This is a genomic window from Amycolatopsis sp. NPDC004625, from assembly GCF_040609695.1.
Lineage (GTDB): Bacteria > Actinomycetota > Actinomycetes > Mycobacteriales > Pseudonocardiaceae > Amycolatopsis.
Map to the genome: position 1 here is coordinate 1 of NZ_JBEXKX010000025.1, position 113,534 is coordinate 113,534.

General features: G+C 71.8%; 106 protein-coding genes and 1 rRNA gene (1 of these 107 running past the window's edge). 50 read left to right on the forward strand and 57 right to left on the reverse strand.

Translation table 11 applies throughout. The features are described 5' to 3' along the window. The 3 genes from ABZW17_RS26540 to ABZW17_RS26550 form a co-directional block, all read right to left on the reverse strand. Positions 1 to 91, reverse strand: a 16S ribosomal RNA gene (locus tag ABZW17_RS26540); the annotation flags it as partial. A 344-nt stretch (positions 92 to 435) separates the two neighbouring features. Further along, positions 436 to 1,710, reverse strand: coding sequence for a tyrosine--tRNA ligase (gene tyrS / locus ABZW17_RS26545; protein WP_354819597.1), 1,275 nt, complete (start codon positions 1,708 to 1,710; stop codon positions 436 to 438). A 32-nt stretch (positions 1,711 to 1,742) separates the two neighbouring features. Further along, on the reverse strand, positions 1,743 to 2,381 hold the full coding sequence (locus ABZW17_RS26550) for a DNA-3-methyladenine glycosylase (protein WP_354819600.1): 639 nt from the start codon (positions 2,379 to 2,381) through the stop codon (positions 1,743 to 1,745). 575 nt (positions 2,382 to 2,956) lie between these two features. Between ABZW17_RS26550 and ABZW17_RS26555 the strand changes: the two genes are divergently transcribed. Next, a complete protein-coding gene (locus tag ABZW17_RS26555; RefSeq protein ID WP_354819603.1) occupies positions 2,957 to 3,184 on the forward strand; it encodes a hypothetical protein in 228 nt (75 codons plus the stop codon). Here ABZW17_RS26555 and argH read toward each other — a convergent pair. From argH to argC, 8 genes are read right to left on the reverse strand one after another with little or no spacing between them, the layout of a single operon-like run. Beyond that, positions 3,177 to 4,592, reverse strand: coding sequence for an argininosuccinate lyase (argH, locus tag ABZW17_RS26560; protein WP_354819605.1), 1,416 nt, complete (start codon positions 4,590 to 4,592; stop codon positions 3,177 to 3,179). The genes ABZW17_RS26555 and argH overlap by 8 nt on opposite strands. 35 nt (positions 4,593 to 4,627) lie before the next feature. Continuing rightward, positions 4,628 to 4,909, reverse strand: coding sequence for an argininosuccinate synthase (locus tag ABZW17_RS26565; protein WP_354819608.1), 282 nt, complete (start codon positions 4,907 to 4,909; stop codon positions 4,628 to 4,630). Further along, on the reverse strand, positions 4,906 to 5,406 hold the full coding sequence (locus ABZW17_RS26570; protein WP_354819611.1) for an arginine repressor: 501 nt from the start codon (positions 5,404 to 5,406) through the stop codon (positions 4,906 to 4,908). Before ABZW17_RS26570 ends, ABZW17_RS26565 begins: the two co-directional genes overlap by 4 nt. Next, positions 5,403 to 6,329 carry an ornithine carbamoyltransferase gene (gene argF, locus ABZW17_RS26575; RefSeq protein ID WP_354819613.1) on the reverse strand — a complete coding sequence of 309 codons (927 nt, stop codon included), beginning with the start codon at positions 6,327 to 6,329 and terminating at the stop codon, positions 5,403 to 5,405. Before argF ends, ABZW17_RS26570 begins: the two co-directional genes overlap by 4 nt. Continuing rightward, on the reverse strand, positions 6,329 to 7,531 hold the full coding sequence (locus ABZW17_RS26580) for an acetylornithine transaminase (protein ID WP_354819615.1): 1,203 nt from the start codon (positions 7,529 to 7,531) through the stop codon (positions 6,329 to 6,331). The genes argF and ABZW17_RS26580 overlap by 1 nt, the downstream gene beginning before the upstream one ends. After that, positions 7,528 to 8,445 carry an acetylglutamate kinase gene (argB, locus tag ABZW17_RS26585; protein ID WP_354819617.1) on the reverse strand — a complete coding sequence of 306 codons (918 nt, stop codon included), beginning with the start codon at positions 8,443 to 8,445 and terminating at the stop codon, positions 7,528 to 7,530. The genes ABZW17_RS26580 and argB overlap by 4 nt, the downstream gene beginning before the upstream one ends. Beyond that, a complete protein-coding gene (gene argJ / locus ABZW17_RS26590) occupies positions 8,442 to 9,602 on the reverse strand; it encodes a bifunctional glutamate N-acetyltransferase/amino-acid acetyltransferase ArgJ (RefSeq protein WP_354819620.1) in 1,161 nt (386 codons plus the stop codon). The genes argB and argJ overlap by 4 nt, the downstream gene beginning before the upstream one ends. Beyond that, positions 9,599 to 10,627: an N-acetyl-gamma-glutamyl-phosphate reductase gene (gene argC / locus ABZW17_RS26595; RefSeq protein WP_354819623.1), complete on the reverse strand. Its 1,029-nt coding sequence runs from the start codon at positions 10,625 to 10,627 to the stop codon at positions 9,599 to 9,601. Before argC ends, argJ begins: the two co-directional genes overlap by 4 nt. An 83-nt stretch (positions 10,628 to 10,710) precedes the next feature. Between argC and ABZW17_RS26600 the strand changes: the two genes are divergently transcribed. Next, a complete protein-coding gene (locus tag ABZW17_RS26600) occupies positions 10,711 to 11,685 on the forward strand; it encodes a YafY family protein (RefSeq protein ID WP_354819626.1) in 975 nt (324 codons plus the stop codon). 504 nt (positions 11,686 to 12,189) lie between these two features. Here the strand turns inward: ABZW17_RS26600 and ABZW17_RS26605 are convergent. Continuing rightward, complete coding sequence (locus ABZW17_RS26605; protein ID WP_354819629.1) at positions 12,190 to 12,687, reverse strand: helix-turn-helix domain containing protein; 498 nt, start codon at positions 12,685 to 12,687, stop codon at positions 12,190 to 12,192. 204 nt (positions 12,688 to 12,891) lie between these two features. Further along, the gene (locus ABZW17_RS26610) at positions 12,892 to 14,475 is read right to left on the reverse strand and encodes an alpha/beta hydrolase (protein ID WP_354819632.1); all 1,584 of its coding nucleotides are present in this window, start codon (positions 14,473 to 14,475) and stop codon (positions 12,892 to 12,894) included. Positions 14,476 to 14,612: 137 nt separating this feature from the next. Between ABZW17_RS26610 and ABZW17_RS26615 the strand changes: the two genes are divergently transcribed. Further along, positions 14,613 to 15,302, forward strand: a complete 690-nt coding sequence (locus tag ABZW17_RS26615; RefSeq protein WP_354819635.1) for a DNA alkylation repair protein — start codon at positions 14,613 to 14,615, stop codon at positions 15,300 to 15,302. Positions 15,303 to 15,491: 189 nt separating this feature from the next. Here the strand turns inward: ABZW17_RS26615 and pheT are convergent, their stop codons facing one another. The 7 genes from pheT to infC all read right to left on the reverse strand — a co-directional run bounded on the left by pheT (position 15,492) and on the right by infC (position 22,264). After that, on the reverse strand, positions 15,492 to 18,053 hold the full coding sequence (gene pheT, locus ABZW17_RS26620) for a phenylalanine--tRNA ligase subunit beta (protein ID WP_354819638.1): 2,562 nt from the start codon (positions 18,051 to 18,053) through the stop codon (positions 15,492 to 15,494). Further along, positions 18,053 to 19,114: a phenylalanine--tRNA ligase subunit alpha gene (gene pheS / locus ABZW17_RS26625; protein ID WP_354819641.1), complete on the reverse strand. Its 1,062-nt coding sequence runs from the start codon at positions 19,112 to 19,114 to the stop codon at positions 18,053 to 18,055. Before pheS ends, pheT begins: the two co-directional genes overlap by 1 nt. A gap of 133 nt (positions 19,115 to 19,247) precedes the next feature. Further along, on the reverse strand, positions 19,248 to 20,084 hold the full coding sequence (locus ABZW17_RS26630; RefSeq protein WP_354819644.1) for a DUF6159 family protein: 837 nt from the start codon (positions 20,082 to 20,084) through the stop codon (positions 19,248 to 19,250). Between the two features lie 49 nt (positions 20,085 to 20,133). Continuing rightward, positions 20,134 to 20,949, reverse strand: coding sequence for an RNA methyltransferase (locus ABZW17_RS26635; protein WP_354819979.1), 816 nt, complete (start codon positions 20,947 to 20,949; stop codon positions 20,134 to 20,136). Further along, the gene (rplT, locus tag ABZW17_RS26640) at positions 20,946 to 21,323 is read right to left on the reverse strand and encodes a 50S ribosomal protein L20 (protein WP_004559056.1); all 378 of its coding nucleotides are present in this window, start codon (positions 21,321 to 21,323) and stop codon (positions 20,946 to 20,948) included. Before rplT ends, ABZW17_RS26635 begins: the two co-directional genes overlap by 4 nt. Positions 21,324 to 21,391: 68 nt before the next feature. Beyond that, a complete protein-coding gene (gene rpmI / locus ABZW17_RS26645) occupies positions 21,392 to 21,586 on the reverse strand; it encodes a 50S ribosomal protein L35 (protein WP_004559057.1) in 195 nt (64 codons plus the stop codon). A 69-nt stretch (positions 21,587 to 21,655) separates the two neighbouring features. Then, positions 21,656 to 22,264 carry a translation initiation factor IF-3 gene (gene infC, locus ABZW17_RS26650; protein WP_354819649.1) on the reverse strand — a complete coding sequence of 203 codons (609 nt, stop codon included), beginning with the start codon at positions 22,262 to 22,264 and terminating at the stop codon, positions 21,656 to 21,658. Positions 22,265 to 22,464: 200 nt separating this feature from the next. On the opposite strand from infC, the gene ABZW17_RS26655 reads away from it, so the two are divergent. Genes ABZW17_RS26655 through ABZW17_RS26665 form a run of 3 tightly spaced genes read left to right on the forward strand, consistent with a single transcriptional unit; the run spans position 22,465 to position 24,505 of the window. Beyond that, positions 22,465 to 22,818: a DUF1844 domain-containing protein gene (locus ABZW17_RS26655; RefSeq protein WP_354819652.1), complete on the forward strand. Its 354-nt coding sequence runs from the start codon at positions 22,465 to 22,467 to the stop codon at positions 22,816 to 22,818. A gap of 47 nt (positions 22,819 to 22,865) precedes the next feature. Beyond that, entirely contained in the window at positions 22,866 to 23,510 is a 645-nt protein-coding gene (locus ABZW17_RS26660) for a GntR family transcriptional regulator (protein WP_354819655.1), read from the forward strand. Next, on the forward strand, positions 23,507 to 24,505 hold the full coding sequence (locus tag ABZW17_RS26665; RefSeq protein ID WP_354819658.1) for a 1-aminocyclopropane-1-carboxylate deaminase: 999 nt from the start codon (positions 23,507 to 23,509) through the stop codon (positions 24,503 to 24,505). The genes ABZW17_RS26660 and ABZW17_RS26665 overlap by 4 nt, the downstream gene beginning before the upstream one ends. 35 nt (positions 24,506 to 24,540) lie before the next feature. Here ABZW17_RS26665 and ABZW17_RS26670 read toward each other — a convergent pair whose 3' ends face one another. Genes ABZW17_RS26670 through ABZW17_RS26680 form a run of 3 tightly spaced genes read right to left on the reverse strand, consistent with a single transcriptional unit; the run spans position 24,541 to position 26,626 of the window. Then, a complete protein-coding gene (locus ABZW17_RS26670; protein WP_354819661.1) occupies positions 24,541 to 24,924 on the reverse strand; it encodes a RidA family protein in 384 nt (127 codons plus the stop codon). After that, on the reverse strand, positions 24,924 to 25,682 hold the full coding sequence (locus ABZW17_RS26675) for an IclR family transcriptional regulator (RefSeq protein WP_354819664.1): 759 nt from the start codon (positions 25,680 to 25,682) through the stop codon (positions 24,924 to 24,926). Before ABZW17_RS26675 ends, ABZW17_RS26670 begins: the two co-directional genes overlap by 1 nt. Further along, on the reverse strand, positions 25,679 to 26,626 hold the full coding sequence (locus ABZW17_RS26680) for a sugar kinase (protein ID WP_354819666.1): 948 nt from the start codon (positions 26,624 to 26,626) through the stop codon (positions 25,679 to 25,681). The genes ABZW17_RS26675 and ABZW17_RS26680 overlap by 4 nt, the downstream gene beginning before the upstream one ends. A 139-nt stretch (positions 26,627 to 26,765) precedes the next feature. Here ABZW17_RS26680 and ABZW17_RS26685 point away from each other — a divergent pair, with 139 nt between their 5' ends. From ABZW17_RS26685 to ABZW17_RS26725, 9 genes are all read left to right on the forward strand, one after another. Continuing rightward, the gene (locus ABZW17_RS26685) at positions 26,766 to 28,064 is read left to right on the forward strand and encodes an amino acid deaminase (RefSeq protein WP_354819669.1); all 1,299 of its coding nucleotides are present in this window, start codon (positions 26,766 to 26,768) and stop codon (positions 28,062 to 28,064) included. Beyond that, positions 28,064 to 29,659, forward strand: coding sequence for a D-aminoacylase (locus tag ABZW17_RS26690; protein WP_354819672.1), 1,596 nt, complete (start codon positions 28,064 to 28,066; stop codon positions 29,657 to 29,659). The genes ABZW17_RS26685 and ABZW17_RS26690 overlap by 1 nt, the downstream gene beginning before the upstream one ends. Further along, a complete protein-coding gene (locus ABZW17_RS26695; RefSeq protein ID WP_354819675.1) occupies positions 29,656 to 31,044 on the forward strand; it encodes a gluconate:H+ symporter in 1,389 nt (462 codons plus the stop codon). Before ABZW17_RS26690 ends, ABZW17_RS26695 begins: the two co-directional genes overlap by 4 nt. A 48-nt stretch (positions 31,045 to 31,092) precedes the next feature. After that, a complete protein-coding gene (locus tag ABZW17_RS26700) occupies positions 31,093 to 32,217 on the forward strand; it encodes a lactonase family protein (protein ID WP_354819678.1) in 1,125 nt (374 codons plus the stop codon). A 60-nt stretch (positions 32,218 to 32,277) separates the two neighbouring features. Further along, on the forward strand, positions 32,278 to 33,552 hold the full coding sequence (locus ABZW17_RS26705) for an extracellular solute-binding protein (RefSeq protein ID WP_354819681.1): 1,275 nt from the start codon (positions 32,278 to 32,280) through the stop codon (positions 33,550 to 33,552). Then, a complete protein-coding gene (locus tag ABZW17_RS26710) occupies positions 33,552 to 34,490 on the forward strand; it encodes a sugar ABC transporter permease (RefSeq protein ID WP_354819684.1) in 939 nt (312 codons plus the stop codon). Before ABZW17_RS26705 ends, ABZW17_RS26710 begins: the two co-directional genes overlap by 1 nt. Next, positions 34,481 to 35,329, forward strand: coding sequence for a carbohydrate ABC transporter permease (locus ABZW17_RS26715; protein ID WP_354819687.1), 849 nt, complete (start codon positions 34,481 to 34,483; stop codon positions 35,327 to 35,329). Before ABZW17_RS26710 ends, ABZW17_RS26715 begins: the two co-directional genes overlap by 10 nt. A 1-nt stretch (position 35,330) precedes the next feature. Further along, positions 35,331 to 36,698, forward strand: a complete 1,368-nt coding sequence (locus ABZW17_RS26720; protein WP_354819690.1) for a beta-N-acetylhexosaminidase — start codon at positions 35,331 to 35,333, stop codon at positions 36,696 to 36,698. A 159-nt stretch (positions 36,699 to 36,857) separates the two neighbouring features. Beyond that, entirely contained in the window at positions 36,858 to 37,154 is a 297-nt protein-coding gene (locus ABZW17_RS26725) for a hypothetical protein (protein WP_354819693.1), read from the forward strand. A gap of 70 nt (positions 37,155 to 37,224) precedes the next feature. Here ABZW17_RS26725 and ABZW17_RS26730 read toward each other — a convergent pair whose 3' ends face one another. The 3 genes from ABZW17_RS26730 to ABZW17_RS26740 all read right to left on the reverse strand — a co-directional run bounded on the left by ABZW17_RS26730 (position 37,225) and on the right by ABZW17_RS26740 (position 41,372). Further along, on the reverse strand, positions 37,225 to 38,973 hold the full coding sequence (locus ABZW17_RS26730) for a M64 family metallopeptidase (protein ID WP_354819696.1): 1,749 nt from the start codon (positions 38,971 to 38,973) through the stop codon (positions 37,225 to 37,227). A gap of 93 nt (positions 38,974 to 39,066) precedes the next feature. Then, positions 39,067 to 39,735 (reverse strand): response regulator, encoded by a 669-nt coding sequence (locus tag ABZW17_RS26735; protein ID WP_354819699.1) that lies wholly within the window; start codon positions 39,733 to 39,735, stop codon positions 39,067 to 39,069. Next, entirely contained in the window at positions 39,732 to 41,372 is a 1,641-nt protein-coding gene (locus ABZW17_RS26740) for a sensor histidine kinase (protein WP_354819702.1), read from the reverse strand. Before ABZW17_RS26740 ends, ABZW17_RS26735 begins: the two co-directional genes overlap by 4 nt. An 89-nt stretch (positions 41,373 to 41,461) precedes the next feature. Here ABZW17_RS26740 and ABZW17_RS26745 point away from each other — a divergent pair, with 89 nt between their 5' ends. Continuing rightward, positions 41,462 to 42,805 carry a cation:dicarboxylase symporter family transporter gene (locus ABZW17_RS26745; protein WP_354819705.1) on the forward strand — a complete coding sequence of 448 codons (1,344 nt, stop codon included), beginning with the start codon at positions 41,462 to 41,464 and terminating at the stop codon, positions 42,803 to 42,805. A gap of 115 nt (positions 42,806 to 42,920) precedes the next feature. On the opposite strand, the gene ABZW17_RS26750 is transcribed toward ABZW17_RS26745, so the two are convergent. Beyond that, complete coding sequence (locus ABZW17_RS26750) at positions 42,921 to 43,322, reverse strand: helix-turn-helix domain-containing protein (RefSeq protein WP_354819708.1); 402 nt, start codon at positions 43,320 to 43,322, stop codon at positions 42,921 to 42,923. A 103-nt stretch (positions 43,323 to 43,425) separates the two neighbouring features. On the opposite strand from ABZW17_RS26750, the gene ABZW17_RS26755 reads away from it, so the two are divergent. Next, on the forward strand, positions 43,426 to 44,841 hold the full coding sequence (locus ABZW17_RS26755; protein ID WP_354819711.1) for an MFS transporter: 1,416 nt from the start codon (positions 43,426 to 43,428) through the stop codon (positions 44,839 to 44,841). Here the strand turns inward: ABZW17_RS26755 and ABZW17_RS26760 are convergent. From ABZW17_RS26760 to ABZW17_RS26775, 4 genes are all read right to left on the reverse strand, one after another. Further along, the gene (locus ABZW17_RS26760) at positions 44,829 to 45,272 is read right to left on the reverse strand and encodes an SRPBCC family protein (protein ID WP_354819714.1); all 444 of its coding nucleotides are present in this window, start codon (positions 45,270 to 45,272) and stop codon (positions 44,829 to 44,831) included. The genes ABZW17_RS26755 and ABZW17_RS26760 overlap by 13 nt on opposite strands. A gap of 1 nt (position 45,273) precedes the next feature. Continuing rightward, a complete protein-coding gene (locus ABZW17_RS26765) occupies positions 45,274 to 45,981 on the reverse strand; it encodes a zf-HC2 domain-containing protein (protein ID WP_354819717.1) in 708 nt (235 codons plus the stop codon). Then, on the reverse strand, positions 45,978 to 46,529 hold the full coding sequence (locus tag ABZW17_RS26770; RefSeq protein WP_026469270.1) for a sigma-70 family RNA polymerase sigma factor: 552 nt from the start codon (positions 46,527 to 46,529) through the stop codon (positions 45,978 to 45,980). Before ABZW17_RS26770 ends, ABZW17_RS26765 begins: the two co-directional genes overlap by 4 nt. A 145-nt stretch (positions 46,530 to 46,674) precedes the next feature. Beyond that, a complete protein-coding gene (locus ABZW17_RS26775; RefSeq protein WP_354819720.1) occupies positions 46,675 to 47,178 on the reverse strand; it encodes a hypothetical protein in 504 nt (167 codons plus the stop codon). Between the two features lie 224 nt (positions 47,179 to 47,402). On the opposite strand from ABZW17_RS26775, the gene ABZW17_RS26780 reads away from it, so the two are divergent. Beyond that, positions 47,403 to 47,939 carry a fibronectin type III domain-containing protein gene (locus tag ABZW17_RS26780; protein WP_354819723.1) on the forward strand — a complete coding sequence of 179 codons (537 nt, stop codon included), beginning with the start codon at positions 47,403 to 47,405 and terminating at the stop codon, positions 47,937 to 47,939. Between the two features lie 3 nt (positions 47,940 to 47,942). Here the strand turns inward: ABZW17_RS26780 and uvrA are convergent, their stop codons facing one another. Together uvrA and ABZW17_RS26790 are read right to left on the reverse strand one after the other, a co-directional pair. Further along, on the reverse strand, positions 47,943 to 50,804 hold the full coding sequence (gene uvrA, locus ABZW17_RS26785) for an excinuclease ABC subunit UvrA (RefSeq protein WP_354819726.1): 2,862 nt from the start codon (positions 50,802 to 50,804) through the stop codon (positions 47,943 to 47,945). Positions 50,805 to 50,881: 77 nt separating this feature from the next. Then, positions 50,882 to 52,087: an acyltransferase gene (locus tag ABZW17_RS26790; RefSeq protein WP_354819729.1), complete on the reverse strand. Its 1,206-nt coding sequence runs from the start codon at positions 52,085 to 52,087 to the stop codon at positions 50,882 to 50,884. A gap of 111 nt (positions 52,088 to 52,198) precedes the next feature. Here ABZW17_RS26790 and ABZW17_RS26795 point away from each other — a divergent pair, with 111 nt between their 5' ends. Beyond that, positions 52,199 to 52,876: an MBL fold metallo-hydrolase gene (locus tag ABZW17_RS26795; RefSeq protein ID WP_354819732.1), complete on the forward strand. Its 678-nt coding sequence runs from the start codon at positions 52,199 to 52,201 to the stop codon at positions 52,874 to 52,876. A gap of 238 nt (positions 52,877 to 53,114) precedes the next feature. On the opposite strand, the gene ABZW17_RS26800 is transcribed toward ABZW17_RS26795, so the two are convergent. From ABZW17_RS26800 to ABZW17_RS26815, 4 genes are read right to left on the reverse strand one after another with little or no spacing between them, the layout of a single operon-like run. Beyond that, positions 53,115 to 53,453 carry a hypothetical protein gene (locus ABZW17_RS26800; protein ID WP_354819735.1) on the reverse strand — a complete coding sequence of 113 codons (339 nt, stop codon included), beginning with the start codon at positions 53,451 to 53,453 and terminating at the stop codon, positions 53,115 to 53,117. Continuing rightward, a complete protein-coding gene (locus ABZW17_RS26805) occupies positions 53,450 to 54,667 on the reverse strand; it encodes a putative T7SS-secreted protein (RefSeq protein WP_354819738.1) in 1,218 nt (405 codons plus the stop codon). Before ABZW17_RS26805 ends, ABZW17_RS26800 begins: the two co-directional genes overlap by 4 nt. Beyond that, positions 54,667 to 55,008: a hypothetical protein gene (locus ABZW17_RS26810; protein ID WP_354819741.1), complete on the reverse strand. Its 342-nt coding sequence runs from the start codon at positions 55,006 to 55,008 to the stop codon at positions 54,667 to 54,669. Before ABZW17_RS26810 ends, ABZW17_RS26805 begins: the two co-directional genes overlap by 1 nt. A gap of 34 nt (positions 55,009 to 55,042) precedes the next feature. After that, on the reverse strand, positions 55,043 to 55,456 hold the full coding sequence (locus ABZW17_RS26815; protein ID WP_354819744.1) for an SseB family protein: 414 nt from the start codon (positions 55,454 to 55,456) through the stop codon (positions 55,043 to 55,045). 420 nt (positions 55,457 to 55,876) lie between these two features. Here ABZW17_RS26815 and ABZW17_RS26820 point away from each other — a divergent pair, with 420 nt between their 5' ends. Next, positions 55,877 to 56,353, forward strand: a complete 477-nt coding sequence (locus ABZW17_RS26820) for a hypothetical protein (RefSeq protein WP_354819747.1) — start codon at positions 55,877 to 55,879, stop codon at positions 56,351 to 56,353. 15 nt (positions 56,354 to 56,368) lie between these two features. On the opposite strand, the gene ABZW17_RS26825 is transcribed toward ABZW17_RS26820, so the two are convergent. From ABZW17_RS26825 to ABZW17_RS26835, 3 genes are all read right to left on the reverse strand, one after another. Further along, the gene (locus ABZW17_RS26825) at positions 56,369 to 57,151 is read right to left on the reverse strand and encodes a DUF1684 domain-containing protein (protein WP_354819751.1); all 783 of its coding nucleotides are present in this window, start codon (positions 57,149 to 57,151) and stop codon (positions 56,369 to 56,371) included. Between the two features lie 82 nt (positions 57,152 to 57,233). Continuing rightward, positions 57,234 to 58,163 carry a hypothetical protein gene (locus tag ABZW17_RS26830; protein ID WP_354819754.1) on the reverse strand — a complete coding sequence of 310 codons (930 nt, stop codon included), beginning with the start codon at positions 58,161 to 58,163 and terminating at the stop codon, positions 57,234 to 57,236. Between the two features lie 389 nt (positions 58,164 to 58,552). Next, entirely contained in the window at positions 58,553 to 59,257 is a 705-nt protein-coding gene (locus ABZW17_RS26835; RefSeq protein WP_354819757.1) for a Crp/Fnr family transcriptional regulator, read from the reverse strand. Positions 59,258 to 59,331: 74 nt separating this feature from the next. Between ABZW17_RS26835 and rnhA the strand changes: the two genes are divergently transcribed. From rnhA to ABZW17_RS26860, 5 genes are all read left to right on the forward strand, one after another. Next, entirely contained in the window at positions 59,332 to 59,793 is a 462-nt protein-coding gene (gene rnhA / locus ABZW17_RS26840) for a ribonuclease HI (RefSeq protein WP_354819760.1), read from the forward strand. A gap of 151 nt (positions 59,794 to 59,944) precedes the next feature. Continuing rightward, the gene (locus ABZW17_RS26845) at positions 59,945 to 60,832 is read left to right on the forward strand and encodes a carbohydrate-binding protein (protein WP_354819763.1); all 888 of its coding nucleotides are present in this window, start codon (positions 59,945 to 59,947) and stop codon (positions 60,830 to 60,832) included. A 34-nt stretch (positions 60,833 to 60,866) separates the two neighbouring features. Next, a complete protein-coding gene (locus ABZW17_RS26850; protein WP_354819766.1) occupies positions 60,867 to 61,247 on the forward strand; it encodes a YchJ family metal-binding protein in 381 nt (126 codons plus the stop codon). 24 nt (positions 61,248 to 61,271) lie between these two features. Further along, positions 61,272 to 62,504, forward strand: a complete 1,233-nt coding sequence (locus tag ABZW17_RS26855; RefSeq protein WP_354819769.1) for a hypothetical protein — start codon at positions 61,272 to 61,274, stop codon at positions 62,502 to 62,504. 118 nt (positions 62,505 to 62,622) lie between these two features. Beyond that, entirely contained in the window at positions 62,623 to 65,700 is a 3,078-nt protein-coding gene (locus tag ABZW17_RS26860) for a carbohydrate-binding protein (protein WP_354819772.1), read from the forward strand. Between the two features lie 34 nt (positions 65,701 to 65,734). Here the strand turns inward: ABZW17_RS26860 and ABZW17_RS26865 are convergent, their stop codons facing one another. After that, on the reverse strand, positions 65,735 to 67,120 hold the full coding sequence (locus tag ABZW17_RS26865) for a carboxylesterase family protein (RefSeq protein WP_354819775.1): 1,386 nt from the start codon (positions 67,118 to 67,120) through the stop codon (positions 65,735 to 65,737). A gap of 56 nt (positions 67,121 to 67,176) precedes the next feature. On the opposite strand from ABZW17_RS26865, the gene ABZW17_RS26870 reads away from it, so the two are divergent. The 3 genes from ABZW17_RS26870 to ABZW17_RS26880 are packed head-to-tail and all read left to right on the forward strand — an operon-like array spanning position 67,177 to position 70,198. Beyond that, the gene (locus ABZW17_RS26870; RefSeq protein ID WP_354819778.1) at positions 67,177 to 67,584 is read left to right on the forward strand and encodes a nuclear transport factor 2 family protein; all 408 of its coding nucleotides are present in this window, start codon (positions 67,177 to 67,179) and stop codon (positions 67,582 to 67,584) included. Positions 67,585 to 67,617: 33 nt separating this feature from the next. Further along, positions 67,618 to 69,501 carry a Na+/H+ antiporter gene (locus tag ABZW17_RS26875; protein ID WP_354819781.1) on the forward strand — a complete coding sequence of 628 codons (1,884 nt, stop codon included), beginning with the start codon at positions 67,618 to 67,620 and terminating at the stop codon, positions 69,499 to 69,501. Positions 69,502 to 69,511: 10 nt separating this feature from the next. After that, positions 69,512 to 70,198, forward strand: coding sequence for a histidine phosphatase family protein (locus ABZW17_RS26880; protein ID WP_354819784.1), 687 nt, complete (start codon positions 69,512 to 69,514; stop codon positions 70,196 to 70,198). Here the strand turns inward: ABZW17_RS26880 and ABZW17_RS26885 are convergent. Together ABZW17_RS26885 and ABZW17_RS26890 are read right to left on the reverse strand one after the other, a co-directional pair. Beyond that, entirely contained in the window at positions 70,182 to 70,925 is a 744-nt protein-coding gene (locus tag ABZW17_RS26885) for an ABC transporter permease (RefSeq protein WP_354819787.1), read from the reverse strand. The genes ABZW17_RS26880 and ABZW17_RS26885 overlap by 17 nt on opposite strands. A gap of 17 nt (positions 70,926 to 70,942) precedes the next feature. After that, positions 70,943 to 71,416 (reverse strand): MmpS family transport accessory protein, encoded by a 474-nt coding sequence (locus ABZW17_RS26890; protein WP_354819790.1) that lies wholly within the window; start codon positions 71,414 to 71,416, stop codon positions 70,943 to 70,945. Positions 71,417 to 71,573: 157 nt separating this feature from the next. Here ABZW17_RS26890 and ABZW17_RS26895 point away from each other — a divergent pair, with 157 nt between their 5' ends. The 4 genes from ABZW17_RS26895 to ABZW17_RS26910 all read left to right on the forward strand — a co-directional run bounded on the left by ABZW17_RS26895 (position 71,574) and on the right by ABZW17_RS26910 (position 75,280). Beyond that, the gene (locus ABZW17_RS26895) at positions 71,574 to 72,467 is read left to right on the forward strand and encodes a helix-turn-helix domain-containing protein (RefSeq protein WP_354819793.1); all 894 of its coding nucleotides are present in this window, start codon (positions 71,574 to 71,576) and stop codon (positions 72,465 to 72,467) included. A 106-nt stretch (positions 72,468 to 72,573) separates the two neighbouring features. After that, entirely contained in the window at positions 72,574 to 73,551 is a 978-nt protein-coding gene (locus tag ABZW17_RS26900; protein ID WP_354819796.1) for a LacI family DNA-binding transcriptional regulator, read from the forward strand. Between the two features lie 440 nt (positions 73,552 to 73,991). Next, positions 73,992 to 74,573 (forward strand): DNA-binding protein, encoded by a 582-nt coding sequence (locus tag ABZW17_RS26905; protein ID WP_354819799.1) that lies wholly within the window; start codon positions 73,992 to 73,994, stop codon positions 74,571 to 74,573. 50 nt (positions 74,574 to 74,623) lie between these two features. Continuing rightward, complete coding sequence (locus ABZW17_RS26910) at positions 74,624 to 75,280, forward strand: RES family NAD+ phosphorylase (RefSeq protein WP_354819802.1); 657 nt, start codon at positions 74,624 to 74,626, stop codon at positions 75,278 to 75,280. Positions 75,281 to 75,356: 76 nt separating this feature from the next. Here ABZW17_RS26910 and ABZW17_RS26915 read toward each other — a convergent pair whose 3' ends face one another. Further along, positions 75,357 to 77,288, reverse strand: coding sequence for a S9 family peptidase (locus ABZW17_RS26915; protein WP_354819805.1), 1,932 nt, complete (start codon positions 77,286 to 77,288; stop codon positions 75,357 to 75,359). A gap of 50 nt (positions 77,289 to 77,338) precedes the next feature. Further along, complete coding sequence (locus ABZW17_RS26920; RefSeq protein ID WP_354819808.1) at positions 77,339 to 78,301, reverse strand: TerC family protein; 963 nt, start codon at positions 78,299 to 78,301, stop codon at positions 77,339 to 77,341. Positions 78,302 to 78,594: 293 nt separating this feature from the next. On the opposite strand from ABZW17_RS26920, the gene ABZW17_RS26925 reads away from it, so the two are divergent. From ABZW17_RS26925 to ABZW17_RS26940, 4 genes are read left to right on the forward strand one after another with little or no spacing between them, the layout of a single operon-like run. Next, complete coding sequence (locus ABZW17_RS26925) at positions 78,595 to 81,456, forward strand: alpha/beta fold hydrolase (RefSeq protein WP_354819811.1); 2,862 nt, start codon at positions 78,595 to 78,597, stop codon at positions 81,454 to 81,456. 31 nt (positions 81,457 to 81,487) lie between these two features. Then, entirely contained in the window at positions 81,488 to 82,414 is a 927-nt protein-coding gene (locus tag ABZW17_RS26930; RefSeq protein ID WP_354819814.1) for an ABC transporter permease subunit, read from the forward strand. 27 nt (positions 82,415 to 82,441) lie between these two features. Continuing rightward, positions 82,442 to 82,915, forward strand: a complete 474-nt coding sequence (locus ABZW17_RS26935) for a hypothetical protein (protein ID WP_354819817.1) — start codon at positions 82,442 to 82,444, stop codon at positions 82,913 to 82,915. Between the two features lie 31 nt (positions 82,916 to 82,946). Then, entirely contained in the window at positions 82,947 to 83,687 is a 741-nt protein-coding gene (locus tag ABZW17_RS26940) for an enoyl-CoA hydratase/isomerase family protein (RefSeq protein ID WP_354819820.1), read from the forward strand. On the opposite strand, the gene ABZW17_RS26945 is transcribed toward ABZW17_RS26940, so the two are convergent. After that, positions 83,684 to 84,187 carry an SRPBCC family protein gene (locus tag ABZW17_RS26945; protein ID WP_354819823.1) on the reverse strand — a complete coding sequence of 168 codons (504 nt, stop codon included), beginning with the start codon at positions 84,185 to 84,187 and terminating at the stop codon, positions 83,684 to 83,686. The two genes, ABZW17_RS26940 and ABZW17_RS26945, sit on opposite strands and share 4 nt — an antisense overlap. Before the next feature lie 235 nt (positions 84,188 to 84,422). On the opposite strand from ABZW17_RS26945, the gene ABZW17_RS26950 reads away from it, so the two are divergent. Both ABZW17_RS26950 and ABZW17_RS26955 read left to right on the forward strand, forming a co-directional pair. Then, positions 84,423 to 85,808 (forward strand): S28 family serine protease, encoded by a 1,386-nt coding sequence (locus ABZW17_RS26950; protein WP_354819826.1) that lies wholly within the window; start codon positions 84,423 to 84,425, stop codon positions 85,806 to 85,808. A gap of 59 nt (positions 85,809 to 85,867) precedes the next feature. Continuing rightward, positions 85,868 to 86,257, forward strand: coding sequence for a VOC family protein (locus ABZW17_RS26955; RefSeq protein ID WP_354819829.1), 390 nt, complete (start codon positions 85,868 to 85,870; stop codon positions 86,255 to 86,257). Positions 86,258 to 86,578: 321 nt separating this feature from the next. Here the strand turns inward: ABZW17_RS26955 and uvrB are convergent, their stop codons facing one another. The 3 genes from uvrB to ABZW17_RS26970 are packed head-to-tail and all read right to left on the reverse strand — an operon-like array spanning position 86,579 to position 90,963. After that, complete coding sequence (gene uvrB / locus ABZW17_RS26960; RefSeq protein WP_354819831.1) at positions 86,579 to 88,735, reverse strand: excinuclease ABC subunit UvrB; 2,157 nt, start codon at positions 88,733 to 88,735, stop codon at positions 86,579 to 86,581. 46 nt (positions 88,736 to 88,781) lie between these two features. Next, a complete protein-coding gene (locus ABZW17_RS26965; protein WP_354819834.1) occupies positions 88,782 to 89,393 on the reverse strand; it encodes a carboxymuconolactone decarboxylase family protein in 612 nt (203 codons plus the stop codon). A gap of 13 nt (positions 89,394 to 89,406) precedes the next feature. Further along, positions 89,407 to 90,963, reverse strand: coding sequence for a DUF5685 family protein (locus ABZW17_RS26970; RefSeq protein WP_354819837.1), 1,557 nt, complete (start codon positions 90,961 to 90,963; stop codon positions 89,407 to 89,409). A 105-nt stretch (positions 90,964 to 91,068) separates the two neighbouring features. Between ABZW17_RS26970 and ABZW17_RS26975 the strand changes: the two genes are divergently transcribed. Together ABZW17_RS26975 and ABZW17_RS26980 are read left to right on the forward strand one after the other, a co-directional pair. Then, positions 91,069 to 91,587 carry a DUF402 domain-containing protein gene (locus ABZW17_RS26975; protein WP_354819840.1) on the forward strand — a complete coding sequence of 173 codons (519 nt, stop codon included), beginning with the start codon at positions 91,069 to 91,071 and terminating at the stop codon, positions 91,585 to 91,587. 66 nt (positions 91,588 to 91,653) lie between these two features. Then, positions 91,654 to 93,162, forward strand: coding sequence for a glycosyltransferase family 39 protein (locus tag ABZW17_RS26980; protein WP_354819843.1), 1,509 nt, complete (start codon positions 91,654 to 91,656; stop codon positions 93,160 to 93,162). Here ABZW17_RS26980 and coaE read toward each other — a convergent pair. Beyond that, positions 93,159 to 94,343, reverse strand: coding sequence for a dephospho-CoA kinase (gene coaE, locus ABZW17_RS26985; RefSeq protein ID WP_354819846.1), 1,185 nt, complete (start codon positions 94,341 to 94,343; stop codon positions 93,159 to 93,161). The genes ABZW17_RS26980 and coaE overlap by 4 nt on opposite strands. Before the next feature lie 129 nt (positions 94,344 to 94,472). On the opposite strand from coaE, the gene ABZW17_RS26990 reads away from it, so the two are divergent. Continuing rightward, the gene (locus ABZW17_RS26990; RefSeq protein WP_354819849.1) at positions 94,473 to 94,712 is read left to right on the forward strand and encodes a hypothetical protein; all 240 of its coding nucleotides are present in this window, start codon (positions 94,473 to 94,475) and stop codon (positions 94,710 to 94,712) included. On the opposite strand, the gene ABZW17_RS26995 is transcribed toward ABZW17_RS26990, so the two are convergent. Next, positions 94,709 to 95,155: an OsmC family protein gene (locus tag ABZW17_RS26995; protein WP_354819852.1), complete on the reverse strand. Its 447-nt coding sequence runs from the start codon at positions 95,153 to 95,155 to the stop codon at positions 94,709 to 94,711. The genes ABZW17_RS26990 and ABZW17_RS26995 overlap by 4 nt on opposite strands. A 164-nt stretch (positions 95,156 to 95,319) precedes the next feature. On the opposite strand from ABZW17_RS26995, the gene ABZW17_RS27000 reads away from it, so the two are divergent. Then, positions 95,320 to 95,934, forward strand: coding sequence for a TetR/AcrR family transcriptional regulator (locus ABZW17_RS27000; protein WP_354819982.1), 615 nt, complete (start codon positions 95,320 to 95,322; stop codon positions 95,932 to 95,934). A 72-nt stretch (positions 95,935 to 96,006) separates the two neighbouring features. On the opposite strand, the gene rpsA is transcribed toward ABZW17_RS27000, so the two are convergent. Continuing rightward, positions 96,007 to 97,506 carry a 30S ribosomal protein S1 gene (gene rpsA / locus ABZW17_RS27005; RefSeq protein WP_354819855.1) on the reverse strand — a complete coding sequence of 500 codons (1,500 nt, stop codon included), beginning with the start codon at positions 97,504 to 97,506 and terminating at the stop codon, positions 96,007 to 96,009. A gap of 322 nt (positions 97,507 to 97,828) precedes the next feature. Here rpsA and ABZW17_RS27010 point away from each other — a divergent pair, with 322 nt between their 5' ends. From ABZW17_RS27010 to ABZW17_RS27035, 6 genes are all read left to right on the forward strand, one after another. After that, the gene (locus ABZW17_RS27010; protein ID WP_354819858.1) at positions 97,829 to 98,680 is read left to right on the forward strand and encodes a class I SAM-dependent methyltransferase; all 852 of its coding nucleotides are present in this window, start codon (positions 97,829 to 97,831) and stop codon (positions 98,678 to 98,680) included. Continuing rightward, a complete protein-coding gene (locus tag ABZW17_RS27015) occupies positions 98,677 to 99,591 on the forward strand; it encodes a GNAT family N-acetyltransferase (RefSeq protein WP_354819861.1) in 915 nt (304 codons plus the stop codon). Before ABZW17_RS27010 ends, ABZW17_RS27015 begins: the two co-directional genes overlap by 4 nt. A gap of 24 nt (positions 99,592 to 99,615) precedes the next feature. Then, positions 99,616 to 100,536 (forward strand): GNAT family N-acetyltransferase, encoded by a 921-nt coding sequence (locus tag ABZW17_RS27020; protein WP_354819864.1) that lies wholly within the window; start codon positions 99,616 to 99,618, stop codon positions 100,534 to 100,536. A gap of 107 nt (positions 100,537 to 100,643) precedes the next feature. Beyond that, complete coding sequence (locus ABZW17_RS27025) at positions 100,644 to 101,339, forward strand: ABC transporter ATP-binding protein (protein ID WP_354819867.1); 696 nt, start codon at positions 100,644 to 100,646, stop codon at positions 101,337 to 101,339. Beyond that, positions 101,336 to 103,234, forward strand: a complete 1,899-nt coding sequence (locus ABZW17_RS27030) for a YhgE/Pip domain-containing protein (RefSeq protein ID WP_354819870.1) — start codon at positions 101,336 to 101,338, stop codon at positions 103,232 to 103,234. The genes ABZW17_RS27025 and ABZW17_RS27030 overlap by 4 nt, the downstream gene beginning before the upstream one ends. Further along, complete coding sequence (locus ABZW17_RS27035) at positions 103,231 to 103,803, forward strand: TetR/AcrR family transcriptional regulator (protein ID WP_354819873.1); 573 nt, start codon at positions 103,231 to 103,233, stop codon at positions 103,801 to 103,803. Before ABZW17_RS27030 ends, ABZW17_RS27035 begins: the two co-directional genes overlap by 4 nt. Before the next feature lie 58 nt (positions 103,804 to 103,861). Here ABZW17_RS27035 and ABZW17_RS27040 read toward each other — a convergent pair whose 3' ends face one another. Further along, positions 103,862 to 104,314: a hypothetical protein gene (locus tag ABZW17_RS27040; protein ID WP_354819876.1), complete on the reverse strand. Its 453-nt coding sequence runs from the start codon at positions 104,312 to 104,314 to the stop codon at positions 103,862 to 103,864. Positions 104,315 to 104,447: 133 nt separating this feature from the next. Here ABZW17_RS27040 and ABZW17_RS27045 point away from each other — a divergent pair, with 133 nt between their 5' ends. Beyond that, positions 104,448 to 107,315 carry a BTAD domain-containing putative transcriptional regulator gene (locus tag ABZW17_RS27045; RefSeq protein ID WP_354819879.1) on the forward strand — a complete coding sequence of 956 codons (2,868 nt, stop codon included), beginning with the start codon at positions 104,448 to 104,450 and terminating at the stop codon, positions 107,313 to 107,315. Here ABZW17_RS27045 and ABZW17_RS27050 read toward each other — a convergent pair whose 3' ends face one another. Next, a complete protein-coding gene (locus tag ABZW17_RS27050) occupies positions 107,316 to 108,101 on the reverse strand; it encodes a helix-turn-helix transcriptional regulator (protein ID WP_354819882.1) in 786 nt (261 codons plus the stop codon). Positions 108,102 to 108,186: 85 nt separating this feature from the next. Here ABZW17_RS27050 and ABZW17_RS27055 point away from each other — a divergent pair, with 85 nt between their 5' ends. After that, entirely contained in the window at positions 108,187 to 109,116 is a 930-nt protein-coding gene (locus ABZW17_RS27055; protein WP_354819885.1) for an NADP-dependent oxidoreductase, read from the forward strand. A gap of 169 nt (positions 109,117 to 109,285) precedes the next feature. Here the strand turns inward: ABZW17_RS27055 and ABZW17_RS27060 are convergent, their stop codons facing one another. From ABZW17_RS27060 to polA, 3 genes are all read right to left on the reverse strand, one after another. After that, on the reverse strand, positions 109,286 to 110,887 hold the full coding sequence (locus ABZW17_RS27060; RefSeq protein WP_354819888.1) for a serine protease: 1,602 nt from the start codon (positions 110,885 to 110,887) through the stop codon (positions 109,286 to 109,288). 102 nt (positions 110,888 to 110,989) lie between these two features. Then, entirely contained in the window at positions 110,990 to 111,517 is a 528-nt protein-coding gene (locus ABZW17_RS27065) for an EF-hand domain-containing protein (protein WP_354819891.1), read from the reverse strand. Positions 111,518 to 111,619: 102 nt separating this feature from the next. Beyond that, positions 111,620 to 113,534, reverse strand: the 3' portion of a protein-coding gene (polA, locus tag ABZW17_RS27070; protein WP_354819894.1) for a DNA polymerase I. The gene runs 827 nt beyond the window's last position; the window shows 1,915 of its 2,742 coding nt (coding positions 828-2,742); the start codon falls outside the window, past its right edge; it ends in the stop codon at positions 111,620 to 111,622.

Sequence of the window (113,534 nt, forward strand, 5' to 3'; positions counted from 1 at the left end):
ATCCCCACCCGAAAGTGGTTCAGCGTTCGACTTGCATGTGTTAAGCACGCCGCCAGCGTTCGTCCTGAGCCAGGATCAAACTCTCCAACAATGAACAGTTTAATCGAGGCAATTTAATGCTCTCAAAGGAACCTCATACGAGGTTCAATACATAAGCTCTACTGGCTTAGTTCACTAGCACACTGTTGAGTTCTCAAGCAACACACCCGAGTTTGCCGCGTTCAAGCGGCTCGCTCGAAGCGAGTCATTCCTAGCAGTTTTTGGTGGGACACCCACTCAATCGCGATCCGCGAGAGCTTGGTTCGTGTCCCGGTGGCCACCCGGTTTCCCTGGCGACTTGGAGAACTTTACACCCCTTCCGAGGGCCCGAAACAGGGGGGTACCTTAACCACGTTTCCGCAGGTCAGGCCCCTGTTTCGGGCCGCCCGGGGCCGGTCAGCCGCCGAGCGCGACGCCGGCGACGTTCCGCTTGCCCCTGCGGACCACCAGCCACTTGCCGTGGAGGGCGTCCTCGCGGGCGGGCTTCCACTCCTCGTCCGCGATCTTCACGTTGTTGACGTACGCGCCGCCCTCCTTGAGCGTGCGGCGCGCGGCGCCCTTGCTGTCCACCAGGCCCGCGGCGAGCAGCAGGTCGACGATCGTTGCGTCGCCGGACGGGTCGACCTTGCCGTTCGGCACCTCGGCCATCACCGCGTCGAGGGTGCGTTCGTCCAGGTCACCGAGCTCGCCGCGGCCGAACAGCGCCTGGCTGGCGTTGATCACCTGCCGGGTCTGCTCCTCGCCGTGCACCAGCGTGGTGAACTCCTCCGCCAGCCGCTTCTGCGCGGCCCGCAGCTGGGGGCGCTGCTCGGTGTCCTCGGCCAGCGCGGCGATCTCCTCCTGGTCGAGGAACGAGAACATCCGCAGGTAGCGGACGACGTCGGCGTCACCCACGTTGACGAAGTACTGGTACCAGGCGTAGGGCGAGGTCATCTCCGGGTCGAGCCAGAGGTTGCCGCCGCCGGTGGACTTGCCGAACTTGCGCCCTTCGGCGTCGGTGACCAGCGGCGCGGTCAGCGCGTGCACGCCCGCGCCCTCGGTCCGGCGGATCAGGTCGACGCCGCCGACGAGGTTGCCCCACTGGTCGGACCCGCCGACCTGCAGCTTGCAGCCGTACTGCCGGTAGAGCTGCTGGTAGTCCTGCGACTGCAGGAGCAGGTAGCTGAACTCGGTGTACGACATGCCGTCGCCTTCGAGCCGGCGCTTCACCGTCTCCCGGTTCAGCATGACGTTGACCGAGAAGTGCTTCCCGACGTCGCGCAGGAACTCCAGCGCGCTCTGCCGGCCGGTCCAGTTGAGGTTGTTCTCGACGATCGCGCCGGTCGCCGAGTCGTCGAAGTCGACGAACCGCTCGAGCTGGCCGCGGATGCGCCCGGCCCACTCGGCGACGACGTCGAGCGTGTTCAGCGTGCGCTCACCGGTGTCGCGCGGGTCGCCGATCATCCCGGTCGCGCCGCCGGCCAGCACGATCGGCCGGTGCCCGGCGCGCTGGAAGCGCTTGAGCATGAGCAGCGGGACCAGGTTGCCGGCGTGCAGGCTGGGTGCGGTCGGGTCGAAGCCGCAATAGAGCGTCACGGGACCCTGGTCGAGCTCGCGCCGGAGGGCGTCGATGTCGGTGGACTGCGCGATCAGGCCGCGCCAGGACAGCTCGTCGAGGATGTGTTCGCTCACGCCTGTAGATCCTCCCGCACCAGGTCAACCGACTAACTGGCGGGTCGGACCCGGCGCTTCCCGCCCCGGCGGTAGGTCGACACGGCCGCGGACGCGCCGTCCCAGAACCGCCACGGCGTATCCATGGCCATCGCGACGCCGACGCGCGGCCCGGAGCGGATCCGCTCGGCCGGTACCCGCTCGCCGGCGTACAGCCGGACCGGCGACGCCGGATCGGTCAGGTCGGCGCCGTTCTCCTCGCGGTCGATGCGCAGCACCGACGTCAGGATGGCCGGGCCCTTCGCGAGTTCGCCGGTCCCCCGCGCGTTCGGCCGCCGCTTGCGGACGACGTCGAGGCCGGTGACGACCTCGCCCGCGCGCAGCAGCACGGCACCGGCCACGCCGTCGGTCGACCCGACGATGTTCGCGCAGAAGTGCATCCCGTAGACGAAGTAGACGTACAGGTGCCCGGCGGGACCCCACATGACGGCGTTGCGCGGGGTCTGCCCGCGGTAGCAGTGCGACGCCGGGTCGTCCTCGCCGCGGTAGGCCTCGACTTCGACCAGGCGGACGCCGACCGTGCCGTCGGGACCGTCGGCCTCCAGGACCGAGCCGAGCAGCAGGTGGGCCAGGTCGACCGGGTCGAGCGCGAGTTCGTCGCGGGTAAACAACCGGCCTGCGTCGCCGCTCAAACGGGGGTCCTCTCTTCGGCTGCCTGGCGCGACCACCCTATCCCTTGAGCGATCGCTCAAACTTCTCTCCGGTCGGTTTGAGCAGTCGCTCAAACTCGGAGGGGAGCCGGAGATGCGACCGGAGGCGCTCCACGTCGAGACCGTGATCCGCACGGACCTCGACACGTTGTGGCGGCACACCCAGGACCCGGACCTGCACCGGCGCTGGGACTGCGGTTCGCCGAGATCATCCCGATCGGCGGGCACCTCCACTGCACCTCGCGGTTCCTGGGGGTCACGGTCGGCGGCGTCGGGGTGAGCGCGCCGCGGGAGTGGCCGGACGGTTCCCGCACGTCGGTGCTGCGGTTCGCCTCCGCCGACCCGTTGTCGCTGATCAGCGCGGGCGCGGGGTTCTGGCGTTGCACGCCGATCCCCGGCGGCGTCCGGTTCGTCACCGGCTTCGACTACGGCACCCGATGGGGCCGCTTCGGCCGGCTGGCCGACCGGGTGTTCCAGCCGGTGTTCGGCTGGATGACGAGGCGACCCGCGAGGGCCTCGGCAAGTGGATCACCGAGGTCCGGGCGGCGCTCGAGCGCGTGCTCGAGGGGTCGCCGCCGGCCGAGCTCGCGGACCCGGACGGGCTCGCCCACGCCGTGTCCACCGGGTTCCTCGGGTTGACGCTGTTCGACACCGTCGACCCCGACGGCGCCGAGCAGGCCGTGGCCGCACTGGAGCAGCTGGCCGTGCTCGTCGACGTCCTGGACGGGCTCGGCCCGGTGGCCACGCGGGCCGTCCGGGCCAAGCTCCGCAAGAAGCTCAGTTGAGCCACTGACGCGCCGCCGTGACGCGCTCCTCGAGCCGGGCGCGCTGCTCGGCCACGCGGACGGGCGCCGTGCCGCCCCGCGCGTCACGCGACTTCACCGAGCCTTCGACGGTGAGGACCTCGCGCACCGCGGGCGTGAGCGCCGGGTTGATCTTCTCGAACTCCTCGTCGGTCAGCTCGTCCAGGCCGGCGCCGCGGGCCTCGGCAACGCGGACGCTTTCGCCCGCCGCTTCATGCGCGACGCGGAACGGGACGCCCTGGCGGACCAGCCACTCCGCGATGTCCGTGGCCAGCGTGAAGCCGGCCGGGGCCAGCTCGGCGAGCCGGTCGGTGTGGAAGGTGAGCGTTTCGAGCATGCCGGCGATCGCCGGGAACAACAGCTCCAGCTGCTCGACCGAGTCGAACACCGGCTCCTTGTCCTCCTGCAGGTCGCGGTTGTAGGCCAGCGGCTGTGCCTTGAGGGTGGCCAGCAGGCCGGTGAGGTTGCCGATCAGCCGGCCCGCCTTGCCGCGCGTCAGCTCCGCGACGTCCGGGTTCTTCTTCTGCGGCATGATCGAGCTGCCGGTGGCCCAGGCGTCGTCCAGCGTCACGTAGCCGAACTCGGCGGTGTTCCAGATGATCACCTCTTCGGCGATCCGGGACAGGTTCACCGCGAGCATCGCGACGGCGAAGGCGAACTCGGCGACGAAGTCCCGCGAAGCGGTGCCGTCGATGGAGTTCTCGACGCTGGTCGCGAAACCGAGCTCCTCGGCGACGGCCTCGGGGTCGAGCCCCAGCGACGAGCCGGCCAGCGCGCCCGAGCCGTACGGCGACTCGGCCGTGCGGGCGTCCCAGTCCTGCAGGCGCGAAACATCGCGCAGCAGCGCCTGGCCGTGGGCCATCAGGTGGTGGGCGAGCAGCACCGGCTGGGCGTGCTGCAGGTGCGTGCGGCCGGGCAGGATCGCGTCCGGGTGCCGCTTCGCCTGTGACACCAGGGCGTCGATCACCTCCAGGGTGCCCGCGACGACCCGGCGCGCGGCGTCACGCAGCCACATCCGGAACAGGGTGGCCACCTGGTCGTTGCGCGAGCGGCCGGCGCGCAGCTTGCCGCCGAGCTCGGTGCCCGCGCGCTCGAGCAGGCCGCGTTCGAGGGCCGTGTGCACGTCCTCGTCGGCGATCGTCGGGGTGAACTCCCCCGACGCCACGTCCTGGGCGAGCGTGTCCAGCGCGGCCAGCATGCCGGCGAGCTCGTCTTCGGTGAGCAGGCCCGCCTTGCGCAGCACGCGAGCGTGCGCGCGCGACCCGGCGATGTCGTAGGGCGCCAGGCGCCAGTCGAAGTGCGTCGACGCGCTCAGCGCGGCCATGGCCTCCGCCGGACCGCTGGCGAACCGGCCGCCCCACAGCTGCACCGGCTGCTCGTTCCCGCTCACTGTTCTCGCTTCTCCTCGGTGTTCGTTCGGGTGTTTCAGGCGACCGTGATCCGGCCGTCGTACAGGACCAGCCGGACTTCGCCCGACGTGGTGCCGGTCAGACTGGCGCATCCGCGGCCGGCCCGCCGTTCGAGGGCGGCGCACGCTTCGCCGCGGCCGATCCGCTGCGCCTCGCCCCGCGCGCTCAGCATCCGGCGCGCCTCGGCGACTGACACGGTCTCGCCGTCGATCGCCACCGGGATCCCGCGGTCGAAGGTGACCACGACCTCGTCCGGGGCGAGGAACTCCCCCTCGGCCGGGAAGATGTCGCCGATCACGGTGATCCTTCGTCCGCCGATCGCTGGGCGAGGGCGGCGAAGCGTTCGGCCAGGTCCTTGCCCGTCAGCGGTTCCCGGGCGATCACCGCGACGGTGTCGTCACCCGCGATCGAGCCGACGACCTCCTCCAGCGCCGCCCGGTCGATCGCGCTGGCCAGGAACTGCGCCGCACCCGGCGGCGTCCGCAGCACCATCAGGTTGCCGGAGGAGTCCGCCGAGACCATCAGCTCGGCCAGCAGCCGGGACAGCCGTGACGTGCCGCCCTGCACCCCGCGGACCGGGCTGCCGTCTTCCGGGATGACGTAGACCGGGGCGCCCGAGTCCGGCCCGCGCAGCTTGACCGCGCCCAGCTCGTCGAGGTCGCGCGACAGCGTCGCCTGGGTGACCTCGATGCCCTCGGCGGCCAGCAGTTTCGCCAGCTCGGTCTGGCTGCGGATGGTCATGGTGGCCACCAGCTCGGTGATCCGCGCCTGCCGGCCCACCCGGCTGCCGGTCATCGCCGGCTCTCCTCGAACAGCCAGACCAGCAGCGCCTTCTGGGCGTGCAGGCGGTTCTCGGCCTCGTCCCACACCGCGCTGGCCGGGCCGTCGAGCACCTCGTCGGTGATCTCCCAGCCGCGGTGGGCCGGGAGGCAGTGCAGCACCATCGCGTCGTCCGCGGCCTTCTTCAGCAGCTCGGCGTTGACCTGGAGGGCGCGGAACGGGCCCACCCGGTCGAGGCCGTCGTTCTCCTGGCCCATCGACGTCCACGTGTCGGTGACGAGCACGTCCGCGCCGTCGACCGCCGCGTACGGGTCGGTGTAGGCGGTGGCGCTGCCACCGGTCTCGGTCGCGCGCTTCTTGGCGTCCAGCATCACGCCCTGGTCCGGCTGGAAGCCGACCGGCGAGACGACCCGGACGTGCATCCCGGCGGTGACCCCGCCGAGCAGCAGCGAGTGGGCCATGTTGTTGGCGCCGTCGCCGAGGTAGACGAGGGTGAGGCCGGCGAGCTCGCCCTTGCGCTCGCGGATCGTCATCAGGTCGGTGAGCACCTGGCACGGGTGGAACTCGTCGGTGAGGGCGTTGACCACCGGGATCGACGCGGCCGAAGCCATCGCCTCGATGCGCTTCTGCGCGAAAGTGCGCCACACGATTCCGTCGACGTAGCGCGACAGGACCCGCGAAGTGTCTTCGATGGTCTCTTCGCGGCCGAGTTGCATCGAGCGGCCGTCGACGATCACCGGGTGGCCGCCGAGCTGGCTGATGCCGACCTCGAACGAGAACCGGGTCCGCGTCGAGTTCTTTTCGAAGATCGCCGTGATGGATTTGCCGGCGAGGGTCCTGGTGCCCAGCGGGTCGGCCTTGAGCCGGTCGGCGAGGTCGAGGATGGCCTTCTGCTCGGCCGGACTGACGTCGTCGTCGCGGAGGAAGTGGCGCAGCATCAGTCGGAGTCCTTCGTGGTGGGATCGAGCGCGTTCGGGAGGGCGGCGAGGAAGCCTTCGGCCTGCTCGGCGCCGAGCACGAGCGGCGGCGCCAGCCGGACGGTGTCCGGGGCGACCGGGTTGACGAGGTAGCCGGCGTCCTGGGCGGCCTGGGCGACCGCCGCCGAGACGGGCTGCTTGAGGGCGATGCCGAGCAGCAGCCCGGCGCCGCGCACCCCGGCGACGAGCGGGTGCCCCAGCGCCTCGACCCCCGCCGCGATGTCCTTGCCCAGCGTGGCGACGTGGTCGAGGAGACCGTCGGCGGCGATGGTCTTCAGCACGGCCAGGCCGGCCGCGCAGCAGACCGGGTTGCCGCCGAAGGTGGTGCCGTGCTGGCCCGGCTTGAGCAGGTCGCCCGCCGCGCCGACGCCGATCACCGCGCCCAGCGGCAGGCCGCCGCCGAGGCCCTTCGCCAGCGTGATGACGTCCGGGACGATGCCGGCCTGCTGGTAGCCGAACCAGGTGCCGAGCCGGCCGAGGCCGGTCTGCACCTCGTCGAGCACCAGCAGCGTGCCGGTGGCCTTCGTGATCTCGCGGGCGGCCTGCAGGTAGCCATCCGGCGCCGGGATGACGCCGGCCTCGCCGAGCACCGGCTCCAGGAAGACCGCCGCCGTGTCGGTGTCGACGGCGGCCTTGAGCGCCTCGACGTCCCCGAACGGCACGTGCTCCACGCCGGGCACCAGCGGCTTGAACGGGTCGCGCTTGCCGGGCTGGCCGGTGAGCGTCAGCGCGCCCATGGTCCGGCCGTGGAACGCGCCTTCGGCGGCGACCACCTTCGTGCGCCCGGTCAGCCGGCTGATCTTCAGTGCGGCTTCGTTGGCCTCGGCACCGGAGTTGACGAACAGCACCTTGCCGTGGCCGGTGAGGCCGGCGACGTCCAGCAGTGCTTCGGCGAGCTCGACGGCGACGGGGTTGACGTACAGGTTCGAGGTGTGGCCGAGCTGCTTGATCTGCGCTGTCACGGCTTCGACGACCGCCGGGTGCGCGTGGCCGAGCGCGTTGACGGCGATGCCGCCGACCAGGTCGACGTACTCCCGGCCGTCGGCGTCCCACACCTTCGCGCCCTCGCCGCGCACCAGCGTCAGCTTCGGGGTGCCGTAGTTGTCCATCAGGGCGGACTGCCAGTGCTGCTGGCCGTCCACATTGGACTGGAGGTCGGTCACGGGAGCTCCGTTTCGGGGAAGACCATGGTGCCGATGCCGCGGGAGGTGAAGACCTCCAGCAGCACCGAATGGGCGAGCCGGCCGTCGATCACGTGCGCCCGGCGCACGCCGCCGCGGATGGCGCGCACGCACGCCTCCATCTTCGGGATCATGCCGCTGGCCAGGGTGGGCAGCATCGGTTCGAGGCGGTCGACGCGGATGCGGTCGATCAGCGACGACCGGTCGGGCCAGTTCGCGTACAGGCCTTCGACGTCGGTGAGCACCACGAGCTTCTCGGCGCCCAGCGCGGCCGCGAGCGCACCCGCGGCCGTGTCGGCGTTCACGTTGTGCACGACGCCGTCGACGTCCGGGGCGACGGTGGACACCACCGGGATGCGCCCGGCGTTGACGATGTCGAGCACGGCGTCCGGGTTGACCTCGGCGACCTCGCCGACCAGCCCGATGTCGACCGCTTCACCGTCCACAGTGGCCTGTTTGCGTTCGGCGGTGAACAGCCGGGCGTCCTCGCCGGAGATGCCGACCGCGTACGGGCCGTGGGCGTTGATCAGCCCGACGAGCTCCCGGCTGACCTGGCCGACGAGCACCATCCGGACGATGTCCATCGTCTCCGGCGTGGTGACCCGCAGGCCGCCCTTGAACTCGCCCTCGACACCGAGCCGGTTGAGCATCGCGGTGATCTGCGGGCCGCCGCCGTGCACCACCACCGGGCGCAGGCCGGCCAGCCGGAGGAACACCATGTCCTCGGCGAAGGCCGCCTTCAGCTGGTCGTCGATCATGGCGTTGCCGCCGTACTTCACCACCACCGTGGCGCCGTGGAACCGCTGCAGCCAGGGCAGCGCCTCGATGAGCACTCCGGCCTTCTCGGCCGCCGTCGCGAGTCGTTCGTCCGCGGAAATCAGAGCCTCCTGGGTCATGAGGAGTACGCGCTGTTCTCTTCGACGTAACCGTGCGAAAGATCCGTGGTGTAGATGGTCGCCGTGCACTCGCCGACACCGAGGTCGACGACGATTTCGATGGCGCGGCCGGTGAGGTCGGCCGCCGACCGGTCCGCGGCGGGCACGCCCCGGGCGAACAGGGTGACGCCGTTGATCGCGATCGACACGGTCTCGGGGTCGATGCGGGCGGGGACGCGGCCCAGCGCCATGGCGATCCGCCCCCAGTTCGGGTCCGAGCCGAACAGCGCCGTCTTGACCAGGTTGTCCTCGGCGATCGTGCGGGCGACGGCGATCGCGTCGGCCTCGGTGTCCGCGCCCCGCACGGTGACGTCGACGTCCTTGGTGGCGCCCTCGGAGTCCGCGCGCAGCTGGAGCACGAGGTCGTGGCTCACCGCGGTGAGCAGCTCGGTGAGCTCGGCTTCGGCCGGCTCGACCCCGCTCGCGCCGGAGGCCAGGACCAGGACGGTGTCGTTGGTGGAGGTGCCGCCGTCGACGTCGAGCCGGTCGAAGGTCACGCGGGTCGCCGCGCGCAGGGCGCGGTCGAGGGTTTCCTTGTCCACCACGGCGTCGGTGGTCAGGACCGAGAGCATGGTGGCGAGGTTCGGCGCGAGCATGCCCGCGCCCTTGGCGAAGGCGCCGGCGCTCCAGCCGCTGTCGTGCTTCGCGAACGCCTGCTTCGGCTTGGTGTCGGTGGTCATCACGCCCGTGGCGGCGTTGAGACCCGCTTCGGGGCTCGCGTCGAGGGCCTTGAAGGCGGTGTCCACTCCGGACAGAACCGCGTCCATCGGGAGCCGCTCACCGATCAGGCCGGTGGAGCAGACGGCGACCTCGATCGCGCCGGCCTGCAGGACTTCGGCGACCTTTTCGGCCGTGGCGTGGGTGTCCTGGAAGCCGCCGGGGCCGGTGGCCGCGTTGGCGCCGCCGGAGTTGAGGACGACCGCCTTCAGCCGCTGCTGCTTGAGCACCTCCTGCGACCACAGCACCGGCGCGGCCTTGATGACGTTGCGGGTGAACACACCGGCGGCGACGTCGAGCGGGCCGTCGTTGACGACCAGGGTGAGGTCGAGCGCGCCGGAGGCCTTGATCCCGGCGGCGACGCCGGCGGCGCGGAAGCCCTGGGGGCCGGTGACGGTCACGGTGCCACTCCTACGGTGGGAAGCCCGGTGGTTTCCGGGAGGCCGAGGGCCAGGTTCATCGACTGGACGGCACCGCCGGCGGTGCCCTTCGTGAGGTTGTCGATCGCGGCGACGACGACCAGGCGCTTCGCGTCGGCGTCGACCGTGACCTGCAGCTGGGTGTTGTTCGAGCCGAGCGTCGACGCGGTCGTCGGCCAGGCGCCCGCGGGCAGCAGCTGGACGAACGGCTCGGCGTCGTAGGCCTTTTCGTAGGCGGCCCGGACCGCGGCCTCGTCGACGCCGTCCTTGAGCGGGGCGTTCGCGGTGGTCAGGATGCCGCGGGGCATCGGCGCGAGCACGGGTGTGAAGGACACGGTGACCTGCTCCCCCGCGACGGCCGAAAGGTTCTGCGCGAACTCGGGGGTGTGGCGGTGGGCGCCGCCGACGCCGTACGCGCTCGCCGAGCCCATCACCTCGGAGCCGAGCAGGTGCGGCTTGAGGCTCTTGCCGGCGCCGGAGGTCCCGGTGACCGCGACGACCGTGACGTCGGGCTCGACGAGGGCCGCGGCGAACGCGGGGGCCAGCGCCAGCGATCCGCCGGTCGGGAAGCAGCCGGGCACGGCGATGCGCTTGGTGCCGGCGAGCTTCTCGCGGGCGCCGGGCAGCTCGGGCAGGCCGTACGGCCAATGGCCGGCGTGGTCGCCGCCGTACCAGCGCTGCCAGTCGGCGGCGTCGGCCAGGCGGTGGTCGGCGCCGAGGTCGACCACCAGAACGTCCGGGCCGAGCTGCGCCGCGATCGCCGCGGAGTGCCCGTGCGGCAGCGCGAGGAAGACGACGTCGTGGCCGGCGAGGGTCTCCGGCGTCGTCTCGGCCAGCACGCGGTCGGCGAGCGGGACGAGGTGGGGCTGGTGGACGCCGAGCTTCGTGCCCGCGCTGCTGGCGGCCGTGAGCGCGCCGATCTCGACCTCGGGATGGGTCAGGAGCAGGCGCAGCAGCTCACCACCCGCGTACCCGCTGGCTCCGGCCACCGCGATGTTCACCGTCATACGCATGATTATGCACGCCCTTGCAAGTCTAAACAAACGGGTTTCGCGGGAAGTGGTGGCCGCCACCTTGGGATGCTGGGCGCATGACGGACACCCCGGCCCGGCTGCTCGGCCTGCTTTCGCTGCTCCAGACGCCCCGGGAGTGGCCGGGCAGCGAGCTGGCGTCGCGGCTCGGGGTCAGCCCGCGCACCATCCGCCGTGACATCGACCGGCTGCGCGAGCTCGGCTATCCGGTCGAAGCCAGCCGCGGCACCGCCGGCGGGTATCGGCTGGTCGCCGGCACCGCGATGCCGCCCCTGGTGCTCGACGACGAGGAAGCCGTCGCGATCGCCGTGGGGCTGCGGACCGCCGCGGGGCAGTCCGTGTCCGGGATCGAGGAGGCGTCGGTGCGGGCGCTGGCCAAGCTGGAGCAGGTCCTGCCGGCCCGGCTGCGCCGCCGGGTGGGCACGATCGGCACGGCGACGGTCGCCGTGCCGGCCACCGGGCCGGCGGTCGACCCGGCCCAGCTGACGGTGTTCGCGGGCGCGATCGCCAACCACGAGACGGTGCGGTTCCGCTACCACGCGAACGACGGCACCGAGACCCGCCGCCGCACCGAGCCGCTCCGCCTGGTGGCGGCCGGCCGCCGCTGGTACCTGGTGGCCTACGACCTCGACCGGGCGGACTGGCGCACGTTCCGCGCCGACCGCGTCGACGACGCCCAGGCCACCGGCGGCCGCGCACAGCGGCGCGAGCCGCCCGCCACAGACCTGGCGGCGTACGTCATCGACCGGTTCTACGACCTGACGCCGACGTACCGCGCGGTGGCCGTCCTGTCGGAACCGGCCGCGGAGGTGGGCCCCCGCCTCGGCGCGGCCATCGGCGACCTGACCGATCTGGGCGACGGGCGGTGCCGGTGGCACAGTCATGCGGACACGGTGGATTGGCTGGCGTTCCGGCTGCTCGGGTTGGGGTGTGCGTTCACGGTCGAAGAGCCGAGGGAACTGGTGGAGCACTTGCGGGTGCTGGCGGCTCGGGCCACTGCGGCGGCCGGGGGCTCGGCGATCAGTGCGTCCTGAGGTCGGTTGGTGGCCGGGGGTGTGGCCGGGCGGCTCCGCTGGGGGCCGGGGTGCGGCACGGTTCGGCTGAGGAGCCAAGCCTGGCCGACCGCCGGGGACCGGGCCGGGCCGCCCAGCCCAAGCCTCGTTCGCGGCACGGTTCGACCGGCGAGCCAAGCCCGGCCCGCCGCCCGGGACGCGGCCGGACCATCCGGCCCAAGCCGCCTTCGCGACCAGACCCGACCGGCGAGCCAAGGCGGGCCGACCGCCGGAGACCCGGCCGGACTGCCCAGCCCAAGCCACCTTCGCCACCCGACCCGACCGGCGAGCCAAGCCCAGCCGAGCGCAACTGCACGCTCGGGTGCGGGCGAACCGCGCGCATCCGCAGCCCACAACCCATGCTTCTCCCGCCCAATCCACGCGGCCGGGCGGCCACCGCGTACCCACGTCATTCCTCCCCTGGTCGTCCGGCGAACCCCTCCCGGCGGTGGGCCGGCCCGCGCTGGGCCGGCCCACCGCCGTCGCTCAGGTGGGTTCGCCTTCGTCCAGGTCCGTCCGCCTGCTCGGCGGGACCGGCAGGTAGCAGCCCGGGTTCTCCGGGTCGCAGCCCACCCGCGGGAGCCGGGCGCGGATGCCGCCGGGGGTGCGCTCGAAGTACGCCGCGATCTGCGCGACGCTCTCCCCCGCGATCCACCGGTGTTCCAGTTCCGCGTCCATCTCCTCGTTCCACGGGCGGCCCTGCTGGGCAGGACGGCCCGCGGATCTTCGCCGCACCGGCCGGCCCTCGCCGGTTGCGGAGAGCAACCCCTCCGCGACGAGGTCGGCGACCGTGGCCGCCACCGCGACGTCCAGGTCGAGGCTGCCCTCGGCGACCGGTTCGCCGCCGGGGCCGCCGGCTTCCAGGGTGATCATCACCCGGGGTGTGGGTTCGGCGCGGTCGACGTCCGTCCTGGTCGTGACCACGATGTTGTAGGTGTTGTCCTGGGCCCGGAGCTCGGTCCGGCGCTCTTCGCTGATCGACATGCCACGAAGGTAGCGCGCACCCCCGACAGTTTTCGGGCACGCGCTGCTCACGGCCGGTTTCGCTCCGAAATTGTCGGACCCCTCCCCTAACGTCTCCGATGACCACGAACCGTCACGAGGAGGGCGACGATGGAACACCGGCGGACAAGACGCTGCCCCGGTCCGGGCGAGCCGGGCCGGGGCAGCGGGATGGGGCTGTTCCGCTCAGAAGTGCAGCAGCTGGGCCAGCGTGCTCTGCTTCTCCTGGGCGGCCTTCGCGGAGTTGTCCGACTTCTGCGCCGCGGCGCCGTCGGGCACCGGCGGCGGCACCGGGCTGCACTGGACGTCCGAGTGGTTGCCGGGCTGGCGCTTCGGCAGTGCGCCGGTGGCCAGGTAGTCGGCGATCTTGTCGTCCACACAGGACACCCCGGACAGCGAACCGGCGTGCGTCGTCCCGCCCGGGGCGCTGATCAGGCTCGAGTTCGGGTACCGCTTCCGGACTTCGAGGCTGCCGGCGTACGGCGTGGCGGCGTCGAGTTCCTCGCTGATCAGGAGCGCTCCGGCGACCTTGCGGCCGTCGATGTCCACCGGCTTGCCCGCCTTCGCCGGCCAGTACACGCAGGGCGCGTTGAACCAGGCGTTGCCCCAGGTCTCGAACGGGGCCTTGAAGTAGGTCAGCCAGTTGTCGACCCGCCACTTGTTCCAGCTGGTCGGCCACTGCACGTCGGTGCACTGCACGCCCAGGTACACGGCGAAGCCGTTGTCGTCACCCGGCGGGTTCGAGGCGTCGTAGAGGTCCTTCAGCGTCTGCCAGTCACCCTTGTGCACGTAGCCGTCGAAGGCCTTGGCCATGTCGACCCAGCCGAAGACGTAGTAGCCGGCCTGCAGGAAGATGTCGGTCCACTCGTCGCCGCCGATGACACCGCCCGCGGGGTTCTTGGCGAGCTTGCGCTGGGTGTCGTACCAGAGCTTCTCGACGGCGTCGCCGGTCTTGCCCAGGTGGTAGACGTCGTCGTACTTGGCCAGCCAGCCGAAGTAGATCTTGATGTTCTTGTCGAAGGCGACGTCCTGGTCGAGGTTGGCCTCGTACCAGACCTTCCGCGGGTCGACGTTGCCGTCGAGCACCATCCGCCGGACGTTCTTCGGGTACAGCGTGCTGTACACCTGGCCGAGGTAGGTGCCGTAGGAGAAGCCGTAGTAGTTGATCTGCTTTTCGCCGAGGGCCTTGCGCAGGCTGTCCATGTCCTGCGCGACGTCGGTCGTCTTGATGTGGTTCAGGATCTCGCCGTTCTTGCGGCACGCGTCGGCGTACCCCTTCGAGCGGGCGAGCCAGGTCTTCTCCAGCTGCACCGTGGTCGGCACGTAGGCGGGCCGGTCGTAGCTGAAGTAGTTCCCGTCGCAGCTGATCGCGGGCTTGCTGGACCCGACGCCCCGCGGGTCGAAGCCGATCCAGTCGTAGTTGTCACCCGCATGGTTCGGCACGTACTTGCCGAGCACCGACAGGCCGAGGCCGGAGCCACCGGGACCACCCGGGTTCACCAGCATGATGCCCTGGGACTGCGCGGTCTTGTGCTTGATCCGCGACACCGCGACGGAGACCTTCGCCCCGCCCGGCTTCGCGTAGTCCATCGGCACTTCGAGGAAGCCGCACTCGGCGCCGTTGGCCTTGAGGCTCGCCGACGTGCAAGGGCCCCAGGCGATCGGCGCGGGGCTGAACTGCGCCCCGGGATCCGCCGACGCGGCGGGCGCGGCGGCCATCAGCCCGGCCGCGAGCCCCGCCGCGGCAACAGCGGCAACGATTCTTTTCACAGTCGTCCTTTTCATCCGCATTCGACAGCGTTCGCCAGATTTCGACGAAACTACCGGCAACCCTGGACAATCTCGCTGACCGACGCGGCTTCCGCCATCCGCCTTTCGTCGGTACCTGTGCGGCGACGGGAGGACGGATGAGCGCGGACCAAGGACTGGTCAAGGAAATCCGCGACGGGCTCGCCGAGCTGGCTGACCCGGCGAAAGCGCCGTCGATGCAGGCGTACATGAAGTCGGCCATGCCCTTCCGCGGCGTGCCGAAACCCCAGCGCAGCGCCCTCCTCAAGCACGTGCTGGCCGACCACGTACTGCCCGATCGGGTGACATATTCGGCGACGGTCCTGGAGCTGTGGCGGACCGCCGGATATCGCGAGGAACGCTACGCGGCGATCGATCTTTCCGGGTACCGGGCGTACCGGCGGTGGCAGGATCCGGAGCTGCTGCCGGTGTACGAGGAAATGATCGTCGGCGGGGCGTGGTGGGACTACATGGACGAGCTCGCGATCCGCCGGATCGGGCCGATCCTGCGGGCCGATCGGGCGAGGGTCACGCCGGTGATGCGCGCGTGGGCGGCGGGCGCCGACCTCTGGCGCCGCCGCACGGCAATCATCTGCCAGGTCGGGGCCAAGGTGGAGACGGACACGGACTTGCTGCGCGGTGCGATCGAGCCGGCGATCGCGGAGCCGGAGTTCTTCCTGCGGAAGGGGATCGGCTGGGCGCTGCGGGACTACGCGAAGACGGCGCCGGGCTGGGTCCGGTCGTTCGTGGACGATCACCCGGGGTTGTCCGGGTTGTCGAGACGGGAGGCGCTGAAGCACCTCGGCTGAGCCGGCCTGCGTGACTGAACGGCCGGCTCGCGTACCTGAGCGGTCGGCTCGCGTACCCAGGAGGTCGGCTCGCGTACCCAGGGGGTCGGCTCGCGTACCCAGGGGGTCGGGTCGCGTGGCTGGAGGGTCGGGCGGTGCAGGGGTGCGGTGAGGGCTGGTTTGGCCCTCACCGCACCATCTGCCGAACCGTCAGGCGCGCAGGGTTGCGCTGAAGCGCTCGCCGGCTGCGGCCACTGCCGCGTCGCGGGCCTTTGTTGCCTCGTCGACCGTCAGCGTCCGGTCCGCGGCCCGGAACCGGAGCTTGTACGCCAGGGATCGCTTGCCCTCGCCCACCTGCTCGCCCGCGTACACGTCGAACAGCGTGATCTCCTCCAGGAGCTCGCCCGCGCCCGTGCGCAGGACCTCGGCCAGGTCCGCCGAGGGCACGTCGGCCGCGGCCACCAGGGCCACGTCCAGCAGCACCGGCGGGTAACCCGACACGCTCGGGGCCGGGCGGGCGTCCGGGAGCGGGATCGCGTCCAGGTCCAGCTCCATCGCCACCGTCCGGGGCGGCAGGCCCAGGGCCTCGACCACCTTCGGGTGCAGCTCGCCCGCGTGGCCGACCGGCCAGTCGCCCACCCGCAGCTGCGCGCACCGGCCCGGGTGCCACGGCGGCAGGTCGGCCGCCTGGACCGTCAGCTCGATCCCGGCCGCCTCCGCGACCGTGCGGGCCGCCTGGACCGCGTCGGCCCAGTTCGCCCGCTCGCCTTCGCCCCACCAGCCCGCTCGGCGCCGGTTGCCCGCGAGGACCACCGCCACGTGCAGCGGCTGCTGCGGCACCGCCGCCTCCAGCACGGCCAGCTCCTCGTCGGACGGCCGCCGGTCGACGCCGAGGTCGGGAACCTTCAGCGGGTTCGGGGCCGGGAGGACCACCTGGCCGATGTGGTAGAGCGAGACGTCCTTCATCCCGCGCGACACGTTGCGCTGCAGCGTGTCCAGCAGGCCCGGCAGCAGCGTCGTCGCCAGGCGGTTGCGGTCGGCCTCCAGCGGGTTGCGGACCACCACGGTCTTGCGGCGGACGTCGTCGGCCGGCAGGCCGAACGCGTCCCAGACCGCGTCGCCGACGAACGGGAACGGCCGCACCTCGACGTAGCCCGCCTCGGCCAGCGCCCGGGCCACCCCGCGGACACGGCGCTGCGCGTCGGTCAGGCCGCGGCCGGCCGGGGCCGCCGGGAGCGTCGACGGGATGCTGTCGTAGCCCTCCAGGCGCAGCACCTCTTCGACCAGGTCCGCCGGCTGGCGGAGGTCGCCGCGCCAGGACGGCGGGATCGCCGTGACCAGGCCCGTTCCGTCGTCGCCCGTGCTGACCGCGACCTTGCAGCCGATCTGGGTCAGCCGGCGGACCGTCACGCCGCGCTGGTAGCTCACGCCCGCGACCTTGTCGGGCAGGTTGATCGGCATCACGACCGGCGGGTTCGGCTCGACCGCGCCCTCGTCGGTGCGGCCGGGCTGGATCGCCGCGTCGCCGTACTGGCGCAGCAGCCGGGCCGCCAGCTCGACGGCGGCCGCGCAGAGCTGCGGGTCGGTGAACCGCTCGAACCGCTTGGCCGCCTCGGAGAACAGCTTGTGGCGGCGGGCCGTGCGGCTGATCGCCGCCGGGTTCCAGTGCGCCGCCTCGAGCAGGACGTCGGTGCTCTCCGTCGTGATCTCGGTGCTCGCGCCGCCCATCGTGCCCGCCAGCGAGATGACGCCGCTGTCGTCGGCGATGACGATGTCGTCCGGGTCGAGCGCGCGCTCGACGTCGTCCAGCGTGGTCAGCTTCTCGCCCGGCTTCGCCCGGCGCACCACCAGGTCGCCCTGGATGGCCTTCGTGGCGAACGCGTGCAACGGGTGCCCGAGCTCGAGCATCACGTAGTTCGTGACGTCCACGGCCAGGGAGATCGACCGGATGCCGGCCAGCATCAGCCGGCGGCGCATCCACCACGGGGACGGCGCCGTCGCGTCCAGGCCGGTGACCCGGCGCAGCACGAACCGCGGGCAGCCGTCGGTGTCCTCGACGTGGACCGGCCAGGCGTCGCCCTCGGCCGCCGGGACCTCCAGCAGGGCCGGGTCGCCGAAGGGCACGTCGAGCGCGTTGGACAACTCGCGGGCCAGCCCGCGGATCGACAGCGCGTAGCCGCGGTCCGGGGTCGGGGCCAGCTCGATCACCGAGTCGTTCAGGCCGAGCAGCTCGCTCGCGTCGTCGCCCGGGCTGGCCGTGCCCGGCGGCAGGACCAGGATGCCGGTGTGGTCGTCGCCGAGGCCGAGCTCGCGGGCCGAGCAGATCATGCCGTCGCTGATCCGGCCGTAGGTCTTGCGGGCGGCGATGGTGAAGTCGCCGGGCAGAACCGCGCCGGGCAGCGCGACGACGACCAGGTCGCCCTCGGTGAAGTTGCGCGCGCCGCAGATGATGCCGCGGGTCTTGATGCCGTGCGGGCCCTCGTCGAACTCGCCGTCTTCGTCGTCGTCCTCGTCGTCGAGTTCGTCCGCGAGCTCCGCTTCGTCGGCGGGCTCGCCGACGTCGACGCGGCAGAAGCGCACCGGCTTTTTGAACTCGGTGAGCTCCTCGACCTCGGCGACCCGGCCGACGACCAGCGGGCCGGTCACCGGGCCGAGTTCGCTCAGGTCGTCGACCTCGATGCCGATCCGGACGAACGCGTCGGCCAGGTCCTGCGGCGTGACCTCGTCCGCGAGCTCGAGGTGTTCGGTCAGCCAGCTGACTGGGACTCGCACTACGCCTCCGTTCCGAAGGGAAGGGTGAAGCGGACGTCGCCCTCCACCATGTCGCGCATGTCCGGGATCCCGTTGCGGAACTGCAGGGTGCGCTCGATGCCCATGCCGAAGGCGAAGCCCGAGTACACCTCGGGGTCGACACCGCAGGCGCGCAGCACGTTCGGGTTGACCATGCCGCAGCCGCCCCACTCGACCCAGCCGGGGCCGCCCTTCTTCTCCTCGAACCAGACGTCGACCTCGGCGGACGGCTCGGTGAACGGGAAGAAGTGCGGGCGCAGGCGGGTCTTGGAGTTCTCGCCGAACATCGCGCGGGCGAAGGCGTCGAGCGTGCCCTTGAGGTGCGCCATGGTGATGCCCTTGTCCACCGCGAGGCCCTCGACCTGGGTGAACACCGGCGTGTGGGTCGAGTCGAGCTCGTCGGTGCGGTACGTGCGGCCGGGGCACACGACGTACACCGGCAGGTCGCGGTGCAGCAGCGTGCGCGCCTGGACCGGCGAGGTGTGCGTGCGCAGCACCAGGCCGGAGTCCTCCTCGCCGACGTAGAACGTGTCCTGCAGCTGGCGGGCCGGGTGGTCCTTGCCGAAGTTCAGCGCGTCGAAGTTGAACCACTCGGCTTCGAGCTCCGGGCCCTCGGCGACCTCGTACCCCATCGCGACGAACGCGTCGGCGACGCGTTCGGAGATGGTGCTGATCGGGTGCCGGGCGCCGCGCGGGACGCGGTCCCACGGCAGCGTGACATCGACGGCTTCTTCACGCAGCACGCGCTCGTCGCGCTCCACCTGCAGCTCGGCGCGACGCTCGTCGAAGGCCGCCTGGACGGCCTGTCGCGCCTCGTTGACACGCTTGCCCGCCTCGGCCTTCTCCTGCTTGGGCAGGGCGCCGATCTCCCGGCGGGCCAGCAGCAGCGGCGCGTGGTCGCCGAGGTGCGCCGGCTTGACCTCCGCCAGCGCTTCGAGCCCGGTCGCGGCGGCGAACGCCGCCTGGGCGGCCTTGACCGCCTCCTGCAGCGTCTCGGGGGCGAGCACCGCGCCCTGGGCTTCCTTCTCCGTGGCTCCGGACATAACTCCTCGGCGTCCGCTGGGACTGGTCGTTCGCGCTCCGCCGCACACGGCGCGCGAGAGGTCAAAGGCGGGAAAAGTCTAGGGGATCGGCTCCGCCCGCCCCCGGTCGCCCCGGGGGCGTGCGGACGCACGGTCAGCGGGCGCGGAACGCCTCCGCGAAGTCGACCGACGCGAAGTCGCCGGGCACCACGCCGTCGGCGGCGTAGCGGTACAGCGCCGCCTGGTAGATGCCGGACAACGTGGTGGTGAAGACGGCCACCAGCAGGGTCCAGACGATCGCCAGCCCGACCGCGGCGAACACCGTGGCCGTGCCGCCGAGCAGGAACCCGCCGCCGAGGAACACGACGTACCCGGCCAGGGTGAGCAGGAACCCGACGAGGCCGAGGCCGGCGGTGCCGGCGACGTTCTCGCCCCAGGTCCGGCGGAACAGCTCGACCGAGCGCTTGACGCCGCCGCGGACGCCGGTGCCTTCGAGCATCACCACCGGCAGCACGAGGAACGTGGTGAACCGCCACGCCATGCCGATCAGGCCGCTGATGATGCTGCCGAGGAACCCGAGCCGCTCTTCGATCGTCCGCAGCACGACGCTGACCGTCGCGGTGACGCCGGCCCAGCCGAGCAGCGCCGGCCAGCGACGGCTCGCCGCGGCCAGGCCGGCGCCGACGCCCGGCACCCCGCCGTCGCCGCGCAGCGCCACGTCGGCCTGGGAGATCAGGGCGGCGTTGAAGAAGATCGTGGCGAACGCCGAGACCAGGTAGAACGCCCCGAGCAGCACCCACGAGGTGGCGGTGATCCGGCCCTGGCCGGTGATTTCGGCGTGCGAGGCGAAGAACGCCGGCGTCAGGAACACCCCGGCGACCAGCAGCCCGGCGATCCCGGCGAGCACCGGGAACCACGCCAGGCCCTTGTGGGCGCGCAGCACCCGGAACGAGGCGACGAACAACGCGTACGAACGAGCAAGCCTGCCCATGGATCCCCCCAAGTGGCCACAATGGATACCGCGGCAGCCTACTCGCAGGTCAGCGCCGCGCCGCCAGCGCACTCGTGTACACGCAGACGGCGGCCGCGGTGGCCAGGTTCAGGCTTTCCGCCCGGCCGTACAGGGGGATGCGGACGGCGAGGTCGGCCCGGTCGAGGACGTCGGCGGGCAGGCCGTGGGCCTCGTTGCCGAACACCCACGCGGTCGGCTCGGTGAGGTCCACCCGATCGAGTTCGGCGTCGGCGTAGCCGTGGGCGGCGAACGTCTTCAGGCCCGCGCCCGAGCAGGCGGCGAGCGCGGCGTGGACGTCGCGGACGCGCGCGATCGGCAGGTGGAAGAGGCTGCCGGCGGCCGCGCGGACGCACTTGCCGTTGTGCGGGTCGACCGTGTCGCCGGCCAGGACCACCGCGTCGGCGCCCGCCGCGTCGGCGACGCGGATGACCGTGCCCGCGTTGCCGGGGTCGGCCACGTCGACCAGCACCACCACGAGCCGGGCGGCCGGGGTCACAGCCTCCTCGAGCGGCCGGTCGAGCAGCGCGCAGACGGCCACGATGCCCTGCGGCGTCACGGTTTCCGAGAGCCCGTCCGCGGCGCGGTCGGTGATCGGCGAGACGCCGACACCGGCCGCGCGGGCCGCGTCGACCAGGGCCGCGTGCTGGTCCGCCGCACGAGAGGTGACGAACAGCTCGTACACCGTGCCGTCGGCCAGCGCGGCCTCGACGGCGTTGGCGCCTTCGGCCAGGAACCGGCCGGTCCTGTCGCGTTCCGCGCGCCGCGTCAGCTTGCGCGCAGCAACGACCCGGGGGGTCCGCTCGGTGAACGGATCCGCCCCGGGTCGCGGAAAGCTGCCGGTCAGGCCGACTTCGCTTCGCCGGTGTTCACGTTGGCCTTGGCGAGCTCGGCCAGCGCGGTGAAGGCGGCGGCGTCGTTGACGGCCAGGTCCGCGAGGATCTTGCGGTCGACCTCGACACCCGCGGCCTTGATGCCCTGGATGAACCGGTTGTAGGTCACGCCGTTCGCGCGGGCCGCCGCGTTGATGCGGGTGATCCACAGCTGGCGGAAGTCACCCTTGCGGGCACGGCGGTCCCGGTAGGCGTAGTTGAGCGAGTGAAGCGTCTGCTCCTTGGCCTTGCGGTACAGCCGCGAACGCTGGCCGCGGTAGCCGCTGGCCAGTTCGAGAGTTGCGCGACGCTTCTTCTGGGCGTTGACCGCCCGCTTGACGCGTGCCACGGGTCCATCCTGTCGATTTCAGGGGGCGAGGGGGCCGCCCCGGGGTGGTTAGAGCAAGTTCTGCGGGATCAGATGCCGAGCAGGCGCTTGACGCGGCCGGCCTCGGTCTTCGACACCTCGGTGGTGCCCTCGAGACGGCGGGTCACGCGGCTGGACTTCTTCTCCATGCGGTGGCGCCGGCCGGTCATCTGGCGGCGCAGCTTGCCCGTACCCGTCTTGCGGATGCGCTTGGACGTCCCGCTGTGGGTCTTCATCTTCGGCATTTCTGTCCTCTTTCGTGCGGCGGCTCACCGGAGATTCCGGTGAGCCGCTGGACTCGTGCTGGTCGGCGCTTACGCCTCGGGGGCCGTCTCGGCCTTCGCCTTCGGCTTCACGTTCTTGTGCGGGGCCAGCACCATGATCATGTTTCGACCGTCCTGCTTGGGCGACGACTCCACGAAGCCCAGCTCGGTCACGTCGTCGGCGAGCTTCTGCAGCAGCCGGAAGCCGAGCTCCGGCCGGGACTGCTCGCGACCACGGAACATGATCGTGACCTTGACCTTGTTGCCGGCCGCCAGGAAGCGCGACACGTGACCCTTCTTGGTCTCGTAGTCGTGCTGGTCGATCTTGGGGCGCAGCTTCTGTTCCTTGATGACGGTCAGCTGCTGGTTGCGGCGGGACTCGCGGGCCTTCTGCGCGCTCTCGTACTTGAACTTGCCGAAGTCCATGAGCTTGCACACCGGCGGGCGGGCCTGCGGCGCGACCTCGACGAGGTCGAGATCGTTCTCCTGCGCCAGGCGCAGCGCATCCTCGATCCGGACGATGCCGACCTGTTCGCCGGCGGGGCCGACGAGTCGGACCTCCGGCACCCGGATTCGGTCGTTGATGCGTGTCTCGGAGCTGATGGGGCCTCCTTGGTCCGAGGAATGTTTCCTGTTCTCGTTTCGACCTGGTGCCCACATAGCGAAGGCCCCACGACACCATGCGGTGCGCGGGGCCCACTCTGTTTCCGATCGTGTCCCGGAGGACACTTCTTCACCCTGGGCTGCACGCCCGGGCGAGACCGGACCCGGACACCTGTACGGTGACGCGGGTGGGAGCGGGGCTCCACTTGCCGCCCCCGATCGCTCGGGGGCTGGTCGCTCGTGGAAGGGTACCAGACGTGTCAGATCAACCCGCCGAACAGCCCCCGTATTCCTCCCGCGACCTCGAGGAGATCCCGAGCGTGGAGGTGATCAGCCGGGCAGCGGTGATGCTGCTGTCGGCCGGCGCCGAACGCCTGGGCCTCGCCGACGCCGACCCCGAGACGTCGCCGCACCGCGACCTCGACGAGGCGCGCCGCCTGATCACCGCGCTCGCCGGGCTCGTGACGGCGTCGGCGGAGTACCTGGGCCTGCACGCCGGCCCGTTGCGCGACGGGCTGCAGTCGCTCCAGAAGGCGTTCCGCGAAGCTTCGGTCGTCCCGGATCCGCCCGGCCAGGGCCCCGGCGAGAAGTACACCGGCCCCGTCTACTGACCTTTCACTCGTCCGGTTGTTACCGGACGAGGCTTCCGACATCTAACATGTTAGATGTGAGTCTCTCAAAGGTCACTCGCCCGTTGCTCCGCGACGAGGCCTACGACCGCATCCGCCGCGCGATCGTCGACGGCACGCTGCCGCCCGGCACCCCGCTGCGCGACGCCGATCTCGCGGACCAGCTCGGCCTGTCCCGCGCCCCGGTGCGCCAGGCCCTGCTGCGTCTGACCGACGACGGCCTCGTCGACTCCAAGCCGCAGAGCTACACGCGGGTCTCCGAGGTGATGTCCCCCGACGTGCTCGACGCCCGCGAGATCGTCCGGCTGCTGCACGAGTTCGCCGTCAGGCAAGCCGTGCCGAAGATCCGCCGGGAAGACATCGCCGCGATGCGCGCGGCCAACGACCGGTTCGCCGCCGCCATCGAAGCCCGGGACATCGCGGCGGCCGTGCAGGCGGACGACGAGCTGCACGACGTCCCGGTCCGCCTGGCCGGCAACGCCGCCGTGGCCGCGACCCTCGACCGCTACACGCCGTTGCTGCGCCGCCTGGAACACGCCCGGTTCAGCTCGACGCTGGCCTGGAACTCCGTCAAGCGCCACACGAACCTCATCGACGCGCTCGAGAAGCGCGACGCCGAGACCGCCGTCTCCGTGATTTCGACCATCTGGACCGACCTGCTGGAGGAACAGTGACCCTCGCCGACTTCCCCCGCTTCCCGCTGCTGTTCGGGCCCTCGCCGGTGCACCCGCTGGACCGGCTGTCCGCCCACCTCGGCGGCGCGCGGGTCTGGGCCAAGCGCGAGGACGTGAACTCCGGCCTCGCCTTCGGCGGGAACAAGACCCGCAAGCTGGAGTACCTCGTCGCCGACGCGCTCGCCCAGGGGGCCGACACGCTCGTCTCCATCGGCGGCGTCCAGTCCAACCACACCCGCCAGGTCGCCGCGGCCGCGGCGCGCGCCGGGCTGAAGGCCGTGCTGGTGCAGGAGAGCTGGGTCGACTGGCACGACCCGCTCTACGACAAGGTCGGCAACATCCAGCTGTCGCGGATCCTCGGCGCCGACGTCCGGCTGGTCGAGGCCGGCTTCGGCATCGGGTTCAAACAGGCGTGGGAGGACGCGGTCGCCGAGATCGAAGAGCGCGGCGGGAAGCCGTACGCCATTCCCGCGGGCGCCTCCGACCACCGGCTCGGCGGCCTCGGTTTCGCGAACTGGATCGTCGAGCTGGAGGCCCAAGAGGAGGAACTCGGCGTCTTCTTCGACACCGTGATCGTCTGCTCGGTCACCGGCAGCACGCAGGGCGGGATGGTGGCCGGCGCCGCCTCGAGCGGCAAGCCGCGCCGCATCCTCGGCATCGACGCCTCGGCGAAGCCGGCCGAGACCCTCGCGCAGGTCACGCGCATCGCGCGGAACACCGCGGAGCTGATCGGCGCCGGCGAGATCGCGGACGTCGAGCTGGACGACCGCTACCACGCCGGCATCTACGGCATCCCCGACAAGTCCACTGTGGATGCGATCGGGACGTGCGCCCGACTGGAAGGGATGATCACCGACCCGGTGTACGAGGGCAAGTCGATGGCGGGCCTCATCGATCTCGTCGGCACCGGCGAAATCCCGCGCGACTCGAACGTGCTCTACGCCCACCTCGGCGGGCAGCCCGCGCTCAACGGCTACACGAGCGTCCTCGGCTGAACCGGTGGGCCGGGCAGGCCCGGCCCACCGAAGGCTCAGTCCAGCACGCAGAGCACGTCGATCTCGACGAGCAGTTCGCCCGGCAGCCCGACGTACACCGTCGTGCGCGCGGCGTGCGGCGCGTCGCCGATCAGCTCGTTGTAGACCTCGTTGAACGGCGCGAAGTGCGCGGTGTCGGTCAGGTACACCCGGACCATGATCGCGTCCGCGAGGCTCGAGCCCGCCTCCGCCAGCACGGCCTCGATGTTCTTGAACGTCTGCCGGGTCTGGCCCACGACGTCGTCGCCGACGATCTCGTTCGTGGCCGGGTCGAAGGCGACCTGGCCGGCGACCTGCAGCAGGTTCCCCTTGCGGACGGCCTGCGAGAACTTCGCCGGCGGCTTCGGCGCGTTCTCGGTGGAAACTGCCGTCTTGCTCATCAGTGCCCCTTTCCGTTCTCCGTCCATCCACTGTGGACGGAAGCTTCCTTCGTGGCGGCGCGCAGGTCCGGCACCAGCGCCAGCAGGCCGTCGTAGTCGAGCAGCACCTTCGGCACCGACATCGACGCGGCGGCGAGCACCTCGCCACCGGTCCCCCGCACCGGCGCCGCGATGCAGTGGATGAAGTCCTCGTGCTCGGCGTTGTCGACGGCGTACCCGAGCCGGTCGACCCGCTCCAGTTCGGCCAGGTAGTCCGACGGCGTGGTGATCGTGTTCGGCGTCCGCACCGGGTATTCGATCGACCGCGCGATCTCCTCGCGGCGGGCCACCGGCATGGCCGCGACCAGCACCTTCCCCACCGCGGTGCAGTGCAGCGGCGCGCGCTTGCCGATGCGCGAGTACATCCGCACCGAGTGCCGGCCTTCGAACTTGTCGATGTAGACGACTTCGCCGTCCTCGTAGCTGGCCAGGTGCACGGTGTGCCCGGTGCGCGCGTTGAGGGCGGCCAGGGCCGGGTGGGCGCTGCGCCGGACGTCGAAGGAGTCCAGGGCCTGGTTGGCGAGGTCGAACATGGCGCTGCCGAGCCGGTAGTACCGGGTGCCTTCGCGGCGGACGAAGTGGTGCTGCTCGAGGGTGCGCAGCAGGCGCAGCACGGTCGACTTGTGCACGCCGATCTCGTCGGCGAGGTCGTCGAGGGTCCGCGCGTCCTGCGCGATGGAGTTCAGCAACGTCAGCGCGCGGTCCAGACTCTGGCTCATGTGCGCACCACGCCCTCTCCGGTCAGCCGCGCCGAACGCCACTCGCCCGGGTCCGCCTGCAGCAGGGTAGCCACGACCTCGCGCGGCAGCGGCACCCCGACGTCGTCGTGCGTGAGCAGGGTGACGGCGGCCTGGAGGTGCCCCTGCCGAAGCCGCTCCAAGGGCGGGGCGCCGCGCAGGGTCGCGGCGAGGAACCCGGCGGCGAACGCGTCACCGGCGCCGACCGGCTCGACGACGTCGACCCGCAGCGCGGGCGCGAACAGCGGTTCGCCCTCGACCAGCGTCGCGCCACGTTCGCCGTGCTTGACCACGAGCGTGCGCGGCTGCGGCAGCAGGGCCCGCAGCTCGGCCGGGTCGCCGGTCCCCCACACCCGCTGGGCCTCGTCGTCGCCGGTCAGGACGATGTCGGCCTGCCCGGCCAGGTCGGCGAGCAGGCCCGGATCGCGGCCCAGCCAGAGGGCAGGCCGCAGGTTGACGTCGAACGAGATCAGCCGGTCGCCGCGGGGGGAGTCCAGGAGGGCGCGCACCAGCGCGAGGCAGCTGTCCGAAAGGGCGGGCGTGATCCCCGACAGGTGCAGCACGCGGACGCCGTCGAGGTCGAGCCGGTCGAGCAGCTCAGGGCCCATCCCGGAGGCGGCCGAGCCCGCCCGGTAGTAGCGCACGGGACTGCCGCCGGCGCCGCTTTCCTTGACGTAGAGCCCGGTCGGCCGGGCCGGGTCGACGTAGCAGGCGCTGACGTCGACGCCGTGGGACGCGACCTCGCGCAGCATCGCGCGGCCGAACGGGTCGTCGCCGACCGCGCTCACCCAGCCGCTGCGGATCCCCAGCGTGGGCAGGTTGCAGGCCACGTTCGACTCGGCGCCGCCAATGGTGCGCACCCACCGCTTCACCTCGTCCGGCGGGCCGGGTTCGGCGGGCACGAACAGGGCCATCGTCTCGCCCACGCACAACACCTCGGGCCCGCTTGTCACTTTCCGTCTCCCTGCCCTTCACCCCGTTGACCTGTGGCGACCCGGATGCTACACCTATGGCACTCAAAATGCGCAACAGTCGTTGCAACATACGCAACAGAGGTCGCCGCCGATGAACGTATGCACCATGAACACCGCCGCGCTCGATGCCCTCCGCCAGGAGCGGATCGACTGGCGCTTCCGCTCGGCCGCCCCCGCCCTCACCGGGCTCACGCTGCACGAAGCAGCGGAGCGCCGGCTCAACCTGTTCGCCGACGGGTTCTTCGCGCCCATCGTCGTGCTCGACGAGGAGGCGCTCGAACACAACCTGCGGACGATGGCCGCGTGGTGCGCCGCCCGCGGGGTCGTGCTCGCCCCGCACGGCAAGACGACCATGGCACCACAGCTGTTCGCCCGCCAGATCGAGCACGGCGCCTGGGGCGTGACCTGCGCGAACGCCGGTCACCTGCGGATCTACCGCGCCTTCGGGGTGTCCCGGATCCTGCTGGCCAACCAGTTCCTCGACCCCGCGGGGTTGCGCTGGCTGGCCGCCGAGCTGGCGGCCGACGCGGATTTCGAGTTCGTCTGCTGGGTCGACTCGGTCCGCGGCGTCGAGCTGATGACCGCGGCCCTCGAAGGCACCGAACGCCCGGTGGACGTCCTGGTCGAGCTGGGCGCCGACGGCGGCCGCACCGGCGTCCGCGACACCGCGACCGCGCTGGCGATCGCCGAGGCGGTCCAGGCGAGCCCGGTGCTGCGGCTGCGCGGCACCGGCGGCTACGAAGGCGCGCTGTCCCACGGCACCGACGAAGCCGCGCTGCACAAGATCAGCTCCTATGTGGACGCCCTGCGCGACCTCGCGATCTCGTTCGCGGACAAGGGACTCCTCGACGGGCAGATCATCGTCACCGCCGGCGGGAGCGCGTACTTCGACCAGGTCGCGAACGAGCTGACGAAGCCGTGGCCGGACGGTCTCGACGTGCTGCCGGTGCTGCGCAGCGGCGCCTACGTCACCCACGACGACGGCTTCTACCGCGAGATCTCCCCGCTGGGCGAGCACCCGCGCATCGACGGCGTCGACTCCTTCCGGCCGGCGCTGCGGGCGTGGGCGCAGGTGACGTCGAAGCCGTCGGACGAGCTCGCCCTGCTCACCATCGGCAAGCGGGACGCCTCCTTCGACGAGGGCATGCCCGAACCACAGCTGCGCCGCACACCGGGCGGGCCCGCCGAACCGCTCGACGGGCACGTCGTCACGAAGCTGAACGACCAGCACGCGTTCCTCGCGCTGCCGCCGGGGTCGCCGGTCGAGGTCGGCGACTGGGTCGGGCTCGGGATGTCCCACCCGTGCACGGTCTTCGACAAGTGGCCGCTGCTGCCGGTGACCGCGGCCGACGGCGAAACCGTCGTCGACTACGTCCGGACGTGGTTCTGATGGACGTCGTCATCCGGAACGCCCTGGTCGCCGACGGCACCGGCGCACCGCTCGCCCGGCACGACGTCGGCATCGGCGACGGCCGGATCGCGGAGGTCGCCGACGCGGGGACGCTGACCGGCGGCCGGACCATCGACGCCGGCGGCCTGGTGCTCGCGCCCGGGTTCATCGACATGCATTCGCACTCCGACCTGCAGCTGCTGGCCAACCCGGAGCACCCGGCGAAGATCACCCAGGGTGTCACGACCGAGGTGCTCGGGCAGGACGGGCTGTCGTACGCGCCCGTCGACGATGTCGTGCTGGAGGCGCTTCGGCAGCAACTGGCGGGCTGGAACGACGATCCGCCCGGGTTCGACTGGAACTGGCGCTCGGTCGGCGGGTACCTCGACCGCCTGGACCGGGGTATCGCCGTCAACGCCGCCTACCTGGTGCCGCAGGGCACGGTCCGGATGCTCGCCGTCGGCTGGGATGACCGCCCGGCCACGGACGCCGAGCTGAACCGGATGAAGGAACTCGTCGCCACCGGGCTGACCGAGGGCGCGATGGGGATGTCGTCCGGCCTCACCTACACGCCGGGGATGTACGCGGAGACGAGCGAGCTGGTCGAGCTGTGCCGGGTGGTCGGCGAGCTGGGCGGGTTCTACAGCCCGCACCACCGCAGCTACGGCAAGGGCGCGCTGGAAGCGTTTGCCGAGATGATCGACGTCTCGCGCCGGTCGGGCTGCCCGCTGCACCTGGCCCACGCGACGATGAACTTCTCGGTCAACAGGGGCAAGGCACCCGACCTGCTGAAGCTGCTGGACGACGCCCTCGACGACGGCTGCGACATCTCGCTCGACACCTACCCGTACCTGCCGGGCGCGACCTACCTGAGCGCGCTGCTGCCGAGCTGGGCCACCGAAGGCGGCCTCGACGCCACCCTCGCCCGGCTGTCCGATGTGGACGAACGCGAGCGGATCCGCGAGGCCGTCGAAGAGTCCGGTTCGGACGGTGCGCACGGCGTCCCGATCGACTGGGAGGCCATCGAAATCAACGGTGTCCGCCACGAGCACAACGCCCACCTCGTCGGGCACAGCGTCGCCGCTTCGGCCCGCACAAACGGCACCGAACCGGCGAAGCTGTACTTCGACACCCTGCTCGACGAACGGCTCGGGACGTCGTGCCTGATGCACGTCGGGCACGAGGAGAACGTCCAGGCCATCATGCGGCACGCGACGCACACCGGCGGCAGCGACGGGCTGCTCGTCGGCGCCCGGCCGCACCCGCGTGCGTGGGGCACGTTCCCCCGTTACCTGGCCCGGTACGTGCGCGAACTCGGCGTGCTGGACCTCGCCGAGTGCGTCGCCCACCTCACCGGGCGGGCCGCGCGGCGGCTGCGGCTGGCCGACCGCGGGCTGGTCCGCGCCGGGTACGCCGCCGACCTGGTGCTGTTCGACCCCGAAACGATCACCGACACCGCCACGTTCGACGATCCCCGGCAGGCCGCCGCCGGGATCACCCACGTCTTCGTCAACGGCGTCGCCGCCCTCGACGACGGATCCCCCACCGGCGCCCTCGCCGGACACTCCCTGCGCAACCCCCGGAGAGCCCGATGATCCACTGGCTGCAACACACCACGGGCGGGCTGCTCACGCTCGCCGCCGTCTCGATCGCCGTCCTGCTGGTGCTGATCATCAAGCTCAAGCTGGAGCCGTTCATCGCGCTGATCGTCGTCGGCCTGCTGACGGCGCTGGCCGCGGGGCTGCCGGTCGGCACCATCGTCGGCTCGGCGCAGAAGGCGTCGGACTCCCTGCTGGAGAAGGGCTTCGGCAGCATCCTCGGGCACATCACGGCGATCATCGGGCTGGGCACGATCCTCGGGTCGATCCTCGAACGCTCGGGGGGCGCGAAGGTGCTCACCGGCGCGCTGCTGCGGTCGTTCGGCGAGAAGCGGGCGCCGCTGGCCATGGGCGTCGCCGGGTTCGTGTTCGGCATCCCGGTGTTCTTCGACATCGGCATCTTCGTGCTGGCCCCGCTGGTCTACGTCGCCGCGCGCCAGGGCGGCCGGTCGCTGGTGCTGTACGCGATGCCGCTGCTGGCCGGCCTGTCGATCACGCACGCCTTCCTGCCGCCGCACCCCGGCCCGGTGGCCGCGGCCGGCCTGCTGCACGTCGAGCTCGGCTGGATCATCCTGATGGGCCTGGCCTGCGGTGTCCCGGCGTTCCTGATCGGTGGCGTGCTGTACTCGACGTGGATCGGCAAGCGCATCACGGTCGACGTCCCCGAGGACATGGTCATCGCCGAAGAAGAGGGCGAGCGCGAGGAGAACGCGCCGTCGCTGGGCCTGGTCGCCGCGATCATCGCGGTGCCGCTGGTGCTGATCCTGGCCGGCACGTTCGGCAGCATCTGGCTGCCGAAGGGCTCCGCGCTCGCCGGCGTCGCCGCGTTCGTCGGGACGCCCGCGGTCGCGCTGACCGTCGCCGTGCTGCTCGCGTCCTGGCTGCTGGGCCTGCGGCGCGGGTTCACGGGCAAGGACCTCAACGAGCTCGCCGCGAAGTCGCTGCGGCCGGTGGCGATGATCCTGCTGGTCGTCGGTGCGGGCGCGTTCTTCGGCGCGGTGCTTTCGGCGACCGGCATCGGCAAGGCCGTGGCCGACTCTCTGCACGACGCCGGCCTGCCGGTGCTGCTAGCGGCCTACGTCATCAGCTGCGGCATGCGGATCGCGCAGGGCTCGGCGACCGTCGCCATCGTGACCACGAGCGGGATCATCGCGCCGACCGTGGCCCAGCTCGGGTATTCGCAGATCCAGCTGGCGCTGCTGGTGATGGCGATCTCGGCCGGGTCGATCATCGCCTCGCACGTCAACGACGGCGGCTTCTGGATCGTTTCGCGGTACTTCAACCTCACCGTGCCGCAGACGCTGAAGTCCTGGACCGCGCTGGAAACCGTGCTTTCGGTGTCCGGATTCGGGGTTTCGGCATTGCTCATGGCCGTGGTCTAGACCATACTGGAGTCCGTCACCGCCGAAACCCGTTGGGAGACAAAGACGATGACCGGACTCACCCGTCGTACGTTCCTCGGCGCCACGGCCGGCGCGGGCGCCGCCACCGTTCTCGGCGGCCAGCTCGCGTCGGCCGCCACCACGCCGAAAGGCTGCTTCGCCGGAGGAACCGTGTACCTCGGCAGTTACACCAGCGGGGCGACCGGGCACGGGCTCGACGTCACGACCCGGTCCGGCGCCGCGCTGAACCCCGTCCGCACGGTGCCCGGCATCACCGACACCTCGTGGTTCGACCGCAGCGCCGACGGCAAGACGCTGTACGTGACCAACGAAGGTGACCCGAACGGGTACGTTTCGGCGCTGAACATCGCCGACCCCGCGAATCCGAAGCTGCTCAACAAGGTTTCGTCGAAGGGTGGCGCGCCGACGCACCTTTCCGTGCACTCGAGCGGGAAGTACGTGCTGGCCGCGAACTACGGCTCGGGCAGCGTCGTCGTGCTGCCGATCCTGGCCGGCGGCAAGCTCGGCGCGGCCACCGACCTGGTGACCCACCACGCCGACTCCGGGCAGGCGCACGCCCACCAGGTCGTCAACGACCCGACCGGCCGCTGGGTGCTGTCGGTCGACCTCGGTGCGGACTCGGTGTACGTCTACGGCTTCGCCGCCGGGAAGCTTTCGCTGCACCAGCAGCTGAAGCTGCCCGCCGGGGCCGGGCCGCGGCACCTCGCGTTCGACCGGACCGGGACGTTCGCCTACATCCTGCAGGAACTGCGGCCGGAGGTGACGGTCGCGAGCTGGGACGCGGCGGCCGGGAAGCTGAAAGCGCTCTCGGTCGTCCCGGCCGTGCCCGCCGGGAGCACCGGTGAGCTGTACCCGGGCGAGATCGTCCTGTCGCGGGACGGGAAGTTCGCCTACGCCTCCGTCCGCGGCCCGAACACGCTGGCCACCTTCTCCGTTTCCGGCGCCACGCTGAAGCTGGTGTCCACGGTGCCGACCGGCGGGAACTGGCCGCGGCACGTGGCTCTCGACCCGTCCGAAAGCTGGTTCTACGTCTCGAACCAGCGCTCCGGCACCGTCACCTGGCTGCCGCGCGACCCGGCCACCGGCCTGCCCGGCGCGGTCGCCGGCCAGCTCGCCGTCGGCAGCGTCAACTCCGTCTACTTCGCCTCGTGAGTGGTAAGGCGAGTTAGAACTCGCCTTACCACTCACGACGGCCCCACGGGAGGTTCACCCATGAGACTGCTGCCGTTCGTCGCTGCGCTCGCCCTGCTGGCCGGCTGCGCCCCCACCCAGTCCGCGCCCGCGGGCGGCGGCGGGGACGACAAGACCGGCACCGTCCGCGTCTGGCTGTTCGACGAAGCCAACCGCGCGCCGAAGGAGGCCGCGGTCAAGGAGGCGATCACCGAGTTCAAGGCCGCGCACCCGGGTGTCGAGGTCGACGTGCAGTGGGTGCCGGTCGAAGGCCGCGCCGACAAGTTCTCCGGCGCCTTCAACGACCCAGCCAACGCCCCCGACGTCGCCGAGTTCGGCAACACCGACGTCTCCAGCTACGCGGCGACCGGCGCGCTCGCCGACCTGACCGGTGACCTGGCGGCGTGGAGCGAGGGCAAGGACCTCATCCCGACCGTGCTGGACACCGCGAAGTCCGGCGGCAAGACCTACGGCCTGCCCTGGTACACCGGCATCCGCGCGTTGTACTACCGCACGGACGTCTTCACCGAGCTCGGCCTCAAGCCGCCGGCGACGCTGGCCGAGCTGACCGACACCGCCCGCCGGATCCGCGCCGCCAAGCCGGACCTCTACGGCGTCTCCGTCGGCGGCAAGTACACCTACGCGATGCTGCCGTTCCTCTGGGCCAACGGCGGTGAGCTGGCGAAGGACGAGGGCGGCAAGTGGACGTCGGCCGTCACCGGTGACCAGGCCAAGGCCGGCGTGACGCAGTACGCGAGCCTGCTCAAGGACGACGTCTGCCCGCCGGCCCAGTGCGCGAACCTGACCGGCACCCAGAGCGTCACGGCGTTCGCGGGCGGCAAGGCCGGGATGACGATCGGCGGCGACTTCAACCGCAAGGCCGTCGAGCAGGGCGCGGTGAAGGGCAAGTACGCCGTCGTGCCGCTGCCGGGCGCCACCGCGGGCACCATCGCGCCCGCGTTCGCCGGCGGCAACCTCCTGGGCGTGTTCCAGGCGAGCAAGCACCGCAGCCTCGCGCTGGACTTCGTCGAACTGCTCGGTGGCGCGAAGTACCAGGAGAAGATGTACACGGCGATGGGCAACCTGCCGACGCTGAGCACGGTGCAGCAGAAGCTGGCGGCGAACGACCCGTTCCTCAAGCCGTTCGTCGACACGCTGAAGTCGGGCACCAAGTTCGTCCCGGCGACCCCGGCGTGGTCGAAGATCGACAGCCAGAACGTGCTGCCGACGGCCGTGCAGCAGATCGCGACCGGCGGGAAGGACCCGGCGGCGGCACTGGCCGACGCGGCCGCGGCGATGAACAAGGCCTTCGGCTAGTGGTCACCCGGCAGATCCGGCCCGTCGCCGCGGCCCCGAAGGCGCGGCGGCGGGACGGCCGGGCCGCCGCGCTCTACCTCGCCCCGGCGGGTATCCTGCTCGCCGCGCTGCTGGCCTACCCGATCTACCAGCTGGTCCTGATCTCGTTCTACGACTACGGCCAGCCGCAGGCCGCGGGCAACGCGCCCCTGGTGTTCCTGGGGTTCGCGAACTACGCGGACCTGCTGTCGCAGGCGCAGTTCTGGACCGTGCTGGGCAAGACGGTCGGGTTCGCCGCGGCCTGCGTCGCCGGCTCACTCGTCGTCGGCACCGGCCTCGCGGTGCTGGCGAGCCGGGTGCGTTCGCTGCCCCGCTCCCTGCTGTTCCTGGCCGCGCTGGGCGCGTGGGCGACGCCGGCGATCGCGGGTTCCTACGTCTGGCTGTTCCTCTTCGACACCGACTTCGGCCTGGTCAACGAGGTGCTGACCGGGCTCGGGCTGCCGTTCGAGCACCACTCGTGGACCTTCGGCACGCTCGGCGCGTTCGGGCTGGTCGCGGCCGAGGTGATCTGGTGCTCGTTCCCGTTCGTGCTGGTCACGATGTACGCCGGGATCAAGGGCGTGCCGGACGAGGTGCTCGAAGCCGCGTCTCTCGACGGCGCGTCGGCGTGGCGCACGACGTGGACGATCGTGCTGCCGATGGTGCGGCCGCTGCTGATGATCGCGACCGTCCAGTCGATCATCTGGGACTTCAAGGTGTTCACCCAGATCTACGTGATGACCAACGGCGGCGGCGTGGCCGGGCGCAACCTGGTCCTCAACGTGTATGCGTACCAACAGGCCTTCGCCGGGCAGGAGTACGGCCTCGGCTCGGCGATCGGAGTCGTGATGACGCTGCTGCTGCTTTCGGTCACCGGGCTGTACGTCCGGTCGCAGCGCCGGAGCGCGGCATGGCTGTGAAACGCCCCGGGCGGCTGGTCGCCGAGGTCGTCACCGTGGTGATCGCCGCGATCGTCGCGTTCCCGCTGTACTGGATGCTGCTGTCGGCGGTGAAGCCGCCGGGCGAAATCCAGTCGGCTTCACCGAAGCCGTGGACGTTCAGCCCGTCGTTCGACAGCTTTTCGCGCGTGCTCACCGTGTCCGGCTTCGGGCGGTACTTCGTCAACAGCCTGCTCGTGGCCTTGGTGGTCGTGGCGCTGTCGCTGTTGTTGTCGTTCCTCTCGGCGGTGGCGTTGACGCGGTTCTCGTTCAAGGGCCGCACGGTGCTGCTGGTGATGACGCTGGTCGCGCAGATGGTGCCGGTGGAGGCGCTGACCATCCCGCTGTTCTTCCTGATGCGTCAGATCGGCGGTGTCGTGCCGGCGTTCGGCCTGAACGAGCTGGGTTCGCTGGTGCTGGTGCACCTGGCGTTCAGCCTGCCGTTCGCGATCTGGATGCTGCGCGGGTTCGTCGCCGCGGTGCCGGTGGAACTCGAAGAGGCGGCCAAGCTCGATGGCGCGTCGCGGATGCGGTTCACCTGGCAGATCCTGTTCCCGCTGGTGGCGCCCGGGCTGGTCGCGGTCAGCGTGCTGGCGTTCATCCACGCGTGGAACGACTTCCTCTTCGCCAAGACGTTCATCATCTCCAAGACCGAGAACCAGACGCTGCCGCAGGCGATCCTGGTCTTCTTCAAGCCGGAGGACACCGACTGGGGCGCGGTGATGGCGTCCTCGACGCTGATGACGATCCCGGTGCTCGTGTTCTTCGTCCTGGTCCAACGACGGCTGGTGTCCGGCATGGCCGGCGCCGTGAAGGGCTGACATGGCTTTCGACACCCTGCTCCCCCGCCCGGTTTCGGTGACGCCCGCGCCGGGTTCGTGCCCGTGGCCGTCCACTGTGGAGGTCCGGTCCGCGGCCCTGCCGCCGGAGGGGTACCGGCTCACGCTTTCCCCGTCCGGCGTGCTTCTGGAGGTGGCCGATCTCGCCGGGGAGGTCTACGGGCGCGAGACGCTGCGGCAGCTCGCCGGGCCGGCCGCGTTCCGGGTGGCCGGGTTCACGCCTCCGGCGCTGCCGTGCGGGGTCGTCGAGGACCACCCGCGGTTCGGCTGGCGCGGCTGCCTGCTCGACGTCGCCCGGCACTTCCGGACCAAGGCGGAGGTCCTCCGGTTCGTCGACCTGCTGGCCGCGCACAAGCTGAACGTGCTGAACCTGCACCTCACCGACGACCAGGGCTGGCGCTTCGAGGTCCCCGCGTACCCCCGCCTGACGTCGGTGGGCGGCTGGCGGCCGTCGTCCATGGTGGGCGCCGGAGGTGTCCAGGACGGGCGCCCGCACGGCGGGTTCTACACAGGTGACGACCTGCGGGAGATCGTCGCGTATGCCGCTTCGCGGGCCGTCACGGTGGTTCCGGAGATCGACATCCCCGGCCACGCGCGGGCCGCGCTGGCCGCCTACCCCTCGTTGGGGACAGCGTCGTCGTACGAAGTCTGGGATTCCTGGGGTATCAGCACTTCGCTGCTCTCGCCGACGCCGTCCACTTTGGACTTCTTCCGCACGGTGTTCGACCACCTGCTGGAGATCTTCCCGTCCCCGGTGATCGCCCTGGGCGGCGACGAGACACCGGGCGCAACCGACGAGCACCGCGCGTTCGTCCGGCAGCTCGCCGCGCACCTGGTGGCGCGCGGCCGGACGCCGATGGGCTGGGACGAGGTCCTCGACATCCCCGACCTGCCCCCGATGGTGATCGGCTCGTGGCGGAACGAGGAGGCCGGCCTGCGGGCGGCTGCCCTCGGCCACGACGTGGTGCTGTGCCCGGAGCAGCACGTGTACCTGGACCACCGGCAGTCTTCGCACCCGGAAGAGCCGATCCCGGTCGGCTGGGTGCACACGCTGGAGGACGTGTACGCGTATTCGCCGGCGCTGGAGGGCCCGCGGTTGCGCGGGGTGCAGGCCCAGGTGTGGAGCGAGCACCTGGACAGCGTCCGGCGGGTGGACTACCTGGCGTTCCCGCGGCTGTCGGCGTTCGCGGAGGTGGCGTGGAGTTCCGGGCCACGGGACTACGCGGAGTTCTTGCCGCGGTTGCGGGACCACCACCTGCCGCGGCTGGACGCACTGGGCGTGGAGTACCGGCCCTTGGACGGACCGCATCCGTGGCAGACGCGGCCGGGGGTGCCGGGCCGGCCGCGCTGACCATTCGGGAGACAATTTTCTGCCTGCGCACCAATTCCGGTGAAACAGCACTTAATCCGACGTCCGTAACACCACGCCAAAGCAGTGCGACTGGGGGTGGTGTGATTCGGGAGACCACCCAGGGCCACCCGGACGGATTCACGGAAAGGAAGTGCGGCCGTGCTCAAAGCGTATCCGAAATGGCTCCCGGTCGTCCTGGTCGCGTCCATCGTCGGGGTCGTCATCGGCCTCATCCTGCACGCGAAGAACTCCGCGCAGGCCACGAGCTGCTCCACCACGTTCGGGGACATCCACCAGCGACTGTCCCCAACCTTCCGGGCGACGTGCACCGCAGCGAAGTCGATGACCGGAATCAGCACCGGAATCATGGTCGCCTGCGGGGTGGTGGCCGCGATCATGATCGTCATGGCGGTCGTCTACACCATGCAGGCGAACCAGTCGAATCCGGCAACCTAGCCATTCCGGACATGCGCCGAAATGATTTCCGGCCGATTCACCGGCGCCCCGGAAACGCCGCCGCCCGCGGTCACGGCTGCAGTGTCACCGTGACCGCGCGCGTCGGACCGACGTTGCCGGCCGCGTCGATGGACCGGTACTCGATGCGGTGCGTCCCGTACCCCGGCGTCCGCTCGGCGAACGGTGACACCGTCAGCCCGCCCGACCCCAGGTTGCCGTACGCCAGACCGTCGATCTCGGTCCCGCGCGGCGTGAACACGTAAGGCGCGGCCGGGTCCGTCGGCCAGCCGTAGTACTTGTGCCAGCCGTCGCCGTCGACGCGGAACTCCGGCATTCCGTCCGGCGAGGTCAGCCGCATGGTGAACGACCCGTGGAACACCGTGCCCGGGGGCAGTTCCACCGCCGTCTGCGGGCCGGTGGCGTCCACCGTCCACGTCACCGTCGTGCCGCCGGTCGTGGCCGTGAGGGTGTGTGATCCGCAGGACGCGTTCAGGGCGTAGTCGGCGCCGGTTCCGGCGTACCGGCCGTCCAGCATCCAGGCGACTTCCGGGATCGAGCCCGTCGGTTCGCCGGTCTCGACGTACACCACGTCGTGGCCGCCGACCGGGCGTGAGGTCGGCGTCGAGGCCACCACCGCGGGCCCGCTCGCCGGCGGCGTGCGGACCGACGTGTCGACCGTCCAGGTCCGGGTCGCGGACGGGCGGACCGCCGGGTCGCGGACGAACGGCGTCGGGTCGGTCACCGTCGCCGTCAGCGTGTGGCGGCCGGGCTTCACGTGCGCCTGGCGCAGGTCGACCGCCTCGCGGCCGGGCAGCGCGCGGCCGTCGAGCGTCCACCGGACGTCCAGCCGGTGGTCGACCGGGTGCATCGGGCGCACCCACACGACCCGGTCCGCGCCGATCGTGCCGGCCGGCGTGCCGCCGGCGACGAGCGGGACCTTCGCCGAGATCCGCTGCGTCATCCGCTCGCGGCCGACCTGGTCGTACGCGTAGCCGAGGGTCTTCATCATCGAATGCGCGCTCGGGCGCCACACGCCGGTCTGGGTGTACAGCCCGCCTTCGTACCGGCCGATCGTGCCACCGGCCTCGCTCGGCTCGCCCAGCCAGCGCCACCACTTCGCGTGCTGGGCACGCATCTGCGGCTCGGTCAGCAGCGTGTGGTGGACCGAGTCCGGCTCGCCGCCTTCGTAGGCGCCACCCGGGACGTTGCGCGCGTAGTAGTCGTACTCGTCGTCGAGGCCGCCGAGCGAGTGCCCCAGCTCGTGCGGCGAGATGAGCGCGGACAGCGCGTTCCCGCCCGACGCCGTCGCGTACGAACCGCCCGCGCCGCCGTAGGTGGTGCTGTTGCCCAGGGCCAGGATCTGCCGGTTCGCCGCCGCCGTGCCGGGTACGAGATCGGCGTACCGCTGGGCGGCCGCGTCGTCGACGGTCAGCAGGCGCTGGACGCTCTGCGGGTTGCAGCCGCCCCAGAACCCCATGTTCAGCGGGGTGTTCCGGCGCGGCGCGTCGAGCGACGGGTCACAGTCCACACCGGACTCGGGCGAAGGGATCGAGACGGCGTAGACGTTGAAGTAGCTGCGGTAGGACTTGAACGGCTCGAGCGACCACAGCGTGCTCACGTGCCGCTCGACGTCGGCGAGGAACTTCGGCCGCTCGGCGGCGGTGTAGCCGTCCCCGAGGACGACGAGGTTGAACCGCTGCGCGACCGGCCCGGTCACCTGCACCTCGGTCACGGTCCCCGCCGGCTCGCCGGCGTACGCGGGAACGGCTATCCCGAGCGACAGCACGAGCGCTGCGACGAACCCGGCCCACTTCCGCATGGCGGCACTCCCCTGGTCGGTGATCTTCCCGGTCTACCGCACGGGAAGCCGCGCCGGAACCGCCAGAAGTCGCCAGCTGCGCGGTATAGGCCGTTATACGCGGGTCAGGCGGTACCAGACCTCGGGCCGGCCCACCTGCCCGTAGTGCGGCTCGCGATGCGCCATCCCGTTGTCCGCCAGGTACTCCAGATACCTTCGCGCGGTGACCCGCGAAGCGCCGATCGCGCTCGCCGCCGCGCCCGCCGAAAGGCCCTCCGCCGCACCGGAAAGAGCGTCGGTGATCGCTTCCAGGGTCTGGACGCTCATCCCCTTCGGCAACGGGGGCTGCTCGGTCGTACGCAGCGCGCCGAGGGCGCGGTCGATCTCCGCCTGGCCCGTCACCTCGCCGGACGCGTCACGGAATTCGGCGTACCGTTCCAGCTTTTCGCGCAGGGTCGCGAAAGTGAACGGCTTGAGCAGGTACTGCACCACGCCGACCGACACCGCCGCCTTGACCAGGCCGAGGTCGCGCGCCGACGTCACCGCGATGACGTCGATCGGCAGGCCCGCCGCGCGCAGGGAACGGCAGACCGCCAGGCCGTGCGTGTCCGGCAGGTAGAAGTCCAGCAGGACCAGGTCGACCGGCTCGCGTTCGCAGAAGCGCAGGGCGTCGCCGCCGGAGTGGACGACTCCCGCCACCGAAAAGCCCGGGAGCCGTTCCACGTACACGCGGTGCGCCTCCGCGGCCACCGGTTCGTCCTCCACCACCAGCACCCGGATCACCGGTCCGCCTCCTGCCGCGGCAACCGCACGGTGAACACCGCGCCCCCGTCCCGGCCGACGTCGACCGTCCCGCCGTAGCGGCGCACCGCCTGCCCGACCAGCGCCAAGCCGAGCCCGTGGCCGTCTTCGGCCTTCGTCGACCAGCCGCGGCGGAACACGTCGGCGCCCTCGGGCACGCCGGGGCCGGTGTCGGCGACGCGCAGCAGCAGCCCCTCGTCGTCGGTGCGGGCGGTGACGACGACCTTCGGGTGACCGGTGCCGCGCACGGCCGCGTCGAGGCCGTTGTCGATCAGGTTGCCGAGGATCGTCACCAGGTCCCGGGCTTCGACGCCGAGCGAGACGTCGTCGATCACGGTGTCCGGGGTGACCGTCAGCTCGACCCCGCGTTCGCTCGCCTCCGCGGCCTTCCCCAGCAGCAGCGCGGCGAGCACCGGCTCGGCGACCGCGCCGACGACCCGGTCGGTCAGCTCCTGCGCCAGCGCGAGTTCGGCGGTGGCGAACTCCACCGCCTGCTCGGGTTTGCCGATCTCCACCAGGGAAACGACGGTGTGCAGCCGGTTCGCCGCCTCGTGCGCCTGCGACCGCAGCGCCTCCGCGAGCCCGCGGGCGGTGGTCAGCTCCCCGGTGAGCGTCTGCAGTTCGGTGTGGTCGCGCAGGACGACGACCGTGCCCTGCGCGCGGCCGCCCGAGCGGACGGCGGACGTGCTCACCAGCAGCACGCGCGAATCCGTCAGGTGCAGTTCCTCGGCCCGGTTCTCCGCCGACGTGAACGCTTCGGCGAGCCCGTCCGGCAGGCCCAGCGAGGCCAGGTCGCGCCCCACCGGATCGGCGTCGAGCCCGAGGAGGGCGCGGGCGCCGTCGTTGCAGAGGCCGATCCGCCCGTCGCGGCCGACGAGCAGCACGCCTTCGCGCACCGAGTGCAGCACGGCCTCGTGGTATTCGAACAGGTTGCTCAGCTCGTCCGGCGCGACGCCCCGGGTCTGGCGCCGCAGCCGGGCGCTGATCAGCCAGCCGCCCAGCGCCCCGACCAGCAGCACCGCACCGCCCACGCCGAACAGCGGCCAGAGCCGTTCGCGCAGCTCGGCCGAGATCGCCTGGACGGTGATCCCGACCGCGACCAGCGCGACCACGCGGTGGCCGGCGTCGAACACCGGCTCGACCGTGCGTACCGACGGGCCGAGGGAGCCGGTGTAGGTCTCGGTGAACTCCTCGCCGCGCTGCGCCTGGTCGATGTTGCCGATGTAGTGCTGCCCGATCAGCGCCGGAGTCGGGTGCGTGTAGCGGATGCCGGCCGGGCTCATGATCGTGATGAAGTCGACGTGGGTGTGGTCCTTCACGCGCTGTGCGAAGGGCTGGAGCGCCACGCTCGGGTTCGGCGTGCCCACCGCCGCCACGACGTTGGGCGCGTCGGCGACCGTCAGGGCAACCGTGCGGACCTGGTCGCGCGCGTTCTGGCCCACGGCCCGCTGCGCGTCGAGGTAGGCGAAGGTGATCCCGGCGCCGGCCAGCACGCAGAGCACCGCGAGCTGCAGCACGAGCAGCTGGCGGGCCAGGCTCCAGCGGGACCGCAACGTCGGGGGCACCTCCTCATACCAGCACACGCGTGCGCCGGTGTCCGAACGGGACGGTGCGATCATCACACGAACTCAATGAACACAAGTGAGCCGGATCACCGAACTGCGCCTACAGTGTGCCGCAACCTGGACACCCCTAGCTGGAGGCAACGGTGCCGACACCGACCCCCGACGCGGCGCCGCGCCGCCGCGACACGACCCACTACCTGTACCTGGCCGTGATCGTCGCGGTCCTGCTCGGAATCCTGGTGGGCTTTCTCTTCCCCGGATTCGCCAAGGGCCTCAAGCCGCTGGGCGACGGGTTCGTCAACCTGATCAAGATGATGATCTCGCCGATCATCTTCTGCACCATCGTGATCGGTGTCGGCTCGGTCGCCAAGGCGGCGAAGGTCGGCAAGGTCGGCATCATGGCGCTGGTCTACTTCATCGTGATGTCGACGTTCGCGCTCGCCATCGGCCTGGTGGTCGGCAACCTGCTGCACCCGGGCGAGGGGCTGCACCTCAACCCCGCCGACGTGAAGAGCGTCCAGAAGTCCGCCACCGGCTCCGAAGGCCCGGTCGACTTCCTGCTCCACATCATCCCGAAGACGTTCGTCTCCGCCTTCACCGAAGGTCAGGTGCTGCAGACGCTGCTGGTCGCGCTGCTCGTCGGGTTCGCGCTGCAGAAGCTGGGCCCGAAGGGCGCCCCGATCCTGCGCGGGGTCGAGCACATCCAGCGCCTGGTCTTCCGCGTGCTGGCGATGATCATGTGGGCCGCGCCGATCGGCGCGTTCGGCGCCATCGCCGCGGTGGTCGGCGCGACCGGCTGGGCGGCGCTGAAGAGCCTCGCCGTCATCATGATCGGCTTCTACGCGACCTGCCTGGTGTTCGTGTTCGTCGTCCTCGGCCTCGTGCTGTGGCTCGGCGCGCGGGTGAACATCTGGCACCTGCTGCGCTACCTCGGCCGCGAGTTCCTGCTGATCCTCTCGACGTCGTCGTCGGAATCGGCGCTGCCGCGGCTGATCGCGAAGATGGAACACCTCGGTGTCGGCAAGTCGGTCGTCGGCATCACCGTGCCCACCGGGTACTCGTTCAACCTGGACGGCACGGCGATCTACCTGACCATGGCGACGCTGTTCATCGCCGCGGCGCAGGACGAGCCGCTGTCGATCGGCGCGCAGATCGGCCTGCTGGTGTTCATGATCATCGCGTCGAAGGGCGCCGCCGGCGTCAGTGGTTCCGGCATCGCGACCCTGGCCAGCGGCCTGCAGTCGCACCGGCCGGAACTGGTCAACGGCGTCGGGTTCATCCTCGGCATCGACCGGTTCATGTCCGAGGCCCGCGCGCTGACCAACTTCGCGGGCAACGCCGTCGCGACCGTCCTCATCGGAAACTGGACGAAGGAGTTCGACCGCGAACAGGCGGAGCGGGTCTTCGCCGGGACCGCGCCGTTCGACGAAGCCACGTTGATCGACGAGGAGCGGGAGCCCGAACCCGAAGCGGTCACCGCGAAGTGACCCCCTGAACGTTCGTGCTCACTGCCCCCGCTGAGCACGAGCCACCGCGGGCCGCGGTGCGAGTCTCCCCGACCTCGCACCGCGGCCCGTTCCACGTGGGGGCCGGAAAGCGCGGTCAGCCGGCGGCCTGGCCGTCGTAGGCGACGCGCGCGGACGCGATGTCGTCGCGGTGCCGCTCGGCCCAGCCGAGCAGCGCGTTCAGCGACTGGTACAGCTCCTTCGCCATCGCCGTGGCCTCGTACTCGACGCGCGGCGGGACCGTCGGGTAGATCGTGCGGAGCAGGAGGCCGTCCCGCTCGAGGTTGCGCAGGGTCAGCGTCAGCATCCGGCGGCTGATCCCCTCGACCGCGCGTTCCAGCTCGGTGAACCGCACCGGGCCGCGGATGGCCTCCAGCAGGATCCCGATCGCCCACTTGCCGCTGATCCGGTTGATCACCTCCAGCACCGTGCAGACGTCGAGTTTCTCCGGGTCGATCTCGGTGACCTGGACAGGTACACCGATGTTCCCCTGGGACATGGAAGTGCCTCCTTCCGGGCCGACCCATGGTCACACATGATGGGCACTGTTACAAGAAGTGCCCTGGCAACGACCAGGGGAATCTCGACTGGAGGGGCCTGACATGGCCGAGAACCACCCCACCCGCTCCCGCGGCCTCGCGCTGGCGGTGCTGTGCGCCGCGTCGCTGATGGTCGTGCTGGACAGCAGCATCGTCGCGGTGGCGCTACCCGCCGTCCAGGCCGACCTGGGCTTCACGCCCGCCGGGCTGTCCTGGGTCGTGACGGCGTACCTCGTCGCCTTCGGCGGGCTCCTGCTGATTTCCGGCCGGCTGGGCGACCTGATCGGCCGCCGCCGCGTCTTCCTCGGCGGGCTGGCCCTGTTCACGGCGGCGTCGCTGCTCGCGGGGCTCGCCTCGGACGCGGGCGTCCTGGTCGTGGCGCGGTTCGCCCAGGGGGTCGGCGGCGCCCTGGCGTCGGCCGTGGTGCTGGGGATGATCGTCACGATGTACCCCGAGCCGCGCGCCCGGGCGAAGGCGATCGGCGTCTACAGCTTCACGCAGGCGGCGGGCGCGTCGATCGGGCTCATCGCGGGCGGCGCGCTGACGCAGGCGCTGAGCTGGCACTGGACGTTCTACGTCAACCTGCCGATCGGCGTGGCCGCGCTGCTGCTGGCCGTCCGGGTCGTCTCGGCCGACCGCGGGACGGGGCTGCGGGCGGGCCTGGACGTCGTGGGGGCCGTGCTGGTCACCGCCGCCGTGATGCTGGGCGTGTACGGCATTTCGGTGGCTTCCCGGGGTGCGGTGGCCGCGGCCGTCGTGCTGCTCGTGGCGTTCGCGGTCCGGCAGGCGAAGGCGCGCACGCCGTTGCTGCCGCTGCGGCTGTTCCGGATCCGCGCGGTGGCCGGGGCGAACGTGGTGATGGTGCTGATGGTGGCCGGGATGCTGGGCTTCCAGTTCGTGACGGCGTTGTACCTGCAGCAGGTGCTGGGCCTGGACGCGCTGTGGACCGGCGTCGCGTTCCTGCCGGTGCCGCTGGTGATCGCGGTGGCGTCGCTGGGCTTCGCGGACAAGCTCGCGACGCGGTTCGGGCCGCGGACGGTGCTGCTGTCGGGTCTGGGCCTGGTGATCGCCGGCCTGCTGCTGCTCACCCGGGTGTCGGGCTCGTACTTCGCCGACGTCCTGCCGCCGCTGCTGCTGATGGGCCTGGGCGCCGGCGCGGCCATCCCGGCGTTGATGGGCCTGGCGATGGCGGACGTCCCGGCCGCCGACGCGGGCGTCGCGTCGGGGCTCGTCACCACGACCCAGCAGGTGGGGGCGGCGGTCGGCACGGCGGTCCTGGCCGCGGCCGCCGCGGCCCGGACGGAGAGCCTGGGTTCGCTGGACCACCGCGAGGCCCTGGCGGCCGGTTTCCGCCTGGCGTATGGGATCAGCGCGAGCTTCCTGATCGCGGCGGTCGCGCTCGGCGGCCTGGTCCTGGGCCGCCGGACCCGGCGAGCCACGACGGCTCCGGAGGTCTGCGCCGCCGGTCAGGCCAGGTAGGTGGAAAGCCCACGGTGGCCCCGCCGCATCATCAGCGCGTGGTTCGCGCGGAACAGCGGCCGGGCCACCGTGTCGAAGCGCCGCAGCAACTCCTTGCGGGCCTGGACGTCCTGGGTGATCTCCAGCAGTGTGCCCGCGCCCGCCGCGCGGACCGCACCGGCCAGTACCCCGTCGAGGTCGCCGCTGAGCCTGACCCGCATCAGGCCCGTGCGCTCGTCCTGGTGGTCCCGGTGCATCCGGACGATGATCCGGAACGGCAGCCGGGACCGGCAAACCAGCTCGGCGGTGTCGTCGTCCACGCGGTGCACCGCGCGGACGTCCGACCACCACCGCGGGTAGCCGGCGAGGTCGGTGACCACGTCGAACACCCGCCCGGGCGCGGTTCCCGGCAGCAGCCACGTGCTGCGGAACCGGTAGCGCGCGCCCGTCACGTCACACCTGGGCCGAGACCAGCTTCCGGCCGTCCACCGTGACGATGTCGACCGACTTCACGTCGTCGGGGGCGACCAGCGCCGACCCGTCGAGGTTGAACCCCTGGTTCTCCCACTTCTCCGAGACCTGCCAGCTGCCCGCGGTCACCGCCTGACCTTCCTTGGTGACCACCTGGAGCAGGCACTTCTCGCCGGCTTTGACGCCCTTGACGTTGACGTCCACCTTGACCCAGCCCTGGAACGGGGCCACCGCCGCGGCGAGCTGCACCCCGGTCGTCGGATCCCGCCCTTCGACGTTCTTCGTGCCGGGCACGTCCGTCTGCGGCGCCGCGATGGTGCCGTTGTCCGCGGCCGTCTGCCGCCCCACCAGCACGCCGCCGCCGAGCGCCGCGACCACCAGCACCGCCGCCGCGACCAGGGCGAGGCCCCGGCGGGACGAACGGGGCGGAGCCACCCGCCCTTCTTCGTCGCGCACCCGGCGCAGGGTCTTCTGCAGCAGCAGGTCCCCGCCCTCGGGCGGCCCGTCGAGGAACGCCTCGGGCGGTACCTCGTCGAGCGAGTCGCGCAGGGCCACGAGCTCGTTCAGGTCGAACCGGCACTGCGCGCAGGTCTGCAGGTGCCGCCGTTCGAAGTCGGCCGCTTCCGCGGGGTCGAGCGCGCCGAGGGCGTACGCGCCGAGCTGCGTGTGACTCTCGTCGACCGAGTTCATCGCGCCACCTCCGTTCCGCTCGATATCATCGCTGCTCTGAGTGCTCTGAGTGCGTAGTACGACCTTGATTTCACGGTACCGGGTGCGACGCCCAGTGTTCTCGCCGCTTCGGCCACCGTCCGTCCCCGGTAGTAGATCTCCACCAGGACCTCTCGATGCTCGTTGGACAACCCGTCCATCGCCCCGAGCACGGTCATCGAGTCGACCACGCCCTGGGCGTGGTCCCGCTCGACGGCCGGGGTCGGCACGCCTTCGGCCGGCTCGGCCACCTCCTGGGGCCGCGCCGCCCGGGCCCGGGCCCGGTCGGTGACCAGGTTGCGCGCGACGGTCAGCAACCAGCCGCGCACCGAGCCCTTCCCGTCGTTCTGCAGATCGTCCGCGTGCTTCCACGCTCGGACCAGCGTCTCCTGGACCACGTCCTCGGCCGCCGCCCGATCTCCGGTCAGCCTCGTCGCGTAGGCCAGCAGGCTTCGCCCGTGTTCGGCGTACAGCTGCCGAATCAGGTCTTCGCCTTTGGCCTTCTTAGGCCGCCTGCCTCCTATGGCCACCCTCGTCCTCCCGACGGTGTTCTGAGTCGGCGAGGACAGTACTGCAACCCTCAGCTCCACCGGCGGTGCGTGCGCCGAGCGCAGCGCGACCATGGTGTTCATCGGCTGCCCGTCCTTCCTCGTTCTGCCCGGAAACCGTCGTCTGTCAGGACCCGGCGCCGCCGGCCTTCCCGCCCGCGGTGATCTTGCTGCCGTCCGGCGCGATGGCGAACCACGTGCCGTTCGCGCCCTGGCCGTTCATGTCGCCCGCCGCCTTGTCGCCCGCGTACTCGTACAGCGGCCAGCCGTTGAGGGTGATCTGCTTGTTGCCGTCCTTGCGGGTCGCGGTGCCCACCTGGGTGTCCTGGATGCCCTTGAGCATCGGCGTGGCCACCCCGGCCAGCATCGGCAGCCAGGACTTCGTGCAGTCGCCGTCGCAGTTGGACGTCGGCGGCGAGGAGACGTCCTTGTCGAACCGGTAGAGCGTCTTGCCGTCGGCGTCGGTGACCACCGCGCCCACCCCGTTGATCGAGCCGACCTGCAGCATCTTGTGCCCCGGCTGGCCGTGTTGCGGCCCTTGGGCGCCGTCGGCCATGTCACCACAGGCGGACAACGAGGCGACGGCGACGAGCGCCAGGGCGCTGACGACCACCGGCCGGATACGGTTCATGACGTTCTCTCCTCGGTGAGGGCGGCACCGCCGTCCGGCGGACCTCGACACCTGGAGACACGGACGGTCGCGGGAAACGGTTCAGCCGGGTTTCGGGCCGTTCGGTGCCGGTTCGCGGGTGGATTGGTGCGTCCCGCTGATCGGCATGATCTTGTCGCCGTGCGGGCGCCTTCCTAAGCTGATCACGTCCGCACCGCCGCCCCCGCTCGTGCCGGGAGGCCGCCGTGCCCGTGAAACCCCTCGTCCTGGTGGCGCTGCTGGCCGCGGGCTGTTCCGCGGCCGCGCCCTCCTTCACGGCGACCCTGACCACGCCCACCGACGTCGTGCTGAGCTGGCCGGACGACGACGCCGGGCACCGCGTCGAGTACGCCAACGACCCGGCCGGCCCGTGGACGACGCTGCGGTTCCTGCCCGCCCACACGACGAGCTACCACCACCCGGACCTGATCCCGGAGACGCCGTTCTACTACCGGGAACAGCCGTTCACCGGGCCGGTCTCGACGGACCTGCACCCGGTGGTTTCGGGCGGCACGGTGACGTTCACCTGGGCCGACCGCTCGAGCGACGAAGCCGGGTTCCTGCTGGAGATCCGCCGCCCGGGCGCGCCGGACTTCGACCCGGTCGAGGTGACCGACCCGAACGTGACGACGTGCGCCCTTTCGCTGCTGCCCGGCGAGGAGAACTCGGCCTACCGGCTCCGGGCGCTGCACTACGGCCCGCTCTCCCCGGTGGTCCACCAGACCACCGGGAAGGAGCGGTAGCCGTCACTCCGCCGTGAGCACCGTCCGCAGGAACTCGCCGGTGTAGCTGGCCTCGACCCCGGCGACGTGCTCCGGCGTGCCCTCGGCGATCACCGTGCCGCCGCCCGAGCCGCCCTCGGGACCCATGTCGATGATCCAGTCGGAGGTCTTGATCACGTCGAGGTTGTGCTCGATCACGATCACCGAGTTGCCCTTGTCGACCAGGCCGTTGATGACGCCGATCAGCTTGTTGATGTCCTCGAAGTGCAGACCGGTCGTCGGCTCGTCGAGGATGTACACCGTCTTGCCGGTCGAGCGCTTCTGCAGCTCACTGGCCAGCTTGACGCGCTGGGCCTCGCCACCGGACAGCGTCGGCGCGGGCTGGCCGAGCCGGACGTAGCCGAGGCCGACGTCCACCAGCGTCTGCAGGTGGCGGTGGATGGCCTTGATCGGCTCGAAGAACTCCGCGGCCTCCTCGATGGGCATGTCGAGCACGTCCGAGACGGTCTTGCCCTTGTAGTGCACCTCGAGGGTCTCCCGGTTGTACCGGGCGCCCTTGCAGACCTCGCAGGGGACGTAGACGTCCGGGAGGAAGTTCATCTCGATCTTGATGGTGCCGTCGCCCGCGCACGCCTCGCAGCGGCCGCCCTTGACGTTGAACGAGAACCGGCCCTGCTGGTAGCCGCGGACCTTCGCCTCGGTGGTCGCGGCGAACAGCTTGCGCACGTGGTCCCAGACACCGGTGTAGGTGGCCGGGTTGGACCGCGGGGTCCGGCCGATCGGCGACTGGTCGACGCGCACCAGCTTGTCGACGTTGTTCAGGCCGTTCACGCGGGTGTGGCGGCCCGGCACCTGGCGGGCGCCGTTGAGCTTGTTCGCCAGCACCGTCGCGAGGATGTCGTTCACCAGCGTCGACTTGCCCGAGCCGGAGACGCCGGTGACCGAGACCAGGCAGCCGAGCGGGAAGGAGACGTCCAGGCCGCGCAGGTTGTGCTCGCGCGCGCCCACGACGGTCAGCTGCCGCTTCTTGTCGATCGGGCGCCGGATCGCCGGCACCTCGATCCGGCGCCGGCCGGAGAGGTACTGCCCGGTCAGGGAGTCCTTGCTCTTGAGCAGCTTCTTGTACGGTCCACTGTGGACGATGTGGCCGCCGTGCTCGCCCGCGCCCGGGCCGATGTCGACCACCCAGTCGCTGGAGCGGATGGTGTCCTCGTCGTGCTCGACGACGATCAGCGTGTTGCCGAGGTTCCGCAGCCGGGTCAGCGTCTCGATCAGGCGGTGGTTGTCGCGCTGGTGCAGGCCGATCGACGGCTCGTCCAGCACGTACAGCACGCCCACCAGACCCGAGCCGATCTGCGTCGCGAGCCGGATGCGCTGCGCTTCACCACCCGAAAGAGTGGCGGACGCGCGGTCGAGCGACAGGTACGTCAGGCCGACGTCGAGCAGGAAGCGCAGGCGGGCCTGGATTTCCTTGAGCACCGCGCCGGCGATCATCGACTCGCGCTGCCCCAGCTCCAGCTCGTCGAGGAACTGCGACGCCTCCGCGATGGACAGCGCGCAGACCTCGGCGATGGACATGTCGCCGCGGGTCTTGTGCGCCAGCGTGACGGCGAGGATCTCCGGCTTGAGGCGGGTGCCCTGGCAGGCCGGGCACGGCACCTCGCGCATGTAGCCCTCGTACCGCTCGCGCATGTACTCGGACTCGGTCTGCTCCTGGCGCCGCTCGAGGAACGGGATGACGCCCTCGAAGGCCGCGTAGTACGAGCGCTGGCGGCCGTAGCGGTTCTTGTAGCGGACGTGGACCTGCTCGTCGACGCCGTGCAGGACGGCCTTCTGGGCGCGCGCGGGCAGCCGCCGCCACGGCGTGTCCATCCGGAAGCCGATGGTCTCCGACAGCGACTCGAGCAGGCGGATGAAGTAGTCCGCGCTCTGGCCGCCCGACCACGGCGCGATCGCGCCCTCGCCCAGCGACAGCTCGTCGTCCGGGACCACCAGCTCCGGGTCGACCTCCTTGCGGATGCCGATGCCGGTGCACTCGGGGCAGGCGCCGTAGGGCGAGTTGAAGGAGAACGAGCGGGGCTCGAGGTCCTCGATGGCCAGCGGGTGGCCGTTCGGGCAGGCCAGGTTCTCGGAGAAGCCGCGGATCCGGTGCGGGTCGTTCTCCGGCAGGTCGACGAACTCGAGCTCGATCAGCCCGTCGGCCAGGCGCAGCGCCGTCTCGACCGAGTCGGTGAGCCGCTGGCGCGAGCTCGACTTGACGCTCAGGCGGTCGATGACCACGCCGATCTGGTGCTTTTCCTGCTTCTTCAGCTTCGGCGGGTCGGTGAGCGCGTGGACCGTGCCGTCGACGACCACGCGCGCGTAGCCCTGCTGCTGCAGGTTCTCGAACAGGTCGACGTACTCGCCCTTGCGGCCGCGCACCACCGGCGCGAGCACCTGGAAGCGGACGCCTTCGTCCATCTCCAGCACCTGGTCGACGATCTGCTGCGGGGTCTGCTTGCTGATCGCCTCGCCGCACTTGGGGCAGTGCGCCTTGCCGGCGCGGGCGTAGAGCAGCCGCAGGTAGTCGTAGACCTCGGTGATCGTGCCGACGGTGGAACGCGGGTTGCGCGAGGTGGACTTCTGGTCGATCGACACCGCGGGCGAGAGGCCCTCGATGAAGTCGACGTCCGGCTTGTCCATCTGCCCGAGGAACTGCCGGGCGTACGCCGAGAGCGACTCGACGTAGCGGCGCTGCCCCTCGGCGAAGATGGTGTCGAAGGCGAGGCTCGACTTCCCCGACCCGGACAGGCCGGTGAACACGATCAGGCTGTCGCGGGGCAGGTCGAGATCCACGCCGCGGAGGTTGTGCTCGCGGGCACCGCGAACAACGAGGCGATCAGCCACGCCAGGGTCCTCTCAATGTCTTCTTCAGCTGCGGTCGCCGACCCGGTTTCTTCCTGCACGGGTGGCCGCGATCCATGCTACGAGCCACCACCGACAAAAACCGGTTCCGCGTCCTTGACCTGCGGTTCTTCGGGCTTCCGGCGTCTGGTGAGCCACCGGTGGGCCGGGCGTTCGACCCCCGCGGTGACCGCCCAGCCGGCCAGCACGGCGGCGCCGACGACCGCGGGCAGCCGCAGCCAGCCGGGGAGGCCGAGGTCGAGCAGGGCACGGGCCAGGATGTAGCCCAGTTCCTGGTGCACCAGGTAAAGACCATACGAGATGCCCGCGAGCCAGGTGACGGCCGGGGCGATCCGCGCGAGACCGGGGAACCGCCAGTCCGGGCCGCGGGCGGCCACGCAGACCAGCACCAGGAGCACGGCGAACCCGATCGTGGACGGCCAGCGCTGCGCGTCCTGCGGCAGCGCGGCGTGGAACGGGAAGACCTGCAGGTCCTGCGCGGCCACGGCGGCGGTGGCGAAGAGGGCGATGTGCCACGTCTTCAGCCGGCGCTGCGCCCACAGCCAGATCGCGACGCCGATCGCGAAGACGTGCAGCCGGTGCAGGCCCAGGCCGTAGTAGAAGGTCTCGGTGACCGCGCTCGCCGTGCCCGGCGGGAAGACGAGGAACCGCAGCGCGAGCGGGACGAGGATCAAGGACCACAGCAGCGCGACGGTCAGCCGGTGGGTGCGCCACGACCGCGGCCACAGCAGGGCGGCGCCGGTGAAGGCGAGCAGCTGCACCGGCAGCGTCCAGTAGGAGCCGTCCAGGTAGTAGAACGTCTCCGAGCGGATGCCCCACTCCTGCACCATGCCGAGGTTGGCGAGCAGGTCCAGCCAGGTCGGGATGTACCACGGCGACGGGTCCGCCGGCGGCCCCTGGGGGACGCCGAAGAGGAACCCGGTGACGCCGGGCGGGTACGGCAGGCCGCTGAAGGAGATGGCCGCCCACCGCGTCACGACGTAGGTCAGCAGGACGGCGACCAGGTAGGCGGGCACGAGCCGGGCGACGCGGTTCCAGAGCCACCGGCGCGGGTGGCCCTTGCGGAGGCTGGCGCACACGAAGTAGGCGGAGATCACCAGCAGGATCGCGGCGCCGAACTGCGCTGTCACCCTGATGGGGTACCCCGTGAGTTCCGGGTGCAGCAGCGCACCCTGGTGGGTGACGTGCCCGAGCACGACGGCGAGGACGGCGACGACCCGGAGGAGGTCCCAGCTGATCCGGCGCGGCGTCGGGGAGGTGGGCACGGTCGTCCTGAGGTCGGGGCTGGCAGGGGGTCCCGATGAGCCTACGTGCCGGAGCGCGCGGGCGCTTGTGCGGGTGGAACCGGTTGGAGCGAAACGACTACCGTGTGCACGGTGAACATCGTGGAGACCTACACCGGGCACGTCGACCCGGGCGGCGACGCCGCCCGCCGCACCCTGGACGCGCTGACCATCACCAAGCTGTCCGTCGGCCCGATGGACAACAACGCGTACCTCCTGGTGTGCCGAGCGTCGAACGAAGCCATGCTGATCGACGCGGCGAACGACCCGGAGCGCATTTCCGACCTGATCGGCCACGGCCCGGACCGGCCGGCGCTTCGCACGGTCGTCACCACCCACCAGCACCAGGACCACTGGCAGGCGTTGGGCGCGGTGGCGGGAGCGAACGGCGCGAACACGGCGGCCCACCCGCTGGACGCCCCGCCCCTGCCGGTGCCACCGGACTTCCTGGTCGAGCACGGCGACACGCTGACGGTGGGACAGGTCACGTTGTCGGTGATCCACCTGCGGGGGCACACCCCGGGATCGATCGCCCTGCTGTACCGGGATCCGGCGGGGTATCCGCACCTGTTCACGGGGGATTCGCTGTTCCCTGGTGGGGTGGGGAAGACGTCGTCGCCGGCGAATTTTGCGTCGCTGTTGGACGATGTGGAGTCGCGGATCTTCGGGGAACTGCCGGACGAGACGTGGTTCTACCCGGGCCACGGAGACGATTCGACGCTGGGCGCGGAGCGTCCGAAGCTGACGGAGTGGCGCGAGCGCGGCTGGTGAACTGAAGGACCACCCGAACGGGGTCTGCCTCCTCCTGGGCGGCCCCGTTTGCCGGTGGAACGCGCACGGGGCCTTGACGGCCTCCGGAGGTCCGCGTGCGTCGTCTACGGCGCCGACTCCGCCTGCTCGACCACGTGCCAGGCGCCTGGCGGTGCGGCGTGAGCATCGAAGCGATCTCCTGGGCGCTGAACGCAGCTGGAATCCCACGCGAGCGACGGGACGCGTCGGAAACGTGGTTCTAGGTCGAAGGGTCGTGAATCCAGGCGACCTCGCCGGTCTCCGGCAGCCGCCCGAGGGCCTTGGTCTCGGCTGCGATGCGACGGAGGTGCTCCTCCTTCGTGCCAGACCAGGCCTTGAAGCCCGGGTCCCGCTCAATCAGGTCCCCGGGCACTGCTCCGCGGTCGATCAGGTCACCGATGACGGCAAGTGTCGCCGACGTCAACTCCTCGAACGTCGCCCCCTTGCCCGCGACAGCGCCGGCCACCGCGGTGACCGAGGACAGACCCACCCAATCTTCTCGCGCGTAGTCGAGCAGGTAGTCCAGATCGTCCTGGTAGGAGCTGTTCGACGTGCTCATCGGTGGCCTCCGTCATTCACGTGGAACCGCTTGACCGTGTCGAGGCCGTCTACCTTGTTGATGTCGATCGTGGGGCCTCCGGACTTGCTGAACGTTCGATAGGTCACTGTGGACGGCGGGTCTCCGCTGATCTCCCAGGTCTCGATTTTACCCTTGGGGGTATCGATGACCTTGTCCGGTTCTCCGAGCTTCGAGCGGACGTTGTCGAGCAATCCGTCGAGGTCCTGTTGAGACAGCATCCGTACGCCCTTGCTGTCCTCGACGCCGGGGATGTTCCCGTCCTTGCCGGATATGGCGTCCTGTACCGCCTTGGCACGATCGATGGGCGCCTTCGGGTGCACCGCCTCATCCGGCACATGGTCGCCTCCGACGTGCTCTCCCGTGCTGAGCAGACCCTTGGCGACTTTGCCCGCTCCGAAAAGAAGGAGGCCGCCGGTGATCTTGCCGAGCGCTCGGTCACCGTGGCCATTGGCCCAGTCGTCCCAAGCGACCATCTCCTTGAAGGTGTCCACCGGGTGGGCGATGTTGTGCGCCATCGCCGCGACTGTCTCGGCCGGGTCAGTAATGGCAGTCCAGAGGGCTTCACCAGCACCTGAAATCGTGTCCCGGATTCCGCCGAAGAAGTTGGCGTCTGCCTGCTTCCGAGAATCTTGCGGTGCAATCGTCGCTTCGACTCGCAGCGCCTCCGCACAGCGGTCACCCGCTCCCAGCAGTTGCTGCCGCGCCCTGGTCAAGGTATCTCGCGCTGCCTGCCGTTGGACCTCACCGGGATCGGAGAACGGTGGCGCCTGCACGACGGTGGGATCACCGCGCTCGGCATTCGACCGGGTTTGGGCCTGTGCATCGGACACAGCGCGATCGTGCGCCGTCTTGGCCTGCTGCGTCGTCGCGTCACCCTGCTGCCACAGGGCGATCGCCTCCGCCGCCTGGCCCTGCGCCCACGACAAGGTGTTCGCGTAGGCGGTCAACATCTGCGCTGCGTTGTCAAGCGAATCGCTTGCCTCGAGCCAGCGCGGCACCTCCGTCTGGTGATCTTCGTGGAACTTGTCCGAAGCCGGACCTTGCCAAGCACCGGTGTCGATCTTCTTCAGCGCCTCACCGACCGCTGAAGCCGCGTTCGCCCGCGCGTTCAACACCCGCGCGTTCTCGAACACCGTAGGAGGGTCGCCGGGGATCAACGCCTTCGGGTCGGTCGTCTGGCCGAGCTCTGACATCAGATGGCTCCGACAGCCGGCTCGTCCGGGGTGACTGCGTCCCAGCCGGGGTCCGACTTCAGGGTGTCAGCGTTGCTGTGCTCGACTGCGCGATAAGCCGCAGCCGCCTTGCCCAACAGGTCACCCAAATCACTGGCGCGGTCAGACAACGCATCCAGCCCGACGCTCCAACGGCCGCACAGCTCTGCAAGAGCGTCGTGAACGCCGTTGTGACCGTACAGCCCTGGTTCGCCGCACAACCCGCGCAGCTCAAAGGTGTCCTGGTCGTGCACGATGTCGCCCATGCTCTTCGACGCGCTCGCCAACACGTCGACGTCGACATGAAACCCTGGACCGTCCACCTCGTTCGCCTCCCCGTTTGCTGCGCCGCCCGCCTCAGGCTGTTGCCGATCCTTCTCGCCGTCTCCGCCCGCCGACTTGCGCCCACGCGCGTGCCACCACGTCCTGCGGCGCCACACGAGACAGAACCGGAAACCGATGCTCGTCGTCGGGATCAACCATCAGACCGATTCCAGGCGGAACCAGTTCCAGCAAATCGGCACCTGTCGTGGCGAAGTAGTCACACTCTCCTGCATGCAAGGCCAGGCGTTCCAAGGTCGAGAACACGACCAGCCACCGACCGCGCTCGCCGAGATCGGTCACAAGCAGCGTCGGCTGCTGCGGCCGCTGCGCATACACCATCGCACCGGCGAACGTGTCCATGAAGTCGCCTGGGCCTCGGCTGCCATCCCATACCTGCTGCGCAACGACCGCGAGCCCGACGTCGACCTCCCCGTTGTCACGATTCACACCCGGCACCATACTTGGCGTAATCGGGCGTCTCAAACGGCTGGACGCCGCGCAAGCCCTCAGAATTGGCCTATTCGCAGGTCAATGGGCAGATTCAGCTCGATGAGATGGGGACAGAGCCGGCCGTTCGCCATCAAGGATTTCGCAAGGCCGCAGACTAGCCGTGATTCCGACATTCTTGTCCATTACGAGGCGTCGCAGCGCTAGGCCGTACGCGCCCCTGGTTCCGCGCCTCTCGGGCTTCGGAGCGGTCGCGGCGACGCGGGCCCGGGACTTCCTCTGGCGGGGTGTCGTCGAGGACACGTTCGGAGCAGCCGGGTAACGATAGAGGACGCCCGGGCAACTTCCCGGACGAACCGGGCGTCCCCCACGAACCCAGCGCTGGGACTTCCACCGGTTCTCTCCGCCAGGAGGCCCACCATGTTCAAAACCAAGCTCGCCGCCGTCATCCTGCTTCTCGGCGCCGGCGGGATCGCCGCTACGCCCGCTCAAGCCGCCGCGCCTGTCATTCCCGCCATGACGAACATCCGGACCGGGCTCAACGCCGGGTTCGACCGGATCGTGCTCGATCTGAGCTCCGGGCCCGCGCCCGCCGTCAGCTACCAGCTCACCGACGAGCTCACCGCCGACCCCAGTGGCGAGGTCGTCTGGCTGACCGGGCAGTACTTCGTCAACGTCACCGCGACGCCCGCCGCCGCGCACGATGGCAACGGGAACCCGACCTACACCGGGCCGTCGAAGTTCCGGACGCGGAACCTCGCCAACGTCATGGCCGTTGCCGTCACCGGGGACTTCGAGGCGCACCTCTCGATCGGGCTCGGGGTGCGGTCGCGGACCGCGGTGAACGTCTTCACGCTCACCGCGCCCAACCGCGTCGTCATCGACGTCGCCCACTGAAGGCGGGCGGGGGAGTCACCCGCGCTCGTGCGGGATCTTCTCCCCCGCCTCGACCGCGAACGGCAGGTGGTTGCCCGCCGGCGGCAGCGGGCACGTCGCGAAGTCGGTGAACGCGCACGGCAGGTTGACCGCGCGGTTGAAGTCCAGCGTCACCGAGCCGTCCGCGGCCGGCGCTCCGACCGGCAGCGAGCGGTTGGCCGCGTACGTCGTCACGCCGCTCGTCCCGTCGGTGAACAGGATGCTGAAGCCGCCGTCCTTGCCGTTGAACGCCGTCAGCGTGTGCGACGCGCCGTCGCGGGAGAACCGGACCACGCCCGGGGCCGTGTAAACGTGGCTGAGCCCCTCCACCACCGCACCGACCGTCGTCGGCCGCGGCTCCTCGAACGGCTCGAACCGGCCGGACAGCACCCACGACGGCGACGGCTCGTACGCCGGGACGCCGTGGAACTCGCGCAGGACCTCGGCCTTCGGGTCGTGGACGCGGATCAGGTACCCCGAGCGCCGGGCCACCTCGATCTCGACGTCACCGGCCAGCACCCGGGTGCCCGCGCCGCTGTTGACCAGCTCGAACCGCCGGACGCCGGTGACCGGCTCGCCGTCGTGCAGCAGCGACGCGCCGGCCGGGTCCAGGTAGGCCGCGTCCGCGTCCTGCCACCAGCGGCCGGGGACGCCGGGGTACTCGCGCGCGGCGTCGGTCAGCCAGTCCAGCGACACCAGCGCCAGCCAGCCGTGCGGCTGCGCCAGGTCCGCCTCGCGCCCGGCCTTCCAGTCCTGCCACTCCTGGGTGAACGTGCTCATCGCGGCCCCTTCTCCGTCGGCTACGACGGTGCCAACCCGGCGTCCGCGCCGCTGTTCCGCGTCCCAGCATCCGGACGCCGGCTCAGTCGCCGAAGGACCACTGCAGCCCGTAGCTCAGCCCCTGGTGCAGGTCGTGGAACTCGAGGCCGACCTCGCCGACCCGGTTGACGGTCAGCGCGTCGCCCGAGTCGACGCCGTCGTCGACCACCCGGCCCGGCACGCCGTTGAGCCGCCACACCCGCGACGGCGGCGCCGCGCGGTCGAACCGGACCCGCACCGAGAACTCCTCGCAGCGGCGCAGCGGCGTCATGACGTAGTACGGCCGCAGGTCCGCCCGCTGCGGAGTGAACCGGATGCCGTACTCGTGCCGCTGGCCGAGCCGCAACGGGCTCGGCAGCCGCAGGACGAACTGGGCGTGGCTGGCCGAAACCGGGCGCGTTTCGACGACTTCGCCGCCGAACAGCGCGTCCGCGGTGATGCCCGGCGCCGGGCCGCCGCCCGGGCCGGCCGGCACGCTGAACGGCAGGACCAGCTCGTCCAGCTCGTCGGTCTCCGCGACGATCCGGCGCTCCTCCTGCAGGTCCGGCGGGGTGCGGTCGAGCCGGAGCATCGCCTTCATCGACTCGACGTACCAGCCGGCCAGCGGGTGCCGGTCACCGCGGGACGCGGGCGCGCCGAGCAGCTCGTCGAGCCGGCGGAACGCGAGGTCGATGCGGCGGCGGGCGGTGCGCGGGTCGCGGTCGAGCACGGTGGCGAGCCACGAGATCCGCCGGTCCAGGAACTCGCCGGCGGCCTCCTCGTGCAGGCCGAGCGCCGCCAGCGCGGCCAGCCGCAGGTCCGCCGGGAGCCGCCCGCACAGCTCGGTGAGCCGCAGCACCAGTTTGTGGCGCGCGGCCGCGGGCTGGTCGGCTTCGGTGATCGCGCAGGCCGCCCGCAGGCAGGGGCCGATCCGCTGGTGCAGGTCGGCTGCGTCGAGCCCGCGGCCGCGGCGCAGTTCGTTCAGCTCCCGCACGAACGGCAAGGTGTGCTCGTCCGTCGTTCCCACCCCTTTGCGTTCCCGGCGGAAGAAATGCTCACGCTACCAGGTGCCGGTTTTCGGGTAATCGTGCGCGAAATGCCCGGCCGACCGGCCCCCCACGAGCCGGCCGGCCGGGCTCCACCGCGGGTCAGCGGGTCCCGAAGATCAGGGCCCAGATCGAGTGGCTCTCCATCACACACACCTCCTCATGGCGGTACGGGCCGAGGCGGGAGCAATTCCGCAGCAACGGAATCCGGTCGTGGACGCGCACGACGGAGGCTCCCGGCCCGCTCGAAAAAGGAAAACCGGCCGGAAGGCATCCGATTCTTTTTTCCGGCCGGTTCCAGGATCGCCGGGCGGCGGGGTCCGTCAGAGGCCCGATGTCACCGGTCCTGTGTGCCGTTTGGCTCAGAACGCGCGAAGGCCCGCAGGACGCGGAGCTCGCGGATGAGGAACCGGCGCCGGCCGGTCTCGACGATCCCGCGCTCCCGCAGCACGCGCAGCGCCCGCGCGACGGTCCGCCGGGCCGCGCCGATCTGCGAGGCGACGTCCTCCTGCGACAGGGCGTCGATCACGACACCCTCCGGCACCGTGCGGCCGCGTTCCTCGGCCAGCCGGACCAGCACCACCGCGACCCGGCGGCTGACGTCGAAGGCCGCCGAGTCGACCCGGGCGGACTCGGCGTTGCGCAGCCGGGCCGCGACGGTCTTGATCGTCGCGATGGCGATCGACGGCCGCGCGTGCAGGACGTCGACGAACTCCGCCCCGGTCAGCTGGAAGACCGTGCAGGGCTCGATCGCACGCACCGACGCCGACCGCGGCCGCCCGGTGACGGCCGCGAGATCGCCCAGCACCTCGCCGGGGCCGCGCAGCCCGAAGAGCACCTCGCGGCCGTCCTCGACGATGGTGGAGACGCGCACCCAGCCGGAAACCAGCACGTGGACGTGGTCGGACGGGTCGCCCTCCATGAGCACGAAGTCGTTCTCGCGGAACCGCCGCCGGGTGCCGCGGGCGAGCAGGTAGTCGCGGTCTGCGTCGGCGAGGTAGGCCAGGAGCGGCCCCTCCGCGGTGTCGTCGTGCCCGTTCATGGCTCCCCTCCGGCATCCCACCGTAACCCGGCGTGGCGGCGTTCCGCGAGCGCGCCGACCGGTAGGGTCGCCGCGTGGACGTGGAGATCTACACCGACGGCGCGTGCAGCGGCAATCCCGGACCGGGCGGCTGGGGCGCGGTGCTGCGCTACGGCAAGCACGAGCGCGAGCTGTACGGCGGCGAAGCGACGCCGACGACGAACAACCGCATGGAGCTGACGGCGCCGATCCGCGCGCTGGAGAGCCTGACCCGGCCGTCGCAGGTGCGCGTGTACACGGACAGCACGTACGTCCGCAACGGGATCACGCAGTGGCTCCCCCGCTGGAAGAAGAACGGCTGGCGGACGGCGGCCCGCGAGCCGGTGAAGAACGCGGACCTCTGGCAGCGCCTCGACACGGCGGTCGGCGAGCACGAGGTCGAGTGGCTCTGGGTCAAGGGCCACGCGGGCCACCCGGAGAACGAGCGGGCGGACCGGCTCGCGGTGCGCGGGGCCCAGGAAGCGCGGCAGACCGGGGCCCCGGTCAACGCGGGTTAGCCGGCGCCCGGAATTCCGCTTTTCGCACCGGACCCGTTTTCCTCACCCGTCCGGCCGGTTGACCACGGGGCACCGCCGCCGATAATTTCCGGCTCGGTCCGCCGGGCGCGCTTTTCCGGTCGTTCTCCGCGGATTCGCCGGAGGAGAAATCGTGAGGAAACGCAGCTCCGCCGCGGCGGAACCGGGTGCCGACGCCGCGATGGGCACCGCCTCCGCGCTGGCGCACACCGCCCGGCAGCCGGGCTGGTCCGAATGGGAGGACCACGGCGGCACGCTGGTGTCCCCGCCGGCCGCCGCGTCGTGGGCGCCGGGGCGGCTCGACGTCTTCGTCCGCGCGTCGGACAACGCCTTGTACCACAAGGCATTCGACGGCGGCTGGGCCGATTGGGAACCCCTGGGCGGCCCGCTGGCCTCCGCCCCGGCCGCCGTCTCGTGGGGTGCCGGGCGCATCGACGTCTTCGCCGTCAACACCGACCACGTCCTGTGCCACACCGGGTTCGACGGCGGCTGGTCGGCGTGGCAGTCGCTCGGCGGCCACCTGACGTCGGCGCCGGCGGTTTCGTCGTGGGCACCGGGCCGGCTCGACGTCTTCGCGCGCGGCAACGACAACGCCGTGCACCACCGGTGGTTCGACGGCGGCTGGTCCGAATGGGAAAGCCTCGACGGTGTGGTCACTTCGTACCCGGCGGCCGTTTCCTGGGGTCCCGGCCGGATCGACCTGTTCGCCCGCGGGACCGACCACGTGTTGTACCACAAGGCTTTCACCGGATCCTGGTCGGCGTGGGAGCCCCTCTGCGGGCCGCTGACGGCGGGGGTGGGCGTCTCCTCCCGGGCCCCCGGCCGGCTCGACATGTTCGTCCGCGGCATCGACGGCACCCTGCGCCACAACCGGTTCGACGGCGACTGGTCCGGCTGGGAATCCCTGGGCGGGCTGCTGCTGCACCCGCTCGGCCCCGCCGCCGTTTCCTGGGGACCCGGGCGGATCGATGCTTTCATCACCGGCGCGGACGGCCGCCTTTACCACAAATGGCAGGGGTGATCCGGCGCTCCGCCCACCGTGGCACACTTTCCCGGTGCCTCCCGCCCCGTGCCCGTGCGGCCTCGCCGAGTCCTACGCCGCCTGCTGCGGCCGGTTCCACGACGGCGGCCTCACCGCGCCGACCGCCGAACTGCTGATGCGGTCGCGGTTCAGCGCCTTCGCCGTGGGCGACACCGCCTACCTGCTGCGCACCTGGCACCCGGACACCCGGCCGCGGCAGCTGCGGCTCGATCCCGGCCAGGAGTGGACGCGGCTGGAGGTCCTCGGCCGCTCCGGGGGCGGGCTGCTGCACAACGAAGGCACCGTCGAGTTCCGGGCGCACTACCGCCACCGGGGCCGCGAAGGCTTCCTCGAGGAGAACAGCCGCTTCCGCCGCGAGGACGGCCATTGGGTCTATCTCGACGCGCAGGCGTAGCCCTTCGTGCTAAACAGTGCGGCGATGGGAAAACTGACGCGCCGCGCCCGGGCCAAGGCGGACTACCTCGGCTTCCTCGGCGCCCGGGAGTGGCCGCTCGCCGCGTCCGGGCTGGGGGTCGCGCTCGGGGTCGTCACCATCCTGCCGAGCGCCGTCGGCGTGGTGCTGTCCGTCGTCGCGCTCGCGCTGGGCGTCGCCACCTTCACGCGGGACGTCCGGTTGCTGCGCCGCCGCTGGGCCGGGTTCGAGTTCACCACCATCGCCGCGCCCTTCCCGACCGCCGAGCTGCCGCCACCGCCCGCCTACCCGGAATCGCACTACCTCGCCGTGCCCGCCCGCGGGACGGCGCTGGTCAGCGCGGCCATCGACCGCGACCTGTGGACCGAACGGCACACGATCGACGTCGCCGAGGAGCCCTACCGGCTGCCCCCGGCGCTGAAGGCGACCGCGCCGCACGTACTGCCGCTGCGGGCGCGCGGGCGGCTGCTGTTCAACGGCCCGATCGTCGGCATGCGCGGCGACCCGCTGCCCGCCGCGGGCGCCCGCCCGGCGCCGATCCGGCTGCACCGGGCGCGGTTCTTCGACGCCGTCTGCTCGAACGAGCTCGGCGCGCTGCGCATCACGCGCGTGGACACCGGCGAAGAGTACGACCTGCGCAAGGCCGAGCTCACCGACACCGCCGGCGCGCTGCGGGAGCTGAGCAGCAGCTCGCTGGCCGACCTCGTCGGCGTCTCCACGGTCGCGTTCACCACCGACGGCAAGCTCGTCACCGTCCGGCAGTCGTCGCTCAACTCCGTCAGCGGCCTGCTGCTCGCGCCGTCGGGCAGCGGCTCGCTGGAACCCCGCGACCTGCGCACGCCCGACGGCGGCCGGCGCCGGCTGCTGCACGCCGCGGTCCGCGCCGGGATGGAACGCGAGCTGTGCGAGGAGAGCGGGCTCAAGCCCGCCGACGTCCGCGGGACGAAGGTGGCCGGGTTCGCGCGCTGGATGGAGCGCGGTGCCAAGCCGGAGTTCTTCGGCCTGACCGAGCTGGCGGTCGACAGCGCCGAGGTCACGCGCCGCCGCCCGGTCAGCGGCGAACGGCTCTACAGCGCCGGGCTGACGCTCTTCGACGTCGACCTGCCCGCGATCGGCGCCGCGCTGGCCGGCGGTGTCCCGCTCAGCGAGGCACTGCCGCCGCGGCTCTGGGAAGACGGTTCCCTGCCGCTCCTGCTGGCCCTGCGCGCCGCCGCGGCGTGGCAGGCGGCGCGGGTCTGACCGATTCGCCCCTGTTCCCCGGGTGACCGGACCGCTACCATCGTCCGCAATTGTTAGGAAAGTTCCCTAACGATGGTCCGCTGTCCCCCGCCGCCGTGGGTGCCTAGGAGGCGCGCTAGTGAGCTATCGGCAGAGAAGAACCCGGACCCTCCTCGCGGCGGCCTCGCTGGCCGTCGCGGTCAGCGGGGTCACCGTCGCGTCGGCCACCGGGCAGGAACCCGCGAGAGCGGTGGTCGCGGCCGCGGCCCCGGCCACCGCGGTCCCCGGCTTCCTGATCCAGACGTCGGCGCAGGTCAGCGACGACTCCGCGGTCTCCAAACCCGGCTACAACACGAGCGGCTGGTACCCGGTCGGGCCGCGTTCGACCGTCTACGCCGGCCTGCTGGCCAACGGCAAGTACGCCGACCCGTTCTACTCGACGAACATGAAGAACGTGCCGACCGCGGACTTCCAGGTCCCCTGGTGGTACCGCACCGACCTCACCGTCGCCGACACCACCCAGCGCACCTACCTCGACTTCAGCGGCGTGCTGTCGAAGGCCGACGTCTGGGTCAACGGGACGCGGATCGCCGACAAGACCCAGGTCACCGGCGCCTACACCCGCCACGACCTGGACATCACCGCGCAGGTCAAGGCGGGCACCAACAGCATCGCGTTCAAGGTCTACCCGAACGACCCGAACAAGGACCTGTCGATGGGCTGGATCGACTGGGCGCAGACCCCGCCGGACCAGAACATGGGCATCGTGCGGGACGTCCTCGTCCGGCGCAGCGGCCCGGTGGCGCTGCGCGGCGGCCACGTCGTCACGAAGCTGACCGGGACGTCGCACGCCGACCTCACGGTGAAGGCCGACGTCCGCAACGACTCCGCGGCGGCGGTGAGCACGACGGTGTCCGGCACGGTCGCGGGCAAGGCCATCACCCAGACGGTTTCCCTGGCGGCCAAGGAGAAGAAGACCGTCACGTTCGGCGTGGCCGGGATCGACAACCCGCAGGTCTGGTGGCCGGCCGGGATGGGCGGGCAGCCGCTCTACGACCTCGACCTGACCGCGAGCGTCGGCGGGACCGCGTCGGACACCTCGCACTCGAGCTTCGGCGTGCGCACGGTGACGGCGACCAAGAACTCCAGCGGCGGCCGGTCCTACACGATCAACGGGCGCCCGCTGCTGATCAAGGGCGGCGGCTACTCGCCGGACCTGTTCCTGCGCTGGAACGAGCAGTACGCGGCGGACAAGCTCGCCTACGTCAAGGACCTCGGCCTCAACACCGTGCGCCTGGAAGGTCACATCGAGCCGGACGAGTTCTTCGACCTCGCCGACCGGATGGGCGTGCTGACGCTGCCCGGCTGGGAGTGCTGCGACAAGTGGGAGGGCCAGGTCAACGGCAGCGAGAAGGGCGACCCCTGGACCGCCGCCGACTACCCGGTCGCGAAGGCGTCGATGACCGCGGAGGCCGAGCGGCTGCGCGACCACCCGAGCGTCATCTCCTTCCTGATCGGCAGTGACTTCGCCCCCGACGCGACGATCGAGAAGAACTACCTCGACGCGCTGTCCGCCGCGGACTGGGCGACGCCGGTGGTCCCGGCCGCGTCGGCGAAGTCGTCGCCGCAGCTGGGGTCGTCCGGGATGAAGATGAACGGGCCGTACGACTACGTCCCGCCGAACTACTGGTACGACAAGGCGCACAGCGATCTCGGCGGCGCATGGGGCTTCAACTCCGAGACCAGCGCCGGGCCGGACATCCCGACGATGGACACGCTCAAGCGGATGCTGTCGTCCGGTGAGCTGGACACGCTGTGGAAGAACCCGTCGGCCGCGCAGTACCACCGGTCGTCGTCCTCGACGTTCGCCAACCTGAAGCTCTTCGGCGACGCCCTGACCGGCCGTTACGGCAAGCCGGCGAGCCTGGACGACTTCGTCCGGAAGGCGCAGCTGGCGCAGTACGAGAACGTCCGCGCCGAGTTCGAGTCGCACTCGCGCAACTTCAGCGACAGCTCGAACCCGGCCACCGGGATCATCTACTGGATGCTCAACAGCGGCTGGACGTCGCTGCACTGGCAGCTGTTCGACGCCTACCTCGACCAGAACGGCTCGTACTTCGGGGCCAAGAAGGCGAACGAGCCGCTGCACATCCAGTACTCGTACGACACGAAGTCGGTCGTCGTCGTGAACCACAACCACGACGCGGCGTCGGGTCTGACCGCCCGCGTGCAGCTGTTCAACCTCGACGGCACGTCGAAGTTCGACCAGACGAAGGCCGTTTCGGTCGGCGGTGACGGCGCCAAGACGACGGCGCTGACCATCGGCTCGGTGAGCGGGCTGTCGACGACGTACCTGGCGAAGCTGGTGCTCACGGACTCCTCGGGCAAGGAGGTCAGCCGGAACGTGTACTGGCTGTCCACCAAGGCCGACACCCTGGACTGGGGCAACAGCGACTGGTACTACACGCCGACGACGTCGTACGCGGACCTGTCGGGGCTGACCTCGCTGGGCTCGGCCACGCTCGGGTCTTCGGCGACCTCGACGGCCAACGGCGACGGCACCACGACCACCAAGGTGACGCTGACGAACACCTCGTCCGGCAAGGTCCCGGCGTTCTTCGTCGACGCGCACGTGGTCGGAACGGCGGGCGCGCCGGTGCTGCCGGTGCGGTGGACCGACAACCAGGTCAGCCTCTGGCCCGGCGAGTCCACCACGCTGACGGCGACGTACCGGACCGCGGACCTCAAGGGCGCCAAGCCGTCCGTGCGGGTCGCGGGCTGGAACACCGGGACGAAGACCATCCCGGCGGACGGCACGGTCGACCCCGGGCCCGGTGACCCGGTGGACTACCAGGCCGAGGACGCGACGATCACCAACGGCGTCGCGGAGTCCAACCACGCCGGCTTCACCGGAACCGGGTTCGTCAACTACGACAACGCGGTCGGCAGCGCGGTGGAGTTCTCGGTGAACGCGGCCGCGGCGGGCCCCGCGAACGTCGTCCTGCGGTTCGCCAACGGCACCACGGCGAACCGGCCGATGGACATCACGGTGAACGGCCGCGATGGTGCGTCCGCCCTGGCGTTCGGCGGCACGGGCAACTGGGACACGTGGCAGACGGTCACGATCCCGGTCACCCTCACGGCGGGCACGAACAAGGTCAAGGCGACCGCGACGACCGCCAACGGCGGCCCGAACGTCGACAAGATCACCGTCTAGGGTCCGAGCCGGGGCGGTCCCGTACCGCCCCGGCTCAGTCCCAGAGCAGGCGCTGCTCGCGGTCCGGATCGGACACGGTGGCGCTGACGTCGTCGAAGAGCCGCGTCACGCGGTCCGCCGTCGTGTAGCGCGGCCAGCCCGGGTCGCCGGTGGCGACGAACCGGACCCAGGTCCCGAACATCTCCGTCGCCACCGCCTGCATCCGCTCGGCCGGGAACGTCCGCCCGGCGAAGAGGAAGCGCCAGTTCCGGTTCCGGATGTCGTCGAACACCAGCGGCAGGTCGAGGCCGTGGGCCGCGCCGAGGCCCTTGCCGCGTGGGGCGATGCGCCAGTCCAGGCGGTACATCCACGCGTCCGGCTGCTTTTCGGCGAAGCGGATCGCCGGGATCCACCAGTCCCCCGCGGTCAGCGCGCGGTTGCGGATCTGGTCCTCGGGCCAGTCGAGCAGGTCGTCATACGCCGCAACGGCTTTTTCCACGGCGGCCGCGTCCAGCATCGTCGAGCCGACGCCCAGCAGCTTCGCGCCCCCCGACTGCAGCCAGCTGAACAGGTCCTCCTCGTCGGCCGTGGTGCCGATCAGCAGCGGGACCTCGCGGACGGCGTCGAGCGGGCGGCCCGGCAGCAGCTCGTCGCCGACGACCACGCGGTAGGTCACCTTGGTCCCCGAGACGGCCGAAACCCGTTGCTGCGCTTGAAGAATCCGCGTGACCGGGAGCGTGGCGAGGTCGCCCGGGACGGCGTCGAGCTCGGCGAGGACGGCGTCGGCCACCGCCGCGCCTTCGTCCGCCGTGTGGACGACCGAGCCGACGCCGGTGCCGCTCTGCACGATCGCCCGGTGGACCAGCCCGCGCGTGGCGGGCACGGCCAGCAGCGTCCCGACGGTCCGGCCGCCGTTGGACTGCCCGGCCAGGGTGACCCGGCCCGGGTCGCCGCCGAACGCGCCGGCGTTGTCCCGCACCCATCCGAGGGCGGCGACCTGGTCGCGCAGCGAGAGGTTCGAGTCGGCGACGCCGGGCAGGTGCAGCATCCCGAGCACGCCGAGCCGGTAGCCGACAGTCACCACGACCACGCCGGCGCGGGCGTACGCGGAGGCGTCGAACTGGTGCGGCGCGCCCATCACGCCCCCGCCGCCGTGGATCCACACCAGCACCGGGTACGAGCCGGGGTCCGCCGGCGCGTAGACGTTCAGGTAGAGGCAGTCCTCGTCGCCGGTGAAACCGCGCCCGGTGAGTTCGGGCTGCGGCGCCCGCGGCGCCCACTTCGTGGCGTCGCGCACCCCGGTCCACGGCTTCGCGGGCCGGGGCGCGCGAAACCGCAGCTCCCCCACCGGCGGCTCGGCGTAGGGCACGCCGAGGAACGTCCGGACCCCGTCGTGCCGGGTCCCGCGCAGGCCGCCGGCCGCGATCTCCACCGTCGTCACGCGGCCCAGCCTAGGGACTTGCCCTGGAGCGCGCTCCAGCGTGTTGACTGGGCCCCATGACCGCAGCCGAGAACAAGCAGCTCCTCAGGACGGCGTTCGACGCCTGGGCCACCGGCGACATCCGCCCGCTGGTCGCGGCCATGGCCGACGACGTCACGTGGACGGTGAGCGGCCACAACAGCTGGTCCGGCCGCTTCACCGGCAAGGACTCGGTCCGCCGCGACCTGCTCGGCCCACTCGGCGCGCAGTTCGACGGCACCTACACGAGCACGGCGAGCCGGTTCGTCGCCGAGGACGACGTCGTGGTGGTCGAGACGCAGGGCGGCGTCGCCACGAAGGCCGGGGCGCGCTACGACAACAAGTACTGCTTCGTGTTCCGCGTCACCGGCGGCCGGATCCGCGAGATCACCGAGTACATGGACACCCAGCTGGTCGCCGAGGTACTCGGTGAGCTGGCCAGGTGACACCCGCCGCGGCGGACGGGTAATGATTAGCCCGTGCACGTAGCTGCAGAGATAGTGGCGCTGGTCGTGACGGTCCTCGTCGTCAGCGCGGTGGCGCGGCGGCTGGACTGGTCCGCACCGCTGTGCCTGATCGTCGTCGGCGTCGCCGGCTCGTACGTCCCCGGCGTGCCCGAGGTCCACCTCGATCCCGAGGTCGTGCTGCTCGGCCTGCTCCCGCCGCTGCTGTACTCGGCGGCCATCCAGACGTCGCTGGTCGACTTCCGGAAGAACCGCAGCGCGATCGGGCTGATGTCGGTCGGGCTCGTCGTGTTCACCGCGCTCGGCGTCGGCGTGGTGGCCTGGGCGGTGATCCCCGGGCTCCCGCTGGCCGGCGGCATCGCGCTCGGCGCCGTCGTCGCACCACCGGACGCGGTCGCGGCCAGCGTCGTCGCCCGGCGGGTCGGCATGCCGCGCAAGCTGATCCGGCTGCTGGAAGGCGAGAGCCTCTTCAACGACGCCGCCGCCCTGGTCGCCCTGCGCACGGCCATCGCCGCGCTGGCCGGCTCGGTCAGCCTCTGGCAGGTCGGCGCGGACTTCTTCCGCGCGGCCATCGGCGGGGCGGTGGTCGGCCTGGTCGTCGGGTTCGTGGCCGCGTTCATCCGCGCCCGGATGGACGAGCCGGTGCTCGACACGGCGCTGTCGTTCGCGGTGCCGTTCATCGCCTACATCCCGGCCGAGGCGATCCACGGCTCCGGCGTGCTCGCGGTCGTCATCGCCGGGCTCATCCTCGGTCACAAGGCGCCGCAGATCCTCTCGGGCTCGACGCGGCTGGCGTCCCGGCTGAACTGGCAGACCATCCAGTTCCTGCTGGAGAACATGGTCTTCCTGCTGATCGGCCTGCAGCTGCGGCGGATCCTCGCCGAGGTCGGCGAGAGCGGGCTGTCGCTGGTCATGCTGACCTGGATCTGCGTCGCCGTGCTCGGCGCGACCATCCTCACCCGGGTGCTGTGGATGGCCGGGATCGGCACCGTGAAGCGCGTCGAGCGGCGGCTGCTGCCGAAGAAGCCGCGGGCGAAGATCTGGCCGTGGCGCTACTCGGCCGTCATCGCGTGGGCGGGCATGCGCGGGGTGGTGACGCTGGCGGCCGCGTTCGTGCTGCCCGCCGACACCCCGCAGCGGGCCGTGCTGGTTCTCGCGGCGTTCGTCGTCGTGGCCGGCACCCTGGCCGTGCAGGGCATGACGCTGCCGCCGCTGATCCGGCGGCTGCGCCTGCCGCGGCCGGACCCGGCGGAGGACGCGCTGCAGGAGGCGGCCGTCCTGCACGACATGACCCGCGCGGCGCTGGCCAAGCTGGAGGAGATCCGGACGGACGACGACCCGCCGGAGATCATCCAGCGCCTGCGCGACCGGCTGCAGCACCGCGCCGACTCGGCGTGGGAGCAGCTCGGCCGGCAGAGCGCGCTGGCCGAGACGCCGAGCGACGCCTACCGGCGGCTGCGGCTGACGCTGCTGGAGGTGGAACGCGACCAGTTCCTCAAGGCCCGCGACAGCGGCAGCGCCGACGACGACGTCCTGCGCAAGGTCCTGGAGCGGCTCGACATCGAGGAGTCGATGCTGGACCGCGACGAGGCCGAGCCCGACGTCGAAGGCCGCGAGCTGCGCACCCCGGCCGCGACGGCGGGGTCGTGCAAGCACCTGGCCCACGAGTGGGTCGACAAGGACCCCAGCTCGGCCGACAGCTGCGCGGCCTGCCTCGCCGAGGGCACCACGTGGGTCCACCTGCGGATGTGCCTGAAGTGCGGCAACGTCGCCTGCTGCGACTCCTCGCCGCGCCGGCACGCGACCCAGCACTTCCACGAATCCCGCCACCCGGTCATGCGCAGCTTCGAGCCGGGCGAGACGTGGCGATGGTGTTTCGTGGACAAGCAACTCGGCTAGGGTCGGGGCCATGAGCACCCCGGAACAGGAGATCGAGTACCGCCAGCACCGCTTCAGCCCGCCCCCGGGCTCGACGGAGATCTTCCTGGTCCGGCACGGCGAGTCGGCCCCGGCCCGCGGCGACGACCCGTTCGAGCTCGTCGACGGCCAGGCCGACCCGGACCTCGCCCCGGAGGGCCGCGACCACGCCCGGCGCGTCGGCGAGCGGCTCGCCGGGGAGCGGATCGACGCGATCTACGTGACGACGTTGCGCCGCACGGTGCAGACGGCCGCGCCGCTGGCGGAGAAGCTCGGGCTGACCCCGGTCGTCGAGCCGGACCTGCGGGAGATCCACCTCGGCGACTGGGAGAACGGCCTGTTCCGGAAGTACACCGCCGACGGCCACCCGATCGTCGACCGGCTGTGGACCGAGCAGCGCTGGGACGTGATCCCGGGCGCGGAGTCCGACGAGCGGTTCGGCGCCCGCCTGCGCGGCGCGCTCACCCGCATCGCGGCCGCGCACCCCGATCGGCGCGTCGCGGTGTTCACCCACGGCGGCGTGATCGGCGAGGTGTTCGCGCAGGCCAGTCGCTCGGTCGAGCGGTTCGCGTTCCTCGGCGCCGACAACGGGTCGATCTCGCACCTGGTGCTGCACGGCGACACCTGGATCGTGCGGCGCTTCAACGACACCGCGCACCTGGCTACTCCGCTCGGCTGAGCTTCCCGGCCGCGACGAGCTGCACGGTCACCAGGATCGCGACGGCCTCCGCGGCGAGCAGCCCGATCAGCACGAGCACCTGCGTCAGCCCGGCCTGGACCGGCCCGGCGCCGCCGAGCAGCACGCCGACGTAGGCGCCGGGGAGCGTCACCAGGCCGACCGTGCGGGTCTGGTCGAGGGCCGGGATGAGCGCGTGCCCGGCCGACGGGCGGCAGATCTCGAGCGCGGCCGGGCGCGGCAGGAACCCCAGCGCGAGGGCGGCTTCGTACTCGCCGTGGCGGGCCTTCAGCTCGTCGAGGGCGCGGCGCGCGGCCTGCGAGGTGGCGGTCATCGCGCCGCCGATCACGATCCCGGCGATCGGCACGACGGCGATCGGCTTCGGCGGGACGACCCCGGCGCCGAGGACCAGCGCGAGCACGGGGGCGACACCGGCGGCGATGGCCAGCGCCGTCCACGGCAGGTTCCGGCGGGTGCCGACGCGCCGCGCCGACGTCACCGCGGCGATGCCGAACATCAGCAGCACGAAGAGGCCGGTGAGCGGGACCGAGCGCAGGACGGCGGTGATCACCAGGGAGACGGCGGCGAGCTGGGCCACCGCCCGCACGGCGGCGATCAGGACAGCACGCCCCGAGCCGAGCCCGCCCGCCTGGACGACGGCGGCGCCGGCGAGGGTGAGCAGGAGCAGGACGGCCACCAGGGCCGGCCCGAAGGTGATCGCGGCGTTCACGCCGCCGATCCTGCCGTCTAGACGGCGCAGCTGAAGAGGCGGTCCGGTCCCGTCTCGGTCTTTTCCGCGACGACGACGCCGTCGACGACGATCCGGCAGCGCAGTTCGCCGGGCCCGGGGTTCCGGGCGGCGATGCTGTAGAACTCGGTGCGGCCGGCGGGCCCGACCCGGGTGAACTGCGTCGACCACGGCGTCGCGACCTCGGCGTGCTGGGTCAGCGCCGAGCCCTCGGCGGCGAAGGTGACGTTGCGGGCGCCGTTCGCGCCGAGCAGCTCGTAGACGACGGTGTGGCTCACGGTGCGGACGGCGGCGGGTGCGACCGGCGCGGTGGCGGGCTCGTCCTTGACGGGTCCGCGCGCGGACCGGGGCACGACGTAGGCGGACACCGCGAAGGCCGCGGCGAGCACCCCGAGGACGACGACGAAGCTGCCGGCCGACCGAGCCCGCGCGGTGCAGTCGGCCGGGGGCCGGGTCGCGGTGGGAACACCCATGGAGAGGTCTTCTCTCGTCCCGCGCACTTCCGTCGAGTGCGTCGATGTATATCTCGCCGTGACCTGACGGGGCGTTAGCGCTCTTCGCCGGGAAATCCGATGTTCACCCGGACGGGGGGCCGCGGTTTTTGTCGGACCCCGGAGGCATGATCGGGGTGTGTACGACGAGAAGCTCCCGCCGTGGCAGCTGCGGGACGTGGCGCGCTGCGTGTGGCGATCGGCTTCGGAGGGTCCGAAGCGGATCGTCCCCGACGGCTGCGTGGACCTGGTGGCGGGCGACGGCGAGGTGTTCGTGGCGGGCCCGGACACGACGGCGTGGTCCTCCGTGACGGCGCCGGGAGCGGTGCTGAGCGGAGTGCGCTTGCGGCCCGGCCGCGCGGCGGCGGTGCTGGGCGTGGCGGCGGACGAGCTGCGGGACCGGCGGGTGCCGCTGGGCGAGGTGTGGGGGCGAGCCGGGTCGCTGGTGGCGGAGCGGGTGCTGGCCGGGCAGTGGTCGTTGGCGGAGGCGGTGGGGTCGCGGCTTTCGGGTGCGCCGCCGGAGGACGCGGCGGTGATGGCGTTGATCGGCCGGCTGGACGCGGGGGCGGCGCGGGTCGGTGAAGCGGCGGCGGGGTTGGCGCAGGGTAGCGCGAGGGCGGCCCGGGTCGGTGAAGCGGCGGCGGGGCTGGCGCAGGGAGGCGCGGATCGGGAGGGGGAAAGTTTCGCGGCCGCCGTCCTCGCCCGCCCCGGCGGCGTCTCGCCCGATCGCGCGGCGATCCGGGTCGAAGATCCTGTGCCGGGTGCGGTGGGCGAACGGCGGCTGCGGCGGCGGTTCGTCCAGGCCGTCGGCTACGGGCCGGCCACCTACCTCCGCGTCAGCCGCTTCCAGCGTGCCGTCACGCTGGCGCCGCGCACCCCCGGCCTGGCCGCGCTGGCCGCCGCCGCGGGGTACGCCGATCAAGCGCACCTGAGCCGGGACTGCCGCGCGCTCACCGGCCGCACGCCGCGGGCCTACTTCCGCCGTCCCTCCACAGTGGACGTGGCGGAGCGTGATCGACTCCGTTCGGCGTAACCCGCGCGGACAACCGGAAGTGGCTGGTCACCCGAAAAGGTAAGCGGACGGTAAACGACTACCAAGAGCGCTATCCTCCCCCTCGACGAGTGATCAGGGAGGGCCCGTGGCCACCATCAGCGACGTCGCGGCAAGAGCCGGCGTCTCCACGGCGACGGTGTCGCGCGCGCTCAACGGGAAGTCCACTGTGGACCCCACGTTGGCCGCGCGGGTCCAGGAGGCGGCCGCGGAGCTCGGCTATCACCCGAACGGGCTGGCCCGCAACCTCCGCCGTCAGGAGACGGCGGTGCTCGCGCTGATCATCTCCGACGTAGAGAACCCGTTCTTCACCGCCATCGCGCGCGGCGTGGAGGATCTCGCGCAGCGGTCCGGGTATTCGGTGGTGCTCTGCAACTCGGACGAGAACGAGGACAAGGAGCGCCGCTACATCGAGGTCGCGCTGCAGGAGCGGGTCGCCGGCGTGGTGCTTTCGCCCACGGGCCGGTCGACGAACGTCGAGGGCCTGCACCGCCAGGGCACCCCGTTGGTGGCGGTGGACCGCCCGTTGCCGGCGGCGGCGGGCGACCAGGTCCTGGTCGACACCCGCCACGCGGCGGCCGAGGCCACCCGCCACCTGCTGGCCGGCGGCTACGAACGAGTGGGTTGCCTGACGGGCCCGGCCGGCGTCCGCACGGCCGACGACCGCCTGGCGGGCTACGCGGACGTGGTCGGCGAAGCGAACATCCTGTCCCGGCGGGCGGAGTACCGCGCGGAGGGCGCCCGGCTGGCGGCGCTGGAACTGCTCGACGCGCCATCGCCGCCGGACGCCCTGCTGGTGGCGAACAGCACGATGGCGATCGGAGTCCTGGAGGCGTTGTCGGCCCGCGGCCTGCGCCCGGGCAGCGACGTGGGCATCGTTTCGTTCGACGACGCACCCTGGACAACCCTGATCGACCCCCCGCTGACGGTGGTGGCCCAGCCGGCGTACGAGGTGGGCCGCGTGGCGGCACAGCTCCTGCTGGCCCGGATCACCGACAGCAGCCGCGACGCAACGACCACGACGCTCGAGGCGCGCTTGATCGTGCGGAAGAGCTCCCGCCGCTGAGGCCGGAGGAGGAAGGGACACCTGGAGGGTCGACTCGCGTCCCCGAAGGGTCGACTCGCGTGCCTGGAGGGTCGGCTCGCGTGCCTGGAGGGTCGGTCACGTGATCCGGGAGCGACGTGCCTGGGGGGCCGGCTCGTGCCGGGCCCCCCAGGCACGCCCCACCCCCTGTGTCCCCCAATACCGGCGCCGAGGACGCCGGATCCGTGAGCACGGAGCGGAAATCGTTTACTCACCGGCAACCTAGGTCCGCGAACCAGCAGTGTCAAGCCGACCCGGGGCTGGACAACCCACCCCCGCCCGGGCACACTTACCGGAAGTTGCTCACTCAACGTGTTGGATGATGTGCCGTAAGTGTCGATCTCTGGTGAATTCACCCACAGACAGGGCAAGAAACCGCACGAACCCGCACACGCGCGCTGTTTCGGGTTAACCTGAGCCACATGTCTGTAGCGCTGGAGAACATCCTCGCCAAGGCGGGCCTCAAGGTCGACGCGAACGAGTTCCTCACACTCGTCGAGGACGCGGCGCGCAGACTCTCCCCACCGAACCCCGATCCCTCGCACTACTTCTCGGCCGACCAGCGCGCCGCGCTCGCCGACGTCGGGCTCGATCTCTCGCCCCGGCGGGAAGACGAACCCGACTTCCGGGCGCGGACCGTCGCCGCGCACGCCGTGCTCGCCGAGGGGGCGCTCAGCGTCAACGAGGCCGCCAAGGCCCTCGGGGTCGACGACAGCCGCATCCGGCACCGCCTCAAGGAAGGCCGGCTGACCGGGTGGAAGGACGGCGGCTGGCGGCTGCCCGCCTGGCAGTTCGCCGGCTCCGGCGTGCTCCCCGGCCTCGAAGTCGTCCTCAAAGCCCTGCCCGACGACCAGCCCGCGCTCGTCGTCGCCGCCTTCATGAGCACTCCGCAGCCCGACCTGGTCATCAACGACCACCCGGCGACCCCGCGCCAATGGCTGCTCTCCGGTGGTGATCCGGACCACGTAGCCCGCCTCATCGCCACGCTCGGCACGCCACTCTAGGCTGAACCCTCCGAGCAAGATCACCGACAAGGACGGACCACCCCCGACCCATGGCCCGGCTCCCGCTGCCGCCCGCCCGATCCGTCCTGGTCCGGCAGCTGAACCGCGCCGACGACGTGGTGACGGTCCAGCCCGCGACCAGGCTCGTCCGGATCTTCACCGCGCACGGCAACCACCCCCAGCAGTGGAACTCGTTCCGCTACACCGGCCCGCTCCCGCACGGCCGGTTCGACCAGCAGTCGCCCGGGCGCGGGGGCACGCCGGTCACCGACCCCGCCAACGGCGTCCTCTACTTCGGCCTCACCGTGCGCACGTCGGTCGCCGAGGTGTTCCAGACGAGCTCGACCGTCGACCGCCGCACCCGCGGCCCCCGGCTGGTCGTCGTCCGCCCGACGCGCACGCTGCGGCTGCTCGACCTGACCGGCCTCTGGCCGACGCGGGTCGGCGCGTCCCAGGAGATTTCCAGCGGCCCGAAGAAGCTCACCCAGGCGTGGGCCCGCGCGATCCGCGGCGCGTTCAGCGACCTCGACGGCCTCTGGTACCGCTCGTCGATGGACTCGGGCGACCCCGCGATCTGCCTGTGGGACCCGCCGGCGGGCGCCGCGCTGCCGATCGCGCCGGACGTGCTGCTGCCGCTGGACCACCCCGGCCTCGACGTCCCGCTCGGCCGCGTCTGCGAAGAGCTGAACTACACGCTGCTGAACTGAGCCGCCAGCACCGGGACGACCGCCCGCAGGTCGGGCCCGAGGGTGCCGTCGACGTCGAAGCGGACCAGGCCGCGCGTCACAGGTGCCGCGACCACCACTCCAGGATCGCGTCGAAGCGCTGCACCCGGTGCCGCGGGCGGCCCGAGCGGCTCAGCTCGTGCCCTTCCCCGGGGAACAGCAGCATCTCCGCCGGCGCGCCCGCGCGGCGCAGGGCCACGAACATCCGCTCCGCCTGCTCAAGCGGGCACCGCCAGTCCTGCTCCGAATGCACCACCGCGAACGGGATCCCGATCTGCGCCGCGTACGACATTGGCGACTTCTCGCGCTGCACCTCCGGCGAAGCACCGATGTACGCGTCGACGAAGAAGTAGCCGATGTCGGAGCTGCCGACCATCGAGTCCCACGCGTTGACCGCGCGCTCGCTCCACGCCGCCTTGAAGCGGTCGCCGTGGTGGGCGGCCAGCCAGCTCGTCATGAACCCGCCGTAGGAGCCACCCATGATGCCGACGCGGGAGGCGTCCAGGTCCGGGCGTTCGAGCGCCTTGTCGAGCAGGGCCAGGACGTCGTCGACGTCGACCGTGCCGAAGGCGTGGGTGATCGCGTGGCCGTGCGACTGGCCGTAGCCCGCCGACCCGCGCGGGTTGCCGACCACGACCGCGTAGCCCGCCGACGCGTACACCTGCGCCTCGTCGAACAGGGCCCACTCCTGCTGCGTGAACGGGCCGCCGTGGACCACACGCAGCACCGGGTGCGGACCCTCGCCCTCGGGCAGCACCAGCCAGCCGTGCACCGGGTAGCCGTCCGGCGCGGTCGTCTCCAGCTCGATCATCGGCCGGATGCCCTTGTCCCGCAACGGCTTCGCGTAGTCGGTGAGCACCCGCGGGCCGCCGTCGCCGAGCAGCACGACCTCGCCCGGCGTCGACGGCGTCGCGATCACCGCCACCAGCACCGGGCCGTCCAGGGTGAACGACCGCACCACGGCCTGGTCCGCGTAGACCACCGGCAGGTCGCCCAGCGGGGCCCCGGAGGCGCCGACGGGGACCGCGCGCAGTTCGACCGCGCCGCGGTTGCGGACCGCCACCAGGACGTCGTCCCCGCGCGGCGCCGGCGGACCGGCCGCGGCCTCGCAGTCCACGGTCTCGGCGTCGGTGAGCCGGCGGCCCGTCACCGGGTCGGCGCCGAACTCCGGCGCCGCCGCGTAAAGCCCGGTCGGCGCGGCTTCGTGGTGGTCCTCGAAGGACTGTCCGAAGTAGAACAACGTGCCGTCGGGGCCGAACGCCGGCCGCTCCGCGTAGCCGTCGCACCGCACGACCACCGACGGCTCGCCGCCGGATGCGGGGATCGCACAGATGTCGCGGAAGTCGCTTTCGGCCGCGCCCCACTCCGGCGGCGCGGTGAAGACCACGCGGGTGCCGTCCGGCGTCCACACCGGGTGGGCCGCGTCGAACCCGTCGCCGGTCAGCGGCTCGGGTTCCCCGGGCTCGACGGCGTCGACGACGAACAGCCGCTGCATGCGGTCGCGCAGGAACCCGACGTCGTCGATCCGGTAGTCCATGCGCGTGATCCGCCGCGGCGCCTCGGCGGCCGGCTCCGGCGTCTCGCCGTCGGCGTCGGGTGTCCCGTAGCGGCCCGCTTCGGGCACGCGCGCGGTGAACGCGATCCGCCGCGAGTCCGGCGCCCACACCGGCTCCCCGGCCCCGAGGGGCAGCGACGTCAGCCTGCGGGCCTCCCCGCCGTCCGACGGCATCACGTGCAGCTGCGGGCTGCTGTCCGAACCCTCGCCCGCGCGCAGGAACGCCACCCGGCGCCCGTCCGGCGAGATCGCCGGGGCGGAGTCGCGCCGGCCGTGGGTCCACGCGGACTCACCGCCGTCGAGCGCCACGCGCCGCAGCGCGCCGAGCGCGGCGTTCGCCTTCAGGTTCGGCTGCTTCAGCGCGGTGAGCAGCAGGTTCCCGCGCAGGGCGGGACGGCCGGGGGTGACGAGGTCTTCGATGTCGGCAGGACGCACGTCCCGACCGTACCCGATTCCTTAGCGATGCGAACGACTTTTGCCGGGAGTCACGCGACGACCTGCTTGCGCTCGTCGCGCCGGGCCTTGGCCAGGCTGGCCACCGTGGTCACGGTCAGCACGACGACGATCACGCCGAGGGAGATCCAGTTGTTGATGTCCAGCCAGTCCGGCACGACGTGGTACTCGTGCAGGGCGTGCAGGAACAGCTTGGCGCCGATGAACGCGAGGATCACCGCGAGGCCGTAGGTGAGGTAGACGAGCTTCGTCACCAGGCCGCCGAGCAGGAAGTACAGCTGCCGCAGGCCCATCAGGGCGAACGCGTTGGCGGTGAAGACGAGGAACGCCTCCTGCGTGATGCCGAAGATCGCCGGGATCGAGTCGACGGCGAAGAGCAGGTCCGCCGAGCCGATGGCCACGATCACCAGCAGCATCGGCGTGATCATCCGCTTGCCGCCGATCTTCACCGTGTAGTGGTGGCCGTGGTAGTCGTCGGTCACCGGGGCGATCTTGCGGACCTGCCGGGTGACGGCGTTCTCGTGGTACTCCTCTTCCTCGCCCTTGCCGCGCAGCATGCTGACGGCCGTCCAGACGAGCACCGCGCCGAAGAGGAAGAACACCCAGACGAACTGCTCGATGAGCGCGGCGCCGATGGCGATGAAGACGCTGCGGAAGCCCAGCGCGAGCAGGATGCCGACCAGCAGCACGCGGTGCTGGTGGATGGCGGGCACCTTGAACGACGCCATGATGATCATGAAGATGAACAGGTTGTCGACGCTCAGCGAGTACTCGGTGATGTAGCCGGTGAAGAACTCGACGCCCGGGTCGTGCCCGGCGAAGATCCACACGCCGGCGCCGAAGAGCACGGCGCACGAGATGTAGAAGATGACCCAGCGAGCGGCTTCCCCCGTGGTCACCTCGTGCGGCTTGCGATCGACGATGACCAGGTCCAGCGCGATCAACGCGAGCAGGCCACCGATCGTGGCGATCCACAGCCACAGGGGGACAGTCATGGAACTCGAACCTCCGGATAGTGCGCAGCAGCAACTAACCGGAGGTCTCTCCCGCCGGTGGAACCACCGGCCGACGGTGCCGGGGGCGCAGGGCCACCGTGCTGACGACACCGCCGCGAAGGAATACTCCCCTCACAGCGCGTCCAGTTTGCCGGTTCTTCCCACCGAAAGCCAGCCGGGATCGCGCACGTCACCGGGTTGGGCCTGTAATTCCGGTCACTTCGGTCCACCAGGTGGTCGCGCAACCGGGTCTGGTGAGGACACTCTCAGGAATCTTCACATACGGTCACGTCGTGCCCCGACTCCCGCTCCCGCGCACCCGCCGAGCCCGGCTCACGGCCCTCGGCGCCGTCGTGGTGGTGCTCGCTGCCGCGACCGTCCTCTGGGCGACGCGCGACACGGCCCCACCCGCCGTGCCCACCCAGGACGCCCTGCTCGACCTGCCCGCCGCCCCCGGCTCGGCGCAGCAGGTCAAGATCGACACGACCACCTACCTCCCGGCGAGCCTGCCCGCGCCGGCCGTCCTGCTCGCGCACGGCTTCGGCGGGGACAAGAGCAGCGTCGCCGACGACGCCCGCGAACTCGCGCGCAAGGGCTTCGTCGTGATGACGTGGTCCGCGCGCGGGTTCGGCAAGAGCACCGGCAAGATCGGGCTCAACGACCCGGACGGCGAGGTCGCCGACGCCAGCCGGCTGATCGACCGGCTCGTCGCGCAGCACCAGGTCACCCTCGACGCGAAGGGCGACCCGAAGGTCGCCGTCACCGGCGCCTCCTACGGCGGTGCGCTGTCGCTGCTGCTGGCCGGCACGGACAAGCGCGTCGACGCGATCGCGCCGGTGATCACCTACAACGACCTCGCGCAGGGCCTCGTCCCGAACGCGGCGTCCCCCGCGGCCACGGCCCCGGGCACCCCGTCCGCCGGCGCCTTCGCGGCCGACGGCGTCTTCAAGAAGAGCTGGGCCGGCATTTTCTTCTCGGCCGGTTCCGGCGCCGCCGCGAGCGGCTCGCCGTCGGCCGAAGCACCGGAAGCCGGGCAGGAGACCGACGCCGGGGCCACCGGCGCCGCCGGAGCAGCCGGGGCCGCGCTCCCCGCGGCGCCGCCGGGGGCGGGCGGGCCGCGCGGCGGCCCCGCCGACCCGTGTGGCCGGTTCACCGCCGCGGTCTGCCGCGCCTACACCGAACTCGGCACCACCGGGCAGGCGAGCCAGGCGAGCGTCGACCTGCTGCGCCGCGTCTCCCCCGCGTCCGTCACGAGCAAGATCACCGTGCCGACGCTGCTGGTACAGGGCGAAAGCGACACGCTGTTCGGCCTCGACCAGTCCGACGCGAACGCCCGGCAGATCACCGCGGCGGGCGGCAAGGTCAGGACGATCTGGTACACCGGCGGCCACGACGGCGGCAAGCCGGGCCCGCAGCTGCGGGCCAAGATCGGCGACTTCCTCAAGACGGCGCTGGACGGCGGCGACCCGGGCACCGGCTTCAGCTACGACGTCCAGGGCACGTTGCGCGCCAACGGGACGCCGTCGGTCCGCACGGTCACCGCGCCCGCCTACCCCGGGCTGACCGGGCCGGCCACCGAACGGCGGCTGCTCGCGCTGAACGGGCCCGCGCAGCCGGTGGTGCGCCCGGCCGGGGCGAACCCGGCCGCGGTCAGCGGGATCCCCGGCCTCAACGGCGTGGCGAGCAGCTCGTCGCGGCTGGGCGCGCTGTTCAGCAACGACCCGCCCGGTCAGGCCGCGCAGTTCACCACGGCCCCCTTCGACGGCCAGGTCGTCATCAGCGGCTCGTCCACCGTGCGGCTGCAGGTCGCCGCGGACCCGGCGCACCCGCAGCCGGACGCGGTGCTGTTCGCGAAGCTCTACGACGTCGGGCAGGACGGCTCGCGCGTGCTGCCGGCCAACGCCATCGCGCCGTTCCGGGTGAGCGGGCTGCCCGCCGACGGCACCCCGGTCGACGTCACCGTGACCCTGCCCGGCATCGTCCGGCCGATCGAGGGCGGGCACTCGCTGCGGCTGGTCGTCGGGACCACCGACCAGGCGTTCGCCGCCCCGGCCGCGCCCGCGGTGTTCCGCATCGCGCTGGCCGGCGGCACCGCGTTGGCCGTGCCCGTCGTCCCCGGGACGTCGGTCGGTTCGCCGGCTCCCGTCGGGCAGCTGGCCGGCATCGCCGTGACGCTGGCGATCGGCCTCGCCGCGGTGCTCTTCGCGGCGCTGCGCCGCCGCCGCGCCACCGACGTCGACCCCGAGCTCGCCACCACCCCGCTGGTCATCGAGGGGCTGCGCAAGCAGTACGCGGGCGGGTTCGTCGCGGTGAAGGACCTGTCGTTCCGCGTCGAGCCGGGCCAGGTGCTGGGCCTGCTCGGGCCGAACGGCGCGGGCAAGACGACCACCCTGCGGATGCTGATGGGGCTGATCACGCCGACCGCGGGCAGCATCCGCGTGTTCGGGCACAAGATCGCCCCGGGCGCGCCGGTGCTCTCGCGCATCGGCTCGTTCGTCGAGGGGTCCGGCTTCCTGCCGCACCTGTCCGGCCGGGCGAACCTCGAGCTGTACTGGGCGGCGACCGGGCGGCCGGCCGAAAAGGCGCACTTCGCGGAGGCGCTGGAGATCGCCGGGCTCGGCTCGGCCGTCGACCGCCGGGTGCGGACCTACAGCCAGGGCATGCGGCAGCGGCTGGCGATCGCGCAGGCGATGCTCGGCCTGCCGGAGCTGATGGTGCTCGACGAACCGACCAACGGGCTCGACCCGCCCCAGATCCACCAGATGCGCGAGGTGCTGAAGCGGTACGCCGCGACCGGCCGCACGGTGGTGGTGTCCAGCCACCTGCTGGCCGAGGTCGAGCAGACCTGCACGCACGTCGTGGTCATGCACCGCGGTTCGCTGGTCGCCTCGGGCGAGGTCGGCGAGCTGGCCGCGGCGGGCGGCGAGGCGACGTTCCGGGTCGACGACCCGGCCGCGGCCGCGGCGGCGCTCAAGGCGCTCAGCGGGGTCACCGACGTCGACGTGGACGGCGAGCTCGTCCACGCGAACCTCGGCGAGCTGCCGCGCGCCGAGGGGGTGGCCGCCCTGGTGCGCGCCGGTGTCGCGGTGGAGCAGGCCGGCCCTCGGCGCCGGCTCGAAGACGCGTTCCTGCAACTGGTCGGAGATGAGTCATGACCGCCGACGTACTCCCTCCCGCGGAGGCGAAATGAGCACCGAGGGTGTGCACACCGATCCGCACGCGCTCGACGAGCTGAGCGACCTCGCGTCGGCCGAGCACGCCGGCGTCGGGCCGGACGGCGCGGTCGAGGGTTACTCGGCGCGGCGGACGCTGCGGCTCGGCGTCGAGCTGCGGCGCCAGCTCAAGCGGCGCCGCACGCAGTTCCTGCTCGGGTTCGTCGCGCTGCTGCCGTTCATCCTGGTGATCGCGTTCGAAGCGGGGCAGTCGAACCCGAACCGGCGCAGCGGCGGGTTCGTCGACCTGGCCACGGCGTCCGCGCCGAACTTCGTCGTGCTGGCGCTGTTCGTGTCGGGGACGTTCCTGCTGCCGATGATCGTGGCGTTGTTCTTCGGCGACACGATCGCGAGCGAAGCGTCGTGGTCGAGCCTGAAGTACCTGCTCGCGGTGCCGGTGCCCCGGCAGCGGGTGCTGCGGCAGAAGGCGATCGTGTCCGGGCTGCTGTCGGCGTTCGCGCTCGTGCTGCTGCCCTTGGTGTCGCTCGGCGTCGGGGTGATCTGGTACGGCGCGGGCGACGCGATCAGCCCGACCGGCGACGCGGTGTCCTTCGGCGACAGCCTGCTGGCCATCGCCCTGTCCACTGTGTACATCATCCTGCAGCTGGCCTGGGTGGCCGGGCTGGCGCTGGCGCTGAGCGTGTCGACCGACGCCCCGCTCGGCGCGGTCGGCGGCGCGGTGCTGGTGGCGATCCTGTCGCAGATCCTCGACCAGATCACCGCGCTGGAGGGGCTCCGCAACTACCTGCCGACGCACTACGCGTTCTCCTGGATGGACCTGATCTCGACCGACGTCGACTGGACCAACCTCGCGAGCGGGATGCTGTCGGTGGCCATCTACGGGACGGTGTTCTTCCTCTTCGCCGGGCGGAGGTTCGCTCAAAAAGACATCACCAGCTGACCCGCGAACCCGGCGTACGCTCCATCGATGACGTCCGCAGTGGAGTGGCACCAGCCGCCCGCGGCGCTGGTGCGGACGATGAACGTGGTGCTGCGCCGGGTGCTGCCCAGCCCGCTCGGCCGCGGCGTCGGCGAGTTCATGCTGCTCGCCTTCACCGGCCGGCGGACCGGGCAGCGCTACCGCGTGCCGGTCACCGCCCACCGCGTCGACGGCGACCTCTGCGCGCTGACGCCGGCGGGCTGGCGGCTCAACTTCCGCGGCGGCGCCGACGTCGACGTGACGTTCGCCGGCCGGACGACGCCGATGCGCGGGGTGCTGGTCGACGGCCGCGCCGAGGTGGCCCGGATCTACTCCGGCCGCATGACCGAGCTCGGCATGCGCCGGGCGGCCCGCATGATCGGGCTGAAGTTCCCGCTCGGCCGGCTGCCGACCCCCGACGAGGTCACCGAGCTGGTGCGCCGGGAGCACTTCGGCGTCGTCCGGTTGAGCGTCCGGACCTGACCGGCGGCCGGGCCCGCGGTACGGTCGGGCCGTGCCGATCACCCTGGACAGCCACCGCGACGTCGCCGTGCTCCGGATCGACCACGGCAAGGGCAACACCCTGGACACGGATTCGTGCCGCGAGCTGATACTCCGGCTCGAGGAGGCCGAGCAGGCCAGGGCCGTGGTGCTCACCGGAACGGGCGGGATCTTCTGCGCGGGCGTCGACCTCAAGCGCATCGACGACGGCGGCGCCCCGTATGTGGCGGAGTTCCTGCCGCTGCTGTCGGACGCGTTCCTCTCGGTGTTCGGCTTCCCGCGTCCGGTGGTGGCGGCCTTGAACGGCCACGCGATCGCCGGCGGCGCGGTCCTCGCCGCGGCCTGCGACCGCCGCGTGCTCGGCGCCGGCACGATCGGCGTCACCGAGCTCCTGGTCGGGGTGCCGTTCCCGCTGGCGGCCCTGGAGATCCTCCGCTGCACGTACGGAACCACCCGGCTGCCGTCGCTCACCTACTCGGGTGAAACGTGGCGCGGCCCGGACGCGCTGGCCCGCGGGCTGGCCGACGAGCAGGCGGCACCGGAGGCGGTGCTGGACCGGGCGATCGCCGCGGCGGCCCGGCTCGGCGAGCTGCCGGCCGAGGCGTTCGCGCACACGAAGGCCCAGATCCGGCAGCCGTTCCACGAGCGGATCGCCGAATACCGCCACTCGGACGACCCGCAGGTGGAGCGGATGTGGCAGACCGCCGAGGCCCTGGCCGCGGTGAAGTCCTATGTGGACCGGGTGCTCCGCTAGGCCGCGCGCACGCCGCTCTCGGCGAGGGACTTGATGCCCTCGACCGTCTTCTGCATGTTGGCCTGCAGCTCGCCGAGGCGCATCGCGACGATTTCCTCTTCGTGCTCCGGCATCGAACTGATGATCTTGGTCAGGTTGGAGGGGCCCGGGCCGATCTGGGCCCACTGGCGCAGGACGGTGCCGTCGCCGTCCGGGATCAGCTCGAAGCGCCACGAGGCCGCCGGGTTCGTCACGTCCATCACGGCCCAGGCGAACAGGCGGCCGGGCTCGTAACCCGTCACCGTCGAGACCGTCTCCCACTCCCCGGCGACCGGGTGGGAGTTGCGGCCGCGGAACTGCGCGCCGAGGCCGGGCTCGGCGCCCTCGAGCCAGCCGCCGCCCTGGAACTCGTTCGAGAACCGGGCCGGCAGGTCGACGTCCAGCAGCCACGACCAGACCTCGGCCGGCGGCGCGGCGATGCGGATTTCGACCTGGGTCGTAGGGCAGTCGGAAACCTTCATGGCGGACCCCTCGCTCGATGCCGGTGCCTACGGGTTCGGACCGTAACGTGGCGCCGATCGCCCGGACAACTCGCACGGTGCGCGCGGCTGCGCACACCGGAGGACGCCCGCCCCGGTGCCGCGCCACCCGCCGAAAGTCGGATCCTGACCGATTCTGCGCCCGGACAGCCGATTGCCGACCCGGGCCGGTTCTGTGAGGGTCCCACGGAGAGTTCCGACCCGGGGAGGGTGCTCGATGCGCAGACTTTTCACCGCCGGTGCGGTCCTGCTCGCGCTGGCCGGCCTGGCGCCGGCGGCCGCGGCGGCGCCCGACATCAAGACGGAGCTGCAGCGGATCCCGGGGCTGACCATCGTGTCGGAGGACGCGGCGCCGGCCGGGTTCCGGTTCTTCAAGCTGACCTACACCCAGCCCGCCGACCACCGCCACCCCGAGGCCGGCACGTTCCAGCAGCGGTTCACCCTGCTGCACCGGGACTTCGCCGCCCCGACGGTCGCCTACACGAGCGGCTACAACGTCGGCAGCGCCCCCAACCGGGCCGAGCCGACGCAGATCGTCGACGGCAACCAGCTTTCGATGGAGTACCGCTACTTCACGCCTTCGCGGCCGGAGCCGGAGAACTGGGCGAAGCAGCTGACGATCTGGCAGGCCGCCGCGGACGAGCACCGCGCGGTGCAGGCGTTCAAGGCGATCTACCCGGGCAAGTGGCTGGCCACGGGCGGCAGCAAGGGCGGCATGACCGCGACGTACTTCCGGCGCTTCTACCCCGACGACGTCGACGCGACGATCCCGTACGTCGCGCCCAACGACGTCATCGACCCGATCGACGTGTACAACAAGTTCCTGTCCCGCGTGGGCGACGATCCGGCGTGCCGCGCCGCGCTGAAGGCCATCCAGCGCGACGCGCTGAAGCGGCGTGACGAGCTGGGCGCGATCGCCGCGGCGGACGCGGCGCAGCGCGGGCTGACGTTCTCGATCGTCGGATCGGCGGACAAGTCCCTCGAGATTTCGGTGATCGACTCGTACTTCGCGTTCTGGCAGTACCAGAAGCAGTCGGACTGCGCGACGGTCCCGGCCCCGGGAGCACCGGCGGCCGACGTCTACGCCTGGTACGAGAAGGTGGAGAGCCTCAACACCTACTCCGACCAGGACCTGGCGCCCTACATCCCGTACTACTACCAGGCGGCGGTCCAGCTGGGGTCCCCCGAGGCGTACGACGGCTACCTCCGCGACCTGCTGCGCTACCCGGGCGCGGACCAGCCCAGGACGTTCGTGCCTTCGTCGATCCGGATGCCGCGTTTCGACTACCTGGCGATGCCGGACATCGACTTCTGGGTGAAGTCCCGCGGCACGCGGCTGCTGTTCGTGTACGGCTCGAACGACCCGTGGGGCGCGGAGCCGTTCGAGCTCGGCTTCGGCAGCCGCGACTCGTACCGCTACTACGTCCAGGGCGGCAACCACGGATCGAAGATCGCCCAGCTGGCCCCGGCCGAGGCCACCGCGGCGACGGCAACGGTCCGGCGGTGGGCGGGCCTGCCCCCGGCCGCTCCGCTGGCTTCCCGCTCGGCCCCGGCGGGCTTCCCGGACTTCGACGCGGACCTGACGCCCCGCGCGCGACTGTAACTTTTCTCAGGCCGGGCGTACTCTCACCACACCTGACGGCCCGGCCTGAGGAGGCGCGCATGCCTCGTCCCGTCCATTTCGAGATCCACGCGGGCGACCCCGAACGTGCGGTGGCGTTCTACACGGCGGTGTTCGGGTGGAAGTTCGAACGCTGGGGTGATGTGCCGTACTGGATGATCACCACGGGCGAAGGTGCCGGGATCGACGGGGGGTTGCTCCCCCGGCAGGGACCGGCGCCGGAGGCTTCGGCGCCGGTGCACGGGTTCGTGAACACGATCGACGTGGGGGATCTGGATCGTGCGCTGGGGGAGGTGAACCGGGCCGGGGGGACGTTGGCCTTGCCGAAGAACCCGGTGCCCGGGGTGGGGTGGCTGGCTTATTGCAAGGATACGGAGGGGAACGTTTTCGGGATGCTGCAGGCGGACGAGAACGCTCCGGCTCCGGAGTAGCCCTCGGGCTCATGAATGGTTCGCCGGGCACCCGATCGGGTTGACTTGCGCTGGCGGCCGTTGGTCCCGCTGTCGGTCATCCCGCGTTGGGGAGGCCCTTCATCCCGATCGCCCATTGTGACTACGGCCGGTGGTACCGCGTCAAGGCGGGAAAGCGTGCCTTGACCCGGCACCACCGGCCGTGTGGGGGCTTCGGATCGGGATGCAGGGCGGGGTCTGGCTGCCGGTCCTCCTCTTGCCACGGCTCGCGAGCAGCCCTTGCGGCCCGTCTGGCCGACCCTGCCCCGGCCCGCGCGGCGCGGCTCGGGGCAACCCGCCGGGCTACTTGATGCCGGCCGCGTCCATGCCCCTCAGCTCCTTCTTCAGGTCCGAGATCTCGTCTCGCAGGCGCGCTGCCAGCTCGAACTGCAGGTCGCGGGCTGCCTGCATCATCTGGTCGGTCATCTGCTGGATCAGGTCGGCCAGCTGGGCGCGGGGCATCGCCGACACGTCCTTGTCCACCAGCATTCCGGAGCTGCGGACCCGGTCGCCCTGCTCGGGCTTCTTGCCGCGCGAGGAGTTGCGGCCCGAGCCGCCCACCGAGACCTGTTCCGTATCCTCCGCTTCGCTGTACACGCGGTCGAGGATGTCCGCGATCTTCTTGCGCAGCGGCTGGGGGTCGACGCCCCGCTCCTTGTTGTACGCCACCTGCTTTTCGCGGCGGCGGTCTGTCTCCTCGATCGCGTGCTGCATCGAGTCGGTGATCTTGTCCGCGTACATGTGGACCTCGCCCGAGACGTTGCGCGCCGCGCGGCCGATCGTCTGGATCAAGGACGTTCCGCTGCGGAGGAAGCCCTCCTTGTCCGCGTCGAGGATCGCCACCAGCGAGACCTCCGGGAGGTCGAGGCCCTCGCGCAGCAGGTTGATGCCGACCAGCACGTCGAAGTCGCCCGCCCGCAGCTGGCGCAGCAGCTCCACGCGGCGCAGCGTGTCGACCTCCGAGTGCAGGTAGCGCACGCGGATGCCCAGCTCCAGCAAATAATCCGTCAGGTCCTCGGCCATCTTCTTCGTCAGCGTGGTGACCAGGACGCGCTCGTCCCGGTCCGCCCGCTCGCGGATCTCGTGGACCAGGTCGTCGATCTGACCCTCGGTCGGCTTCACGACCACCTTCGGGTCGACCAGGCCCGTCGGCCGGATCACCTGCTCGACGAACTCGCCGCCCGCCTGGCCCATCTCGTACGGGCCCGGGGTCGCCGACAGGTACACCGTCTGGCCGATCCGGTCGGAGAACTCCTCCCAGGTCAGCGGCCGGTTGTCGACCGCGCTCGGCAGGCGGAAGCCGTACTCGACCAGGTTCCGCTTCCGGGACATGTCACCTTCGTACATGCCGCCGATCTGCGGGACGGTCTGGTGCGACTCGTCGATCACCAGCAGGAAGTCGTCCGGGAAGTAGTCGATCAACGTCGCCGGCGCCGTGCCGGCGCCGCGGCCGTCGATGTGGCGCGAGTAGTTCTCGATGCCGGAGCAGAAGCCGACCTGGCGCATCATCTCGATGTCGTAGGCCGTGCGCATCCGCAGCCGCTGCGCCTCCAGGAGCTTGCCCTGCCGCTCCAGCTCGGCCAGGCGCTCCTCGAGTTCCTTCTCGATGCCCTGGATCGCCTTTTCCATCCGCTCCGGGCCGGCGACGTAGTGCGTCGCCGGGAAGATCCGGACCTCGTCGACCTCCTTGACGATGTCGCCGGTCAGCGGGTGCAGGTAGTAGAGCTTCTCGACCTCGTCGCCGAAGAACTCGACGCGGATCGCGAGCTCCTCGTACGCCGGGATGATCTCGACCGTGTCGCCGCGCGCGCGGAACGTCCCGCGGGCGAAGGCGATGTCGTTGCGCGTGTACTGGACGTCGACCAGCGCGCGCAGGAAGACGTCCCGGTCCAGCTGCATGCCGACGGCGAGCTTCGACGACCGGTCGAGGTAGGACTGCGGCGTGCCCAGGCCGTAGATGCAGGACACACTGGCGACCACGATGACGTCCCGCCGCGACAGCAGGTTCATCGTTGCCGAGTGCCGCAGCCGCTCGACGTCGTCGTTGATCGACGAGTCCTTCTCGATGTAGGTGTCCGTCTGCGCGATGTACGCCTCGGGCTGGTAGTAGTCGTAGTAGCTGACGAAGTACTCGACCGCGTTGTGCGGGAAGAGCTCGCGCAGCTCGTTCGCCAGCTGGGCGGCGAGGGTCTTGTTCGGCGCCATGACCAGCGTCGGCCGCTGGACGCGCTCGATCAGCCACGCCGTCGTCGCCGACTTGCCGGTGCCGGTGGCGCCGAGCAGCACGACGTCCTTCTCGCCCGCCCTGACCCGGCGTTCGAGCTCGTCGATGGCCGCCGGCTGGTCACCGGCGGGCTGGTAGTCACTGATCACCTCGAACCGGCCGCCGGTCCGGGGGATCTCCGAGACGGGCCGGAAGTCGGACTGGGCGAGGACGGGGTGTTCGGTTGCGAAAGCCACGTCGACCAGAGTAGGCCGACCCACCGACAATTTCCGTCGGCCCTGGTCAGCGGGCCCGGAACACCGTGACCGAGGTGACATCCGGGCCGTCGACGGCGCAGTGCAGGACCGCGCCCGGGACGGCGTCGTCGCCGAAGCACGAGACCAGCACGCGGTCGGGGCCGGTCGCCTGGACCTCGGTGCGCGGGAACTCCGCCAGCACCTCGGCGACCTCGCCGTCCGGCGCCGCCAGGTGCGTGAGGACGACCTCGCGCGGCGAAGACGGCGGCGGGATCGGGAGGCCGTGGCCTTCGAAGAGGCGGTTCAGCTGGTCGGCGGCCGAAACGGCCCGCGGGAACCCGGCGAACGCGGCGGTCTGGACGACGACTTCGCACACCTCCGCGGGAGACAGCCCGGAGGCGAGCCCGGTGCGGAGGTGCACGCTGAGCGGCGGCCCGACCATCCCGGCGGCGACGATCGCGGCCAGCGTGGCGGCTTCGCGGGTGCGGGCGTCGAGCGCCGGGCGTTCGTGCAGGTGGCCGTAGACCGTGCCGACGGCCAGCTCGCCGAGCGCCGGGACGGTGGCGAAGAGCGCGTCGAGGCGCGCCTTCCCGCCTTCGACGAGCCCGGCGAAGTTCTCGCGGCCCCGGTCGTGGAGTTCGGCCATCGGTTCGGTCATCGTTCCGCTCCCCTCAGCAGCTGCAGTCGCAACAGGAGCAGCAGTCGCAACAACCGTCACAGCCACCACAGTCCCCGCAGCCGTCGCACGTGGTCACCGGTTTTCCGCTCCACGGGCCAGGATAGGGATCGCGGCAGCAGAACTGGCAGGTGCAGCACATGTAGGGGGTGAGGGCGCAGCCGAGGAAGAAGGTGCGCTTCTTCGGGGGGACGGCGAATTTGGGGTACCAGAGGCCGCCGCCCTTGCCGTCGTGCGGGCCGGGCTTGCCGGAGCCGGGGTCCTCGGGTCCGCCGGGACCACCTGGACCGCCGGGTCCGTTGGGACCGCCGGGGCCACCTGGACCGCCCGGCCCGCCGGGTCCGCCGGGGCCACCTGGGCCGCGGCCGCCGGGGCCGTTCGGACCGCCGGGTCCGGGTGCGCCCGGCGGCGGCACCGGCCCCGGCGGCGGAAATCCCTGCGGCCGCGGGGACCCGCCCCAGCCGGGCTGCGGCGCCGGCCCGGGCCCGATCCACCCCGGCGGCTGGTGCGGGTGCTGCGGCGGCGTCGGCCCCGGCCCGATCCACCCGGGCGGCGGCTGTTGCCCAGCTGCGCCGCCTTGCCGAACGTCCTGGTCCGGCAGCGAGCATTGCCCGGCGGACGACCCGTGCCCGGCCGGCAGGTCGTGGCCGACGGACGAGCCCGTTCCCGACCGCGAGCCGTGGCCGTGGCCATGGGCCGAGCCGTGGCCAAAGGAGCGCCGGACCGCCTGTCGCAGCTCGTGCACCAGCAACGCGTGCACCAGCGCCGGCTGTGCGAACTCCACCTCCCGCAACGCCAGCTCCACCCCCAGCACCGCGTCGTCGCACAACCGCCGGGCCTCCGCCACGCCCGTCCCCGTCGCCAGGAGCGGGTTCCACGCTCCCGCCGAAGCGTCCGCCGCGTGGTCCTCGACCGCGTCCAGCAAGTGCGCCACCCGGCCGAACAGGCGGCCCGCCTCCGCCAGCGGGGCCGCGTTTCCCGGGCGGCCCGCCAGTTCCGCCGTCCGGGCGAAGGCCGCCGCCGTGGCTCGCTCGGCCGGCTCTGTCGCCACCAGCGGCGAATCACCGACGCGCACCGACGACTCCAGCGCGGCCTGGCCCGAGACCGCCTCCGTCAGCACCGTCGTGTCGAACCCCACCTGCCCGCCCGTGCGGCTGCCCTGCGACGCCCAGCGGGCCGCCACCCGGCGGGCCGCCGCGGCGACCGGGCGGCGGCCGAACGCGCCGTCGCCGTCCTCGACGTGGTCGCCGATCTTCGCCGCCGCCAGTACCAGGGACACCGCCGCCGCCAGCTGGGCGCCTTCGCCGCGGGCCACCGACGCCGTCCGCATGCCGCGCAACGGGCACGGGCCCGCTTCGCGCCGGCCGTCCGCGCGGGGTGTCTGCGCCTCGACCAGCACCGAAATGATCAGGCCGTCGTAGTTGGTGACCACCCGGGCCAGCTGACCGTGTTCGTCGCGCAGCGTGAGGCAGAGCCCGCACAGGTGCGCCTGCCAGTCCGCGTGCAGGCCGGCGGCCAGCCGGTGGCGGCACGGCCGGATGATCCCGAACATCCCCAGTCCCCCTCGATTCCCCGATGGTCGGCGCACCTTAGCCCGAACGCGTGACGCCCGGGGCGGGAGTTCGCGTTTCGTGACCGGCCCGGCAGGATGACCCGCATGGCCGCACTGCACCCCCCGAAGGTCGAGGTCTTCGACCCCGCCGCCCGCGCGAACACCGACCCCAAGGGCATCGTGCGGGAGGTCGAGGAGTTCCGCGAGGAGCCGTTCGGCCTCTACCTCGCCCGCCCGACGCCGGGCCGCGCGCAGTTCCACTACCTCGAATCCTGGCTGGTGCCCGGGCTCGGCCTCCGGTTCACCGACTTCTGGTTCTCCCCCGGCCACGAACGCGACCAGGACTTCTACCTCGACGTCGTCCGCGTCCACCGGGACGGCCCGCGCTGGGTCGCCACCGACCTCTACGTCGACATCGTGCTCAAGGACAAGCTCTCCCTCCGGGTGATCGACACCGACGAGCTCCTGCAAGCCCTCGAATCGGGACTGGTCACCGCCGAAGACGCCGAGTACGCGCTCAAGACCACCTACACCGCCGTCGAAGGGCTGGCCGCGCACGGCTACGACCTCGCCGGCTGGCTGGCCACCCTTGACATCGCGCTGACCTGGCGGCGGCACCCCTGACCCCGGCGGCGCCGGACCCGCACGTAGGGTGCGGGAAGACCGGCGCCGACGAGGAACAGGAGCACGATGGACGCCGTGGCCACGGCCCCCGACCAGGCCGAAGCCCAGCTCGCCCGGTTCGCCCGGCTGCCGGTCCTGCTGCTCGCGGCGGGCACGGCCACCGCGCTGCTGCTCACCGCCGGCCGCTACGGCTACTTCGGCGACGAGCTGTACTTCCTCGCCGCCGGCAAGCACCTGGCCTGGGGGTACGCCGACCAGCCGCCCCTCGTGCCCGCGCTGGCCTGGGCCATGAACACCCTCGCCCCCGGCTCGCTCGTGGTGTTCCGGCTGCCCGCGATCGCCGCCACCGCCGCCGGCGTCGTCGTCACCGCGTTGATCGCGCGAGAACTCGGCGGGCAGCGGAAGGCGCAGGCCCGCGCCGCGGCGGCGTACGCGATCTGCGGCCAGTTCGTCGGCAGCGGCCACTACCTCGCGACGTCGACGATCGACCCGCTGCTGTGGACCCTCGTGCTGTGGCTCGTGGTCCGCTGGGTCCGCACCCGCGACGACACCCTGCTGGTCTGGCTCGGCGTCGTGACGGCGGTGGCGCTCAACGGCAAGCTGCTCATCGCCGCGTTCTGGGTGGTGGCCGGGCTCGCGGTGCTCGCCTTCGGGCCCCGCGAGCTGCTGCGCCGCCCGAAGCTCTGGCTCGGCGCGCTGATCGCCGCCGGTTCGCTGGTGCCCACGCTGCTCTGGCAGCGCGCGAACGGCTGGCCGCAGCTCGGCATGGGTGACGCCGTCGGTGCCGAGGTCGACGCCGCGGGCGGCCGCGCGGGCTTCGTGCCGAACCTGCTGGCCGGCGCGGGCTGGGTGATCGGCGCGCTCGGCGTCGTCTACGGGCTCGCCGTGCTGCTGGGGAGCAAGCAGTTGCGGCCCTATCGGTTCCTCGGCTGGACGGCCCTGGGCGTCGTCGCGGTCTTCCTGGTCGCGAGCGGGCGGTACTACTACGCGGCCGGGATGTTCGGCGTGCTGTGGGCGGCCGCCGCCGTGCACCTCGAAGCGCGGGAGCCCGCGGCCTGGTGGCGGTGGGTTCCGACCTGGCCGGTGTTCGCGTTGTCCGCTCTGTTCAGCCTGCCCTACACGCTCCCGGTCTGGCCCGTGCACTGGCTCGCCGACCACCCGGGCGCGCCGCGGCCCGCCTACGCGGCCGAAGAGGTCGGCTGGCCGGATCTGGCGGCCGGTGTCGCCACGCTGTACCGGACGGCGCCGCCGGACACGGCGATCGTCACCGGCGGGTACTGGCAGGCGGGCGCGCTCGGCCGGTACGGCCCCGAGCACGGCCTGCCCGAGGCGTCCAGCCCGAGCCGCGGCTTCTGGTACTTCGGCCGTCCGGCCGACGACACCCGCAGCGTGCTCTTCGTCGGCTACGACCCGTCGAAGATCGCGAAGCACTTCGGCGACGCGAGGATCGTCGGGGAGGTGGGCAACCGGCTCGGTCTCCGCAACGCAAGCGAGCACATGCCGGTCTGGCTGCTCACCGGCCGGACCGGCAGCTGGGCCGAAATCTGGCCGCAGCTCAGGGACATGCGCGCTTAGGGCGTCCACCCGGTGGCCGCCGCCCACTTCTCCGCGCGGGCGAACACGCCGTTGACGAACTCCTGCTTCTCGTCGGTGTACGCCTCGAACGAGGGGTCGGCGGCGTGCGCCGCGGCCAGCCGCAGCTTCACGTCGCGGTAGTCGTCGCGCTCGTCCGGGTTCGCGCGCAGGTAGTCGCGGAAGAGCAGGGCGAGCCGCCACGCGGGCGTCTCCGCCGAGCGGACGTGCAGGTTGACCGGGCGGCGCGGGTCGGCGCCGACGTGCATGCGCTTGGGCCACGTCCCCGCGCCGTCCTGGGCGTCGTCGCACCAGTCGCCCGCCAGCCGCGGGAACCCGGCGTCGGCCAGCAGTTCCGCGAGCGCGTCCGCGTCGTCCGAAGTGGACACGGTCAGCTGCAGGTCGAGGATGTCCTTGGCGGGCAGGCCGGGCACGGCCGTGGACCCGATGTGGTCGGCGCGGCGGGCGAGCTGCCCCGCCGCGGCGCGGACCCGGGCCAGCACCCGTTCGGCCTGGGCGGGCCAGGTGAGGTCGTAGGCGGCGACCTTCGGCGCCATCGGCGGCCGCGGCCGGCGCAGCCGGACGTTCGCCTCGAACGGCACCAGCCGATCCGCCCACAGCGCGTCGACCTCGGCGAGCACGGCGTCTTCGGCACCGCCGTTGTCGAGCCAGACGTCGGCGACGGCACGGCGCTGCTCGGTGCTCGCCTGCGCCCGGATCCGCGCCCGCGCGTCCGCTTCGGCCATGCCGCGCGCCGACACCAGCCGCCGCACCCGCACCTCGACCGGGGCGTCGACCACCACGACCAGGTGGTACGCCGTCGCGAGACCGTTTTCGACCAGCAAGGGAATGTCGTGGACGATGATCGCGTCCGGCTTCGCGGCCGCCATCAGCTCCCCGGTGCGGGCGCCGACCAGAGGGTGCACGATCGCGTTCAGCCGGTGTCGCGACTCGTCGTCGGCGAACGCCTTCGCGGCCAGCGCGGGCCGGTCGAGCGAGCCGTCCGCGGCCAGGATCTCCGGGCCGAACTCGGCGGTCAGCCGGGCGAGTCCCTCGGTCCCGGGCTCGACCACCTCCCGCGCGATCCGGTCGGAGTCGATCAGCACGGCCCCGTGTTCGGCGAGCCGGTTCGCCACGGTCGACTTCCCGGCGCCGATCCCACCCGTCAACCCCACGCGCAACATGCCGATCACCCTAGTCACGCCCGGAGCGCGTGACTCAACCGATATCCGGACACGCCGTGTTGCTTACCCACGCCGACCCGCGCGAATGCGTACGGTCGCCCGCGACGAAAGCGCTCACGCGGAGGAACGATGGCGGACAGCAAGCACGCCGGGAGGCACCGACTCGGCACGCCGGGGCTGGTGCACTGCCTCCGTCACCACCCGGTGGCCGACGCCTTGGCGGACTACCGCCGGACCTGGCTGAGCACCCTGCTGGTGCCGGCCAAGCACAGCTTCGCCGGCCTCCGCCGCAAGGCCCGCGCCGCGGCGCTCGAACGCATCTGGGTGCCGTCGGTCAGCCCGGCCGCGGTGGCCGTGCGCGCCGCTTAAGGGCGGGTTTCGCGCGTCTCGATCGCGATCTCCGACGACAAGGTCCGGTGCACCGGGCACTTGTCGGCGATCAGCATGAGCCGGGCGCGCTGGTCGTCGTCGAGATCCCCTTCGAGGGTGATCTCCCGGGTGATCCGGCTCAGCATGCCCCGCTCGGTTTCGCACTTGGCGCAGTCCTCGGCGTGGATGCGGTCGTGGCGCAGCCGGATCGTCGCGCGGGTCAGCGGGATGCCCTTGCGGCCGGCGTACATCCGCAGCGTGATCGCCGTGCACGAACCCAGCGACGCGAGCAGCAGCTCGTACGGGTTCGGGCCGGCGTCGGCGCCTCCGACCGCGACCGGTTCGTCGACGAGGAGCTCGTGGGTCGCCGTCGTGACCTGCTGCGTGTAGGTGCCGTCGCCACTCGCGGTGACGACGACGGTGCCGGGCTCGGGGTGGTCCATCGACGTCGGTCCTCCGGGGGTCGGGGCGGGGGCGGATCCGGACATCGGGGAACATTCCCAAGACGCCGCGGATATCGTATCTTCTGCAGCGGGTGGGTCACCCGGACGCCGCTTGCGCCGGGCTGCCGCGAAGGGGGTGCGCCGTGGCCACCAGGCACTTGCCGATGCGGCCGGCCGACCAGGGTGGCCGTGAGCGCTACCTCGACGCCGCCTTGTCGGTGCTGGTGAACCGGGGTGTCCCGGGGCTGACCGTGCGCGGGGTGGCCGAAGCGGCCGGCGCGTCGACGCTCTCGGTGTACGCCCGCTTCGGCGGCCGCGCGGGCCTGCTCGACGCCCTGTACGAGCGCACTTTCGACTCGCTGCGGGAGCTGCTGGAGGGCCTCCCGCCGTCGAGTGAGGACGGTGTCGGGGACCTGCTGCACCTCGCGCTGGAGTACCGGCACTTCGCCCGCGAGAGCCCGACCCGCTACGCGCTGATGTTCGAGCGCCCGGTGCCCGGCTTCGATCCCGATCCGGCGCTGCGGTCCGCCGTGCTGCGGACGACGTTCTCCCTCTTCATCGCCCGTGTCCTGCGGGTCTGCCCGCCGGGCGTGGACGCCCGCGCCACGGCCTACCAGCTGTGGACGACCATGCACGGCCTGGTCGGCTCGGAACTGATGCTGGCGTCGCGGCGGCCGCTGGCGGACTGGTTCATCCCGCCGACCGAAGAGGCCAACGCGGAGATGTACCGGCTGGGCGTCAGCGCGATGATGGCCGGCCTCGGCCTGCGCAACCGCTGATCCCCGGAAACGACGGAACCCCCGGTCCGCTCGGGACCGGGGGTTCTGTCGTTCAGCTCAGAGAGCTAGTGCTCACGCACCGCCGGAGAGCTTCTCGCGGAGCGCCGCGAGCTGCTCGTCGGAGGCGAGGGTGCCACCGCTGCTCTTGGAGTCGGCCGGGGCCGAGCCCGAGGTGTAGCTTTCCGCGCCACCCTCGATGCCGGTCGCCGCGTCCGCCGCCGCTTCGGCGTCGGCCTCGACGGCCTTCACGACCTGCTTCATGTGGGCCTCGTAACGAGTGTGCGCCTCGGCGTACTGGCGCTCCCACTCCTCACGCTGCTTGTCGAAGCCTTCCTGCCACTCCTGGGTGTCCGGGTCGAAGCCTTCGGGGTAGATGTAGTTGCCCTCGGCGTCGTACTCGGCGGCCATGCCGTACTGGGTCGGGTCGAACTCGGTGTCCGGCGTGACACCCTCGTTCGCCTGCTTCAGCGACAGCGAGATGCGACGGCGCTCGAGGTCGATGTCGATGACCTTGACCATGACGTCGCCGTTGACCTGGACGACCTGCTCCGGGATCTCCACGTGGCGCTCGGCCAGCTCGGAGATGTGGACCAGGCCCTCGATGCCCTCTTCGACGCGCACGAACGCACCGAACGGAACCAGCTTGGTGACCTTGCCCGGCACGATCTGGCCGATCGCGTGGGTGCGGGCGAACTGGCGCCACGGGTCTTCCTGGGTCGCCTTCAGCGACAGCGAGACGCGCTCGCGGTCCATGTCGACGTCCAGAACCTCGACCGTGACCTCCTGGCCGACCTCGACGACCTCGGACGGGTGGTCGATGTGCTTCCAGGACAGCTCGGAAACGTGCACCAGGCCGTCGACGCCACCCAGGTCCACGAAGGCACCGAAGTTGACGATGGACGACACGACGCCCTTGCGGACCTGGCCCTTGGCGAGCGCGTTGAGGAACTCGCTGCGCACCTCGGACTGGGTCTGCTCGAGGTAGGCACGGCGGGACAGGACCACGTTGTTGCGGTTCTTGTCCAGCTCGATGATCTTCGCCTCGAGCTCGCGGCCGACGTACGGCTGCAGGTCGCGGACGCGGCGCATCTCGACCAGGGACGCGGGGAGGAAGCCGCGCAGGCCGATGTCCAGGATGAGGCCGCCCTTGACGACCTCGATGACGGTGCCCTTGACGGGCTCGTCCTTCTCCTTGAGCTCCTCGATCGTGCCCCAGGCGCGCTCGTACTGCGCGCGCTTCTTGGACAGGATCAGACGGCCTTCCTTATCCTCCTTCTGGAGGACCAGGGCTTCGACCTCATCGCCGACGGTGACAACCTCAGCCGGGTCGACATCGTGCTTGATGGAGAGCTCACGCGAGGGGATGACACCCTCGGTCTTGTAGCCGATGTCGAGCAGGACCTCGTCGCGGTCGACCTTGACGATCGTGCCTTCGACGATGTCGCCATCGTTGAAGTACTTGATCGTCTTGTCGATCGCCGCGAGGAAGTCTTCCTCCGACCCGATGTCGTTGATGGCGACCTGCTGGGGCCCGGTGGGGGCGGTCGGGGCGGTGGCGGTGTCGGTGGTCATTAGGCGGGTTGCTCCGGTGGATGGGAATCGAGGGTTGGCAGTTGTCGGCGCGATGGGCGAACGCATGCGACGACCCTGCGAGCAAACGTCCACCAGTGAACGACCGCGGCATGACCCCGCATACGGTGCGCGACCCCGAGTCCCAACCAGAAGCTGAGCGGAAGGCAGCGCGAACCCACTGCGCTAACACTTATCCTACGCGGCAGCCGCTAGGCGGCACAATCAGGGTCCCCCTGGCTCGCTAAGGTCCTCGCGGAAGCAAACCGCACGCACGAGGACGCAGGTGGAGCCGCACGCGGCCACCGGGACCGGAGACACCATCATGCCACCGGAGCAGGCGCCCGCGCCGGGGCGCCACGACGCCGCGGAGCACCGGCTGGGCACGGCGGCGGTCGCCTACCGCGAGGTCGGCGGGGCCGAGGCCGCGGCCGCGAACCTCGCCTGGTGGGACGCCGACGCCGACGACTACCAGGCCGAGCACGGCGGGTTCCTCGGCGACACCGACTTCGTCTGGTGCCCGGAGGGCGTCCGCGAGGCCGACGCGCGGCTGCTCGGCGACGTCCGCGGCAAGCGCGTGCTGGAGGTCGGCTGCGGGCAGGCCGCCTGCGCGCGCTGGCTGACGGCCGCGGGCGCGCACGCCGTGGCGACCGACCTCTCCGCCGGCATGCTGCGCCACGCCCGCGACGGCAACGCGCGCACCGGCCTCGCCGTCCCGCTGGTGCAGGCCAACGCCGAGCACCTGCCGCTGGCGTCGGGCAGCTTCGACGCGGCCTGCTCGGCCTTCGGCGCGATCCCCTTCGTGGCGTCGGTGGACGCGGTGTTCGCCGAGGTGCACCGGGTGCTGCGGCCGGGCGCGCCCTGGGTGTTCTCGGTGACTCACCCGATGCGGTGGATCTTCCCCGACGACCCGGGCCCGCAGGGGCTCACCGTCACGCAGCCGTACTTCGACCGGACGCCGTACGTCGAGGTCGACGACGAGGGCACCGCGACCTACGTCGAGTACCACCACACCCTCGGCGACTACGTGCGCGCGCTGTCGGGCGCCGGGTTCACCCTCACCGACCTGGTCGAGCCCGAGTGGCCGGCGGGCCACACGCGGGTCTGGGGCCAGTGGAGCCCGTTGCGCGGCAAGCTCTTCCCGGGTACCGCGATCTTCCGTACGCACCGGTCGTGAACTCCCTCGAAGCGCAGCAGAACGCCCGGTTCGCCGCGCTCGACCCGCTGCTCCCGCCGATCGCGGCCCCGCCGTCGGCGTCGAGCGAGCCCCTGGTGGTGACGGCGGGCGGGCGCCGGGCCGGCGGCCTGCTGACGCACGCCGTGCACGCGCCGGGGTCCTGGCCGACGCTCTGGGGGCCGTCGGAGATCCGGGACCTGACCGCGGTGCCCGGCGACAGCGGCGCGGCCGGCCTCGCCGCGCTGCTGGGCGCGTGGCGGAACCGGCTGCGCGGGACACCGGCGGGCCCGGATTCGGGCTGCACGCTGACCTGGCCGAGCCGCGACGCCGAGGCGTCCGCGGTGCTGCTGGCGCACGGGTTCGCGCCGATGACGTGCCTGGCGGTCCGGCCGCCGGACCCGCCGGGCGAGCCGGGGACGGCGGCGGTGACCGTCCGCCGCGCCGGCGAGGGCGACGTCGAGGCCCTGACCGGGCTGCGGCTGGCGGAGTGGCACTACACGTCGCTGGTCGGCACCGCGGTGCCGCGCCCGGGCGCCCGGGCGCTGCTGCGCGCGGAAGTCGTCCGCTCGCTGCGGTTCGGCGGGCTGGTGTGGCTGGCGGAGGCCGACGGCGTGCCGTCCGGGATGGCCGCCTGCGCGCCCGCCTCGCCCGCGCCGGGCGACAGCCTCCACGGGCGGCTGCTGCCGGGCCACTGGGGGTACGTCGACACGCTGTCGGTCGCGCCCGCGGCCCGCGGCGGCGGCATCGGCCGGGCGCTGATGGCCGTGGCGCACCGGGAGCTGGTCCGGCCCGGGACGCGGGGGACGTTCCTCTTCTACCACCCGGCGAACCCGCTTTCGCCGGTGTTCTGGCACCGCCAGGGCTATCGTCCACTGTGGACCATGTGGATCCGGCGCCCGGCCTGGTCCTGACCGCACGCTCCCGGAGGGGGAACCATGGACATCGCCGAGCCGCTGCTCGCGGCCCACCGGGCGCGGTTCACCGCGGTCGACGCGCTGCTGCCGCCCGCCGCGCCCCCGGCCGAGGGCGAGCGGCTGGACGCGGCGACCGCCGGCGGCACGCAGGTCACCGGCGTGCTGCAGCGGCAGCGGCTGGCGCCCGGCGACGTCCCGATGCTGTGGTCGGCCGCCGACACCTGGCAGCTCTTCCCGTACTTCGGCGCGACCGGCACCGAAGGCGCGGACCTGCTGCTGCGGGCGCTCAAGGCCCGGCTCGCGGGCGAGGCGACCGGGGCCGACTCGGCGTGCGTGGTCGTCTGGCCCAGCCGGGACGCCGAGGCGATCCGGGCGTTCCTCGACCACGGGCTCGTGCCGCTGTCGGCGGTCGGCGTGCGGACCGCTCCCCCGCCCGCGGCCGGGCCGGGCGGGACGATCCGCCGGGCGGGCCCCGGCGACTTCGCCGCGGCCCTGGACCTGGCGGCGGCGACGTTCGACTACACCGGGCTCGTCGCGGCGCCCCGCCGGGACAACACGGCCGAGCTGCTGGCGCCGTCCCTGCGGGCGGCGCTGGCCGAGGACGAGCCGCCGGTCTGGCTGGCCGAAGCGGACGGGGAGCTCCGCGCGTTCGCGCACTGCGCGTGGATCGACGCGGAGCCGGGCACCGAAGCGGGCGAGCTGCTGCCGGCGGGGCGCTGGGGGTACGTGAACAACGTCGCGACGGCACCCGGCGAGCGCGGCGGCGGGTGGGGCCGGGCGCTGATGGCGCACGTGCACCGCGAGCTGCACCGGGGTGGGGCGACCCGGACGTACCTGTACTACAACCCGACCAACCCGCTGTCTTCGGTGTTCTGGCACCGGCAGGGCTACCGTCCCCTGTGGACGACGTGGGAGGTGCGCCCGGCGTCGGCGCTCCGGTGAACCACCCACAAGTGTGACGTGCGTCCGGTGATCTTGCCGCCGGTCCCGCCGGGGACTAGTTTTTGAACTGACCGGTCAGTTCAAAAGTTCTCGAAGCGGGAGAAACCGTGCAGGTCCGAGCCGATCGGGTGTCCCTCGAAGGGCACCACGGCACCTTGTTACCGCCCACCTCGCTGACCGTCGGCGAGGGCGACCTGGCGATCGTGCACGGCGAACCCGGCGTCGGCGTCACCGCGTTCGGCCTCGCGCTGGCCGGCCGCCTGAAGCCGACCACCGGCACCGTGCACGCCGAGGGCGTCGACGCCCCGCTGACCGAGCTCGTCGCCGTCGTCGACGCCCCGGGTGTCAGCGAACCGGACGACGCCCTGCCGCTGCGCGTGGTCGTCGGCGAGGAACTCGCGCTGGCGCACCGCCCCGCGGGCAAGGAGGACGTCGCCCGCTGGCTCGGCGAGCACGACGCCGCGCCGTTCGCCGGCACGCGCTTCGAGAACCTCACCCCCGCCCTGCGCACGCGGCTGCTCACCGAGCTCGCCGCCGAGCGCAAGGGCGTGCGCCTGCTCGTCCTCGACACACCCGACCGGCACACCAGCGACGTCGGCACCTGGGCGGAGCTGGCGCGCGAGCAGGCCGGGCGCGGCCTGGCCGTGGTCGTGCTGACCGCGACGACCCCGCTGTCCGCGCTGCCGTTCGCCCCCGCGGTCCTCGGCGCGGCCGAGCAGCCCGAGCCGCAGCACTGTGCTCCCCCAGCCGCCCCCGAACCCACCGAAGAGCTCCCCGCGAGCACTGACGGAGACCCCGAATGAACGCCTTCCGGATCGCGCGCAACGAGCTGCGCCGCCTCTCCACCGGCACCCTGCCGAAGCTCGCGCTGGTCGCGCTCGTGCTGGTGCCGCTGCTCTACGCGTCCTTCTACCTCTACGCGAACTACGACCCGTACGGCCGGCTCGACAAGCTGCCCGCCGCCGTCTTCACCAGCGACACCGGCGCGAAGGACGCCGGCGGCCAGCAGCGCAACGTCGGCCGCGAGGTGACCGACGAGCTGGTCAAGTCCGGCACCTTCCAGTGGCACGAGGTGTCCGAGCAGGAGGCCCGTGACGGCGTCCGCGACGACAAGTACTCGTTCGCGATCGGCATCCCCAGCGGCTTTTCCGCCGCGCTGCTGTCGGTCGGCAACTTCCAGCCGCAGCAGGCGACGATCACGCTGACCACCAACGACGCCAACAACTACCTGTCCGGCACGATCGCCAAGCAGGTCGCCGAGCAGGTGCGCAAGACGATCGCGGAGAAGGTCGGCAGCGAGGCCGCGGACCGGTTCCTGGTCGGCTTCTCCACGATCTACGCCAAGATCCAGGAAGCGTCGAACGGCGCGTCGCAGCTCGCCGACGGCGCCACGCAGCTCAAGACGGGCCAGCAGAAACTGGCCGACGGCGCCGGCAAGCTGTCCGACGGCTCGTCGACCCTGGCCACCGGCCTGGGGACGTTGAAGAGCGCCACCGCTTCGCTACCGTCGCAGACGCAGCAGCTCGCCAACGGCGCTTCCCAGGTGGCCGCCGGGGACCAGAAGGTCGCCGACGCGGCCTCGATCGCCGCCACGGCGTCGTCCGACATCCAGGGCAAGCTCGACTCCTACCGCAGCCAGCTGCAGACGGACCTGCGCGGCGCGGGTGTCCCGGAGACCCAGGTGGAGGCGATCCTGGCGAAGGCCGACCAGCTGCGCTCCCCCGTCGACCAGGCGAACAGCAAGATCCAGCAGGCCAACGGCGACCTCGCGAAGCTGGCCGACGGCGCCCGCCAGGTGTCCGACGGCGCCGCCAAGCTCGCCGCGGCGTCCCCGCAGCTGGCGAGCGGCATCGCGCAGGCGTCCGACGGCGCCAACCAGCTGAAGGACGGCGCTTCGCAGCTCAGCGACGGCGAGAAGACCGCGGTCACCGGCACGAACCAGCTGGCGGACGGCGCAGTGAAGCTGCGTGACGGGCTCGCGGCCGGGCTCCAGCAGATCCCGAACCCCGACGACCCCACCCGCAACGCGACGGCCAACACGATCGCCGACCCGGTGGCGGTGAACGCCAACGGCGAGGCGTCGGCGGGGACGTACGGCGCCGGCCTCGCGCCGTTCTTCATCTCGCTGGCCACCTGGATCGGCGCGTTCGTGCTGTTCCTGATCCTGCGTCCGCTCTCGACGCGCGCGCTGACCGCGGGCGCGGCGCCGTTCCGGGTCGCGGTCGGCGGCTGGCTGTCCTCGGCGCTGCTGGGCATCGCGCAGGTGGTGGTCCTGTTCGGCGCGGTGACCTGGCTGGTCGGCATCCACATCGCCCACCCGCTGGAAGCGATCGGGTTCGCGATGCTGGTGTCGCTGACGTTCACCTCGGTGGTGCACGCGCTCAACGCCTTCTTCGGCGCGGTCGGCAAGTTCCTCGGCCTGGTGCTGCTGGTGCTGCAGCTGGTCAGCGCGGGCGGCACGTTCCCGTGGCAGACGATCCCGGACGCGCTGTACCCGCTGCACGTGGTGCTGCCGATGGGCTACGCGATCGACGGCTTCCGCCACCTGTTCTACAGCGGCGCCTCGACCGGCCGGTTGCTCGGCGACATCGGCGTGCTGCTCGCGTACCTGGTGGGCGGGATCCTGGTGTCGACGCTGGCCGCCCGCAAGCGTCGCGTCTGGACGGTGTCGGCCCTCAAGCCCGAGCTGAGCCTGTGAGCGGCGGGACGAAGCAGAAGCTCTTCGAGGCCACTTTGGAGCTCTCGAAGAGCCGGGGCCTGGTGGGCCTGACCGTCGACGACATCGCCGCGGCGGCGGGCGTCGCGAAGGGCACGGTGTACTACAACTTCGGGTCGAAGGACGGCCTGGTCGACGCGCTCCTGCGGTACGGCGTGGACATGCTGGCCGGTCGCCTGCGGGACGCGGTGTCCGCCGGTGACCCGCTGGACGTGATCGAGGCGCAGGTCGACACGACGCTGGAGTTCATCGCGCAGTACCCCGGGTTCTCGCAGATCCTGGTGAGCGAGCTGTGGCGGACGCCGGGACAGTGGCACGGAACGCTGTCGCTGCTGCGCGAGGAGATCATCTCGATCGTGAAGCAGCAGCTGTCGCGCCTGGACGCGCAAGGGCGCCTGCCGGAGGGCGTGCAGATCCCGACGGCGGCGGCCGGGCTGTTCGGGACGATGCTGGTGGTGGCGCTGGACTGGCAGGTGTTCGGGCCGCAGCGGACCCGCGCGGAGGTGCGGGACGCGGTGATGGTGCTGATCCGCGGCCTCGGTCGCCGCTAGGGCACTCGCCGGGGCCGGGCCGGGCGCTCGGCGGGCGCCCGGCCCGGCCCCGTCCCGCTCACGGGTGGAGGTACTTCCCCGTGTCGAGCGTGGTGTTGTTCTCGTCGACGAAGTAGAACCTGACGAAGGCCGGGCCGCCCGCGATGTCCACCGGCACGTTCATGGTGTCCGTGTACGTGGTGTCGCAGACCCACCACGAGTAGGCCGACCCTCGTTTCACACCGTTGGCGTCGTACCCGTACGCGATCAGCTGGCGGCAGCCGTAGGCCTTGATCGAGTAGTCGACGTCGACGGATCGCTGGTGCCACCGCACGTGGCCGAGGGCGTAGCTCGCGCCGTATTCGAGGTGGAACTCGGAGCTGGGATCCGCCGCTGGTGCCGCGGTGGCGACCGGCGCCCCGGCCAGAACGGTCGCCGCCACGGCCGCGGTCACGGCCGCGGCCGCCTTCACGCGGGTGGACGGAACCGCCGAACCTGCTCGATCCGGGTGTCGGACTGCGGTGCTGGCCATGGTTGATCTCCCTCTCGTCACCATGTGTTCGCTGGCAACGGGAGCCTGGCAACGTTCACTGCAGCCGCACTGCAGTCTTACGGAACGTGGCAGGTCGGAGGTACTCTCGGCCCCGGGGAGGGGGGTTTGTTGCATGCCTGATGTCCGATTCGGTGTGCTGGGGCCGGTCGCGGCCTGGTGTGGCGAGGACCCGGTCGAGGTGGGGTCCGGCAAGTGCCTGCGGGTGCTCGGTGTGCTGCTGCTGCACGCGAACCAGCGGGTGGACCGCGAGCAGATCATCGAAGGTGCCTGGGACGACGGCCCGCCGAAGAGCGCGGTCAACCTCATCCAGAAGTACGTCGGCGAGGTACGCAGGTCGCTGGAGCTCGACAACGGCTCGCTGCGGACGGAGGGCACCGGGTACCTGCTGCGGGTGGCGCCCGACCAGCTCGACAGCACCCAGTTCGCGTCGCGGCTCGCCCGGGCCCGCGAAACCCGGAGCGACGGCGACCTGACCGCCGCCCGGCAGCACCTCGCCGAGGCGATGACGCTGTGGCGCGGGCCCGCCTTCAGCGGCCTCGACACCCCGGCGGCCACCACCGAACGCCTCCGGCTGGAGGAGTACCGCCTCGGCGCGCTGGAAGACCTCGCCGAGCTCGACCTGCTGCGCGGGGAACACGCACTGGCCGTTCCCGAGCTGTCCCGGCTCGCCGACGAGCACCCGTACCGCGAACGCGCGCGGGAACTGCTGATGCTCGCGCTCTACCGCACCGGCCGCCAGGGCGACGCGCTCGCCGTGTTCCACGACATCCGGCGCCTGCTGGCCGAGGAGCTCGGCGCCGACCCCGGGCACGGCCTGCAGCGCGTGCACGCCCAGATCCTGCGCGCCGACCCGGCGCTCGACGTCGCGGCCGCGACCGGAGAGCCGCGGCCGATCGCCCAGCTGCCCGCGGACATCCCGGACTTCACCGGCCGCGCCGGGACACTGCACGAGCTGCTGGACCTGCTGGCCGAGCGCCGGGTGGTGGTCGTCGCCGGCGCGCCCGGGACCGGGAAGTCGGCACTCGCCGTGCGAGCGCTCCGCCAGGCGGGGGACGCGTTCCCCGACGGCCAGCTCTACCTGGACCTCGCCGGCACCTCCGCGGTGCCGCGCGACCCGGCGATGATGCTGGCCGAGCTGCTGCGCGCACTCGGCGTCACGGACGCGGTCATGCCGCCGGGCCTGCACGAACGAGCCGCCCTCTACCGGTCGCGGCTGGCCGATCGCCGCATGCTCGTGCTGCTCGACGACGTCGCCGGCGCCCAGCAGGTGCGGCCGCTGCTGCCGCCGTCCGGCGGGTGCGCGGTGGTGGTCACGAGCAGGCACCGGCTGGCGGACCTGGCCGGCGCCGAGCACGTCGAGCTGGACGTGCTGCCCGCCCGAGACGCTCGCGACCTGCTCGCCCGCATCGCCGGGGCGGAGCGGGTCGAGCGGGAACCGGAGCCGGCCGACGCGATCGTCCGGCTGTGCGGACGCCTTCCGCTGGCCATCCGGATCACCGGCGCGAGGCTCGCGAGCCGGCGGGCGTGGACCCTGCAGGTGCTGCGCGAACGCCTGGAGGACGAGTCCCGGCGGCTGCGCGAGCTGCGGGTCGGCGACCTCGACGTGCGGGCCAACTTCGACCTGAGCCTGCGCCTGCTCCCCGGGGAAGCCGTCCGGGCGTTCCGGCTGCTGGGCCTGCTGGGCGCGGAAACGCTCCCCGCGTGGGTGATCGGCCCGCTCCTCGGCCACCCGGCCGGAGACGACGTGCTCGACACTCTGGTCGACGCCTACCTCGTGCGCCTGGTGACGACCGACCGCGCCGGCCAGCCGCGATACCGGCTGCACGACCTGCTGCGCGCCTACGCGTCGGAAGGCGCCCAGGACCGATACCCGGCCGAGGAACGCCGGGCGGCGGTGGAGCGGGTCCTCTCCGCCTGGCTCGCCCTCGCCGAGCAAGCCCGCGACCTGTGCTACCCCAGCCTGTTCCGGCCCACGCCGGGCCGCGCGCCGCGCTGGACCCCGGACCACACGGTCGTCGATCCCATCGCCTGGTTCGACGCCGAGCGCGGGACGCTGCTGCGGGCGATCGAGCTCGCGGCCGAGTGGGAGCTGGACGAACTGGCGTGGGAGCTGGCGGTCGCCGCGGTGCCGTACTACGACCACCGCAGCCTGTACCAGGACTGGAACCGCAGCCACCAGATCGCCTTGGCCACCGCCCGCGCGGCCGGCAACGCCCACGGGGAAGCGGCGTTGCTGCAAGGGCTCGGCCAGGTGCACATCTACCTCGACGAAATGGCCGAAGCCCGCGACGACCTGCACCGGTGCGCCCAGCTGTACCGGGGCATCGGCGATCAGCGCGGTGAAGGGCTCGCGCTGGCGAGCCTGGGCACCGTGCACCGCGTCCGCGGCGAACTCGACGCGGCGCTGACCGTCGACAAGGAAGCGCTGGCCCACGTCGTGGCCGCCGGGCACCGGCAGGCGGAAGCGCAGATCCGGACCGCCATCGGCATCATCGGTTTCGAACAGGGTGCCGGTGACGCGGGTTCGTGGATCGAGGACGGCCTCCGGATCGCCTGCCGGCTCGGCGACCGGCACCGGCAGGCGGTGATCCTCCGCACGCTCAGCCGGTACCACCAGGGAATCGGCGACACCCCGGCCGCGCTGCGCGACCTCACCGAAGCGCTGACGATCTTCAACGAAATCAACGACGAACGGTGCGGCGCCTACACCGACCAGCGGCTCGGTGCCATCTACGCGGAGGCTGGTGACCGCTCCCGGGCGGATTCGGCGTTGCGGCGCGCGGCGCACGTCTTCCGCCTCAACGGGGACCGCAGCAACGAGGCCGCGTGCCGGCAGCAGCTCGGCGAGCTCGAAAGCGAACTCGGCGACGCTGCCGCGGCCCGGCACCACCTGAGCCTGGCGGTCGGGCTGTGGCGAGCCGTCGGCCTGCCCGAGCGGGCCGAGGAGGTGCAGGCGGCGCTGGACGCGGTGCGTGACTGATCAGGCCGAGAGCGCCGGGAGCGCACCCGCCGCCACGCGGGCCGCGGCGCGGTAGCGACCGGGTGTCTGGCCGACGAGGTCGGTGAAGGCCTCGATGAAGCTGCCCGGATTCGCCCAGCCCAGCCGGATCGCCGTGTCGGTGACCGAGGCACCCGCGCACAGTTCCAGCAGGGACCGCTGAACCCGCAGCAGCGTCCGCCACTGGCGGAAACCCATCGACAGTTCGCTGCCGAACAGGCGGCTGAGGGTGCGTTCGCTCGAGCCGGTCCGGTGCCCCAGCTCGGCCAGGGTCGCCGGGCCGGCCGGGTCGGCGTGCAGCAGATCGGTCACGGCCTTGAGGCGCGGGTCGTCCGGCTCGGGGAGGCGCAGCGGTTCCTGCGGGGCGCGGGCGAGCTCCGTGAGGACGACCTCGAGCAGCAGCCGGACGCGGGAACCGTCGGCCGGGTCGTGGTCTTCCGTCACCGCGAGGTACGCCTCGCGCAGCAGCGCGCCGGCCGCGAAGACCGAGGGCCGGGCCGGCAGTCGCGCGGCCAGGGCGCCGGGAACCCGGAGCAGCCGGAGCACGGTCTCGCCGTGCGAGCGGCTGCTGTGGACGTGGAACGGCGGCACCCAGGTGATGCGGTTCGCCGGCGCCACCCAGGTACCGGCCCGGGTCGTGGTGACCAGTGCCCCGGAGGCGGCGTACCTGAGCTGGCCGAAGTCGTGGAAGTGCGCGGCGACGTCCTCGCCGTGGGCCAGGGGCCCGCAAGCCGCCGCAACGCCGTCCTGGTGCACCGGCTCGGTCATGACCTCACCCTACGGTGGCGGGTTTCCGGAACTTCCTGGCGGCGCACCGGTGGTACGCCGCCGTGGCGGCGATCATGGTGGAGGCATGCGAGTCATCACCCAGCACACGCTCGGCGGCCCCGAGGTCCTGACCATCGTGGACGCGCCCGAACCCCGCCCCCGGCCGGCCGAAGTCCTCGTCCGCGTCACGGCGATCGGGCTCAACCCCCTCGAACCACGCCTGCGGGCCGGCGAATTCCCGCTGTTGGGCCCGCCGCCGTTCACCCTCGGCTGGGACATCAGCGGAGTGGTCGAGGCGGCGGCGCAGACGTGGCGGTTCCGGCCCGGTGACGAGGTCTTCGGGATGCCGTTGTTCCCCCGGGCGGCCAACGCGTACGCCGAGTTCGTGGCCGCGCCGGCGTTGCACCTGGCACGCAAACCGGCGTCGCTTTCCCACGTCGAGGCGGCGGCGTTGCCGGTGGTGGGGTTGACGGCGTGGCAGGGCCTCGTCGACCTGGGCGGCGTGACCGCGGGCGACCGCGTCCTGGTCCACGGCGGTGGCGGCGGGGTCGGTCACGTCGCGATCCAGCTCGCGACGTCGCTCGGGGCGCACGTGATCACGACCGCGGGCTCGAGCAAGCGGGACTTCGTCACGAGCTTGGGCGCCGACGAGGTCGTGGACCACACGACGACGGACTTCGCGGCGGTGGTCAGGGACGTGGACGTCGTGCTCGACACGATCGGCGGCGACACGGCTTCGCGTTCACTCGGCGTGCTCCGGCCCGGGGGCCACCTCGTGACGGCGGTGGCGGAGGAAGACACGGAGCTGATCGCGAAGTTCGAGGCGGCCGGGAGGCGGTTCAGCGGTATCGCGGTCGATCCCGATCCGGTCGCGCTGCGCGGCCTCGTGGAACTGGTGGAGCGGGGGCGGCTTCGGGTCCACGTGCAGGAGACGTTCCCGTTCGAGCGCATCGCCGACGCGCACCGGCTGATCGAGGGCGGTCACCTGCGGGGGAAGGTGGTCCTGACCGTCTGATTCAGGCCGGGGCCCGCGGGGGCGCCCCCGTTTTCCACGCTACCAGCCAGGACCGACAATTCCGGGCGCCGAAACCTCGCTCGGGCGCGGTCCCCGCCCCAGCCCGCGGGGGCGCCCCCCGTTTCCTACGCTACCGGTCGGCACCGACAATTCCGGCGCCGAAGGTCGCTCAGCCGCGGTCCTCGATCCGTGCCCGGACCGCCGCCGCGTACGTGTCCACCGCGGTGGCCGCGGCCGTCAGCTCGCAGGGGCCGTCGATCAGCAACCTCTTCGCCGGGATGTACGCCTGCTCGATCTCCGGGTCGCCCACCAGCCCGTGCTCCCGGGCCAGCTCGTGGTCGCCCGCCAGCCTCGTGCGCAGCTCCTCGCGGCGGGCCACCAGGCCGTCCAGCACCGCGCGCTGGCGGCGGCCGTCCTCGACCGCGGGGGCCACCGCGTGCTCGTGGCTGTCGATGTGGCGCTCGACCCACTCCGCGTCGCCGTCCACTTCGGCCGACCGGAGCTGCTTGAGTGCCCCCTTCAGCCGCTGTGCGCGGGCCGGCAGCATCGCGACGCCCGTGAAGCGCGTGGCCACGCGCAGCTGGTACGCCTCGATCTCCGCCAGCTCCGCCACCGCCTGGGTCAGCACCTCCAGGCGGCCCGCGAGGTCGTCCGCGGCCGGGCGGGCCTGGCCCGTGCTCGCACGCACCGCCGCCACGCCCGGTGACGACTCCTCGCGGAACCCCAGCAGCAGGCGCAGGCCGAGCTCGGCCGCGCGGCCGGCCAGCGGGGCCAGCACCTCGCCGACGAGCCGGTCGGGCTCGGCGGAGTCGTCGATCGCGTCGACGACCAGCGTGCGGCCCGCGACGCCGTTGGTCAGCCGGTCGGCGATGCGGTGGCGGACCGCGTCCGCCGTGCGGCCGGTCGCGTCGACGGCGAGGTCGACGCTGCCCGGCGGCGGCATTTCGCCGAGCGCGGGCGGCAGGCCGGGCACGCCGAGGGAACGTTCCCGGTCGGCGAGGACGATCCCGAACCGCAGCGCCGCCGCGACCGGCGAGCCGGCCTCGCCCGTGTCGACGACCCAGACCGTGCCCGGCTCCGCGTTCGAGAACCAGTCGGCGACGCGCTGCACGAAGGACACGTCGACGGCCTCGCCGACCGGGCGCGAGAAGCTCGCGTCGACCGCCGGGCTGCCGGAAGTCCAGATGCTCAGCTGGGGCAGGTGCCCGAGCATCGTCTCGACCGGCACCATCCACGTGCCGGTGTCCTTGCCGACGACCATGCCGACCACGTGCCCGGTCGCCTCGTCGAGCACCGCCGTGCCGCCGAAACCCGGGCCGAGCGGTTCGGCTTCGGCCGTGCGGAACAGGCGGACCCACTCGCCGCCGGTCTGCTCCGGGCCGCCGAGCCGGGCGTGCGTCCAGCGGCCGACCGAACCCGGCGGGAACCCGAACGCGCGGACGAGCTGGTGCTCGCCCAGCGGCATCCGGTGCAGCGGGGCGCGGAACACGCGGGATTCGGGACGTTCCAGGCGCAGCAGCGCCAGATCGCCGTGGCCGCCGCCGTCGGAGGGCACCCAGCAGCCTTCGACGACGGTCGCGGCGCCGGGCATCGCCTCGGCCAGGCCGACGAAGTCGACGCTCAACGCGGCGCGCGGGCCACCCGCCGTCTCGACGACGTGCGCGCTCGTGAGCACGTGGTACTCGTCCAGTACCGTGCCCGCCCCGCACACCCGGCCGAGTTCGTCGTGCAACCGGACCCGCCAGCGTCGTCGCTCACGCTCGAACCCCATTCGGCGGACCCTACGCCGTGATCGCCACGCGGTGGCGCCGACCTCCCTACCCAGCGGTAATGGCTCACCCGAACGGAGTCGTCCGTTCGGCGCAACGCCGGATCACACTCGCCCGAACACGCGGCTGCCGGGCGCCGCCGGGTCGTCGCCGGCCCAGAACTCGTACCAGTGCCCGGTGAACTCCTCGCGGGACAGGCGGCCGTCGCCGTCGGTGTCGAGGAGCGCGAACACCTCGTCGGTCGGGGTCTCGACGCCGTTCCAGGCCGTGATGAGGCGGTGGTACTCGGCCGCGGAGATGACGCCGTCGCCGTTCTCGTCGACGGCTTCGAACACGGCGGCGGCCGTGCCGGTGACGGCGCCCGGCATCTTCGGGAGTTCGTCGACGACCTGCAGGACCTGGTCGACGCTGACCTTGCCGTCCCCGCCCGCGGCATCGTCCAGCGTGCCCCACCAGCCCATCATGATGCCGGTGAGCCGCTGCCCGCCGGGCGTGCTCGCGTCGGTGCCGCGGAGAACGAGCCACCTCGCGGTGAGCGCGCGGAAGTCCGCCTCCGTCAGGTACCCGTCGCGGTCGTGGTCCATGGCGCCGAAGACGCCGGAGATCTTGCGCCGCTGGAAGTCACTGGCCATGGCGCCCAGCCTCGCCGCGGCACCCGGTGCCCGACGACGGCCGCCCGAGTACATCCGCGCCACGACCCGGTGATCCGGGTCGTGACGCCGAGTGAGCAGAAGCTAGTGCGCGGCCTCGTTCCAGGACCGGCCATAGCCGACCGACACCTCGAGCGGCACGGCCAGCGAGTACGCCGAGCCCATGCCTTCGCGGACCAGCTTCTCCAGCTGCTCCTTCTCGCCCTCCGCGACTTCGAGCACCAGTTCGTCGTGGACCTGCAGCAGGATCCGGCTCTTCAGCTTCGCCTCGACGAGCGCGCGGTGGACGTTCAGCATCGCCACCTTGATGATGTCGGCCGCACTGCCCTGGATCGGGGCGTTGAGCGCCATCCGCTCGGCCATCTCGCGGCGCTGGCGGTTGTCGCTGTTGAGGTCCGGCAGGTAGCGGCGGCGGCCGAACACCGTTTCGGTGTAGCCGTTCTTCGCCGCGACGCCGACGACCGAGTGGAGGTAGTCGCTGATGCCGCCGAAGCGGGTGAAGTACGCCTCCATCTGCTCCTTGGCTTCTTCGGTGGAGATCCGCAGCTGCTGCGAAAGCCCGTACGCCGACAGCCCGTACGCGAGCCCGTACGACATCGCCTTGACGCGGTAGCGCAGCTCCGGCGTGATCTCCTCCGGCGGCATCGAGAACGCCCGCGACGCGACGAACGTGTGCAGGTCCTCGCCGGAGTTGAACGCCTCGATGAGGCCCTCGTCCTGCGAGAGGTGCGCCATGATCCGCATTTCGATCTGGCTGTAGTCCGCGGTCATCAGCTCGGTGAAGCCCTCGCCGACGATGAAGGCGTCGCGGATGCGGCGGCCTTCCTCGGTGCGGACGGGGATGTTCTGCAGGTTCGGTTCGGTCGAGGACAGCCGGCCGGTGGCCGCGATCGTCTGCAGCAGCGTGGTGTGGATGCGCCCGTCGTCGGCGACGGACTTGATCAGCCCCTCGACCGTCGTGCGCAGCTTCGTCGCGTCCCGGTGCTCCAGCATGTGCTGCAGGAACGGGTGTTCGGTCTTCTCGAACAGCCCCTGCAGCGCCTCGGCGTCGGTCGTGTAGCCGGTCTTGGTGCGCTTGGTCTTCGGCATGCCGAGCTCGTCGAACAGCACGACCTGCAGCTGCTTCGGCGAGCCGAGGTTGATCTGCTTGCCGATGACTTCGTACGCCGCTTCGGCGGCCTGCGTGACGCGCGAAAGGTAGTGCGCTTCGAGCGTGGTGAGCTGCTCCAGGTCGACGGCGACACCGGCGATCTCCAGCTCGGTGATGACCTCCAGCAGCGGCAGTTCCAGCTCGGCGAGCAGCTTCGCGCCGCCGATCTGCTCGAGCTCCTTGTCGAGCGCGCCGGCCAGCTCGAAGATCGCGCGGGCCTTCACCAGCTCGTCCTGGATTTCCTTCTGCTCCAAGCCTTCCGCGCCGCCGTCGAGCAGGGACAGCTGCCCGTCGCCGCCGTCGGTTTCCGAGCGCAGCTCGCGGTGCAGGTAGCGCAGCGCGAGGTCGTCGAGCTCGAACGTGCGCTGCCCGGGCCGCACCAGGTACGCGGCCAGCGCGGTGTCCATCGCGAGCCCGGCCAGCGCCCAGCCGCGGCCCCGGATCGCGTGCAGCGGGACCTTGAGGTCGTGGCCGGTCTTGCGGACCGTGCTGTCGGCGAACCAGGCGGCCAGCGCCGCGTCGTCGGCCTGGTCCATGGCCGTGACGTCGACATACGCGCCTTCGCCGTCGGCCGTCGCGAAGGCGATCGCCCGCAGGTCGGACCGGACCGACGTGCCGACCGTGCGGAAGGACAGCGCCACCGGCTCGCCCTCGCCCGCGTGCGCGGCCAGCCACGCGCCCAGCGCGCCCGGCGCGAGCGCGGAACCCGAGACCTCGAAACCCTCGTCGGCCTCCGGCTCGGCGCTCTGCAGCGTCGCGAACAGCCTGTCCCGCAGCACGCGGAACTCCAGCTCGTCGAACAGCGCGTGCACCGCCTCGCGGTCCCAGGGGCGCAGCTCCAGCCCGGTG

Coding starts and splice junctions, on each gene's coding strand:
- ABZW17_RS26835 (WP_354819757.1), bottom strand. CDS start 59,257: ATGAACGGGCACGACGACACCGCGGAGGGGCCGCTCCTGGCCTACCTC.
- ABZW17_RS26995 (WP_354819852.1), bottom strand. CDS start 95,155: ATGGACCACCCCGAGCCCGGCACCGTCGTCGTCACCGCGAGTGGCGAC.
- ABZW17_RS27020 (WP_354819864.1), top strand. CDS start 99,616: ATGGACATCGCCGAGCCGCTGCTCGCGGCCCACCGGGCGCGGTTCACC.
- ABZW17_RS26615 (WP_354819635.1), top strand. CDS start 14,613: ATGAGCGCGGACCAAGGACTGGTCAAGGAAATCCGCGACGGGCTCGCC.
- ABZW17_RS26990 (WP_354819849.1), top strand. CDS start 94,473: ATGGCGGACAGCAAGCACGCCGGGAGGCACCGACTCGGCACGCCGGGG.
- ABZW17_RS26825 (WP_354819751.1), bottom strand. CDS start 57,151: ATGAGCACGTTCACCCAGGAGTGGCAGGACTGGAAGGCCGGGCGCGAG.
- rpmI (WP_004559057.1), bottom strand. CDS start 21,586: ATGCCGAAGATGAAGACCCACAGCGGGACGTCCAAGCGCATCCGCAAG.
- ABZW17_RS26765 (WP_354819717.1), bottom strand. CDS start 45,981: ATGAACTCGGTCGACGAGAGTCACACGCAGCTCGGCGCGTACGCCCTC.
- ABZW17_RS26970 (WP_354819837.1), bottom strand. CDS start 90,963: ATGTTCGGGATCATCCGGCCGTGCCGCCACCGGCTGGCCGCCGGCCTG.
- ABZW17_RS26605 (WP_354819629.1), bottom strand. CDS start 12,687: ATGTCGATCAGCGAAGAGCGCCGGACCGAGCTCCGGGCCCAGGACAAC.
- ABZW17_RS26750 (WP_354819708.1), bottom strand. CDS start 43,322: ATGTCCCAGGGGAACATCGGTGTACCTGTCCAGGTCACCGAGATCGAC.
- ABZW17_RS26930 (WP_354819814.1), top strand. CDS start 81,488: ATGAGCACCGAGGGTGTGCACACCGATCCGCACGCGCTCGACGAGCTG.
- ABZW17_RS26690 (WP_354819672.1), top strand. CDS start 28,064: ATGGACGTCGTCATCCGGAACGCCCTGGTCGCCGACGGCACCGGCGCA.
- ABZW17_RS26820 (WP_354819747.1), top strand. CDS start 55,877: ATGTTCAAAACCAAGCTCGCCGCCGTCATCCTGCTTCTCGGCGCCGGC.
- ABZW17_RS26660 (WP_354819655.1), top strand. CDS start 22,866: ATGTTAGATGTGAGTCTCTCAAAGGTCACTCGCCCGTTGCTCCGCGAC.
- ABZW17_RS26720 (WP_354819690.1), top strand. CDS start 35,331: ATGGCTTTCGACACCCTGCTCCCCCGCCCGGTTTCGGTGACGCCCGCG.
- argB (WP_354819617.1), bottom strand. CDS start 8,445: ATGACCCAGGAGGCTCTGATTTCCGCGGACGAACGACTCGCGACGGCG.
- ABZW17_RS26920 (WP_354819808.1), bottom strand. CDS start 78,301: ATGACTGTCCCCCTGTGGCTGTGGATCGCCACGATCGGTGGCCTGCTC.
- argC (WP_354819623.1), bottom strand. CDS start 10,627: ATGACGGTGAACATCGCGGTGGCCGGAGCCAGCGGGTACGCGGGTGGT.
- ABZW17_RS26715 (WP_354819687.1), top strand. CDS start 34,481: ATGGCTGTGAAACGCCCCGGGCGGCTGGTCGCCGAGGTCGTCACCGTG.
- ABZW17_RS26870 (WP_354819778.1), top strand. CDS start 67,177: ATGACCGCAGCCGAGAACAAGCAGCTCCTCAGGACGGCGTTCGACGCC.
- ABZW17_RS26950 (WP_354819826.1), top strand. CDS start 84,423: ATGCGCAGACTTTTCACCGCCGGTGCGGTCCTGCTCGCGCTGGCCGGC.
- ABZW17_RS26965 (WP_354819834.1), bottom strand. CDS start 89,393: ATGACCGAACCGATGGCCGAACTCCACGACCGGGGCCGCGAGAACTTC.
- ABZW17_RS26685 (WP_354819669.1), top strand. CDS start 26,766: ATGAACGTATGCACCATGAACACCGCCGCGCTCGATGCCCTCCGCCAG.
- ABZW17_RS26805 (WP_354819738.1), bottom strand. CDS start 54,667: ATGTCAGAGCTCGGCCAGACGACCGACCCGAAGGCGTTGATCCCCGGC.
- ABZW17_RS26800 (WP_354819735.1), bottom strand. CDS start 53,453: ATGAGCACGTCGAACAGCTCCTACCAGGACGATCTGGACTACCTGCTC.
- ABZW17_RS27030 (WP_354819870.1), top strand. CDS start 101,336: ATGAACGCCTTCCGGATCGCGCGCAACGAGCTGCGCCGCCTCTCCACC.
- ABZW17_RS26570 (WP_354819611.1), bottom strand. CDS start 5,406: ATGACCGGCAGCCGGGTGGGCCGGCAGGCGCGGATCACCGAGCTGGTG.
- ABZW17_RS26935 (WP_354819817.1), top strand. CDS start 82,442: ATGACGTCCGCAGTGGAGTGGCACCAGCCGCCCGCGGCGCTGGTGCGG.
- ABZW17_RS26855 (WP_354819769.1), top strand. CDS start 61,272: ATGGGAAAACTGACGCGCCGCGCCCGGGCCAAGGCGGACTACCTCGGC.
- ABZW17_RS26980 (WP_354819843.1), top strand. CDS start 91,654: ATGGACGCCGTGGCCACGGCCCCCGACCAGGCCGAAGCCCAGCTCGCC.
- ABZW17_RS26775 (WP_354819720.1), bottom strand. CDS start 47,178: ATGAACCGTATCCGGCCGGTGGTCGTCAGCGCCCTGGCGCTCGTCGCC.
- ABZW17_RS27045 (WP_354819879.1), top strand. CDS start 104,448: ATGCCTGATGTCCGATTCGGTGTGCTGGGGCCGGTCGCGGCCTGGTGT.
- ABZW17_RS26880 (WP_354819784.1), top strand. CDS start 69,512: ATGAGCACCCCGGAACAGGAGATCGAGTACCGCCAGCACCGCTTCAGC.
- ABZW17_RS26675 (WP_354819664.1), bottom strand. CDS start 25,682: ATGAGCCAGAGTCTGGACCGCGCGCTGACGTTGCTGAACTCCATCGCG.
- ABZW17_RS26670 (WP_354819661.1), bottom strand. CDS start 24,924: ATGAGCAAGACGGCAGTTTCCACCGAGAACGCGCCGAAGCCGCCGGCG.
- infC (WP_354819649.1), bottom strand. CDS start 22,264: ATGTGGGCACCAGGTCGAAACGAGAACAGGAAACATTCCTCGGACCAA.
- ABZW17_RS27010 (WP_354819858.1), top strand. CDS start 97,829: ATGCCACCGGAGCAGGCGCCCGCGCCGGGGCGCCACGACGCCGCGGAG.
- ABZW17_RS27055 (WP_354819885.1), top strand. CDS start 108,187: ATGCGAGTCATCACCCAGCACACGCTCGGCGGCCCCGAGGTCCTGACC.
- ABZW17_RS26705 (WP_354819681.1), top strand. CDS start 32,278: ATGAGACTGCTGCCGTTCGTCGCTGCGCTCGCCCTGCTGGCCGGCTGC.
- coaE (WP_354819846.1), bottom strand. CDS start 94,343: ATGTTGCGCGTGGGGTTGACGGGTGGGATCGGCGCCGGGAAGTCGACC.
- ABZW17_RS26905 (WP_354819799.1), top strand. CDS start 73,992: ATGTCTGTAGCGCTGGAGAACATCCTCGCCAAGGCGGGCCTCAAGGTC.
- ABZW17_RS27040 (WP_354819876.1), bottom strand. CDS start 104,314: ATGGCCAGCACCGCAGTCCGACACCCGGATCGAGCAGGTTCGGCGGTT.
- argF (WP_354819613.1), bottom strand. CDS start 6,329: ATGCTGCGCCACTTCCTCCGCGACGACGACGTCAGTCCGGCCGAGCAG.
- ABZW17_RS26945 (WP_354819823.1), bottom strand. CDS start 84,187: ATGAAGGTTTCCGACTGCCCTACGACCCAGGTCGAAATCCGCATCGCC.
- ABZW17_RS26955 (WP_354819829.1), top strand. CDS start 85,868: ATGCCTCGTCCCGTCCATTTCGAGATCCACGCGGGCGACCCCGAACGT.
- ABZW17_RS26740 (WP_354819702.1), bottom strand. CDS start 41,372: ATGATCGCACCGTCCCGTTCGGACACCGGCGCACGCGTGTGCTGGTAT.
- pheS (WP_354819641.1), bottom strand. CDS start 19,114: ATGTCCGGAGCCACGGAGAAGGAAGCCCAGGGCGCGGTGCTCGCCCCC.
- ABZW17_RS26700 (WP_354819678.1), top strand. CDS start 31,093: ATGACCGGACTCACCCGTCGTACGTTCCTCGGCGCCACGGCCGGCGCG.
- ABZW17_RS26695 (WP_354819675.1), top strand. CDS start 29,656: ATGATCCACTGGCTGCAACACACCACGGGCGGGCTGCTCACGCTCGCC.
- ABZW17_RS27065 (WP_354819891.1), bottom strand. CDS start 111,517: ATGGCCAGTGACTTCCAGCGGCGCAAGATCTCCGGCGTCTTCGGCGCC.
- ABZW17_RS26630 (WP_354819644.1), bottom strand. CDS start 20,084: ATGGGCAGGCTTGCTCGTTCGTACGCGTTGTTCGTCGCCTCGTTCCGG.
- ABZW17_RS26755 (WP_354819711.1), top strand. CDS start 43,426: ATGGCCGAGAACCACCCCACCCGCTCCCGCGGCCTCGCGCTGGCGGTG.
- ABZW17_RS26910 (WP_354819802.1), top strand. CDS start 74,624: ATGGCCCGGCTCCCGCTGCCGCCCGCCCGATCCGTCCTGGTCCGGCAG.
- ABZW17_RS26890 (WP_354819790.1), bottom strand. CDS start 71,416: ATGGGTGTTCCCACCGCGACCCGGCCCCCGGCCGACTGCACCGCGCGG.
- ABZW17_RS27050 (WP_354819882.1), bottom strand. CDS start 108,101: ATGACCGAGCCGGTGCACCAGGACGGCGTTGCGGCGGCTTGCGGGCCC.
- ABZW17_RS26600 (WP_354819626.1), top strand. CDS start 10,711: ATGACGGACACCCCGGCCCGGCTGCTCGGCCTGCTTTCGCTGCTCCAG.
- rpsA (WP_354819855.1), bottom strand. CDS start 97,506: ATGACCACCGACACCGCCACCGCCCCGACCGCCCCCACCGGGCCCCAG.
- ABZW17_RS27060 (WP_354819888.1), bottom strand. CDS start 110,887: ATGGGGTTCGAGCGTGAGCGACGACGCTGGCGGGTCCGGTTGCACGAC.
- ABZW17_RS26975 (WP_354819840.1), top strand. CDS start 91,069: ATGGCCGCACTGCACCCCCCGAAGGTCGAGGTCTTCGACCCCGCCGCC.
- ABZW17_RS26730 (WP_354819696.1), bottom strand. CDS start 38,973: ATGCGGAAGTGGGCCGGGTTCGTCGCAGCGCTCGTGCTGTCGCTCGGG.
- ABZW17_RS27000 (WP_354819982.1), top strand. CDS start 95,320: ATGCGGCCGGCCGACCAGGGTGGCCGTGAGCGCTACCTCGACGCCGCC.